This window comes from Kocuria sp. KH4 (genome assembly GCF_053711175.1).
On record NZ_JBSJYX010000003.1, the window covers coordinates 1 to 111,263 of the forward strand.

103 protein-coding genes, 1 rRNA gene and 2 riboswitches (1 of these 106 running past the window's edge) are annotated in these 111,263 nt (G+C 72.6%); of the genes, 51 read left to right on the top strand and 53 right to left on the bottom strand.

The annotated features are described in order from the left end of the window. Positions 1–75 (top strand): 5S ribosomal RNA (gene rrf / locus ACWCOM_RS03360); the annotation flags it as partial. A gap of 265 nt (positions 76–340) precedes the next feature. Then, positions 341–829 (top strand): GNAT family N-acetyltransferase, encoded by a 489-nt coding sequence (locus ACWCOM_RS03365; RefSeq protein ID WP_454547322.1) that lies wholly within the window; start codon positions 341–343, stop codon positions 827–829. Between the two features lie 29 nt (positions 830–858). On the opposite strand, the gene ACWCOM_RS03370 is transcribed toward ACWCOM_RS03365, so the two are convergent. After that, positions 859–1,938, bottom strand: a complete 1,080-nt coding sequence (locus ACWCOM_RS03370; RefSeq protein ID WP_454547323.1) for a DMT family transporter — start codon at positions 1,936–1,938, stop codon at positions 859–861. Continuing rightward, on the bottom strand, positions 1,935–2,528 hold the full coding sequence (locus ACWCOM_RS03375; RefSeq protein ID WP_454547324.1) for a TetR/AcrR family transcriptional regulator: 594 nt from the start codon (positions 2,526–2,528) through the stop codon (positions 1,935–1,937). The genes ACWCOM_RS03370 and ACWCOM_RS03375 overlap by 4 nt, the downstream gene beginning before the upstream one ends. Positions 2,529–2,718: 190 nt before the next feature. Here ACWCOM_RS03375 and ACWCOM_RS03380 point away from each other — a divergent pair, with 190 nt between their 5' ends. Further along, a complete protein-coding gene (locus ACWCOM_RS03380; RefSeq protein ID WP_454547325.1) occupies positions 2,719–3,792 on the top strand; it encodes a DUF808 domain-containing protein in 1,074 nt (357 codons plus the stop codon). A 136-nt stretch (positions 3,793–3,928) separates the two neighbouring features. On the opposite strand, the gene ACWCOM_RS03385 is transcribed toward ACWCOM_RS03380, so the two are convergent. Together ACWCOM_RS03385 and ACWCOM_RS03390 are read right to left on the bottom strand one after the other, a co-directional pair. After that, entirely contained in the window at positions 3,929–5,929 is a 2,001-nt protein-coding gene (locus ACWCOM_RS03385; protein ID WP_454547326.1) for a vWA domain-containing protein, read from the bottom strand. A 40-nt stretch (positions 5,930–5,969) separates the two neighbouring features. Then, positions 5,970–7,346: a sigma 54-interacting transcriptional regulator gene (locus ACWCOM_RS03390; protein ID WP_454547509.1), complete on the bottom strand. Its 1,377-nt coding sequence runs from the start codon at positions 7,344–7,346 to the stop codon at positions 5,970–5,972. A 124-nt stretch (positions 7,347–7,470) separates the two neighbouring features. On the opposite strand from ACWCOM_RS03390, the gene ACWCOM_RS03395 reads away from it, so the two are divergent. Together ACWCOM_RS03395 and ACWCOM_RS03400 are read left to right on the top strand one after the other, a co-directional pair. Further along, on the top strand, positions 7,471–8,115 hold the full coding sequence (locus ACWCOM_RS03395) for an MSMEG_4193 family putative phosphomutase (protein ID WP_454547327.1): 645 nt from the start codon (positions 7,471–7,473) through the stop codon (positions 8,113–8,115). Between the two features lie 10 nt (positions 8,116–8,125). Further along, entirely contained in the window at positions 8,126–8,821 is a 696-nt protein-coding gene (locus ACWCOM_RS03400; RefSeq protein WP_454547328.1) for an SCO1664 family protein, read from the top strand. On the opposite strand, the gene ACWCOM_RS03405 is transcribed toward ACWCOM_RS03400, so the two are convergent. From ACWCOM_RS03405 to ACWCOM_RS03415, 3 genes are all read right to left on the bottom strand, one after another. Further along, positions 8,818–9,894 (bottom strand): helix-turn-helix transcriptional regulator, encoded by a 1,077-nt coding sequence (locus tag ACWCOM_RS03405; protein ID WP_454547329.1) that lies wholly within the window; start codon positions 9,892–9,894, stop codon positions 8,818–8,820. The genes ACWCOM_RS03400 and ACWCOM_RS03405 overlap by 4 nt on opposite strands. A gap of 20 nt (positions 9,895–9,914) precedes the next feature. Continuing rightward, on the bottom strand, positions 9,915–10,874 hold the full coding sequence (locus tag ACWCOM_RS03410) for a helix-turn-helix domain-containing protein (protein WP_454547330.1): 960 nt from the start codon (positions 10,872–10,874) through the stop codon (positions 9,915–9,917). Positions 10,875–10,939: 65 nt separating this feature from the next. Next, positions 10,940–11,992, bottom strand: a complete 1,053-nt coding sequence (locus ACWCOM_RS03415; RefSeq protein WP_454547331.1) for a helix-turn-helix transcriptional regulator — start codon at positions 11,990–11,992, stop codon at positions 10,940–10,942. 338 nt (positions 11,993–12,330) lie between these two features. On the opposite strand from ACWCOM_RS03415, the gene ACWCOM_RS03420 reads away from it, so the two are divergent. Then, the gene (locus tag ACWCOM_RS03420) at positions 12,331–12,810 is read left to right on the top strand and encodes a GNAT family N-acetyltransferase (protein ID WP_454547332.1); all 480 of its coding nucleotides are present in this window, start codon (positions 12,331–12,333) and stop codon (positions 12,808–12,810) included. Here ACWCOM_RS03420 and ACWCOM_RS03425 read toward each other — a convergent pair. Together ACWCOM_RS03425 and ACWCOM_RS03430 are read right to left on the bottom strand one after the other, a co-directional pair. Further along, positions 12,785–13,612, bottom strand: a complete 828-nt coding sequence (locus ACWCOM_RS03425; protein ID WP_454547333.1) for a hypothetical protein — start codon at positions 13,610–13,612, stop codon at positions 12,785–12,787. The genes ACWCOM_RS03420 and ACWCOM_RS03425 overlap by 26 nt on opposite strands. Then, positions 13,609–14,403, bottom strand: a complete 795-nt coding sequence (locus tag ACWCOM_RS03430) for a ferritin-like domain-containing protein (RefSeq protein ID WP_454547334.1) — start codon at positions 14,401–14,403, stop codon at positions 13,609–13,611. The genes ACWCOM_RS03425 and ACWCOM_RS03430 overlap by 4 nt, the downstream gene beginning before the upstream one ends. Positions 14,404–14,529: 126 nt before the next feature. Here ACWCOM_RS03430 and ACWCOM_RS03435 point away from each other — a divergent pair, with 126 nt between their 5' ends. The 10 genes from ACWCOM_RS03435 (at position 14,530) to uvrA (ending at position 24,286) form a co-directional block, all read left to right on the top strand. Then, positions 14,530–15,363, top strand: coding sequence for an alpha/beta fold hydrolase (locus tag ACWCOM_RS03435; protein ID WP_454547335.1), 834 nt, complete (start codon positions 14,530–14,532; stop codon positions 15,361–15,363). Between the two features lie 31 nt (positions 15,364–15,394). Further along, entirely contained in the window at positions 15,395–16,069 is a 675-nt protein-coding gene (locus ACWCOM_RS03440) for a haloacid dehalogenase type II (protein WP_454547336.1), read from the top strand. A 142-nt stretch (positions 16,070–16,211) separates the two neighbouring features. Beyond that, the gene (locus ACWCOM_RS03445; RefSeq protein WP_454547337.1) at positions 16,212–16,973 is read left to right on the top strand and encodes a Mut7-C RNAse domain-containing protein; all 762 of its coding nucleotides are present in this window, start codon (positions 16,212–16,214) and stop codon (positions 16,971–16,973) included. 137 nt (positions 16,974–17,110) lie between these two features. Further along, positions 17,111–18,814, top strand: a complete 1,704-nt coding sequence (locus ACWCOM_RS03450) for an ATP-binding cassette domain-containing protein (RefSeq protein ID WP_454547338.1) — start codon at positions 17,111–17,113, stop codon at positions 18,812–18,814. 36 nt (positions 18,815–18,850) lie between these two features. Continuing rightward, entirely contained in the window at positions 18,851–19,120 is a 270-nt protein-coding gene (locus tag ACWCOM_RS03455) for a hypothetical protein (RefSeq protein WP_454547339.1), read from the top strand. Positions 19,121–19,524: 404 nt separating this feature from the next. Further along, a complete protein-coding gene (locus ACWCOM_RS03460) occupies positions 19,525–19,974 on the top strand; it encodes a hypothetical protein (protein WP_454547340.1) in 450 nt (149 codons plus the stop codon). Positions 19,975–20,196: 222 nt separating this feature from the next. After that, positions 20,197–20,610, top strand: coding sequence for a hypothetical protein (locus tag ACWCOM_RS03465; RefSeq protein ID WP_454547341.1), 414 nt, complete (start codon positions 20,197–20,199; stop codon positions 20,608–20,610). 165 nt (positions 20,611–20,775) lie between these two features. Continuing rightward, a complete protein-coding gene (locus ACWCOM_RS03470) occupies positions 20,776–20,904 on the top strand; it encodes a hypothetical protein (protein ID WP_454547342.1) in 129 nt (42 codons plus the stop codon). Then, positions 20,901–21,731, top strand: coding sequence for an FAD:protein FMN transferase (locus ACWCOM_RS03475; RefSeq protein ID WP_454547343.1), 831 nt, complete (start codon positions 20,901–20,903; stop codon positions 21,729–21,731). The genes ACWCOM_RS03470 and ACWCOM_RS03475 overlap by 4 nt, the downstream gene beginning before the upstream one ends. Before the next feature lie 95 nt (positions 21,732–21,826). Next, positions 21,827–24,286 (top strand): excinuclease ABC subunit UvrA, encoded by a 2,460-nt coding sequence (gene uvrA / locus ACWCOM_RS03480; protein WP_454547510.1) that lies wholly within the window; start codon positions 21,827–21,829, stop codon positions 24,284–24,286. 24 nt (positions 24,287–24,310) lie between these two features. On the opposite strand, the gene ACWCOM_RS03485 is transcribed toward uvrA, so the two are convergent. From ACWCOM_RS03485 to ACWCOM_RS03495, 3 genes are read right to left on the bottom strand one after another with little or no spacing between them, the layout of a single operon-like run. Then, positions 24,311–24,790, bottom strand: coding sequence for a nucleoside deaminase (locus ACWCOM_RS03485; protein ID WP_454547344.1), 480 nt, complete (start codon positions 24,788–24,790; stop codon positions 24,311–24,313). A gap of 29 nt (positions 24,791–24,819) precedes the next feature. Next, positions 24,820–25,581, bottom strand: coding sequence for a YoaK family protein (locus ACWCOM_RS03490; protein WP_454547345.1), 762 nt, complete (start codon positions 25,579–25,581; stop codon positions 24,820–24,822). A 42-nt stretch (positions 25,582–25,623) separates the two neighbouring features. Then, complete coding sequence (locus ACWCOM_RS03495) at positions 25,624–26,343, bottom strand: FadR/GntR family transcriptional regulator (RefSeq protein WP_454547346.1); 720 nt, start codon at positions 26,341–26,343, stop codon at positions 25,624–25,626. Between the two features lie 143 nt (positions 26,344–26,486). Between ACWCOM_RS03495 and ACWCOM_RS03500 the strand changes: the two genes are divergently transcribed. The 5 genes from ACWCOM_RS03500 (at position 26,487) to ACWCOM_RS03520 (ending at position 31,709) form a co-directional block, all read left to right on the top strand. Beyond that, positions 26,487–27,866 carry a GntP family permease gene (locus tag ACWCOM_RS03500; RefSeq protein ID WP_454547347.1) on the top strand — a complete coding sequence of 460 codons (1,380 nt, stop codon included), beginning with the start codon at positions 26,487–26,489 and terminating at the stop codon, positions 27,864–27,866. A gap of 7 nt (positions 27,867–27,873) precedes the next feature. Beyond that, the gene (locus ACWCOM_RS03505; protein WP_454547348.1) at positions 27,874–28,641 is read left to right on the top strand and encodes a glucose 1-dehydrogenase; all 768 of its coding nucleotides are present in this window, start codon (positions 27,874–27,876) and stop codon (positions 28,639–28,641) included. Between the two features lie 46 nt (positions 28,642–28,687). Next, entirely contained in the window at positions 28,688–29,710 is a 1,023-nt protein-coding gene (locus tag ACWCOM_RS03510; protein ID WP_454547349.1) for a zinc-binding dehydrogenase, read from the top strand. Further along, positions 29,707–31,254 carry a gluconokinase gene (locus ACWCOM_RS03515; protein WP_454547350.1) on the top strand — a complete coding sequence of 516 codons (1,548 nt, stop codon included), beginning with the start codon at positions 29,707–29,709 and terminating at the stop codon, positions 31,252–31,254. The genes ACWCOM_RS03510 and ACWCOM_RS03515 overlap by 4 nt, the downstream gene beginning before the upstream one ends. A gap of 161 nt (positions 31,255–31,415) precedes the next feature. Beyond that, a complete protein-coding gene (locus tag ACWCOM_RS03520; RefSeq protein ID WP_454547351.1) occupies positions 31,416–31,709 on the top strand; it encodes an antitoxin in 294 nt (97 codons plus the stop codon). A 241-nt stretch (positions 31,710–31,950) separates the two neighbouring features. Here ACWCOM_RS03520 and ACWCOM_RS03525 read toward each other — a convergent pair whose 3' ends face one another. Beyond that, on the bottom strand, positions 31,951–32,787 hold the full coding sequence (locus ACWCOM_RS03525; protein WP_454547352.1) for an alpha/beta fold hydrolase: 837 nt from the start codon (positions 32,785–32,787) through the stop codon (positions 31,951–31,953). Between the two features lie 101 nt (positions 32,788–32,888). On the opposite strand from ACWCOM_RS03525, the gene ACWCOM_RS03530 reads away from it, so the two are divergent. Next, positions 32,889–33,491 (top strand): TetR/AcrR family transcriptional regulator, encoded by a 603-nt coding sequence (locus tag ACWCOM_RS03530; RefSeq protein WP_454547353.1) that lies wholly within the window; start codon positions 32,889–32,891, stop codon positions 33,489–33,491. Here ACWCOM_RS03530 and ACWCOM_RS03535 read toward each other — a convergent pair. Further along, positions 33,470–34,189 carry a class F sortase gene (locus ACWCOM_RS03535; RefSeq protein WP_454547354.1) on the bottom strand — a complete coding sequence of 240 codons (720 nt, stop codon included), beginning with the start codon at positions 34,187–34,189 and terminating at the stop codon, positions 33,470–33,472. The genes ACWCOM_RS03530 and ACWCOM_RS03535 overlap by 22 nt on opposite strands. A gap of 21 nt (positions 34,190–34,210) precedes the next feature. Continuing rightward, positions 34,211–34,981: a hypothetical protein gene (locus ACWCOM_RS03540; protein WP_454547355.1), complete on the bottom strand. Its 771-nt coding sequence runs from the start codon at positions 34,979–34,981 to the stop codon at positions 34,211–34,213. Positions 34,982–35,344: 363 nt separating this feature from the next. On the opposite strand from ACWCOM_RS03540, the gene ACWCOM_RS03545 reads away from it, so the two are divergent. The 5 genes from ACWCOM_RS03545 (at position 35,345) to ACWCOM_RS03565 (ending at position 39,675) form a co-directional block, all read left to right on the top strand. Further along, a complete protein-coding gene (locus ACWCOM_RS03545) occupies positions 35,345–35,947 on the top strand; it encodes a sigma-70 family RNA polymerase sigma factor (RefSeq protein WP_454547356.1) in 603 nt (200 codons plus the stop codon). Between the two features lie 5 nt (positions 35,948–35,952). After that, complete coding sequence (locus ACWCOM_RS03550) at positions 35,953–36,762, top strand: anti-sigma factor (RefSeq protein WP_454547511.1); 810 nt, start codon at positions 35,953–35,955, stop codon at positions 36,760–36,762. A gap of 178 nt (positions 36,763–36,940) precedes the next feature. Continuing rightward, positions 36,941–37,855, top strand: a complete 915-nt coding sequence (locus ACWCOM_RS03555) for a hypothetical protein (protein WP_454547357.1) — start codon at positions 36,941–36,943, stop codon at positions 37,853–37,855. 88 nt (positions 37,856–37,943) lie between these two features. Next, positions 37,944–38,894 carry a hypothetical protein gene (locus ACWCOM_RS03560; protein WP_454547358.1) on the top strand — a complete coding sequence of 317 codons (951 nt, stop codon included), beginning with the start codon at positions 37,944–37,946 and terminating at the stop codon, positions 38,892–38,894. A gap of 37 nt (positions 38,895–38,931) precedes the next feature. Then, positions 38,932–39,675 (top strand): ABC transporter permease, encoded by a 744-nt coding sequence (locus ACWCOM_RS03565; RefSeq protein ID WP_454547359.1) that lies wholly within the window; start codon positions 38,932–38,934, stop codon positions 39,673–39,675. A gap of 71 nt (positions 39,676–39,746) precedes the next feature. On the opposite strand, the gene ACWCOM_RS03570 is transcribed toward ACWCOM_RS03565, so the two are convergent. Together ACWCOM_RS03570 and ACWCOM_RS03575 are read right to left on the bottom strand one after the other, a co-directional pair. Continuing rightward, positions 39,747–39,902, bottom strand: a complete 156-nt coding sequence (locus tag ACWCOM_RS03570) for a hypothetical protein (RefSeq protein ID WP_454547360.1) — start codon at positions 39,900–39,902, stop codon at positions 39,747–39,749. A gap of 82 nt (positions 39,903–39,984) precedes the next feature. Next, the gene (locus ACWCOM_RS03575; RefSeq protein WP_454547361.1) at positions 39,985–40,623 is read right to left on the bottom strand and encodes a hypothetical protein; all 639 of its coding nucleotides are present in this window, start codon (positions 40,621–40,623) and stop codon (positions 39,985–39,987) included. Positions 40,624–40,798: 175 nt separating this feature from the next. Here ACWCOM_RS03575 and ACWCOM_RS03580 point away from each other — a divergent pair, with 175 nt between their 5' ends. Together ACWCOM_RS03580 and ACWCOM_RS03585 are read left to right on the top strand one after the other, a co-directional pair. Continuing rightward, entirely contained in the window at positions 40,799–41,935 is a 1,137-nt protein-coding gene (locus ACWCOM_RS03580) for a Gfo/Idh/MocA family protein (protein WP_454547362.1), read from the top strand. A gap of 113 nt (positions 41,936–42,048) precedes the next feature. After that, entirely contained in the window at positions 42,049–42,414 is a 366-nt protein-coding gene (locus ACWCOM_RS03585; RefSeq protein WP_454547363.1) for a YciI family protein, read from the top strand. 3 nt (positions 42,415–42,417) lie between these two features. Here ACWCOM_RS03585 and ACWCOM_RS03590 read toward each other — a convergent pair whose 3' ends face one another. After that, the gene (locus tag ACWCOM_RS03590; protein WP_454547364.1) at positions 42,418–43,203 is read right to left on the bottom strand and encodes a hypothetical protein; all 786 of its coding nucleotides are present in this window, start codon (positions 43,201–43,203) and stop codon (positions 42,418–42,420) included. Positions 43,204–43,293: 90 nt separating this feature from the next. Further along, complete coding sequence (locus tag ACWCOM_RS03595) at positions 43,294–44,739, bottom strand: aldehyde dehydrogenase family protein (RefSeq protein WP_454547365.1); 1,446 nt, start codon at positions 44,737–44,739, stop codon at positions 43,294–43,296. Between the two features lie 178 nt (positions 44,740–44,917). On the opposite strand from ACWCOM_RS03595, the gene ACWCOM_RS03600 reads away from it, so the two are divergent. The 7 genes from ACWCOM_RS03600 (at position 44,918) to ACWCOM_RS03630 (ending at position 52,380) form a co-directional block, all read left to right on the top strand. Then, positions 44,918–46,516: a GMC family oxidoreductase gene (locus tag ACWCOM_RS03600; protein WP_454547366.1), complete on the top strand. Its 1,599-nt coding sequence runs from the start codon at positions 44,918–44,920 to the stop codon at positions 46,514–46,516. Positions 46,517–46,658: 142 nt separating this feature from the next. Next, positions 46,659–47,534: an alpha/beta hydrolase gene (locus ACWCOM_RS03605; protein ID WP_454547367.1), complete on the top strand. Its 876-nt coding sequence runs from the start codon at positions 46,659–46,661 to the stop codon at positions 47,532–47,534. A gap of 60 nt (positions 47,535–47,594) precedes the next feature. Continuing rightward, the gene (locus ACWCOM_RS03610; RefSeq protein WP_454547368.1) at positions 47,595–48,095 is read left to right on the top strand and encodes an N-acetyltransferase family protein; all 501 of its coding nucleotides are present in this window, start codon (positions 47,595–47,597) and stop codon (positions 48,093–48,095) included. A 150-nt stretch (positions 48,096–48,245) separates the two neighbouring features. Then, positions 48,246–49,343 carry an FAD-dependent oxidoreductase gene (locus ACWCOM_RS03615; RefSeq protein ID WP_454547369.1) on the top strand — a complete coding sequence of 366 codons (1,098 nt, stop codon included), beginning with the start codon at positions 48,246–48,248 and terminating at the stop codon, positions 49,341–49,343. Positions 49,344–49,375: 32 nt separating this feature from the next. Further along, positions 49,376–49,516 carry a hypothetical protein gene (locus ACWCOM_RS03620; RefSeq protein ID WP_158041181.1) on the top strand — a complete coding sequence of 47 codons (141 nt, stop codon included), beginning with the start codon at positions 49,376–49,378 and terminating at the stop codon, positions 49,514–49,516. 327 nt (positions 49,517–49,843) lie between these two features. Continuing rightward, entirely contained in the window at positions 49,844–51,316 is a 1,473-nt protein-coding gene (locus ACWCOM_RS03625; protein WP_454547370.1) for a GH1 family beta-glucosidase, read from the top strand. Continuing rightward, complete coding sequence (locus ACWCOM_RS03630; RefSeq protein ID WP_454547371.1) at positions 51,313–52,380, top strand: LacI family DNA-binding transcriptional regulator; 1,068 nt, start codon at positions 51,313–51,315, stop codon at positions 52,378–52,380. The genes ACWCOM_RS03625 and ACWCOM_RS03630 overlap by 4 nt, the downstream gene beginning before the upstream one ends. A gap of 27 nt (positions 52,381–52,407) precedes the next feature. On the opposite strand, the gene ACWCOM_RS03635 is transcribed toward ACWCOM_RS03630, so the two are convergent. The 3 genes from ACWCOM_RS03635 to ACWCOM_RS03645 form a co-directional block, all read right to left on the bottom strand. Beyond that, positions 52,408–52,722 (bottom strand): hypothetical protein, encoded by a 315-nt coding sequence (locus ACWCOM_RS03635; RefSeq protein WP_454547372.1) that lies wholly within the window; start codon positions 52,720–52,722, stop codon positions 52,408–52,410. A gap of 93 nt (positions 52,723–52,815) precedes the next feature. Beyond that, positions 52,816–53,823, bottom strand: a complete 1,008-nt coding sequence (locus tag ACWCOM_RS03640) for an SDR family oxidoreductase (RefSeq protein WP_454547373.1) — start codon at positions 53,821–53,823, stop codon at positions 52,816–52,818. A gap of 89 nt (positions 53,824–53,912) precedes the next feature. Further along, positions 53,913–54,389: a DedA family protein gene (locus ACWCOM_RS03645; protein ID WP_454547374.1), complete on the bottom strand. Its 477-nt coding sequence runs from the start codon at positions 54,387–54,389 to the stop codon at positions 53,913–53,915. Between the two features lie 132 nt (positions 54,390–54,521). Here ACWCOM_RS03645 and ACWCOM_RS03650 point away from each other — a divergent pair, with 132 nt between their 5' ends. Further along, complete coding sequence (locus ACWCOM_RS03650; protein WP_454547375.1) at positions 54,522–54,965, top strand: hypothetical protein; 444 nt, start codon at positions 54,522–54,524, stop codon at positions 54,963–54,965. Here ACWCOM_RS03650 and ACWCOM_RS03655 read toward each other — a convergent pair. The 3 genes from ACWCOM_RS03655 to ACWCOM_RS03665 form a co-directional block, all read right to left on the bottom strand. Next, complete coding sequence (locus ACWCOM_RS03655) at positions 54,962–55,855, bottom strand: GmrSD restriction endonuclease domain-containing protein (protein ID WP_454547376.1); 894 nt, start codon at positions 55,853–55,855, stop codon at positions 54,962–54,964. The two genes, ACWCOM_RS03650 and ACWCOM_RS03655, sit on opposite strands and share 4 nt — an antisense overlap. Positions 55,856–55,955: 100 nt before the next feature. Next, the gene (locus ACWCOM_RS03660; protein ID WP_454547377.1) at positions 55,956–57,209 is read right to left on the bottom strand and encodes a M20 family metallo-hydrolase; all 1,254 of its coding nucleotides are present in this window, start codon (positions 57,207–57,209) and stop codon (positions 55,956–55,958) included. Beyond that, on the bottom strand, positions 57,206–58,888 hold the full coding sequence (locus ACWCOM_RS03665) for an amidohydrolase (RefSeq protein WP_454547378.1): 1,683 nt from the start codon (positions 58,886–58,888) through the stop codon (positions 57,206–57,208). Before ACWCOM_RS03665 ends, ACWCOM_RS03660 begins: the two co-directional genes overlap by 4 nt. Before the next feature lie 150 nt (positions 58,889–59,038). Between ACWCOM_RS03665 and ACWCOM_RS03670 the strand changes: the two genes are divergently transcribed. The 3 genes from ACWCOM_RS03670 to ACWCOM_RS03680 all read left to right on the top strand — a co-directional run bounded on the left by ACWCOM_RS03670 (position 59,039) and on the right by ACWCOM_RS03680 (position 63,064). After that, on the top strand, positions 59,039–60,247 hold the full coding sequence (locus ACWCOM_RS03670) for a helix-turn-helix domain-containing protein (RefSeq protein WP_454547379.1): 1,209 nt from the start codon (positions 59,039–59,041) through the stop codon (positions 60,245–60,247). Positions 60,248–60,397: 150 nt separating this feature from the next. Continuing rightward, the gene (locus tag ACWCOM_RS03675; RefSeq protein WP_454547380.1) at positions 60,398–61,729 is read left to right on the top strand and encodes an MFS transporter; all 1,332 of its coding nucleotides are present in this window, start codon (positions 60,398–60,400) and stop codon (positions 61,727–61,729) included. 60 nt (positions 61,730–61,789) lie between these two features. After that, entirely contained in the window at positions 61,790–63,064 is a 1,275-nt protein-coding gene (locus tag ACWCOM_RS03680; RefSeq protein ID WP_454547381.1) for an ArgE/DapE family deacylase, read from the top strand. Positions 63,065–63,075: 11 nt separating this feature from the next. On the opposite strand, the gene ACWCOM_RS03685 is transcribed toward ACWCOM_RS03680, so the two are convergent. Next, positions 63,076–63,900, bottom strand: coding sequence for a peptidase (locus ACWCOM_RS03685; protein WP_454547382.1), 825 nt, complete (start codon positions 63,898–63,900; stop codon positions 63,076–63,078). A gap of 150 nt (positions 63,901–64,050) precedes the next feature. Between ACWCOM_RS03685 and ACWCOM_RS03690 the strand changes: the two genes are divergently transcribed. The 3 genes from ACWCOM_RS03690 to ACWCOM_RS03700 all read left to right on the top strand — a co-directional run bounded on the left by ACWCOM_RS03690 (position 64,051) and on the right by ACWCOM_RS03700 (position 65,780). Beyond that, positions 64,051–64,746 carry a dienelactone hydrolase family protein gene (locus ACWCOM_RS03690; RefSeq protein ID WP_454547383.1) on the top strand — a complete coding sequence of 232 codons (696 nt, stop codon included), beginning with the start codon at positions 64,051–64,053 and terminating at the stop codon, positions 64,744–64,746. Between the two features lie 123 nt (positions 64,747–64,869). Beyond that, positions 64,870–65,100, top strand: a complete 231-nt coding sequence (locus ACWCOM_RS03695) for a hypothetical protein (protein ID WP_454547385.1) — start codon at positions 64,870–64,872, stop codon at positions 65,098–65,100. 62 nt (positions 65,101–65,162) lie between these two features. Further along, on the top strand, positions 65,163–65,780 hold the full coding sequence (locus ACWCOM_RS03700) for a maleylpyruvate isomerase family mycothiol-dependent enzyme (RefSeq protein WP_454547386.1): 618 nt from the start codon (positions 65,163–65,165) through the stop codon (positions 65,778–65,780). 64 nt (positions 65,781–65,844) lie between these two features. Here ACWCOM_RS03700 and ACWCOM_RS03705 read toward each other — a convergent pair whose 3' ends face one another. The 4 genes from ACWCOM_RS03705 to ACWCOM_RS03720 form a co-directional block, all read right to left on the bottom strand. Beyond that, a complete protein-coding gene (locus ACWCOM_RS03705; RefSeq protein ID WP_454547387.1) occupies positions 65,845–66,009 on the bottom strand; it encodes a hypothetical protein in 165 nt (54 codons plus the stop codon). Between the two features lie 219 nt (positions 66,010–66,228). Then, on the bottom strand, positions 66,229–66,660 hold the full coding sequence (locus ACWCOM_RS03710; RefSeq protein ID WP_454547388.1) for a DUF1801 domain-containing protein: 432 nt from the start codon (positions 66,658–66,660) through the stop codon (positions 66,229–66,231). Positions 66,661–66,831: 171 nt separating this feature from the next. Next, the gene (locus ACWCOM_RS03715; RefSeq protein ID WP_454547389.1) at positions 66,832–67,674 is read right to left on the bottom strand and encodes a hypothetical protein; all 843 of its coding nucleotides are present in this window, start codon (positions 67,672–67,674) and stop codon (positions 66,832–66,834) included. Between the two features lie 249 nt (positions 67,675–67,923). Further along, the gene (locus ACWCOM_RS03720) at positions 67,924–68,238 is read right to left on the bottom strand and encodes a DMT family transporter (protein WP_454547390.1); all 315 of its coding nucleotides are present in this window, start codon (positions 68,236–68,238) and stop codon (positions 67,924–67,926) included. 10 nt (positions 68,239–68,248) lie between these two features. Further along, positions 68,249–68,316, bottom strand: a riboswitch (guanidine-III (ykkC-III) riboswitch). 201 nt (positions 68,317–68,517) lie between these two features. On the opposite strand from ACWCOM_RS03720, the gene ACWCOM_RS03725 reads away from it, so the two are divergent. After that, positions 68,518–69,306: an acetoin reductase gene (locus ACWCOM_RS03725; protein WP_454547391.1), complete on the top strand. Its 789-nt coding sequence runs from the start codon at positions 68,518–68,520 to the stop codon at positions 69,304–69,306. A gap of 109 nt (positions 69,307–69,415) precedes the next feature. Here the strand turns inward: ACWCOM_RS03725 and ACWCOM_RS03730 are convergent, their stop codons facing one another. Both ACWCOM_RS03730 and ACWCOM_RS03735 read right to left on the bottom strand, forming a co-directional pair. Beyond that, positions 69,416–69,910 carry an SRPBCC family protein gene (locus tag ACWCOM_RS03730; RefSeq protein ID WP_454547392.1) on the bottom strand — a complete coding sequence of 165 codons (495 nt, stop codon included), beginning with the start codon at positions 69,908–69,910 and terminating at the stop codon, positions 69,416–69,418. A gap of 167 nt (positions 69,911–70,077) precedes the next feature. Continuing rightward, the gene (locus tag ACWCOM_RS03735; protein WP_454547393.1) at positions 70,078–70,668 is read right to left on the bottom strand and encodes a GNAT family N-acetyltransferase; all 591 of its coding nucleotides are present in this window, start codon (positions 70,666–70,668) and stop codon (positions 70,078–70,080) included. 222 nt (positions 70,669–70,890) lie between these two features. Between ACWCOM_RS03735 and ACWCOM_RS03740 the strand changes: the two genes are divergently transcribed. Beyond that, on the top strand, positions 70,891–71,925 hold the full coding sequence (locus tag ACWCOM_RS03740; RefSeq protein WP_454547394.1) for an FAD-dependent monooxygenase: 1,035 nt from the start codon (positions 70,891–70,893) through the stop codon (positions 71,923–71,925). A gap of 51 nt (positions 71,926–71,976) precedes the next feature. Here the strand turns inward: ACWCOM_RS03740 and ACWCOM_RS03745 are convergent, their stop codons facing one another. The 5 genes from ACWCOM_RS03745 to ACWCOM_RS03765 all read right to left on the bottom strand — a co-directional run bounded on the left by ACWCOM_RS03745 (position 71,977) and on the right by ACWCOM_RS03765 (position 78,565). Beyond that, a complete protein-coding gene (locus ACWCOM_RS03745; RefSeq protein WP_454547395.1) occupies positions 71,977–72,303 on the bottom strand; it encodes a GYD domain-containing protein in 327 nt (108 codons plus the stop codon). Positions 72,304–72,715: 412 nt separating this feature from the next. Then, the gene (locus tag ACWCOM_RS03750; protein ID WP_454547396.1) at positions 72,716–74,173 is read right to left on the bottom strand and encodes a hypothetical protein; all 1,458 of its coding nucleotides are present in this window, start codon (positions 74,171–74,173) and stop codon (positions 72,716–72,718) included. 56 nt (positions 74,174–74,229) lie between these two features. Then, positions 74,230–75,294 carry a putative glycoside hydrolase gene (locus tag ACWCOM_RS03755; protein WP_454547397.1) on the bottom strand — a complete coding sequence of 355 codons (1,065 nt, stop codon included), beginning with the start codon at positions 75,292–75,294 and terminating at the stop codon, positions 74,230–74,232. Next, positions 75,291–76,994 carry a GT4 family glycosyltransferase PelF gene (gene pelF / locus ACWCOM_RS03760; RefSeq protein WP_454547398.1) on the bottom strand — a complete coding sequence of 568 codons (1,704 nt, stop codon included), beginning with the start codon at positions 76,992–76,994 and terminating at the stop codon, positions 75,291–75,293. Before pelF ends, ACWCOM_RS03755 begins: the two co-directional genes overlap by 4 nt. Positions 76,995–77,122: 128 nt before the next feature. Then, complete coding sequence (locus tag ACWCOM_RS03765) at positions 77,123–78,565, bottom strand: hypothetical protein (protein WP_454547399.1); 1,443 nt, start codon at positions 78,563–78,565, stop codon at positions 77,123–77,125. A 499-nt stretch (positions 78,566–79,064) separates the two neighbouring features. Here ACWCOM_RS03765 and galU point away from each other — a divergent pair, with 499 nt between their 5' ends. Next, on the top strand, positions 79,065–79,979 hold the full coding sequence (gene galU / locus ACWCOM_RS03770; protein ID WP_454547400.1) for a UTP--glucose-1-phosphate uridylyltransferase GalU: 915 nt from the start codon (positions 79,065–79,067) through the stop codon (positions 79,977–79,979). Positions 79,980–80,197: 218 nt separating this feature from the next. Here galU and ACWCOM_RS03775 read toward each other — a convergent pair whose 3' ends face one another. Both ACWCOM_RS03775 and ACWCOM_RS03780 read right to left on the bottom strand, forming a co-directional pair. Further along, a complete protein-coding gene (locus ACWCOM_RS03775) occupies positions 80,198–81,229 on the bottom strand; it encodes a CNNM domain-containing protein (RefSeq protein WP_454547401.1) in 1,032 nt (343 codons plus the stop codon). Then, positions 81,226–82,653, bottom strand: a complete 1,428-nt coding sequence (locus ACWCOM_RS03780) for a hemolysin family protein (protein ID WP_454547402.1) — start codon at positions 82,651–82,653, stop codon at positions 81,226–81,228. Before ACWCOM_RS03780 ends, ACWCOM_RS03775 begins: the two co-directional genes overlap by 4 nt. A 445-nt stretch (positions 82,654–83,098) precedes the next feature. Here ACWCOM_RS03780 and ACWCOM_RS03785 point away from each other — a divergent pair, with 445 nt between their 5' ends. Together ACWCOM_RS03785 and ACWCOM_RS03790 are read left to right on the top strand one after the other, a co-directional pair. Further along, positions 83,099–83,584, top strand: a complete 486-nt coding sequence (locus ACWCOM_RS03785; RefSeq protein ID WP_454547403.1) for a GNAT family N-acetyltransferase — start codon at positions 83,099–83,101, stop codon at positions 83,582–83,584. Positions 83,585–83,691: 107 nt separating this feature from the next. Beyond that, positions 83,692–83,964 carry a hypothetical protein gene (locus ACWCOM_RS03790; protein WP_454547404.1) on the top strand — a complete coding sequence of 91 codons (273 nt, stop codon included), beginning with the start codon at positions 83,692–83,694 and terminating at the stop codon, positions 83,962–83,964. A 782-nt stretch (positions 83,965–84,746) separates the two neighbouring features. Here ACWCOM_RS03790 and ACWCOM_RS03795 read toward each other — a convergent pair. The 10 genes from ACWCOM_RS03795 to ACWCOM_RS03840 all read right to left on the bottom strand — a co-directional run bounded on the left by ACWCOM_RS03795 (position 84,747) and on the right by ACWCOM_RS03840 (position 96,416). Further along, on the bottom strand, positions 84,747–84,947 hold the full coding sequence (locus tag ACWCOM_RS03795) for a hypothetical protein (RefSeq protein ID WP_454547405.1): 201 nt from the start codon (positions 84,945–84,947) through the stop codon (positions 84,747–84,749). 223 nt (positions 84,948–85,170) lie between these two features. Continuing rightward, a complete protein-coding gene (locus ACWCOM_RS03800) occupies positions 85,171–86,121 on the bottom strand; it encodes a helix-turn-helix domain-containing protein (RefSeq protein WP_454547406.1) in 951 nt (316 codons plus the stop codon). A 131-nt stretch (positions 86,122–86,252) separates the two neighbouring features. Continuing rightward, complete coding sequence (locus ACWCOM_RS03805; protein ID WP_454547407.1) at positions 86,253–87,251, bottom strand: 2-hydroxyacid dehydrogenase; 999 nt, start codon at positions 87,249–87,251, stop codon at positions 86,253–86,255. Continuing rightward, on the bottom strand, positions 87,248–88,447 hold the full coding sequence (locus ACWCOM_RS03810; protein ID WP_454547408.1) for a pyridoxal phosphate-dependent aminotransferase: 1,200 nt from the start codon (positions 88,445–88,447) through the stop codon (positions 87,248–87,250). The genes ACWCOM_RS03805 and ACWCOM_RS03810 overlap by 4 nt, the downstream gene beginning before the upstream one ends. Positions 88,448–88,636: 189 nt before the next feature. Beyond that, entirely contained in the window at positions 88,637–89,137 is a 501-nt protein-coding gene (locus tag ACWCOM_RS03815; protein ID WP_454547409.1) for an NlpC/P60 family protein, read from the bottom strand. Positions 89,138–89,142: 5 nt separating this feature from the next. Next, a riboswitch (cyclic di-AMP (ydaO/yuaA leader) is annotated at positions 89,143–89,330 on the bottom strand. 477 nt (positions 89,331–89,807) lie between these two features. Then, positions 89,808–90,743 (bottom strand): alpha/beta fold hydrolase, encoded by a 936-nt coding sequence (locus ACWCOM_RS03820; RefSeq protein WP_454547410.1) that lies wholly within the window; start codon positions 90,741–90,743, stop codon positions 89,808–89,810. A 151-nt stretch (positions 90,744–90,894) separates the two neighbouring features. Beyond that, the gene (locus tag ACWCOM_RS03825; protein WP_454547411.1) at positions 90,895–91,686 is read right to left on the bottom strand and encodes a peptidase; all 792 of its coding nucleotides are present in this window, start codon (positions 91,684–91,686) and stop codon (positions 90,895–90,897) included. Between the two features lie 1,212 nt (positions 91,687–92,898). Further along, the gene (locus ACWCOM_RS03830; RefSeq protein ID WP_454547412.1) at positions 92,899–93,693 is read right to left on the bottom strand and encodes a TIGR03084 family metal-binding protein; all 795 of its coding nucleotides are present in this window, start codon (positions 93,691–93,693) and stop codon (positions 92,899–92,901) included. Beyond that, the gene (locus ACWCOM_RS03835) at positions 93,690–94,403 is read right to left on the bottom strand and encodes an AMP-binding enzyme (RefSeq protein WP_454547413.1); all 714 of its coding nucleotides are present in this window, start codon (positions 94,401–94,403) and stop codon (positions 93,690–93,692) included. Before ACWCOM_RS03835 ends, ACWCOM_RS03830 begins: the two co-directional genes overlap by 4 nt. Before the next feature lie 144 nt (positions 94,404–94,547). Continuing rightward, on the bottom strand, positions 94,548–96,416 hold the full coding sequence (locus ACWCOM_RS03840) for a hypothetical protein (protein WP_454547414.1): 1,869 nt from the start codon (positions 96,414–96,416) through the stop codon (positions 94,548–94,550). A 696-nt stretch (positions 96,417–97,112) separates the two neighbouring features. Between ACWCOM_RS03840 and ACWCOM_RS03845 the strand changes: the two genes are divergently transcribed. The 3 genes from ACWCOM_RS03845 (at position 97,113) to ACWCOM_RS03855 (ending at position 105,094) form a co-directional block, all read left to right on the top strand. Beyond that, positions 97,113–98,870 carry a GmrSD restriction endonuclease domain-containing protein gene (locus tag ACWCOM_RS03845; RefSeq protein WP_454547415.1) on the top strand — a complete coding sequence of 586 codons (1,758 nt, stop codon included), beginning with the start codon at positions 97,113–97,115 and terminating at the stop codon, positions 98,868–98,870. A 180-nt stretch (positions 98,871–99,050) separates the two neighbouring features. Beyond that, on the top strand, positions 99,051–102,341 hold the full coding sequence (locus ACWCOM_RS03850; protein WP_454547416.1) for a helicase-related protein: 3,291 nt from the start codon (positions 99,051–99,053) through the stop codon (positions 102,339–102,341). Further along, the gene (locus ACWCOM_RS03855) at positions 102,338–105,094 is read left to right on the top strand and encodes a class I SAM-dependent DNA methyltransferase (RefSeq protein ID WP_454547417.1); all 2,757 of its coding nucleotides are present in this window, start codon (positions 102,338–102,340) and stop codon (positions 105,092–105,094) included. The genes ACWCOM_RS03850 and ACWCOM_RS03855 overlap by 4 nt, the downstream gene beginning before the upstream one ends. A 102-nt stretch (positions 105,095–105,196) precedes the next feature. On the opposite strand, the gene ACWCOM_RS03860 is transcribed toward ACWCOM_RS03855, so the two are convergent. From ACWCOM_RS03860 to ACWCOM_RS03875, 4 genes are all read right to left on the bottom strand, one after another. Then, the gene (locus ACWCOM_RS03860) at positions 105,197–105,685 is read right to left on the bottom strand and encodes a hypothetical protein (protein ID WP_454547418.1); all 489 of its coding nucleotides are present in this window, start codon (positions 105,683–105,685) and stop codon (positions 105,197–105,199) included. 381 nt (positions 105,686–106,066) lie between these two features. Beyond that, entirely contained in the window at positions 106,067–108,490 is a 2,424-nt protein-coding gene (locus tag ACWCOM_RS03865) for a sigma-70 family RNA polymerase sigma factor (protein ID WP_454547419.1), read from the bottom strand. 577 nt (positions 108,491–109,067) lie between these two features. Continuing rightward, the gene (locus ACWCOM_RS03870; RefSeq protein ID WP_454547420.1) at positions 109,068–111,023 is read right to left on the bottom strand and encodes a TY-Chap2 family putative peptide chaperone; all 1,956 of its coding nucleotides are present in this window, start codon (positions 111,021–111,023) and stop codon (positions 109,068–109,070) included. 70 nt (positions 111,024–111,093) lie between these two features. Beyond that, a protein-coding gene (locus tag ACWCOM_RS03875) for a hypothetical protein (RefSeq protein ID WP_454547421.1) crosses the window boundary here: on the bottom strand, positions 111,094–111,263 show its 3' end. Its footprint extends 1,780 nt past the window's final position; the window shows 170 of its 1,950 coding nt (coding positions 1,781–1,950); its start codon lies off the right edge, out of view; the stop codon is at positions 111,094–111,096.

A 111,263-nucleotide genomic window follows, 5' to 3' on the forward strand; every position in this document is an offset into this window, starting at 1 on the left:
AACCCGGAAGCTAAGACCCACAGCGCCGATGGTACTGCACCCGCCAGGGTGTGGGAGAGTAGGACACCGCCGGACCACACCACAAGGGTCGAGCCCCCGCACACCACGTGCGGGGGCTCCCCACATCAACCACCACACACGGGCCCGGCACCCACCCGCGAGCCGACACCCCTCAGGCCCCCACCCCACCGGTGCGGGGCCTGTTCTCATGCCGCAGCGGCCCGGACGCACCGGGGCGCGGCAGGATCCACCCCGAACTAAGTCCTTCGCCGGGACGGGCCCTGCGGCGCGTGCGCCCGAGGGGCGGGAGGAGGATCCCCGATCGGCCTAGCATGAGCGCATGCACCTGCGCCCGACCACCCCCGACGACCTCGAGGTCCTCCGCGCCTGGGTGCCCACCGAACCGGACATGGTCCTCTGGTCGGGCCGGACGTTCGCCTGGCCGCTGGACCGCGCGCAGCTCGAGGCCTATCGGTCCGAGGGGCGCCGGCGCTGCTGGTCCGGATCCGCGGGACCGGGGGAGCGGATGGCCGGGCACGGCTCCCTGCTGGTGGACGAGGTGGCCGGCAGGATGCGGCTGGGGTGCGTCGTCGTCGACCCCGCCCTCCGGGGGGAGGGGCTGGGCCGTCGGTTCGTGACGGCTGCGGTCGCGGAGGCCTTCCGGATCTCGGCTCTGCCGGTGCTGACGCTCGGCGTCTACGCCCACAACGCGGCCGCGCGGCGGCTCTACGGCAGCCTGGGCTTCCGCGAGACCGGCGCGGTGCGCGACACCAGGGTGGGCGAGCGGACCTGGCGCGCGCTCGAGATGGCGCGTCCGCGCGCCCTGTGACGCTCTCCCGGGTCAGGGGCGCCGCAGGTTCACCTCGCCGGCCCGGCGAGGTTGTCGGCGGGCCGGCTGTCCGGCGCGGGTCCGTGGACCTCCGTCCGCACGGCACCCGGCAGGAGGCCGCCGGAGAGGGCGCCACGGCCCGCAACGGCACGGTCCGAGGCGGTGGCGGGCCCGTCCGTGCCGGAGCTCCCGGCACGGGGGTGGAGGCTGCCGGGGCCGGTCCCGACATTGGCCGGGGCGAGAGCCAGGACGACCAGCGCGACGCCGATGACGGCCAGCCCGGTCCAGCCGAGACCCGTCAGGCGCTCACCCACCACGAGCACGGCCAGCACGGCGGCGACGGCCGGTTCGGTGAGGGTGAGGGTGGTCGCGGTGCTCGGGCGCACCCGGGCGAGGCCGAGGCCGAAGAGGAAGTAGCCCAGGAACATCGGCACCAGGGCCGTGTAGGCCGCGGCCGTGAGCGCCTGCGCCGACTGGAGCAGGGGCGCGCCGGTGAGCAGCAGGACGGGCATCAGGAGCGCCCCGCCGACGCCGAACACCGCGCCCATCGACGCCGCACGGCCCACCGCGTGGCCCATGAGGCGGTGCACCACCCAGGAGTAGAGCGCATAGGTGGTGCCGGCCACGAGGCCGAGTCCGATGCTCGCCGCGGTGGCCGGGGCCGAGGCCGCCGAGTCCCCGGCCCGGGCCAGGCAGAGCAGGCCGCTGCCGAGGATGCCCAGGAAGGCGGCCAGCTTCCACCACCGGCTCAGGGGGAGGCGTTCGACCACCCGTTCCAGGACGCCGGAGGCCAGGGGTGCGGAGGCCAGGGAGACGACCGTGCCGATCGCGACCCCGCCCAGGCGCATCGAGCTGTAGAACGCCAGGGGATAGATCGCCACGGCGGCGGCTCCGAGGGCCACCAGTCCCGCGTGCGCCCGCAGGGCGTGCCGTGCGCGGCGCAGGGCGGGCAGGGCGATGGCGGCCTGCAGGAGTCCTCCGACGCCCAGGGCCGCGGCGCCGATGGCCAGGGGTCCGGCCGCGTTGGCGAAGGTCGCGGCGGTCCCGGTCGTCCCCCACAGGACCGAGGTCACCAGGATCGCGGCGATGCCGCCGGCCCGGCCCCTCACCGGGCGGCCAGCAGGTCGGCGGCGATCGCGCGGGCGCGCAGGAGACGGGCCGGCTCGCCCTCGAGCCCGGCGCGGGCCATGGACCCCTCCAGCAGGAAGCTCAGATGCTCCGCCAGCCCGTGCGCGGTGGCCGGGTCGGTCAGTTCCTCCAGCGGGTCGAGCAGGAGTTGCTCGACCTCCTCCTTGTGGCGGCGCACGGCGGCCCGGGCCGGGTCCGTGACGGGCAGCTCGGCCGCGGCGTTGAGCAGCCCGCAACCGCGGAACCCGCGCTCGAGGGCCGCCGCCGCGTGGTCGGCGTAGGCGTCGAAGACCGCCAGCACGCGCTCCTGCGGGGTGCTGGTGTCCTGCACGCGGGCCCGGTACAGCCGGAGCCACTCCTCGTGGCGGGCCTCGACGTAGGCCTCGACCAGGGCCGCCTTGGAGGCGAAGTTGTTGTACAGGCTCATCTTGGCCACCCCCGCCGACGCGGTGATCGCGTCGATGCCGGTGGCCGCGATGCCGTCGGCGTAGAAGCGCTGGGCGGCGGCCTCCAGGATCCGCGACCGCGCGGACCCTCGACGACGGCCGACAGCGTGCTGGTCCGTGCTCATGGAACGACCTCCCGAGTGATGGGTAGACCAGTCTACCTATTGAGGGTGTGGGGAAGGACCCTCCGCGATTCGTGCCGGCGCCGGAGGCATCCGGGGAAGCATCCGGGCGCCGGAGGACCTACTCTGTCAACATGCTGATCACCACTGCGGCTCCGACCGCCCCTGCCGAGACCGCGCCGGAGGTCCTCCGATGAGCGGCGGTCTGATGGCCCTGCTGGACGACGTCGCCGCCCTGGCCCGCGTCACCGCCGCCTCCGTGGACGACATCGGCGCGGCCGCGGGCCGGGCGAGCATGAAGGCGGCCGGCGTCGTCGTCGACGACACCGCCGTGACCCCGCAGTACGTCCAGGACGTCTCCCCGGCGCGCGAGCTGCCCATCATCTGGCGCATCACCAAGGGCTCCCTGCGCAACAAGCTGGTCTTCATCCTCCCGGTCATCCTGCTGCTGAGCCAGTTCGCGCCGTGGCTGCTGACCCCGATCCTCATGCTCGGCGGCAGCTACCTGTGCTTCGAGGGCGCGGAGAAGATCTGGGCCAAGGTCTCCGGCCACGGGGCCAAGACCAAGGCGCCCGTGGTCGAGAAGGGCAAGAGCGCGGAGGACACGATGGTCGGCGGCGCGGTGCGCACCGACCTGATCCTCTCCGCCGAGATCATGGTGATCTCCCTCAACGAGGTCGCCGGCGAACCGCTGCTCTCCCGCGCGGCGATCCTGGTGGTGGTCGCCATCGGCATCACCGTCCTGGTCTACGGCGTGGTGGCCCTGATCATCCGGATGGACGACTTCGGCCTGCACCTGGCCGGGCGGTCCTCCCCGGCCGGCCAGAAGATCGGGCACGGCCTGGTGAAGGGCATGCCCGCGCTGCTCGCGGTGATCTCGGTCGTGGGCACCGCCGCCATGCTCTGGGTGGGCGGGCACATCGTGCTCGTCGGCGTCGACGAGCTCGGCTGGCACCCGCCCTACGAGGTCGTGCACCACGTCGAGACGCTGGTGCACGACGCCGTTCCCGGTGGTCTCGGCGCGGCGCTGGCCTGGCTCACGAACACCTTCTTCTCCGCGGTCCTCGGCCTCGTCTGGGGCGCCGTCCTGGTGCTGGTATGGGAGCTGCTCCCCTTCGGCAAGGGCAAGCACGAGGCCGACCACGACGCTGCCGGAGCGCACGGGGACCACGGCGGGCACTCCTCGGGGACCACGGACGGCAGCGCCGCCCCGGACGGGTCCGGTCCCACGTCCCCGGGTGACGGGGGTTCCTCGGCGGTCCGGTGAGCGCGGCCGCCCGCCACGGGCGGCCCGAACGCCCCGGACGTCACGGTGTGACCGTGGACCGGCGCGGCCCCGTCCCGCGGGGTGCCCCCGCCGGTCCACGGCCCGCACGTCCGGTGCTCCCGGTGCCGGTGTGCGCCTACCCCCACGGGTCGGCGGCGTCGGCCTCCTTCGCGCGGGCGTCGAGGTACTCCTGCAGGACGGCCGAGCCCAGGTCCGCGGGGTCCGGGGCGACCACGCGCCCGTCCACCCGTTCGGCCATCCGCAGCAGGAACCGCTCCAGCCCCGGGTCGTCGCCGAGCCGGAAGAACGTCGTCTGGGCGCCCAGGCGTCCCAGCCGGTCCAGCTCCTGGACGGTGGCGCGCAGGGTGGCGGGCTCGGCCGGCCAGGAGAACCAGCTCTCGCCGTCGGGCAGCAGGTGGGCCGTGGGCTCGCCGTCGGTGACGACGAGCAGCACGGGCTGGGCGGAGGGGTGCTTGCGGAAGAAGCGGGTGGCGAGCAGCAGCCCGTGGTGCAGGTTGGTGCCCTGCTCCCGCCGGGGCGGCAGGGACGTGAGCTCCTCGATCCGCAGGTCCCGGGCGTAGCGGCCGAACCCGATGAGCTGGAGCCGGTCCCCGCGGAAGCGGGTGGAGACGAGGTGGTGCAGCGCCAGGGAGGTGCGCTTCATCGGCACCCAGCGCCCTTCGGCGGCCATCGAGTACGACGTGTCCACGAGCAGCGCGACGGCGGCCTGGGTCCGCGCCTCCGTCTCGGCCACCTCGATGTCGCGGACGTCGATCCGCAGTCCCCGCCCGGCGTCGCCGCCCTCGGCGACCGTGCGGGTGATGGCGTTGGTGAGGGTGCGGGTCACGTCCCAGGGCTCCGCGTCCCCGAACTGCCACTCCCGGGTGGCGCCGGTCGGCTCCCCGGCCGCGCCGGCCAGCCGGGTGTCCCGGGCGCCGGGCCGGCCGGAGAGCCGCTGGGCGGTGTCCCGCAGCAGCGACTTCCCCAGCCGCCGCACGGCCCGCGGGGACAGGCGCAGGTCCCCGTCCTGGTCCCGCTGCAGGTAGCCGCTCTCCCGCATCGCCCGCTCCAGCTCGGCGAGGGTCCGCGCGGAGACCGCGGCGTCGTCGCCGAGCTGGCGGGCCAGCGCGTCGAGGTCGAGGTCGTCCAGGTTCGCGCCCTCGTGGTGCTGGGACAGCTCGTCGGCCAGCGCGTCGAGCTCGGCGATGTCCTGCAGCACCCCGGTGCCGTCGCCGAGACCCAGGCCCTCCCCGCCCTGGAAGCGCTCCGACCCGCTCCAGTCCTCGCCGGGGCGCAGCGCCTGCAGGTTCGCGTCGAGCTGGCCCAGCTGCGCCATGAGGTCGGGGGAGCCGAAGGCCTGGGCCGAGAGCTGCATCAGCTCCTGGCGCTGCTCGGGGGTCATGGAGTTCAGCATCCGCTGGGCCGCCGCCGAGCGCTGGGCCAGGGCGTCGATCAGCTCGTCGACCGACTGCGGGTCCTCCGGGAAGTGCTGACCGTGCTTGGCCATGAAGTCCTGGAAGTCCTCGTCGGTGTCCTCACCGCGCCCGTGCTTCTCCAGCAGCTCGTTGAGGTCGCGCAGCATCTCGGCCACCGCCTCGCGGTCGGCGTCGGTGGCGTTCTCCAGCGCCTGCTTCATGCCGGCGAAGCGCTGGTCCAGGATCTCGCGGCCGAGCAGGTCCTTGATCTGCTCGTAGGCCTCCCGCGCGGAGTCGGACTGCCAGTCGTAGTCCGCGAGCTCGCTCACCGCCGCGGCCGTGGAGCGGGGCAGCCCGTCCAGCTGCATCTCGCGGAACGACCGGTCCATCGGGTCCATCCGGGCGTCGCGCAGGAACTGCTCCCGCTCCAGGCGCAGGGCCTTCTCCAGCAGCTGCTTCGCCTCGTCGAGCGTGCCGCCCAGACGGTGCTGCTTCAGCAGGTCGCGACGCCGCTGGTGCACGCGCCGGGACAGGTCGTCGAGGCCCTCCCGGCCGCGGCCGCCCCGGCGGAGGAACTCCCGCATCGCCTCCTCCGGCGAGTACCCCGCCATGACGTCCTCCGAGACGGCCGCCAGCGCCTCGGAGAGGTCCACCGGCGGGGCCAGCGGATCCGGCCCCCCGGCAAACCGTCCGTACCGCGATGACCGGTGGTGTGCGGGCATGACGCCCCCTAACGTGTCGTGGCGCTGACGCGGCGAGCGCTCAGCCGTAGATGGTGCCGTCCTCGTCGGAGTCCTTGGAGATCTTTTGGGCCAGGAACAGCCCTTCCAGGGCCAGCTCGATGGCGCTGGCGCGCTGTCCGGCGCTGGTGGCCCCGAGCCGGGCCGCGATCTGCTCGTAGACCGGGCCGTCGCCGTCGGACTCCGGCAGCTCGGGCAGGGCGGCGAGGAAGTCCCGGGCCGAGACGTCGTCACCGGTGGAGACCGTGGTGCGCCCGTCGAAGGCCTCCACGACCGGGCCGAGGTCCAGGCCGCGGAAGCGGCCCCGGACGGTCTCGGCGGTCGCCCGGCGCAGCAGGTGGTCGAGGATCGCGCGCTCGCGGCCCTCCTCGCCGGACTCGAACTCGATCTTGCCGCCCAGGACGTCGGTGGCCGTCTCGACGTCGACCATGCGGGCGACGGCGTCGTCCTCGCGGCGCACCGTGGCCCGCCGCAGGGCCGCCGCCGCGACCGTCTCCGCGCCCGCGATGGCGAACCGGGCCGAGACCCCCGAGCGCTGGTCGACGGCGGAGGAGTCCCGCAGCAGGCGGGTGAAGCGGGCCAGGATCTCGAGGATCGTCTCGGGGACCTCCGCGACCAGCTCGGCCTCCTGGCGGATGACGGCGATCTCGTCCGCCAGCTCGAGCGGGTAGTGGGTGCGGATCTCGGCGCCGAACCGGTCCTTGAGCGGGGTGATGATCCGGCCCCGGTTCGTGTAGTCCTCGGGGTTGGCGGTGGCCACCACCAGCACGTCCAGCGGCAGCCGCAGGACGTACCCGCGGATCTGGATGTCACGCTCCTCCATCACGTTGAGCATGGCCACCTGGATGCGCTCGGCAAGGTCGGGCAGCTCGTTGATCGCCACGATGCCGCGGTGGGCGCGCGGCACGAGCCCGTAGTGGATGGTCTCCGGGTCCCCGAGCCGGCGCCCCTCGGCCACGCGCATCGGGTCCACGTCACCGATCAGGTCCGCCACGGACGTGTCCGGGGTCGCGAGCTTCTCCACGTAGCGCTCCGAGCGGTGCCGCCACACGACGGGCAGCTCGTCGCCCTCCAGCAGCACGCGCCGCCGGGACTCCTCCGTCAGGGGCTCCTCCGGGTGCTCGTTGAGCTCCGAGCCCTCGATGGCGGGCGACCACTCGTCGAGCAGGCCGGCGAGCGTGCGCAGCAGCCGCGTCTTGCCCTGGCCGCGCTCGCCGAGCAGCACGACGTCGTGGCCGGCCAGCAGCGCCCGCTCCAGCTGGGGCAGGACCGTGCGCCCGAGCCCGTGCAGCCCCGGCCAGGGATCCCCGCCCTCCGCCAGCGTCCTCAGCAGGTTCTCGCGGATCTCCTGGCGCAGGGGTCGGGGGGAGTGCCCGGCCGCGCGCAGCTCGCCGAGCATCCGGATGTCGGGTCGATCAGTCCGATCAGTCACAGCGCCACAGTATCCCCGGCGTCAAGAGGGCCGGGGACCTCGGCGGCGGACCCTCTGGTCAGCGCCGCCCCGATCGGTACGCTGGTACATCATGGCAACGCGGAAGAGGCCCCGGAGCACGCTCGTCCTGCTCGTGCGCCACGGCGAGACGCCCACCACCGGCAAGGTCCTGCCGGGACGGGCGCCCGGCCTGCACCTGTCCGACCACGGGCGCGCCCAGGCCGAGCAGGTCGCCGAGCGGCTCGCGGGGGTGCCCGTGGACGCGGTGCTCACGTCCCCCCTCGAGCGCACCCGGGAGACGGCGCAGCCCACCGAGGCCCGGACCGGGCGCACGGCCGTCGTGGACCCCGGGCTGCTCGAGTGCGACTTCGGGGAGTGGACCGGGGCGGAGCTCTCCCGGCTGTCCCGGCTCTCGGCCTGGTCGGCCGTCCAGCGCGCGCCGTCGACCTTCCGCTTCCCCGGCGGGGAGAGCTTCCCCGAGATGCAGGCCCGGATGGTGGCCGCCGTGGACCGGGCCCGTGCCGCGCACGAGGGCGGGGTGGTGGTCTGCTTCTCGCACGCGGACCCCATCAAGGCGGCCCTCGCGCATGCCCTCGGGACGCACCTGGACCTCTTCCAGCGGATCGTGGTCAGCCCGTGCTCGGTCTCGGCCATCTCCTACGCGCCGGGGCAGGCGCCTACCGTGCTCACGCTGAACTCCACCCACGAGCCGCTGAGCGGGCTGAGAAGCCCGTGAGCAGGTCCCGGTGAGCGAGCTCGTGCTCCTCGCGGAGGGGCGGATGGAGCTGCTCGGGATGATCCGGGGCAGCAGCAACTCCGCGCTGCTCGTGGAGGTGTGCCTGGAGGACCGCTCCGCCTGGGCCGTCTACAAGCCCCGGGAGGGGGAGCGGCCGCTGGTCGACTTCGCCCCGGGCCTGCACCGGCGGGAGCGCGCCGCGTACCTGCTCAGCGAGATCCTGGGCTGGGGGATCGTCCCGCCCACCGTGGTGCGCGACGACGGCCCGTTCGGGGTCGGTTCCCTGCAGCTGTTCGTGGAGCACGACCCGCTGGCGCACTACTTCACCCTGTACGACGACGTCCCCGGCAGCCACGACGCGCTGCGCCGGATCGCGCTCTTCGACGTCGTGGCGAACAACGCCGACCGCAAGGGCGGGCACGTGCTGCGCGGGACCGACGGCCGGGTGTGGGGGATCGACCACGGCCTGTGCTTCGCGGCCGGCTACAAGCTGCGCACGGTCGTCTGGGACTTCGGCGGCGACCCGGTGCCCGGGGACCTGCTGGCGGCCCTCGCACCCCTGGCGGACTCCGTTCCCGACGAGCTGGCCGACCTGCTCACCGCCCCGGAGGCCTCCGCGCTCCAGCAGCGGGTGTGCCGCCTGCTGGAGCGCCCGGTCCTGCCGGTCGACGTCACGGGGCGCCGGGTCCCCTGGCCCCTGCTCTAGGCCCCGGGTTCCGTCGGAGTTCCGGTCCGGGCCGGAGCTCCTGACCTGCCCCCGGAACTCCTGGTCCGTGCTGGTGGGGGGCGGCTCGGACCGCCGCGCCGGGGCGGCGGGGACGCCGCACGGCGCAGCGTCTCGGCCGGGCTCTCGCCGTAGGCCTGCCGGTGGCGGCGGGCGAAGTCCCCGGAGTGCGCCATCCCCCAGCGCAGAGCGATGGACCGGACCGTGCCGCCCGCCTCGGGGTCCGCCTGCAGCAGGTCCTCGTGGGCCGCCGTGAGCCGCAGCTCGCGGAGCCGGCCCCCCGGCGTCGTCCCGGCGTGCGAGCGGAAGGCGGTGCTGAGCTCGGCCGTGCTCAGGCCCGTGTGGCGGGCGACGTCCTCCACGGTGATCGGCAAGGAGAGATGTGCATGCATGTACTCCACGGCACGCCGGTAGGCGGACTGCAGGTCGGTGGTCGAGGCCCGGCGGGTGCGCGGTTCGCCGAGGAGGGCGAACGCCTCCAGGGTCGCCACCGACATCCTCCGCAGCAGATCGGCACGCAGCAGCGGGACGGCCGCGACGGCGGGGTCGGTCAGCGCCTGCTCCACGAACTCGTGGGTGCTGCGCCAGTACCGCTCGCGCGCCGGGGAGACCGGGTGCGGGCCGTCGAAGGCCACCTCGAGCGACTCGTCGCCGAGAGCGTCCCGGGCCGTGCGCCGCAGGGCGTCCGGGCCCAGGTTCACCGAGGCGACCGACAGCTCGTGCACCTCGCCGTAGTAGTCCTGGCCCGGCTGGAGCAGGAACAGGCCAGGCCCGCCACCGGCCTGCCCGTCGATCCGCCAGCGGACTCCTCCGGCGCGCGGCCGCAGGACCGAGAAGGCCCCCTCGACGACCATGTGCCCGGCGACGCTGCCGCGGAAGACGAGCGCGCCCAGGTGGAGATCGGAGTCCCCGTCCACGTCCTGGCTGTACAGGAAGGACCCCCGGTCCTGGACCGTGGCCATCCGCGCACGGGTGTAGACCTGCTGGAGCGCCTCGTTGGCCACGTCGGGATCGGTGGTCGCGAGGTGCAGGCTCATCGGTGTGGCGGGTGTCATCCTCGGGTCCTCTCCTGGGGTCAGGTGCGCAGCGTGACGGCCGGGGCGCGCCCGTACCGGTCCCGGTAGGCGGCGGCGAAGCGCCCGCGGTGGGTGAAGCCCCACCGGGTGGCGACGGCCTCCACGGTCGCCCCGCTGTCGGGGTCGGCGGCGACCAGGTCCCGGTGGGCGGCGTCCAGCCGGGCCGCGCGCAGGTGGGCGGTCGGGGTGGTGTCCAGTTCGCGCCGGAAGGCCGCCTGGAGCCCGCGCACGCTCATCCCGGCGGCCGCGGCGATCTCCGCGAGGCCGATGTCCTCGTCCACGTGCTCGTCGATGTAGGCCACTGCGCGCCGGAGCCCGGCCGGAGCCGGGCGGGACTGCCCGGGCAGGGTGTGGCTCCGGTCCAGGAACGAGCCGGGGAAGGTGTGCAGCAGCGCGGTGGTGAGGGACCGGGTGAGCTCGGCCCGCAGGAGCGGGCTGGCCAGCGCCTCGTCGTCGGCCAGCAGGTTGCGCCCGAGATGGGCGACGGTGCCCAGCCAGTACCGGGACATGGCCGCCGAGACCGGGCGGGACGCGGTGAACGCGAGCCGGAAGTTCTCGTCCCCCAGCAGGCCCCGCGCGTGGGCCTCGGCCGCGGCGGGGTCCACGGCCACCGTCATGGCCTCGATGTCCTCCCACCAGCTGGCGTACGTGCGCTGGGGGAAGAGGAAGGGCCCGGTCCGCGGAAAGCGGTCACCGGCGCTGATGGCGCTCACGGCGCCCTGCGTCACGTGGCACACCCGCAGCACCCCGGCGCCGTCCGTGCGCCCGGTCGTGGAGGAGCCCATCAGCCGGACCCGCTCGTAGCTCACCGGGCCCACCGCGGTGGCGGCCAGGTCCATCGAGAACCGGCTCTCCCGGTCCCGGCGCACGTCCCGGATGGCATAGACCTCGTCGAGCACGGCGATGCCCTCCGCCGGGTCCCGGGTGGCGAACACAGAGCGCCGCACCTGGCAGTTCATGCCTGAAACGCTACGCCCCGGCGCCTCCGGCGTCGACCGTTCCGCGCCGGGAAGCCGGCCCGCTCTCAGTCGCGCAGGGTCGTGGCGGGGTTCTGCCCGAACCGCTCCCGGTAGGCGGCGGCGAAGCGCCCGGGGTGGCTGAAGCCCCAGCGGGCGGCGATGCCCGCCACGGTGGCGCCGGTCCCGGGGTCCGTGCTCAGCAGCTCGGCGCGCACCGCCTCGAGGCGCATCCTGCGCAGGTGGGCCAGGGGCGTGGTGGACAGCTCCCGGCGGAAGGCCGCCTGCAGTCCCCGCGGGCTCATCCGGGCCGCGCGGGCGATCTCGCCCAGTCCGATGTCCTCGGCGGCGTGCTCCTCCATGAAGGCCACCGCCCGGCGCACCCCGGCGGGCGCCGCACGCTCCGGCTCGGGCGCGGCCGAGCGCTCGAGGAAGCTGCTGGGGAACGCGTGCAGCACCGCGGTGGCCAGGGCCCGGAAGGTCTCGGCGCGCACGAGCGGGCTGGCCATGGCCTGCTCGTTGCCCAGCTGGTACTGCCCCAGCCCGGCCACGGACGCGGCCAGGTACTTGGCCATGGCCGGGCTGACGGCTTCGGCGCCCGTGAAGCGCAGGCGGAAGTCCTCGGCGTCCAGCAGGCCGGCCGCGTGCGCCTCCACGGCCGCCAGGTCCAGGGAGAGGGTCAGCAGGTCCACCTCGTCCCACCGGCAGGTGTAGGAGCGCACCGGGAAGAGGAACGGGCTGGGTCCGGGCGCGGTGGACGTGTCGTCCGTGAAGGCGAGCCGGCCGCCCAGCACCCGTGCGACGCGCAGGGTGCCCGGGGCGTCGATCAGCGCCGCGGCGGGCGCGCCGCTGAGGCGCACCCGTTCCAGGCTCAGCCGCTCCACCGCCCCCAGGGTCTGGTCCATGGAGAACGGGGTGTCCGGGGACACCCGGACCCGGGCGGCGTAGACGTGCTCAAGGACCTCGACGCCCTCCGAGGGGTCGTGGGAGACGAACCGGAGCTTGCGCACGGCCGGTCGCCGCTGCTCCACCTCGTCCGCACGGGGTGCCCGGCCGGACGCGTGGGGGGAGGGGGCCTCCGCCGGGATCGACGACGGTGCGCCGGGGACGGGAGGGGGCATGGGGAAGTCCTTGGGGTGCGGCGAACGCTCCGGCCGTCTGCTTGACCTGCCGGTGCGGAACGACCCCGTGCTACGCGCTGCAGCCCGGGTCCGGGCACCGGTGCTCTGCTCAGTGTAGACACCGGGGCCCCCGCGCCGCGGGACGGTGTTCCGGCGCGCGGCCCCCGACCTCTGGTCAGCCGGGGTGTCACGCTCTACCCTTGTCAAGACGCATTGCGTTTTTCGAACCACGGTACGTCCGACGCACCGTCACGATTCGACATCTTGCGGCCGGACCGTCCCGGCGAGTCCGGGACGGTGGTCGCCCCGGGGCTCTGCACGAGAGTGAGGAGGGCGTCTTGACCATCACACAGCCTGCCGGCGCGGACCGGGCGGCACCGATCGTCCTGCGCCCGGCCCGGGTCTCCGACATGTTCCTGCTCATGGACCTCGCCGACCAGGTGGGGTACTGCCTGAACCCGGAGTGGATCCGCACGCGCCTCCGGGCCGAGCCCGGGACCGAGGCGCACGTGGTCGCCACGCTCCAGGACCTCCTGGTCGGGGCCGCCCACGTCTACCTGTCCCCGCGGCAGGCTCCCGGGGGCGCGGTGCGCGCGAGCGTCACGGCGCTGGCCGTGGACGAGGAGCACCGGGACGAGCGGATCGGGTCCGGCTTGCTGGCCAGGTGCGAGGAGCTGGCCCGGGGGATGGGGGCGCACACCCTGGAGATCGTCATCCCCTCCCGCCGTCACGAGGACCTGCGCGGGTTCTGGCACCGCCACGGCTATGCCCGCGACGACGCCTCGCCCTTCGTCAAGGTGCTCGGCGCCCGCCCGTGAGGGCCCGCCCGCGGAGGAGCACTCCGCGGCGTCCGCCGCGGCTGGGCGTGGTGCGCACCGACCGGAAGCCGGTCGGACGCCGCGCCGCCCCCGGCGCCAGGCCGACCTCCTGCAGGACGGCGCGGACCTGCGGGTCCGCGGCCGGGTGGGCCCGGGCTCTGCCGGCGGTGTAGCGGGTGCCGGGCCACTGCCAGCGGGACACCGCGATCCGGCCCAGCCGACGGGCGCCCGGGCCGGCGGCGAGCCGGGTCCGTGCCTCGGCGGTGAAGAAGGCCAGGTGGCGTTCCTTGACCTGCACGGCGGCCCCGGTGGTGGCGGCCAGCCGCGGCTGGGCCGCTCCCAGCCGGCGGTAGGACTCGGCGAGCACGGCGGTGTCGAGGCCACTGGTGAGCATCTGGGCGGCGGTGGTCTCGGCGCCCAGGAGGTTGCTGGTGACCGCCCCGAGCAGCGGGCCCAGGCGCTCGTCGCGGACCCGGCGCAGGCGCCCGAGGGCGGTGACCGGGTCCTGCCCGGGTGCCCGGCCGTTGGCGGTCAGCACCGCCCCGAGGGTCCGGACGAGCCAGTGCTGCTCGTAGGCCCAGGTGGTGAGGAAGGCGGTCACCCGGGACTGGGCGTGGGTGGGGGTCACCAGGAAGTCCCGCAGCCGGTGCAGCAGGGCCCGCTCGGCGGCCTCCAGGGTAGCGAGCGCCTCCAGGGCGGCCGGGTCCAGGCCGGTGAGGGCGGGCAGGTCCAGGTCGGCGGGGCGCACCGGGAGCGGGTCGGCCATGTAGGCGCGCACGTCGAAACCGGCCGGGGCGCTCATGCGCGCACGCCCCGGGCGTCCAGTGCGTCGGCGACCACGGTCAGTCCCTCCATCCCGGGCAGCTTGGCGATCTGCCGGTCGATGGCCTCGATCTCCCTGCGCCCCTCGGGGCCGGCGAAGAGATGGGTCATCACGTGGGTGACCTCCTCCTCGGGCGAGACGCCGGAGCCGACCGGCTGCCACGCGGTGCGCAGTGCCAGGCGCGCCAGCTTCTGCGCCCTGGGGTTGTCCTGCAGCCGGGCGCGGGCCTGGGTGGTGTAGAAGGCGATGTGCTTGGTCTCCTGGGCGGCGATGCGCCGCACCAGCGGGGCGAGCACGGGGTGGTCCTCCAGGGCGGCCAGGCGCCGGTAGGCGGCCGCGGCCGAGCGCTCGTTCACCGCGCCCCAGAGCATGTGCACGGCCACGAAGTCGGTGCCCACGATGTTGGACAGCAGCGACTGCTTCACCGGGCTGATCCGGTCCCGCCAGCCCAGTTTCACGCGCTTGGCCTTGACCTCGTCGAAGGTCACGGTGATCCCGTGCAGGTCCAGGACGTGGGCGAGGGCCTCGCCGTGCCAGAACTCCTCGTGGTTCCAGATGGTCATGAAGGCGCTGACCTCGGGGTCCCGGCGGGAGGGGCTGACGAGCATGTCGCGCAGGTAGCACACGGTGTGGAACTCCACGTCACACATGTAGCGCAGGGTGCGCAGGGTCTGCGGGGGCAGCGGGTCCGTGCGGAACGCCTCGAGCCCGAGGTCCTCCCAGCCCACGCTGGTGGACTCCTCGGCGAAACGGTCGATGTCGAAGGCCATGACGTCACTTCCTCTGGTCGTGGTGGCGGTCTCGTGGAAGTATTCGGAGCCGGTGGCGCCGTGGATGGGTGGCCGGAACCCCGGCTCCCGGCCGGCCGCGCCGCCCACGAGACAGGAGACGCACCCATGGCAGGACGCACGGCACGGCACCGGGTCGAGGTGGGCGGCGCGCCGCTGTCCTACCTCGCCTCCGGGGATCAGCAGGCCCGGCCCCTGATGCTGCTGCACGGCACCTTCTGGAGCCGGGTGTGGCAGCCGGTGCTGCCGGCCCTGGGGGAGGCCGCCCGGTGCCTGGCCCTGGACCTGCCCGGCTTCGGCGCCAGCGGCGGGGAGCTCGACGTGGCGCACGCCACCGTGCCGGCCCTGGCCGACACGGTGCTGGCCGCCGCCGACGCACTGGGGCTGGAGGAGTTCGACCTGGCCGGCCACGACATCGGCGGCGGGATCGCCCAGCACGTGGCCGCCACCAGCGGGAGGGTGCGGAAGCTGGTGCTGATGAACTCCGTGATGTTCGACTCCTGGCCGGTGCCTGCGGTCGAGCGGTTCCGGGACCCGCAGGTGCGGGCGGCCACCACCGTGGAGGAGCTGCTGGCGGCCCGGGAGGCCTCCACCCGCGGCAGCGTGGCCCGGGAGCTGGGGGAGGAGGAGCTGGCCGAGTACCTGGCGCCCTGGCGGGATGCGGTCCGGGTGAGGTCCTGGACGGCGCTGGCGGCCGCGGCGGACCCGCGGTACACGCTGGAGCTGGTGCCGGCCCTGCAGGAGGCGGCCCTGCCCACCCGGCTGGTGTGGGGCCGCGACGACGACTTCCAGAGGATCGGCTTCGCACGCCGCTACGTCGAGAACATCCCGGGGGCGGACCTGGTGGAGGTGGACGGCAAGCACATCCCCACCGAGGACTCCCCGGCCGCGGTCGCCGCGGCGATCCTGGAGCACCTCACCGGAGGGGATACGGGCCCGTGAACAGCAACGACAACCGTGAGGTGGATACGTGGTGAGCAGTCCCCGGACGATCGTGTTCGACGTCAACGAGACCCTGTCCGACATGGCCCCGCTGGGGGAGGCCTTCGCCGCGGCCGGCGCCCCCGCGCACCTGGCGCGGGTCTGGTTCGCCGGCATCCTCCGCGACGGCTTCGCCGTCACGGCCGCCGGCGGCAACGCGGCCTTCGCCGAGATCGCCCAGGACAGCCTCGTGCGCCTGCTCGCGGAGACCGGCGACGGGGCGGACGAGGGCGCCGCGGGCTCGATCATGTCCGCGCTCAGGAGCCTGGAGGTGCACCCCGACGTCGTCGCCGGGATCGAGGCCCTGAGCCCGCTGGCCGAGCTGGTCACGCTGAGCAACGGTTCGGCGGGCGTGGCCGAGGGCCTGCTGGGCCGCGCCGGGGTCCGGGAGCGGTTCCGCGCCCTGCTCAGCGTCGACGACGCCCCGGCCTGGAAGCCGGCCCGATCCGCCTACGCCTACGCCGCGGCGCAGTGCGGCCGACCCGCCGGGCAGATGCTGCTGGTGGCCGTGCACCCGTGGGACGTCCACGGGGCGCACGAGGCGGGGCTGCGGACGGCGTGGCTCAACCGCACGGGAGCCCAGTACCCCGGCTACTTCGCCCGGCCGGACCTCGAGGCGGCCGACCTGCCGTCCCTGGCGGCGCAGCTGGGCGGCGTCCCGGCCTGATCCGCGGCGCGGCCGGCCGACGACGCGCCCGGCCACGCCGGCCGGCGCGGCCGGTCCGGCGGCTCCAGTCCGGCGGCTCCGGTCCGGGGCGTCGCAGGCGGCCGGGAAGACGCCGCACCGGCCGGTGCGGCATCCTGGAGCGGTGGCCCACATCGTGCTGGAGGTCGACCCCGCGCTCCGGTTCCTGCTGCCCCCGCGCCGCCGCGGTCCCCGCTTCCCGCTCGAGGTGCCGGGCACGGACACGGTCGGCCACGTGGTGCGCATGGTCGGCATCCCGCCGACCGAGGTCGGCACGGTCCGCCTCGACGGCCGGGAGGTCGACCTGGCGACCCGGCCCACCGCCGCGGACCCCGGGCCGCCGGGGGCCGGTGGCCCCGGGAGCGGGCCCGTGCTCGCCGTCGGCGCCCGGCCGAGGCCCCAGCCCACCCGGCACCGTCCGCCGCGCTTCCTGCTCGACGTCCACCTGCGGCCCCTGGCCCGCCGCCTGCGCCTGCTGGGCCTCGACGCCGCCTGGGAGGCCGACGCCGACGACCCCCACCTCGTGGAGCGCGCCGCCCGGGAGGAGCGGGTGCTGCTCACCCGGGACCGCGGTCTGCTCCACCGCGGGGCCCTGCCCGAGGGCGCCCTGGTGCGCGGGGAGCGGGCCGACGAGCAGCTGGCCGACGTCCTCGACCGCTTCGACCCGCCCCTGGCGCCGTGGACCCGCTGCCTGCGCTGCGGCGCCCCGCTGGAGGAGGCGAACGCGGAGGACGTGGCCGAGCAGCTGATGCCCCGCACCCGGCGGGCGTACCGGTCCTTCTCCCGCTGCACCGGCTGCGGGCAGGCCTACTGGCGCGGGGCCCACGCCGACCGCCTGGACGCGGTCGTCGCCCGCGCCCTTGCCGCGCGGCGGCCCCCGGCGTAGCTTGGGGGCCATGTTCCTGTCCTGATGCCCCGGCCCGCGCCCGCGGCCGGCACCGTCGCCCCGAGCCCGTGCGGCTCCGCGCACCCGGTGCCGCACCGGCCCGGCGGGCCCCGCTCCCGCATCGACAGGACCCCGTGATGACCTCGACCCCCCTGCACCTGCGCCTGGACGGCGTCGGCTTCGGCTTTCCCGGCCGCCGCGTCCTCACGGACGTCTCGCTGACCGTCCCGGCCGGTGCGCGCATCGGCCTCATCGGCGAGAACGGTGCCGGCAAGACGACCCTGCTGCATCTGGCCGCCGGGCTGCTGGTGCCCACCACCGGCACCGTCCACCGCCCCGAGGGCACCGGACTGCTCCGGCAGCAGCTGGACCTGCCCGCCCGGGCCACGGTGGGGGAGGTGGTGGAGGGCGCCGTCGCCGACGTCCGCGCCCTGGAGCACCGCCTCGCCGCGCTCGCCGCCGGCATCGCCCGGGCCCCCGACGACCCGGCGACCGCGGACGCCTACGACACCGTCCTGCGCGACGCCGAACGCCAGGGCCTGTGGGCCCTCGACGCCCGGATCGAGGCGGTCCTCGGCGGGCTGGGCCTCGGCGGGCTGCCCCGGGACCGCCGGATCGCGGAGGTCTCCGGCGGTCAGCGCCGGCGGCTCGCCCTCGCCGCGCTGCTGCTGTCCCGGCCCGCGGCCCTGCTGCTCGACGAGCCCACCAACCACCTCGACGACGCGGCCGTGGACTTCCTCGTGGCCGAGCTGGCCGCCCGGCGGGCACCCGTGCTCATGGCCAGCCACGACCGCTGGTTCCTGGACGCCGCCGCCACCGGGGTGGTCGACCTCGACCCGGCGCTCGGCCCGGACGAGTCCGCCGGCGGCCCGGCCCGGCAGGGCACCGTGTCCGGCGGCGGCTACTCGGCCCACCTCGACCGGCGCGAGGCCGCCCGCCGCCGCTGGGGCGAGCGCTTCGCCGCCCAGCAGGAGGAGCGGCAGCGGCTGCAGCAGGTCGTCGACGTCTCCGGGCGGGAGATCTTCCACACCACGGCCCCGAAGTCCGAGGGCCGCATCACGCGCAAGTTCTACAGCGACCGCGCCGCCAAGACCGTCGGCGGACGGGTCCGCGCGGCCCGCCAACGGCTCGACGCGCTCGAGCGCACCGTCGTCGGCGCCCCGCCGGCCCCGCTGCGCTTCGCCGGGATCCCCGGGGCCGCGGACGACGACGCCGGCGGTCCCCTGCTCCGGCTGCACGGAGCGGCCGTCTCCGGGCGGCTGGCCCCGACCGACCTCGTGCTGCACGCCGGGGACCGGCTGCTGGTCGAGGGCCCGAACGGCACGGGGAAGTCCACGCTGCTCTCCCTGCTGGCGGGTGAGCTGCGGCCCGACGCGGGCCGCGTGGAACGCCGGGGCGGCGCCGTCGTGGGACGCCTGGCCCAGGAGGACGACTGGCCGGACCTCGCCGTGGCCGCCGGGGCGGCCTACCGCGCCCGGCTGCGGGACGCCGACCGTGCGCCGACGCTGCGGGAGCTCGGGCTGCTGCGCGACGAGGACGCCGCCCGCCCCCTCGGGGAGCTGTCCCCGGGCCAGCGCCGCCGGGTGGCGCTCGCGGTCCTGGTCGCCGAGCCCGCCCCGCTGCTGCTGCTGGACGAGCCGACCAACCACCTGTCCCTGGCCCTGGCGGGAGAGCTCGAGCAGGCCCTGGAGGACTTCGCGGGGACCGTGGTGCTGGCCACCCACGACCGGTGGATCCGGCGGCGCTGGACCGGCCGGGTGCTCTCGGTGCCGCCGGCCGGGGCGGGCGCGACGCCGCCCCGGCGGAGGACGGCCCTTGAGGGCATTCGGAAGCTGGCTTAGTGTTGAGGTCCGTCGACAACCCACGGAGGAGGAACCATGGCCGCAGCAGTGGACAGGAACTGGTGGCGGAAGGTGCTGGTGATCGCGACCCTGCCCGTCGCGGCGCTGGGCGTCACCGGGTGCGACAACACGGAGTCGGGCGGTGAGGAGGGCGTGGAGCAGGAGGCCACCACCGGGACCGAGGAGACCGCCGCCCCCGGGGCGACCATCGGTGAGGAGGAGAGCGCGCCGGAGGAGGAGAACGCCACGGGGGGCGAGCTGCCCTACGAGGACGGCGAGGAGGAGGAGGGCCGGGGCGGGAACTGACCCCCCGCTCCTGCCCTGTTCCATCCGGGCGGGGCTCCGCCGCACCCGTCCTGATCCGCTGCCGCCCGGTCCAGCCCCACAAGAGGGGGCAGGGCCGGGCGGCAGACTGCCGGGGACGCGGCCGATCCGCCGGCACGCAATTGCGCCCCACGTCAGAGCGGGGTCACGGGCCCGTCCCGCCACGGCACCGGCGGGCGGTCACGGTCGTCGGTGCCCCGGCGGGGCAGGTCACGGACGGGCGCACGGTTCCGGCCGGCCCCCTCGCCGGGTGAGGATGGTGCCGTCCCCGGCGCGGGCGACCGGGGGGACTCCGGTCGAGGTCGCTCTCCGGGGCTGCTCGTCGGTCCGCGCCGCTCGCCCTGGCGGTCGTGCGCCGCGGACGGGCCGGACGCGAAAGGACCGCCGTGACCACGCCACTCGTTCCCGAACTGCCCGAGGTGCCCGGGGCCGGGCACCGCGCGCCCGACCGCGCCATCGAGCGGACCGCCGTGCTCGCCCTGCTGGTGCTCCTCGGGCTGGCCCTGGTCCTGGCCGCGACCACCCGTGTGGCGCCGGTCGTCCCGCTGGTCACCGCGACGGCCCTGCTGCTCGTGGCCCTCGCCGCGCTCGGGCGGGACACCGCGTCGAACCCTGCCGCGCCGCCGGCCCGCCCGGCGGCGGACGGGACGACCTGCGGGCTGGAGAGCCACTCCGACGTCCTGCGCTGCCACCGGCCCGCCGGGCACCCCGGGGACCACTACGACGAGCGGGCCGGCCAGGCGTTCGAGGACACGCTCGCCGCCCACATCGGCGACGCCGGGGCCTACTACCGCGACCGGCAGGGCCGCCCGGTGCCCATCGACGACGCCTTCTGAGGCGCGCGTCCCGCCCGTCGCGTCCGGGCGGACGCCCTCCCGGCAGGGGCGTGTCCGAATCGTGTCCGTCATCTTCCCGCCACGTGGCGGGAGCCCCCTGACCTGGGCCTACGTTGGACATGTCGCACAGACACGGGGCTCGGCGGGCGTCCGGGGGAGGACGCCGCGAGCCGGCACCAGTCGCGAAGCGGTCCTCGCTTCTCCACCGGATGGGACAGAACCATGAGAAGAACCACCAGGGCAGTCACGGCCGCCGTCCTCGCGGCGGGAGCCGGCCTCGCCGCCGTCGCGCCGGCACAGGCGATGGAGATCTCCGACATCAGCGACGCCACGCGCATCGCCGAGGGGGCGGCGGTCGAGGGCACCTACAAGATCTCCTGCACCGCGGGCACCACCGTCTTCGTCTCCCTGAGCGTGACCCAGCGGGTCTCCGAGGGGCGCATCGCCAACGGCAGCTATTTCGAGCAGTGGACCTGTGCGGGCGGCGAGGTCGAGATGGACTACCAGGCCGTGGCCTTCAACATGGCCTTCGACGAGGGACCCGCCGTCATCTCCGGGTTCATCCAGGAGTGCCAGGCCGAGTTCTGCGGGACCGGCACCAACCTGCCGCTGCAGGTCATCGAGATCGGGGACTGACCGCGGCCCGGCCCCGCCCCCCGTCGGCTCCCGGGTCGGCGGGGGCGGGGCCCGGCAACTCTGCCCGAAAGTCCACTGCCCGGCCCCCGCCCCCGGCCTAGAGTCGGGAGCATCGACCGCACCGCCGTTTCCCCCCGCCCCCCGCAGCGGACCGACGACCGCGCCGTGCCCGCCCTCCAGGAGGAGCTCCTCGCGAGGCAGCCGGCGCGGGTCGACGTCGTGAGCGGGGCCGACCCCGCGGTGCGGGGCTACCGCTCCGCCTTCCGGGAGCTCGTGGAGCGGACCGGGCCGTGAGCGCCCCCGCCGTCGAGCTGCGCCGCCCCGGGGGCCGCCGGCACCTGCACCGGGAGCGGATCTGGGGCACCACGGTGAGCGTCGACGTCCGCGCCGGGGAGGAGGCCCTGCCGCCCGAGCGCGTGGTCCAGCACGCCCTGGACGTGGCCGTGGCCAACATGAGGTGGGTCGACGCCGTCTTCTCCACCTACCGGCCCGACTCCCTGGTGAGCGCGCTGCGGAGCGGCCTGCTCGACGAGCGCCGGCTCACCCGCACGGACCCGGCCCAGGGCGCGCTGCTCGACGTGCTCCGGCGCTGCCGGGAGGGGCGGCAGCTGACCGACGGCTGCTTCGACCCCTGGGCCGTGCGCGGCGGCTTCGACCCCTCCGGCTACGTCCAGGCCTGGGCCGCGGAGCGGCTGGCGGACGACCTGGTCCGCGCCGGCTGCGCGAACGTGTGCGTCGACGCCGGCGGGGACGTGGTCACCCGCGGGGTCGCGGCGCCGGGCGAGCCCTGGGCGGTGGGGATCCGCCACCCGGAGGACCCCGGCGCGGTCTCGTGGACCGTCCTGCCCGGCAACGGGGCGGTCTCCACCTCCGGGACCTACGAACGGCCCGCTCACGTGGTCGACCCCCGCACCGGCCGGCCCGCGGCCGGGGCCCGCTCCGCGACCGTCGTCGGCCCGGACGCCCGCCTGGCCGGGGTCCTCGCCACGGCCCTCGTGGTGGCCGGCCGGGACGGGGCCCACTGGTTCACCGGCCTGGACGAGTGGTCCGCCTGGGTGGTGGACCCCGCCCCCGCGGACACCGCCTGGACGATCGGCCGCGACCGGCACCGGACCGGCTGAGCCCCGCCGTGCGTCCCGCGGTCGCTAGGGTGGACGCGGTGAGCACCCACCTCGACACCACCGCGGCCACCGCCCCCGACACCGTCCGCTCCGGCATGGTCCGGGTCCGCGGCGCCTCCGAGCACAACCTGCGCCACGTGGACGTGGACATCCCCCGCGACGCGATCGTCGCCTTCACCGGCGTCTCCGGGTCCGGGAAGTCCTCCCTCGCCTTCGGCACCGTCTACGCCGAGGCCCAGCGGCGCTACCTCGAGTCCGTCGCACCCTACGCCCGGCGCCTGATTCAGCAGGGGCACAACCCCGCCGTGGAGGAAATCACCGGGCTCCCGCCCGCCGTGGCCCTCCAGCAGCGGCGCGGGGCGCCCAGCTCCCGCTCCACGGTGGGCACCCTGACCACGCTGTCCAACTCGGTGCGCATGCTCTTCTCCCGGGCGGGCACCTACCCCGAGGGCGCCGCGGGCAGCCTGGACTCCGACGCGTTCTCGCCCAACACCGCCGCCGGCGCGTGCCCCGCGTGCTCCGGGCTGGGCACCGTGCACGACGTCACCGAGTCCTCCCTCGTCCCGGATCCCGGGCTGAGCATCCGCGAGGGCGCCGTGGCCGCCTGGCCCGGCGCGTGGCAGGGCAAGAACCTGCGGGACATCCTCGTGCACCTGGGCCACGACGTCGACGTCCCGTGGCGGGAGCTGCCCCGGGACGTCCGGGACTGGATCCTGTTCACCGAGGAGCAGCCGGTCGTGGAGATCACCCCGCAGCGGGACCGCGTCGCGAAGCCCTACAAGGGCCGGTTCTGGAGCGCCCGCAGCCACGTCCTGCACACCCTGGCGGACTCCGCGAGCCCGCAGATGCGCGAGCGGGTCCTGCGCTTCGTGGTCACCGGCCCGTGCCGCGCGTGCGGGGGCGCCGGCCTGCGCCCGGAGGCGCTCGCCGTGACCTTCGGGGGCCGGAGCATCGCCGAGTTCAACGGGGCGCCCCTGGCCGAGCTGGCCGAAGCGGTGCGCCCGACCGCCGTCCTGGAGCGGGCCGGGACCGCCTCGCGCGCGGTGACGTCCGGGGAGCGCAGCGAGGCGGCGGTCACCATCGCCCGGGACCTGCTCGCCCGGCTGGAGGTGCTCCTCGGCCTGGGCCTGGGCTACCTGAGCCTGGACCGGGCCACCCCCACCCTGTCCCCGGGGGAGATGCAGCGGCTGCGCATCGCCACCCAGCTGCGGTCGGGACTGTTCGGGGTGGTCTACGTGCTCGACGAGCCCTCCGCGGGCCTGCACCCCGCCGACGCCGAGCCGCTGCTGGCGGTGCTGGAGGAGCTGAAGGCCTCCGGCAACTCGGTGTTCGTGGTGGAGCACGACATGGCCGTGGTCCGCCGGGCCGACTGGGTCGTGGACGTCGGTCCGCAGGCCGGGGACCGGGGCGGCTCGGTGCTCTACAGCGGCCCCGTGCCGGGGCTGGCCGGGGTCCCGGAGTCCGTCACCCGCCCGTTCCTGTTCCCGGACGGGGACACCGCCGCGCCCCCGCCCCCCGCCCGCCGGCCGGAGCGCTGGCTGCGGCTGCGCGGGGTGCGCCGTCACAACCTCGTGGACCTGGACGTGGAGATCCCCCTGGGCGTGCTCACCGCCGTCACCGGGGTCTCCGGCTCGGGCAAGTCCACCCTGGTCAGCCAGGTCCTGGCCGAGACCGTGGGCCGGCACCTGCACGGCGCGGCGGGGCCCGCGGACGACGACGAGTCCGTGCCCGCCCCCGAGGCGCAGGTGGGCTCCGCCGAGGGCCTGGAGCACCTGGACCGGCTGATCCGCGTGGACCAGCGGCCCATCGGCCGGACCCCGCGCTCCAACCTGGCCACCTACACCGGGCTCTTCGACGCGGTCCGCAAGCTCTACGCCGCCACCGACGAGGCCCGGGCCCGGGGGTACGGGGCCGGCCGGTTCTCCTTCAACGTGGCCGGCGGGCGGTGCGAGACCTGCCAGGGCGAGGGCTTCCTCGCCGTGGAGCTGCTGTTCCTGCCCGGCACCTACGGCCCGTGCCCCGACTGCCACGGCGCCCGCTACAACCCCGAGACCCTGGAGGTCACCCACCGGGGCCGGAGCATCGCCGACGTGCTGGGCATGCGGGTGGAGACGGCCGCGGAGTTCCTCGCCGAGGTGCCCGCCGCCGCGCGCAGCCTGCGCGCCCTGCTCGACGTGGGCCTCGGATACCTGCGGCTGGGCCAGCCGGCCACCGAGCTCTCCGGCGGCGAGGCCCAGCGGATCAAGCTGGCCACGGAGCTGCAGCGGGCCCGGCGCGGGCACACCCTCTACCTCCTGGACGAGCCCACCACGGGGCTGCACCCGCAGGACGTGCAGGCGCTCCTGGGGCAGCTGGACCGGCTCGTGGACGCGGGCAACACCGTGGTGGTGGTGGAGCACGCCATGGACGTGGTGGCCCGGGCGGACCGGGTGATCGACATGGGCCCGTCCGGCGGGGAGGCCGGCGGGCGGATCCTCTGCGCCGGCACCCCCGCCGAGGTCGCGGCGTGCCCGTCGAGCCGCACCGCCCCCTACCTGGCCGCCGCCCTCCGCTGACCCGCGGCCCCGGGGTCCGGCGGATCAGGGGCGGTGGCGGGCCTCGTGCAGGGCCCGCACCTGCGGGGCCAGATCCGGGCAGGGGCCGTCCACCGGCACGCCCGGGGCCACCTGGGAGATGGGCAGCGCCGCGACGGGGGAGGGCGGGGCGCCGAGCTCCTGCAGCCACCGGGTCAGCTGCGCGGAGGAGGACGCGTGGACGATGCGGCCCAGTCCCACCCAGGCGTGCGCGGCCGAGCACATGGGGCAGTGCTCCCCCGAGGTGTAGACCGTGGCGGAGGAGCGCTCCCCCGGGGCGAGGTGAGCGGCCGCCCAGCGGGCGATCTCGAACTCGGGGTGCCGGGTGGCGTCCCCGCCGGCCACCCGGTTGCGGTCCTCGAACAGCACTTCCCCCCGCGCCGAGACGAGCACCGAGCCGAACGGCTCGTCCCCGGCGTCGAGGGCCTCGCGGGCCAGCTCCACGCAGCGTCGCAGGTGTCCGCGGTCGGTCCCCGAGATGCCCATGGGCCCAGCCTACGACCGGGCGCGGCGGCTCACAGGAACACGCGGGCGGGCGGGCGCCGGGGGGAGAGGTCCCGGGCCACCGGACGGTAGGCCAGGACGAGCAGCAGCAGGGCGACGGGCACCAGGAACAGGAACCCCGCCGCGAGGTAGCCGACCGTCCCGGTCACGCCGCCGAGGAAGAACAGGCCCACGAGGGAAGTCAGCACCTGCAGCTTCCGACGGTCTCCCCGGACCGGGTCGGGGCCGGGCGTGCGGTGGGGGTACAGTGCCTTGCCGAGCTCGATCGCGATGTCGGTGACCATCCCGGTGACGTGTGTGGTGCGTACGGGCACGTCGGCGACCTTGGTGATGAGTGCGTTCTGCATCCCCATGGTGAAGCACAGGACGGCGACGTGGACCAGGTCGTGGTGTTCGCCCTCGACGGCCTCGGCGGTCAGGCTGAACCCCAGGATCAGGACGCCCTCGAAGGCCAGGACGTTGGCGAACCGGCTCCCGAGCCCCCGGCGTCGCCCCCAGGTGTAGAGCATGGAGCACCAGACGCCGCCGAGCACGAAGGCGCCCAGACCGACGGCGCCGAGGGACAGGAGCTCCACGTCGCGGTCCACGAGGTGGTCGGCCATGGTCGCGGTCAGACCGGTCATGTGGGACGTGTAGAGCGCCACGGCCACGAAGCCGGCCGAGTTGAGCATGCCCGCGACGAAGATCAGCAGGCAGGCCAGGTGGTATTCGTAGCGGGGGCTCCGGCGCGGCCCGGAGATCCGGGACAGGTAGCCGGTGACGGGTGTGGCCATGGATCCAGCCTAGGAACGGGGCGGCTCCGGGCCAGGAGACCATCAGCCAGAACCGGACGTGTTCTCCGTCACGTCGGCGACCTCCTCGAGCACCTCCGTCACCACGGCGCGCGCCCGGGCCTCGGCCGTGGCGGCGTCCCCGGAGGCGACGGCGGCGGCCGTGGCCTCGTGGTCCTCGAGGGCCCCGGGGGCGGGGTCCCGCGGCATGAGCCCCAGCGCGGTGCGGCCGGAGAGCACCTCGGCGACCGTCCCGCCCAGGGCGGCGAGCATGGGGTTGCCGCTCGCGGCCAGCAGCAGCTCGTGGTACGCGATGTCGGTCGCGAGGTACTCCGGGTCCGTGCCGCGGCGGGCCTCGCCCAGCTCCTTGAGCCGGGCGGCCAGCTCCACCAGACGCCGGCGGGTGGACCCGTCCGCCCGCGCGGCGGCGAGCCGGGCCGCCACGGGCTCGATCGCCGCCCGCAGCTCGGTGAGGCTCAGCAGCTGGGCGTCCCGCCCGGGGCCGCCGAGCCGCCACCGGATCAGCCGGGGGTCGAACGGGTTCCAGTCCCCGGGCGGCCGCACGGTCACGCCCACGCGCCGCCGCGAGGCCAGCATCCCCATGGACTCGAGCACCCGCACCACCTCCCGCACGAGGGTGCGGGAGACCCCGAACTCCTCCTCGAGGCCGGCGAGCGTCAGGACCGTGCCGGGCACGCGGTCGCCCGAGGCGATGCTGCGGCCGAGCCGGTCCAGCACTCCGCTGTGCTGCTCCACCCCGTGCATCGCGGCTCCGTCCCCCCGTGCGACGCCCGTGCGGCGCCCACTGTTGCCAAAAGTATGATCTTTCTGTCAGCCTAGCGCGTGTCGTGGATCACGACGAGCATCCCCACGGCCTGAGCGCAGGCCCGAGAGCACGGAGACCCTCAGTGGAAGACTGGACACAGACCCTCGGCACCGCCCCCCTGCTGGGCATCGCCGCCGGCGCCATCGCGCTGATCCTGATCCTGGTGATCAAGTTCAAGATGCATGCGTTCCTGACCCTGATCCTCGTGGCGCTGCTGACGGCGTTCGTCACCGGCATCCCCACGGCACTCGTCGTCGACACGGCGGTGGAGTCCTTCGGGGCCACGCTCGGCCCGGTGGCCCTGCTCATCGGCCTGGGCGCCATGCTCGGCAAGATGGTCGAGCACAGCGGCGGCGCCATGGCGCTCGCCGACAAGCTCGTCGACGTCTTCGGGGAGAAGCGGGCGCCCTTCGCGCTCGGCGTCGCCTCGCTGATCATGGGCTTCCCCATCTTCTTCGACGCCGGCCTGGTGGTCATGCTGCCGATCATCTTCGCCGTGGCCCGGCGCCTGGGCGGCACCAACGTGCTGCTCTACGGCATGCCCGCCGCCGCCGCGTTCTCCGTGATGCACGTCTTCGTCCCGCCGCACCCGGGCCCCGTGGCCGCCACCGAGCTCTACGGCGCCGATCTCGGCCTGGTCCTGCTCATCGGCCTGCTGCTGGCCTTCCCGCTCTGGTACGTCTCCGGCTACGTCTGGGGCAAGCGCGTGGGCACCAAGTACATCCTCCCCGTGCCCGGCTTCTTCGGGGACATCGACGAGGACCAGCCGAAGAACCCGCCGAGGGTCGGCACGATCATCGCCATGCTGCTCCTGCCCCTGGTGCTCATCTTCATGAACACGGGCCTCAACTTCCTGCGGTCGGCGGGCGTCGTGTCCGAGGACGCCACCTGGGTGCAGTTCCTCTCGGCGCTGGGCGAGTCCCCGGTGGCCCTGCTGATCTCCGTCCTCGTGGCCACCTTCGTGCTCGGCACCCGGCGCGGGGAGCACGGCACCGCCCTGGAGAAGGTGCTGGACTCCTCGCTGGGGCCGGTCGCCTCGGTCATCCTCATCACCGGCGCCGGCGGCATGTTCGGCGGCATCCTGCGCGCCTCCGGCATCGGGGACGCCCTGGCGTCCTCCCTGGACGGCATCGGGCTGCCCGTCATCTTCGCCGCCTACATCATCGCCGTGGTCCTGCGGCTGGCCCAGGGCTCGGCCACCGTGGCCCTCGTCACCGCCGCCGGTCTCATGGCCCCGGCCGTGGCCGCCGGGAACTTCAGCCCGGTGCAGGTCGCCGCGATCACCCTGGCCACCGCCGCCGGGTCCGTGTTCGCCAGCCACGTCAACGACTCGGGCTTCTGGCTCGTCGGCCGGCTCATGGGCATGGACGTCAAGACCACGCTGAAGACGTGGACCGTCCAGCAGGCCCTCGAGTCCGTCCTGGGCTTCGCCATCGTCCTCGTCGTCTTCTCCGTCGCCTGAGGTGGGCATGAACAGCATCTTCGACATCACCGGCCGGCTCGCCCTCGTCACCGGGTCCTCCCGGGGGCTGGGGCGGGCCCTGGCCACGGGCCTCGCCGAGGCGGGCGCCCGCGTGGTCCTGCACGGGCGCGACGGCGAGGCCCTCGCCCGGGTGCGCGACGAGATCGCGCGCAGCACGGGCACGGCGCCGGCCACGGCTGCCTTCGACCTCACCGACGCCGACGCCGTGCGCTCGGGGATCGAGGCGGTGACGGCCGAGCACGGGGTGCCGGACATCCTGGTCAACAACGCCGGGATCCAGCGCCGCGCCCCGTTCGCCGAGTTCACCGCGCAGGACTGGGAGGACATCGTCGCGGCGAACCTCTCCAGCGCCTTCCACGTCTCCCGCGCCGTGGTCCCCGGGATGCAGGAGCGGGGCTCCGGGAAGATCGTCAACATCGCCTCGGTGCAGTCCGTGCTCGCCCGGCAGACCATCGCCCCGTACTCGGCCACCAAGGGCGGGGTGGTCATGCTCACCAAGGGGATGGCCGCCGACCTCGCCCGCTACAACATCCAGGTCAACGCGATCTCCCCCGGCTACTTCGCCACGGAGATGAACCAGGCCCTCGTCGAGGACGAGGCGTTCAGCGCGTGGGTGGTCGAGCGCACCCCGGCCCGGCGCTGGGGGCGCGTCGAGGAGCTCGTGGGCACGCTGATCTACCTGTGCTCGGACGCCTCCAGCTTCGTGTCCGGGCACAACGTCCTGGTCGACGGCGGCATGACCTCCGTCGTCTGACCCGGGACCCCCAGCCACCGATCCGCACGCCCCAGGAGGAGAACCCATGAGAGCCGTCGTCATCCACGGCAGGCAGGACCTGCGCGTCGAGGAGCTGCCCACCCCGGAACCGGCCCCGGGCCAGCTCCGGCTCCGGATCGCCTACGGCGGGGTGTGCGGGTCCGACCTGCACTACTGGGCCGAGGGCGCCAACGGGGAGTACGTGGTCCGGGAGCCGCTCGTGCCCGGCCACGAGGTCTCCGGGACGGTGGACCTCGACCCCTCGGGGGAGCTCGCGCCGGGCACCCCGGTCACGGTGCACCCGGCCACGTTCGGCACCCCGGAGCCCGGGATCGAGGACCGGCGCCACCTGTGGCCCGGCGGGGCCTACCTCGGCAGCGCCGCCACCCGGCCGCACACCCAGGGCGGGATGAGCGAGTACCTGCTGGTGCGCCGCGACATGGTCCGGGTGCTCCCCCAGGGCGTCCCGCTGCGCCGGGCCGCCCTGGCCGAGCCGCTGGCCGTGGCGCTGCACGGGCTGACCGTGGCCGGGGACGTGGCCGGCCGGCGCGTGCTCGTCTCCGGGTCCGGGCCCATCGGCCTGCTCGCCGCGGCCGCCGCCCTGGCCCGCGGCGCGGCCGAGGTCGTGGCCACCGACGTCCTCGAGGGCCCGCTGGAGCGGGCCCGGGCCCTGGGGGTGCACGGCACGGTCCGGATCGGGGCGGACCCGCTCCCGGCCGAGGCCTTCGACGTGGTGCTGGAGTGCTCCGGGGTGCCCGCGGCCGTGAGCCCCGCGCTGGCGGCCGCGCGGCGGGGGGCCGTGGTGGTCCAGGTCGGGATGGTGCCGAACGAGGCCCGGCCCGTGAACCTGGCCCCGCTGGTGTCCAAGGAGCTGCAGCTGCGCGGGTCGTTCCGCTTCGACGACGAGATCGACGAGGCGATCCGGCTGCTCGCCGCCCACCCCGGGATCGAGGGCGTCGTCACGCACGAGATCCCGGTCGAGCGGGCCCTGGAGGCCTTCGCCGCGGCCCGGGACTCCGCGGCCTCCGGCAAGGTGCTCGTGTCCTTCGGGGAGGAGACCCGCCGATGACCGGCCCGCACGCGGACGCCGCCGCCGGCCCGGTGGTGCTCGGGGTCGACATCGGCACCACGAGCACGAAGACGGTCGCGTTCGCGGTGGGCGGCGAGCAGCTTGCCTCCGCCTCGGCGGGCTATCCGCTGGAGGAGCCGCACGGCGGCCACGCCGTGCAGGACCCGCAGCTGATCCTGCACGCCGTCCTGGACACGGTGCGCGCCGTGGTCGAGGAGGTCGGGGCCGAGCGCGTGGCCGGGCTGTCCTTCAGCGCCGCGATGCACGGCCTGCTCGGTCTCTCGCCCGCGGGGGAGCCGCTCACCCCGCTCGTCACCTGGGCCGACACCCGGGCCAGTGCGCAGGCGGAGCGGCTGCGCGCGAGCGTGGGCGGACTCGCGCTGCACCGGCGCACGGGCACCCCCGTGCACCCGATGTCACCGCTGCCCAAGCTCGTGTGGTTCCACGAGCAGGAGCCGAAGCTGTGCGAGCGGGTCGCCTTCTGGGCCGGGATCAAGGAGTTCGTGCTGCTGCGGCTGTGCGACGCCCTCGTGGTGGACCACTCGGTGGCCTCCGCCACGGGACTGATGAACATCCACGAGCTCGCCTGGGACGACGAGGCCCTGGCCCTGGCCGGGATCCTGCCCGAGCAGCTGCCCGAGCTCGTGCCCACCACCACCGTCCTGCCCGGGCTCACGGACGGGGCCGCCCGGGCCACGGGGCTGCCCGCGAGCACGCCGGTGGTGGTCGGGGCCAGCGACGGGCCCCTCGCGAACCTGGGCCTGGGGGCGGTGCGGCCCGGGGTGGCGGCCTGCTCGATCGGCACGAGCGGCGCGCTGCGCGTCGTCGTCGACCGTCCCGTGGTGGACCCGCTGGGCCGGGTCTTCTGCTACGCCCTCACCCCCGGCCGCTGGGTGGTGGGCGGGGCCGTCAACAACGGCGGCGTGGTCCTGGGCTGGGCGGGGGACGCCCTCGCCCCCGACCTCGGCGAGGACTCCCAGGAGGCCCTGTGCGCGCTGGCCGGGACCGTGCCCGCCGGCTCCGGCGGGCTGCTCATGCTGCCCTATCTGCTGAGCGAGCGCGCCCCGCACTGGAGCTCCCTGCCCCGGGGCGCCTACGTGGGGCTCACGCGGGCGCACGGGCGGGCGCACCTGGTGCGCGCGGCCCTGGAGGGGGTGTGCCAGCAGCTGGGCCTGGTCCTGCAGTCGATGCGCTCGGCGGGCCTGGCGGTGGAGCAGATCCGGGCCACGGGCGGGTTCGCCCGCAGCCCGCTGTGGCGGCAGATGCTCGCCGACGTGCTGGGCACGGACATCTCCTTCGCCTCCGGGCACGACGGGTCCGGGTTCGGTGCGGCGCTGCTCGGGATGCAGGCGCTGGGGCTCGTCGGGTCCATCGACGTGGCCGCGGAGCTCGTGGAGGTGGACTCCACCCTGCGCCCCGAGCCGGCCGACGCCGCGGTCTACGCGTCCCTGCAGCCGGTCTTCGAGCAGCTGTACGAGGCGCTCGTGCCGACCTTCACGTCACTGCGGCGCCTGGCCCCCGCCCTGCCGCTGGAGCGCGGCTGAGCGCGGTCCCGCCGCAGTATGCCCGCCGGGGCATGTGCGGGGCCGCGAGTCCGACGGGGTGGGTCCCAGGTGGTGGCCAGCGCGGCGACAGCTCTGCATGATGGAGTCGTGACAGCACCGCCGCGGACTCGCGGCGGTGACCGCTCTCGGAAGGAGACGTCATGGTGAACTTCAAGGGGCTCACGGCGAAGGCCAAGCAGTTCGCGCAGCGCAACCCGGACAAGGTGAACAAGGTCCTGGACCAGGCCGGGAACTTCGTGGACAAGCGCACCGGCCGCAAGTACGAGCGGCACGTGGACTCGGTGCAGCAGAAGGCCCGGGACTACCTCGGCGGGCACCGCGCCGGCGGGGGGAGCGCGCCGGACGGCCGGTTCCCGGGCGACCGGCCGGGCGGCACGGACCGGCCCGGCGAGGGCCCGGAGGGGGTCCGCCCGGACCGCGACCCCCGCGGCTGAGGGAACCTGCGCCGGAGCGGCGCCCGGCCGCACCCGTCCTGACCGGTACGCGGACGGGGCCGCCCGGCACGAACGACGGCCCCGGTCCGCCGGGAGAGGCGGGCCGGGGCCGTCGGACCACCCGCGCAGGGGACGCCGGTGATCCGGGAGAACGCGGGGGGTTGTTCTCAGGACGTCACGTTACACATCCGTTATCAATCTCACCAGAGGGGACCCGGCGGGCCGCCGGGACCCCGGCCGGTCAGCCGGCGAGGAAGTCCAGCAGGGCCTCGTTCACCTCGGGGGCGTGCGTCCAGAGCAGCCCGTGCGGAGCGCCCTCGATCTCGACGTAGCGCGCCTCCGGCAGCGCCTTGGCGAACTGCCGGCCGGTGGCGTCGATCGGCAAGATGTTGTCCGCGGTACCGTGCACGATCAGGGTGGGGACGTCGATCCGGGGGATGTCGGCGCGGAAGTCGGTGAGCCAGGTGGGCTGTGCCGCCACGGAGGCCACGGCGCCCGAGCGGGCGGCGATGTTCCGGCTGGCGTCGACGAGCTCCTGGCTGAGCCGCTCCGTGCCGAGGAACGTGTCGGTGTTGTAGAAGTTGCCGAAGAACTCGGTGAAGAACGCGTACCGGTCCGCAGTCACGGCCGCGGCGAGCCCGTCGAAGACGTCCTGGGGCACGCCCGTGGGGTTGTCGTCGGTCTGCAGCAGATAGGGCTCCAGCGAGCCGAGGAAGACCGCCTTGGCCACCCGGGAGGAGCCGTAGGTGCTGAGGTAGCGGGCCACCTCCCCGGTGCCCATGGAGAAGCCCACGAGCACGGCGTCCTGCAGGTCGAGGTGGGTCAGCACGGCGTCGAGGTCCGCGGCGAAGGTGTCGTAGTCGTAGCCGGTGGTGGGCTTGGCGGAGCTGCCGAAGCCGCGGCGGTCGTAGGTGATCACGCGGTGGCCGGCCTCGAGCAGGGCCGCGGTCTGCTTCTCCCAGGAGGACCCGTCCAGCGGATAGCCGTGGATCAGCACCACGGGCTGCCCGCTGCCGTGGTCCTCGTAGTACAGCTCGATGTCGGTGCTGTTCTCGGTGCCGACGCTGATGTAACCCATGGAGGATCTTCCTCTCGATCGTTCGCACGACGTGTGAGAACGGTCGTTCTCACGGTCCGAGTCTAGGGAACGACCGTTCTCGCACGCAATAGACTGGGGGGATGGACTCCACCGACCTCCGCGCGCACGTGCTGGAGACCGCCGATCGGCTCTTCTACGGGCGCGGGGTCCAGGCCGTGGGGATGGACGAGCTGCGGCGGGAGGCCGGGGTCTCGCTCAAGCGCCTCTACACGCTGTTCCCGTCGAAGGAGGAGATCGTGCTGGCCGTCCTCGAGCGCCGGCACCGGGCGTGGGAGGACGGGGTCCGCGAGCACCTCGGGCGCGCCGGGAGCTCGCGCACCCGGTTGCTGGCCGTCTACGACTACCTCGCGGACTGGTTCGCCGAGGACTCGTTCCGCGGCTGCGGGTTCATCAACGCCTTCGGCGAGCTGGGCACCGTCTCCCCGCGCGTGGCCGAGGCGGCGCGCCGGCACAAGCGCGCGTTCCAGGACCAGGTCGCCGCGCTCGTCGAGGCGGCGGGCGGGCCCCCGGAACTGGGCCCGCAGCTGTGCATCCTGGCGGAGGGGGCCCAGACCACGGCCGCGATCGCCGGCACCCCCGAGGCCGCGCAGCAGGCGCGCCGGGCCGCGGAGGTGCTCATCGGCGCGGCGCTGCCCGCCGGCCCGTCCGGCGGCGAGGCGGCTCAGGACACCAGGGACGCGTAGACGACGTAGTTGTCGTCGAACTCCCCGGTGGCCGGGTCGTAGCCGTCGCAGGTGATCAGCCGCAGCTCGGCGGCCTCCGTGTTGCCGTAGACCTCCAGGGTGGGGAAGTCGTCCTTGCCGTACTGCTCCCCGCGCTCGACGGCGAAGACGGCCGTGGACCCGTCCTCCCGGGCCACCTCGATCCGGTCCCCGGGCTCCAGGGCGCGCAGGTCCGCGAAGACCCCGGGGCCGCCGCCGGTGGCGTTGACGTGGCCCAGCAGCACGGCCGGGCCGCGCTCGCCGGGGGTGGGCGAGCCGTCGTACCAGCCGGCCGGGGCGCCGGGGTCCTCGGGCGGGACCTCCAGGGAGTCGTCCTCCCGCAGGCCCAGGTGCAGCAGCTCGGAGCGGGTGCCCGTGGACGGCACGGTCAGCGAGACGGGCTCGGAGGCGTCCAGGACCGCGGGCCGGTCCTCGGGCGCGGGGGTCGGCGTCGCGCGTGCGGCCGGCGGCGTCCCCGTGGCCGGCGACGTGGGCGACGACGTGGGGGAGGCTCCCGCCGAGGACGCGCCGGTGGCGGCGCCAGAGGCCGCCGGGGGCGTGCTGCCGGCGCCGGCCGGGGAGCCGTCGCCGGATCCGACGGCGCAGCCGGTGGCGAGCAGGACGGCGGTCGCCGCGGAGGCCAGCAGGCCCCCGCGGCGACCGGAGGTCGATCCCGTCATGACAGGAACCGTCCCGCGGGGTCAGGCCCGGGCGGCGCGCCGGCGCAGGGCCCAGGCGCCGCCGGCCACGGCCGCCAGGAGGCCACCGCCCAGCGCCGCGGTCTCGGCGCCGGTGCCGGTCTGCTGGGTGACGCCGGTGTCGGCCCCGCCCTCGGGCATCGCGCCCATCTGGGAGGCAGTCAGGGTGCCGCAGGCCGCCGGCAGGGTCGCGGCCGCCGGCAGCGCCGGGTCGAGGTCGCTCATCTTCTCGGCCGCCGCGGCCGGCATCTTGGCCGGGTCCACCCCGTGGACGACCACGACCGCGGTGCCGGCCTGCAGGGCCTCGGCGGTGGCCGCGTCCAGCTCGAAGGTCCGCTCGTAGGTGTAGGCGGACCCGCCCGGGAAGCGCTCCACGGCCAGACCGGAGTCGGGGCTGGTGTCGCCCTCCAGGGTCAGGGAGGTGCCGATCATGCCGTAGGAGGGGTGGCCCTCGGTGGTGTTGACCACCCCGTCACCGTCGGTGTCGGCCTCGGGGCCGGGGCAGGTGCCCTGGCCGTGGATGTGGATGTGCTGGGCGTGGGGGAAGGGCCCGTCCATGAAGGTCTCCGCCGCGCCGGTGACGTTCATCGTGACGGTGGCCTCGGTGCCGTGGACATCGACCATGACCTCCCCGGTGGTGCCCGAGTTGTTCAGGGTGCTCAGGGTCGCCTGGGAGGACCAGGAGTCCTCCGCGTGGGCGGCGGCGGGGGCGGCCGCCAGGGTGAGGGCGCCCAGGGCCAGGGTGGGGACTGCGAGGAACGTGGACTTGCGCATCAGTTTCTCCTGTGTCGTACCGGGGGTCGTGCCGGGTGCGCACATCTCGAGGTGTGCACAGGGGGTTCGGCGCCGGGGCGCCCCCGGATGGGTGCGGCCGTGAAATTTTTTTCCGGCGCCCCGCACCGGCGCCCCGCACCGGCGCCCCTGGTCGGGGCCGGTGCGGGGCGCTCCCTCGGCCCCGGGACCGTCCGGGGGCGCCGGCGGACCCATCCGCGGCGCGTCCGGTGACGAACACCTGGCATGGAAGGACAGCGTGTGTCGACAGCGCGACACCGGTCCGGTGTGGCACTCTGCGGTACAGGACTGTCCTCGCCCGGGTGGCGGGCGAGGCGTCGCCCCCCGAGTGAACAGCGAGATCGCGTGAGTGAAGGACCGACCGGCCGCGGCGCGGGGACCCAGTCCCGCTTCTCCGGCGGGACCGACGACCAGGCCGACCTGCTGCGGCGCAGCGCCGCCGGGGACGAGGCCGCCTTCGCCCAGCTGTACGATGCCACGTGCACCAAGCTGTTCGGGCTCGTGGTGCGGCTGACCCGCTCCCCGGAGCTGGCGGCCGAGGTGGTCCAGGAGGTCTACCTCATGGCTTGGCAGCAGGCGGGACGCTTCGATCCGCAGCGAGGCACCGTGCTGGCCTGGCTGTGCACCATGGCTCACCGGCGCGCGGTGGACCGGATCCGGCAGAGCCAGCGGGAACGCGTCCGGGACGAGCAGTACGAGCTCCGCCAGGCGGGATCACCCGTCGACGAGACCTGGGGCGAGGTCGAGCAGTCCCTGGACACCGAGGAGGTCCGTGCGGGGCTCGGGTCCCTGAGCGAGCTCCAGCGCGAGGCCGTCTGTCTGGTGTACTACCGGGGCTACAGCCACCGACAGGTCGCCGAGCACCTGGCCGTCCCACTGGGCACGGCGAAGGCGCGGATCAGGGACGGGCTCAACAATCTACGCTCAGCACTGGGGGTGCAGCGGTGAACGACATGCGGGTGGACGACTGGTCCGACGACGTCCACGGGGACGCGGCGCTCTACGCCGTGGACGCGCTCGAGCCCGAGGAGCGCGCCGCGTTCGAGGAACACCTCCGGGGCTGCGCGGCGTGCCGCGCTGAGGTGGACTCGTTCGGCGAGGTCGGCGCGGCCCTGGCCTCGGCGGTCGCCCAGGACCCGCCGCCGGCGCTGCGCGGGAACGTCCTCGCCGCCATCCACGGGACCCGGTCCGGGGCCCCCGCCATTCCGCCCGCGGGAACGCCGGCGCCGAGCGCCGCGCTCCCCGGGAGCTCGGCGGACCCGGGGTCCGGCGCGGACGTCGTCTCCCTGGCGGAGCGCCGGCGGCCCCGGCGGCAGCGCCTGGCCGCCGCCGCGGCGGCCGCGGTGCTCCTGCCCGGTGCCGCCCTGGGCGGATGGGCGATCGGGACGCAGACCGAGCAGCGCGAGCAGCAGCAGCTCGCCGCGCAGGAGCAGGACCGGCAGACCCGCCTGCTGGCCGCCGCCGACGTCGCGACCCACCGGCTGGAGGTCGACGGGAGCGCCGCCACCCTCGTGGTCTCCGCGCAGGAGGACGCGGCCATGCTCGTGGCCGCCGACCTCCCGGCCCCGGAGGAGGGGCGCGAGTACCAGCTGTGGCTGATGCAGGACGGCTCCCCGGTGCCGGACGCCCACTTCGGCGGCGGCCGGGTGCAGGTGTGGCTGGAGGGAGACGTCGACCGCGCCGGTGCGGTGGCCATGACGGTCGAGCCCGCCGGCGGCTCCGAGACGCCCACCCTGCCGGTGCTGGCCGCCGTGCAGGTCTGACCGGCCGGACACGGAGGGAGGGCCGGGCGCGGGACGGGGGCGGCCGTCCTCCGCGGCCGCGCCCCGGCGGCCGTGAGCACCGGCCGCGCACGCCGTGCCGGCCACGGACGTGACCGGCGCCGTCGTCGCAATCCCGCCGGGAGGTCGTGCCCCCGTCCGCCCCTGCCATCATGGGGCCATGTCCTCCCGGTCGGCCGGACGGCGGCCCCACCCGCTGCGGTGGGTGCTGTCCGGGGCGATGGTCCGCAGCTGGCTGCACGCGTTCCAGACCAGCCGCAGCGCCCTGTACTTCCGGGCGCGCAGCCGCTTCGCGTCGACCCCCGTGCGGGGGGAGGCCCCCGTCGTCGTCAGCCTCACCTCCTACGGGAGCCGGATCCGCACGGTGCACCTGGCCGTCGAGTCGATGGTGCACGGGACCGTCCGCCCGCAGCGGCTGATCCTGTGGCTGGAGGACCCCGCCGTGGTGGCCGATCCCCCCGCTCCGCTGGCCCGGCTGGTGCGCCGCGGCCTCGAGATCCGCGCCACCGAGGACTGGGGCCCCCACAAGAAGTACTACCCCTACGTGCGGTCCCGGGCCCGCCACGAGCTGCCCCTGGTCATCGCGGACGACGACGTCCTCTACGGCGGGACGTGGCTGGAGGAGCTGCTCGCCGTCCACGAGCGGCACCCCGCCGACGTGGTGGCGCACCGGGCCCACCGCATGCGCGTGCAGGCCGGACGGATCCAGCCCTACGCCACCTGGGTGCCCGGCGCCCCCGCGGGGGCCTCGCTGCTGACCTTCGCCACGGGCACCTCCGGTGTGCTCTATCCGCCGCACGTGCTCGACGCCCTGCGCGAGGCCGGGAGCGGCTTCACGGTGTGCGCACCCCGGGCCGACGACGTCTGGCTGCACGTCGTCGCCCTGCGCCGGGGCGTGGGCACCCGGCCGGTGCACGACGGCCGCACCATGTACCGGCCCATTCCCCGGCTCGTCATCCGAGGTCTCAAGACGACCAATGTGCTCCGCGGAGGCAACGACATGCAGATCGCGGCGACGTATTGCCCCTCGGACGTGGAAGAGTTGGAACGTGCACGGGCGGCCGAGGGCCCCTGAGCACGTGGACGGGCGGTTCCCCCGCCTCCCGCCCGCCGGCCGTCCCCCCACGGCCACCGACTGCGCTCCCATCCCCCCAGGAGTATCCATGCCGAACGCCCCCCACCGACCGGACCCGCTGGACCGCACCTCCGAGGAGACCGCCTCCCGGACGGCACACCGCCCGACCGTCTTCGACTCGCCGGCCGAGCTGGCGGCCTACACGCGGCACGACCGCCTGGCGGCCGCGGGCCCCCTGCTGCTCGCCCGCCGCGGCGGCTACCACCCCGACGGCCCGTGGCCGTGCTCCGCCCTCGAGTCCGCCCAGAACGTCCTGGCCACCCGGCCGCGGACGATGATCGAGATCGACCTGCGCAGCACCGTGGACGGCCGGTGCGTCGTCCTGCACGAGCCCGTGATGGGCCACGGGAGCACCGGCCTCGGTCCGGTGAGCGAGCAGTCGGCCGACTACGTGCTGAGCCAGCACCTGATGGACAACTACGGCGAGGTCACCCGCTTCCCGGTGCGGGAGGCCGGCGAGTTCCTCGCCTGGGCCGTGCCGGCCGGAGCGGTCCTGTGGCTGGACGTGCACCACGTGGCGCCCGAGGCCGTCGTCGAGCTCGTGCGCGCCCACCGCGCCGAGAGCCAGGTGGTGGTGGGGGTGCGCGGGCTGACGCAGCTGGCCGTCTACCGCCGGATCGCCCCGGACCTCGTCTACTTCGTGCCCACCCACCCGGACGGGCTGGCCACGGCCGAGGACGTCCGGCGCGAGGTGCCCGACATCGGCCGGGTCGTCGGCTTCGCCGGCCACTACGTCCCGGACATGGAGACGAGCCTGCGTATGCGCGGCTGGAACGTGCCGATGCGCCTGGAGCTGCACCGCTACGACGAGAACCTGTCCGCCGACGCCCTGGACCCGCACTACTACCGCCGTGCGGTGGAGACGGGCTTCGGCATCCTCTCCACCTGCCACTACCGGGAGGCGGCGGACCTGCTCGGCCTGCCGGGGTGGGAACCGACGCCCGGGAGCCGGCACGGCCGGGGGCCGAGCCGGCACTGAGGGCCGCAACCGGCCGGCCCGTCCCTAGACTCGCGGCATGACCTGGACCGCCGTGGCTCTCCCGACGCTGCTGGGGCTCGCCCTGCTCGTGGCCCTCACCACCGCGGTGCTCGCCTCCCGCGGGGTGCCCCGGTGGTCCGCGCCCGGGCTCGCGGTGCTGCGCGCCGCCGCGCAGCTGGCCGCCCTGGGCCTGGTGCTCTCCACGGTCGTCGAGCGGCTGGCGTGGGTGGCGGCGGCCCTCGGCGTGATGCTCGTGGCGGCGGTGCTGACCGCGGCCCGCCGGCTGCGGGCGGACCGGCGGGAGACGCTGTGGCTGGGCGGGGCCATGCTGCTCGCCGCCGGCGCCACCCTCGCGATCGTGTTCCTCACCGGGGCGATCACGACGGCACCGCAGAACCTGCTGGCCGTGGGGGGCATCGTCGTGGGGAACACGATGAGCGTCGCCACGCTCACGGGCCGGAGGTTCCGCGCGGACGTGGTCGAGCGGCGCGAGGAGGTCGAGGCGTGGCTGGCGCTCGGCGCCACGCCGCGGCGGTCGACGCTGGAGATCGCCCGGCGCGCCGTGCTCGAGGCCCTCGTGCCCACGGTGGACCAGACCCGGACCACCGGGGTGGTCGTGCTGCCCGGGGCGTTCGTGGGCGCCGTGTTCGCCGGGGCCTCACCGCTGGAGGCCGGGCGGTTCCAGCTCGTGGTCCTGGCGGGCATCCTGGCGGCGGGCTCCCTCGTGGCCGTGGCCCTGGTCGAGGTGCTCGGCCGGGCCAGGACGGTGCCCACGGCCTGACCGCCGCACCCCGGCGACCGGGCACGCGCAGGGCGCCCCCGGTCGCCGGGGGCGCCCTGCGCCGCGGGGCGTCAGTCGTCGCCGGGGGCGTCCTCGGGGGCCTCCCCCTCGGCCTGGGACGGCTTGTTGCCGGCCGGGTCGACGGCGGGCACCACGTCCTGGTCCTGGGGGACGTCCCCCTCGGCCTGGGACGGCTTGTTCTCGGCGGGGTCCGGGGTCTGCGTCATGACGGTCCTTCTTCCTCAGCAGGGTGATGGTCCGGTGCCACGCTACGCCCGCGTCCGCAGCGCGGACAAGGGGAGCGCGTCGCTACGCCGCCCGGCCGGCGACGACCGCGGCGAACAGCGAGTCCGGGACGAGCCCGACCCGGTGGGCGCGCTCCACGGCGGCGAACCCGTCGGGGGTCTGCTCGTAGGGGAAGTGGATGAGGTCGGCGGCGAGCTCCCAGTGGTCGATCATCCCCCCGGCGTAGAGCTGGCAGATCGCCCAGGGGGTGTCCGCGGAGAAGCGCGGCTCGTCGGGCAGCACGTACTCGTCGGCGGGCACCCGCCAGGCCTCGAGGTCCTCCAGCGCCGCGGCGAGCTCCTCGAGGGTGTCGTAGTGCCCCGCGCGGTCGGGGTCCACGGTCCCGTTCGGGCTGGCGAGCTCGACGTCGTAGCCGCCCTCCGCCGCGGCGAACACGGACGTGGGCCCGGGCTCCCCGCCCACCCCGGCGTCCAGCGGCAGCTGGGACGGCAGCCACTCCCAGCCGTCGCCGAGCTGGTCCATCTCCAGGTCCCGGTAGGCCACCCAGCCGCGGGAGACCAGCAGCTCGTGGGCGTCGTCGTCCCACGTGCCCTGCGGGGCGCCGTCGATCTCGACGCCGCGGGCGCCGGCCGCGGCGTGGAACTCCCGCCGCTGCTGCTTCTTCTTGGCGGCGGCCTTCTTGCGGGCCTTGCTCTTGGGCACGGGACTCTCCTGGCGGTCGGGGACCGGTGACGGTCCTGCGGGGGCGTGCTCCCATGATGGCCCACCCGTCGACGAGCCCCCGTCCCGGACCGGGGCGGACGTTCCGCCCGTCCCCGCCCCCCGCTAGTCTGGCCGGGACCGCCCGCCCCGCCCCCCCGACCGTGAAGGACATGCCATGACCTCTCCCCGGACCGACGCCCCGACGAACGGCACCGTGCGCTACGCGGTGGTGGGGCTGGGCCAGATCTCCCAGCAGGCGTTCCTGCCCGCGATCGCCCGGACCCGCAACTCCGTGCTGGCCGCCCTGGTCACCGGCACCCCGGAGAAGGCCGAGGAGCTCGCGGCCGAGTACGGCGTGCCCGCGTGCTCCTACGAGGACTACCCGGCGCTGCTGGCCTCCGGGGACGTGGACGCCGTGTACGTGGCCACGCCCGTGTTCCGGCACCGGGAGTTCGCCGAGCCGGCCCTCGAGGCGGGCATCCACGTGCTGGTCGAGAAGCCGATGGAGACCTCCGTGGCGGACTGCCGGGCGATGATCGAGGCCGCGGAGCGCGGCGGGGCCCGGCTCATGGTCGCCTACCGGCTGCACCACGAGCCGGGCACCCTGGAGCTGATCACCCGGGTCCGGGACGAGGCCCTGGTGGGCGAGCCCCGCCTGTTCACCGCCGTGTTCGCCCAGGACATCGACGAGGCCAACCACCGCGGCCACTCGGGGTTCTGGGGCGGGCCGATCCCGGACATGGGCAGCTACCCGCTCAACGCGGTGCGCAACCTCTTCGCGGCCGAGCCGGTCGAGGTGCACGCGATGGGCGTGCGGACGCCGGGCCGGGGCTTCGACTTCGACGACACCGTGGCGGTGACCCTGCGCTTCCCCGGGGAGCGGCTGGCACAGTTCACCATCAGCTACGCCACGGAGGCCACCGAGCAGTTCACCGTGGTGGGCACCGGTGGCGCGCTGACGGCCCAGCCGTGCTTCGGCTTCGGCCCGGAGGTGGGCATCAGCTACACCGTGACGCGTGACGGCCGCAGCGAGACCCGCACCCACGACCCGGTGGAGCAGTTCGCGGGCCAGACCGACTACTTCTCGGAGTGCATCCTGACCGGCGCCGCGCCCGAGGCCGACGGGGAGGAGGGGCTGCTGGACATCCGCGTGCACGAGGCGGTGCTGGCCTCCCTCGGGACGGGTCGGCCGGTGCGCCTGGAGCCGGCGGACCGGGCCGTGCGCCCCTTCGCGGACCAGGTGCGCACCCTGCCGCCCGTGGCGGAGCCCGGCGACGACGAGCTCGTGGCCCAGCAGCCGCAGAACGGCTGAGGGCCCGGCGCCGCGGGCGGGGAGCGGGCGGTGGACGTCCGGGTCTGTCTCGGCGGCCCGCCCCGACCGTAGACTCCGAGGACCATCCGACGCCCGAGGGAGGCCCGCCCGCCATGAAGCACTACCTGCTCAGCATCGAACAGCCCGACGGCGGCCCCGCGGCCCCCGAGGCCCTCGAGCCCGTGATGCGCGACGTCGCCGCGTTCAACGCGGAGCTGAAGGCCGCGGGGGCGTGGGTCTTCGCCGGGGGCCTGGACCGGGCGGAGGCCTCCGTCGTCGTGCGCTTCCACGGCGCGGACGTGGTCACGACCGACGGCCCGTACGAGCGCGAGGACGAGCACGCGGGAGGGATCTGCATCGTCGCCGCCCCCGACTACGACGCCGCCATCGAGTGGGGCCGGAAGCTGGCGCGGGCGACCACCCTGCCGGTCGAGGTGCGGGAGTTCCAGGGCGCGCCGGAGGAGCACCTCCCGGGCTGAGGGTCAGCGGCCGATCCGGCGGGCCTGCTCCTCCCACGCGGCGTGGGCGTCCCGGGCCCCCGTGGGCCGGTGGAGCTCGCGCAGCGCCCGCAGCGCGGCGTTGCGCTCCTGGGCCAGGGAGTCCGCGGCGGCCTGCGCGGCGGCGTCCGCCCGGGCCTGGGCCCGCGCGGCGGAGATGGTGCCCATGATCGCCTCCACGGCCTCGGACCCGCCCGCCAGGTAGGCGGCCCGGACCGCGGGGTCGGCGTGGAGGAGGTACCGGTCGTCGCGCTGCCCCTCGTGGGTGTCGAACTCGTCGTCGGTCAGGTCCGCGACCATGGCGGCCACCCGGTCCAGCCGGGCCTCGACCTGCTGGTGCAGGGGCGTCCGTGCGGCCGCGTCCCGGACCGACCACAGGGCCCGGCCGTGCAGCCGGAGACGGGCCGCGTCCCAGTCCGCCCGGGGCACCTCGGCCAGCCGGGCGGCGACGAACGCCGTGTCCGCGGCCCGCTGCTGGGGCGGCAGGAGCCCGAGCTGCCGGTGCAGCCAGGCCGTGCGCATGTCCTCCGCCCCGGCCCGGCGGGCGAGCTCCGGCGGCCGGTGCCCTCCCCGCCGGCCGGACGGGACCGGGTGCCGGGCCCGGGGGGCGGTGCGCAGCAGCAGCACGACGAGCAGCACCCCGGCGAGGACCAGCGCGGTGACGGCCACGACCCGCAGGTCGGCCAGGGCGGAGGACACGGCGGACACGACGGTGGCCCCGGTGACCAGCAGCGCGAGGCCGGAGCCGGCGCTGCCCTCGGTGCTGTTCATGGCGGACCCTCCCGCGTCCCGCAACCGCTTGACCCCGCAGTGTAGTCGCTCCCGCCGGACGGCGGCCGGGGAGGGCCCGGCCGGGCCCGCTCAGGAGGCGATGACCTTCGGGACCCCGAGGGCCTTGAGCCCCTCCACGCCGAACTCCACCCCGAACCCGGAGCTCTTGATCCCGCCGAAGGGCATCCGGGGATCGACCGCGCCGTGCTTGTTGAGCCAGACGGTGCCCGCCTGGAGCCGGGCGGCGACCTCCCGCGCCCGGTCCGGGTCCGAGCCCCACACCGAGGCCCCCAGGCCGACGTCGAGGCGGTTGGCCATGCGCACGGCCTCGTCGACCGTGGAGTACTTCACGATCGGCAGGGCCGGGCCGAACTGCTCCTGGGTCACCAGCGGGTTGTCGTCGTCGAGGTCGGCCACGAGCGTGGTGGGGTAGAAGTACCCCGGCTGGTCGGCGGCCGGCTCCCCGCCGATCAGCACCCGCCCGCCGCCGGCCCGCGCCTGCTCCACGAGGTCGGCGACGATCTCGAACTGCGCCCGGTTCTGCAGGGGGCCGAGGACGTTGCGCTCGTCCCGCCCCTGCCCCATCGGCATGGCCGCGGCGACCCGGGTGAGGGCCTCGCACACGGCGTCGTGGACGTCCTCGTGGACGTAGAGGCGCTTGAGCGCGGCGCAGGTCTGGCCCGTGTTGATGAACGCGCCCCAGAACAGGCCCTCGGCGATGGCCTCCGGGTCCGCGTCCGGGAGCACGATGCCGGCGTCGTTGCCGCCCAGCTCCAGGGTGAGCCGGGTCAGGGAGTCGGCGGCCGAGCGCATGATGGCCCTGCCCGTGGCGGTCGAGCCGGTGAACATCAGCTTGTCCACGCCCGGGTGCCTCGACAGCGCCTCGCCGACCTCCCGGCCCCCCGCCACCACGGTGAGCACGCCCTCGGGCAGCACCTGGTTGAGCACGTGGACGAGCCCGAGCACGGACAGCGGGGTGTGCTCGGACGGCTTGGCCACCACGGTGTTGCCCATCCGCAGGGCCGGGGCGAGCTGCCAGACCGAGATCATCATCGGCCAGTTCCAGGGGCTGATGGCCCCGACGACGCCGAGGGGCTCGTAGCTGAGCACGGCCCGGCCGGACTCGTCGTCGAAGAGCGTCTCGGGCTCCAGCGGCAGCGACGCCGTCGCGCGAAGCCAGGCCACCGCGCCGCCGACCTCGAACAGGGCGTTCGGGCCGTTGCGCACGGGCTTGCCCTGCTCTCGCGAGAGCAGCTCCGCGAGCGCGGCGGCGTTCGCCTCGACGGCGTCGGCGGCCCGGAGCAGCAGGGCCGAGCGCTCGGCGTCCGGGACCGCGGCCCACTCCGGCTGCTTCCGGCGGGCCCGGTCCAGAGCCCGGTCCAGGTCCTCGACCGCGGACTCCGGGGCCCGGCCCACCAGCTCCCCGGTGGCCGGGTCGAGGATCTCCCGGCCGTCCGGGTCGGTGACGGCCGCCAGCAGCTCGTCGAGGCCGAGGACGGCGGGGGTGTCGGTCGTGGCGGCGGGTGTGGTGGTCACGGTGGCTCCTTCGGGAGGGCGGATGCGGTGCTGCCCCCATGGTGACCCGGGACACATCGGCTCGGCTTGACCGTGCGGGCACGGCTGTTGACCCACAGCGCGGACTCCCGCGCTGTGGGTCAAGGGCCGTGCGCGCCGGGACAACCGGTCGCCACGTGTCCCGGATCACACTGGGGCCATGAGCAACGAGACCGCCAAGACCTACGTCGTCGTGGGCGCCGGCACCGCCGGCAGCATCCTCACCCGCCGCCTCCTGGACGCCGGCCACGAGGTGATCCTCCTGGAGGCCGGGGGCACGGACCTGAACCCGGCCATCCACCAGGTGTCCCGCCTGGGCGAGCTGTGGCACTCGCCGGAGGACTGGGACTACTTCACGGTGCCCCAGCGGCACGCGGACGGCCGGGTGATCCACTGGCCGCGCGGGCGCGTGCTCGGCGGCTCCCACGCCCTCAACGCCACGATCTGGGTGCGCGGCGCGGCCCAGGACTACGACGCCTGGGCCGCGGACGGCTGCCCGGGATGGGGCTGGGAGGACGTGCTGCCCTGGTTCCGGGCGCTCGAGACCTACGTCCCGCCCGCCGGGACGGTCCCCGGCGGCAGCCGCGGCACCGACGGGCCGGTGCCCGTGGTGCAGGACTACCCGCTCAACCCGGTGTTCGCGTCGATCGTCGAAGCGGCCGAGGAGGTGGGCGTGCCGTACAACGCGGACTACAACGGCGGCACGCTGGACGGGGTCTCCCAGCAGCAGGTCAACGTCCGGGACGGGCGGCGGTTCAACACCTGGATGGCCTACGTCAAGCCGGTGGAGGACCACCCGCGGCTGAGCCTGCGCACCGGGGTGCTCCTGCAGCGGGTGCTCGTCGAGGACGGGCGCGCGGTCGGCGTGGCCGTGGTGCCGCTCGCCGATCCGGACGCCGCGCCCGAGCAGATCCGCGCCGACGAGGTGGTCCTGTGCGCCGGGGCGCTCGACTCGCCGAAGATCCTCCTGCGCTCGGGCATCGGCCCTGCCGCGCACCTCACCGACGTCGGCGTCCCCGTGGTCCACGACCTGCCCGGGGTCGGGGAGAACCTGCACGACCACCTCCTGGCCCCGGTCATCGCCGAGGCCACGGCCCGGACGATCGAGCACCCCGGGTCCGACTGGTCGGTCACCCAGACGCACCTGTTCTGGCGCTCCCGCCCGGACCTGGACGCACCCGACACCCAGCCGATCCACTTCTCCGTCCCGATGTACGACGAGGGCATGGCGGGGCCGGCGAACGCGTTCACGTTGCACGCCGGGCTGGTCCGCCCCCGCTCCCGCGGCACCGTGCGCCTCACCGGACCCGGGGTGACCGACCCCGTGGAGCTCGACCCGAACATCTTCGCGGACCCGCGCGACCGCGAGGCCCTGCTCGCCTCCCTGCGCCAGGCCCGCGAGATGGTGCGCGCCCGCCCCCTCGCGCAGGACTGGGGCGCCGAGGAGCTCTACCCCGGCCCCGAGGTGCGCACCGAGGAGGAGGAGATCGCCTACCTCCACCGGTTCGTGACCACCTACCACCACCAGGTCGGCACCTGCCGGATGGGCACCGGCCCGGACGCGGTGGTCTCCCCGGAGGACCTGCGCGTGCACGGCGTCGACGGCCTGCGGGTGGTGGACGCCTCCGTGATGCCGCGGGTGCCCAGCGGCAACACCAACGCGCCCACGGCGATGATCGCCGAGCGCGCCGCCTCCCTCATCACCGGCGGCGGCACCGCCCTCGCCGCCGCGACGGCCGCCGCGGGCGCCGAGGGCTGACGACCGGCGGGCCGGGGCCGGCCCGCCGGCGCCCCGGTCCGCCTACACTGGCCGCGACGGGCCACCCGGACGCCGAGGGCGGCCCCGCCGACGCGGCGGTGCCGCGCCGGGAGTGGGCCGCCGGGCCCGGAGGGGACGATTGATGAGCCTGCGGATGGACCTGACCGCCCGGGCGGTGGCCGTGCGCGCCCGCCGGAGCCCGTTCCGGGACGTGGACCAGCTGCGGGGCCGGCCCTATCCGGAGCCCGCGGCGGTGCCCCAGGACCTGCGGCGCTCGCACGAGCTCACCCGCGAGGAGGTGGCCGGGCGCCCGGTGCTGCGCCTGACCCCGCGTGCCGGCGCGGACGGGTCCCACCTGATCTACCTGCACGGCGGGGCGTTCGTGAACCCGCTGCTGCCGGCGCACTGGTGGATCATCCGCGAGGTCGTCAAGGGCACGGGCACCACGGTCACGGTGCCCCTCTACCGGCTCGCCCCGGAGGGCTGCGCGGACGAGGGCTACGAGTTCCTCACCGCCGCCTGGGCCGACCTCGTGGCCCGCCCCGCCGTGGACCGGATCGTCGTGGCGGGGGACTCCGCCGGCGGCTGCCTGGCGATCGGGCTGGCCATGCTGCTGCGCGACACCGGGCTGCGGGCCCCGGACCACGTCGTCGGCTTCTCCCCGGCCCTGGACGTCACCGCGACCCACCCGGCCGTGCGCGAGATCGACCCGCACGACCCCATGCTCAGCACGGACGAGGTCGTCCCGCTGTGCCGGGCCTGGGCCGGGGACCGCTCGCTGACCGACCCCCTGGTCAGCCCCGTCCACGGGGACGTGGACGGCCTGCCGCCGGTGCACCTGGTGCAGGGCGGGCGGGACATCCTCGCGGCCGACACCCTCGGCTTCGCCCGGGCCCTGCAGCGCGCCGGCAACCCCGGCCGGCTGCTCTACGAGCCCGGCGCCTTCCACGTCTACGTGGGCGCGTGGTGGACCCCCGAGGCCCAGCGGGCCGTCCGCCACGTGCGCTCGCTGCTCTGAGCGCCCACCGGCGGGTCCGTCCCGGCGAGCGGCCCGGGGCGGTGCGGTAGTCTGCCGAGCATGTCGCAGATCCGCAGGGCCCGCCCGGAGGACGTTCCCGCCATCCTCGGGATGGTGCGGGACCTGGCCGTGTACGAGCGCGAGCCCGACGCCGTGCGGATGACCGAGCAGCAGCTGGCGCAGGCGCTGTTCGGGGAGCACCCGGCGGTCTTCGCCCACGTCGTGGAGGACGAGGGCCGCCTGCAGGGCTTCGCCCTGTGGTTCCGCACCTTCTCCACCTGGGAGGGCGTGCACGGCATCCACCTGGAGGACCTCTACGTGCGCCCGGAGGCCCGCGGCGCCGGCCACGGCAGGGCGCTGCTGCAGGCCCTGGCCCGGCACGCGGTGGCGCAGGGCTGGGCCCGGGTGGAGTGGAGCGTGCTGAACTGGAACGAGCCGTCGATCGGGTTCTACCGCAGCCTCGGCGCGCTGCCCCAGGATGAGTGGTCCGTCTTCCGGCTCACCGGCGACGCCCTGCACCGGGTCGGCGCCGTGCGGGAGCCCCAGCCCGACCGCGCCTGATCGTCCGCCTCTGATCGTTCGCGCCCGACCGTCCGCCGAGGGGTCGCGGCCGGACCCGCGGCACACCCCCGGGTGCGGCCCGGCCCCGGAATAGTGGGCGACCCCGCGACGTTCCCCGTATCAGTGATACGTCAACGAAAGGGGAGTGCCGTGCTGGAGGTCGTGGTCGTCGGCGCCGGACAGGCGGGGCTGTCCGCGGCCCACCACCTGCGCCGCCGCGGGCTGGTGCCCGAGGAGGACTTCGTGGTCCTCGACGCCAACCCCGGGCCCGGGGGAGCGTGGCGGCACCGCTGGCCCTCGCTGACCTTCGGCGGGGCCCACGGCATCCACGACCTGCCGGGCATGCCCCTCGGCGTCCCGGACCCCGCCGAGCCCGCCTCCGCCGTGGTCACCCGCTACTACGGCGCGTACGAGCGCCGCTTCGAGCTGCCCGTGCACCGTCCGGTGGCCGTGCGCCGCGTGGAGTCCGTCTCCGCCGGCGGGCCGCTCGACGTGGTTGCGGACGCCGGGACCTGGCGGACCCGGCTGCTCATCAACGGCACCGGCACGTGGGACCGCCCGCACTGGCCGTACTACCCGGGCCGGGAGCTCTTCCGGGGGCGGCAGCTGCACACCCACGACTTCCGCTCCGCGCAGGAGTTCCGCGGCCGGCACGTGGTGGTCGTGGGCGGGGGCACCTCCGCCGTGCAGTTCCTGCTGCAGCTGGACGCGGCCGGCGCCACGACCACGTGGGTCACCCGCCGGCCCCCGCAGTTCACGCCGCGCCCCTTCGACGCCGAGTGGGGCCGGGACGTGGAGCGCCGGGTCGACGCGCGGACCCGGGCCGGGCTGCCCACGCAGAGCGTGGTCTCGGCCACCGGCCTGCCCCTCACCCCGCAGTACCGCTCCGGGATCGAGGCCGGGGTCCTGGTCTCGGCCGGTCCGCTGCGGGAGCTCACCGCCGAAGGGGTCCGCCTGGCCGACGGCCGGGAGATCCGCGCCGACGCGGTCCTGTGGGCCACCGGCTTCCGGCCCGCCCTGGACCACCTCGCCCCGCTCGGGCTGCGCGAGCCCGGCGGCGGGATCCGGACGGACGGGGTGCGGGTGCTCGCCGACCCGCGCGTGCTGCTCGTCGGCTACGGGGCCTCCGCCTCAACCCTGGGCGCCACCCGGGCGGGACGGGCGGCCGCGCTCGAGGCCGTGCGGCTGCTGGAGGCCGGAGCGTCCCGGCCGGCGGTGCCGGACGGGCGCGGCGCCGTCGTAGGCTGAGCACATCCAGCCGTCCGGACGAAGGAGCACCCGTGAGCGACCAGCCGACTTCCAGCCCCGACCCGATCGAGGACGCGGCCAAGATCGACGACGCCGACATGACCACCGAGATGACCCCGGTGCCGCACGAGCACGGCGACGCCAAGAACGAGGACTCCGACCCGGAGGACTGAGCCCGCACGCCCGTTCCCGCACGGCGACGGGCCCGGGCCGGGACGGAGGACGCCCCCGGGGGAGCAGCCGCTCCCCCGGGGGCGTCCCCGTGTCCGCCGGCGGGCTCCGGCCGGAGGCCCGGGGCCGCGCGCCGCGCGGTGCCGGACGCGCCGCTCCGTCCCGTCCGGGCTTGGCAGGACGCTTGACACCGTGATCCACGCCACGCACAGTGGGGACGGGTGGGAGCGCTCCCATGAAGAGGGCGCCCCGCCGGCCGTCCCGCTGCGGCTCCTCGCGGCGACCGGATGCCGCCTCGTCCCCGGACCCGTGCAAGGAGCAGCCCCAGGATGCGCACCACACCGCTGTCGTTCCCCGACCACTTCGTCTGGGGTGCCGCCACCGCCGCCTACCAGATCGAGGGCGCGGCCCACGAGGGCGGCCGGCAGGACTCCATCTGGGACGTCTTCGCCCGCGTCCCCGGAGCCGTGGTCGACGCCCACAACGGGGACGTCGCCTGCGACCACTACCACCGGTCCGCGCAGGACGTGGCCCTGATGCAGGAGCTGAACCTGCAGGCCTACCGCTTCTCCACCTCGTGGGCCCGGTGCGTGCCGGACGGCGTCACGCCCAACCCCGAGGGCATCGCGTTCTACTCCCGCCTGGTCGACCAGCTCCTCGCGGCGGGCATCCAGCCGTGGCTCACCCTCTACCACTGGGACCTCCCGCAGGCCCTGGAGGACCGGGGCGGCTGGGCGGACCGGGAGACCGCGCACCGGTTCGCCGAGTACGCGGCCGTGATGCACGAGGCCCTCGGGGACCGCGTGCGGATCTGGACCACCCTCAACGAGCCGTGGTGCTCGGCCTTCCTGGGCTACGCGGCCGGCGTGCACGCCCCGGGCCGGCAGGACCCCCGGGCGGCGCTCGCCGCGGCCCACCACCTGCTGCTCGGGCACGGCCTGGCCGTGCAGGAGCTGCGCCGGCGCGACCCGGAGGCCACCCTCGGGATCACCCTGAACCTCACGGTCCCGGATCCGCTGGACCCGGCCAGCGCGGCGGACCGCGACGCGGCCCGCCGCATCGACGGGCAGTTCAACCGCATCTTCCTGGACCCCCTGTTCCGGGGGGAGTACCCGGCCGACGTCCTCGAGGACGTGCGTCACCTCGGGCTGGCCGACCACGTCCGGGAGGGCGACCTGGCCGTCGTCGCCGCACCGCTCGACGTGCTGGGCATCAACTACTACCACGGGGAGGCCGTGACCACGGCCGCGCCGGACGCCCCCTCCGCGCCGGAGGGCCACGCCCCGCTGAGCCGTCCCGTCTCCTCCCCGTACGTGGCCGCCGACCATGTGCGGTCCGTGCCGCGGGGCCTGCCGGTCACCGGGATGGGCTGGGAGGTGCAGCCCGAGGGGCTGCGCCGGCTGCTGAACCGGGTGCAGGAGGAGTACACCGGTCCCGCCGGCATCCCCGTGTTCATCACGGAGAACGGCGCGGCCTACGACGACGCCCCCGACGGCGCGGGCTTCGTGGACGACCAGGACCGCCTGCGCTTCTTCGACGCCCACCTGCGCGCCGTCAGGGACGCCGTCGACGACGGCGTGGACGTGCGCGGATACCTCGCCTGGTCCCTCATGGACAACTTCGAGTGGGCGTGGGGCTATCACCAGCGGTTCGGCCTGGTCCGGGTGGACTACGAGACCCAGCGCCGCACCCCCAAGGCCAGCGCCCGCTGGTACGCCTCCGTGGCCGCGGCCAACGCGCTGCCGGCAGCACCTCCGCACGAGCCCGGACCGCCCGAGGGCGTCGCACCGGCCGGCCGATGAGCACGGAGCGGAGCCGCCCGGGCCGCGCCGGCCCCGGGCGGCCCGGCCCCACCCTGGAGGACCTCGCCGCGGCGGCGGGGGTGTCCCGGTCGACCGCCTCGCGTGCCGTCAACGGCGGCGACCGGGTGAGCCCGCAGGCGCAGGCGGCAGTGGACGCCGCCGTCGTGGCGCTCGGCTACACGCCCAACCGCGCGGCCCGGAGCCTGGTCACCCGCCGCGCCTCCGCGATCGCCCTGGTCATCCCGGAGCCGGACGTGCGGGTCATGGCGGACCCCTTCTTCGCCGTGATCGTCACGGGCATCACCGACGCCCTCCGGGAGACCGACGTGCAGCTGGTCCTGCTCATGTCCCGCACCGGGGACGACGCCGCGCGGGTGCTGCGCTACCTGCGCGGCGGGCACGTGGACGGCGCGATCGTGGTCTCCCACCACCGGGACGACCCGTGGACGACCTCGCTGCCGGAGGCCGGTCTGCCCACCGTGTTCATCGGCCGCCCCTGGGAGCTCCGGCCCGGCGTCGCCTTCGTGGACACCGACAACCGCGAGGGCGGCCGGCTGGCCGCCCTGCACCTCGCCGCCGGCGGCCGCACCCGGCTGGGCACGGTCGCCGGACCGGCGGACATGACCGCCGCGGCCGACCGGCTCGCCGGGTGGCGCGAGGGGCTGCGCGAGGCCGGCCTGGCCGAGGGGCCGGTGGTGCACGCGGACTTCACCACGGCCGGCGGCCGGCAGGCCGCGCTGCGGCTGTTCGAGGAGACCCCGGAGCTCGACGGCGTGTTCGCGGCCTCGGACCTCATGGCGCTCGGGGTCCTCGAGGCCGCGCGCCGGTGCGGCCGGTCGGTGCCCGAGGACGTCGCGGTGGTCGGCTACGACGACCACGCCCTCGCCGCCACCGCCGTCCCGCCGCTGACCACCGTCACCCAGCCGATGTCGGCGATGGCCGGCACGGCCTGCCGGATCCTGCTCGAGGAGATCGACTCCCCGGGGGCCCGCCCGGCGCCGGTCGTCCACCCGGCCGAGCTGGTCGTGCGGGGAAGCAGCGGCCGGGGGTCCTCCGCGCCCTGAGCGCCCGCCGTGCCGGGGGGATCCCGGTCAGGCCGCCGCGCCGAGGGCGGCGGTGCGAAGACCGGACAGGTGCGGCGCGTGCTCGGCCAGCTCCTGGAGGTAGCCCAGCTCGGCGAGGTCGCGCAGGGCGGCGTCGAGCTGCTCAGCGGTGAGCTGGGCGTCACGGGCGACGGCGTCGAGCGAGGGGGCCTCCTCGGCCGTGACGCTCTCGGTCAGGGCGTCGAGGACGACCACGGCGTCGACGCCCACGTGCTCGTCGTGGATGGCTTCGGCGAGCAGCCGCTCAGCGGCGTAGAGGCCGGCGGCGAACATGTGGGGAAGCGGGGTCTGCATCGTGGACATCACGGTTGCCAGAGTAATCCGCCTCCATGAAAATCTGCTGAGTCCGGTCGACGGGCCGAGCGCCCCGGCGGAATGCCGCGCCCCGCGCGAGGATCAGCGGCCGTCCCGGCGGCCGAGGACGAGGGCCGCCGCGGCGAGGGCCGCGCCGGCCAGCAGGGGCTTGGCCCGGGGGTGGGTCTGCAGCCACGTATAGGCGCTGACGCCGCGCGCCCGGGAGCCGACGTCCCCCTCGACGCGGTCGTCGTCCTCCCGCGGGGCGTACAGGGTGCCGGGCGCGCCGCCCGGGGCGGGCGTCGAGGTGGCCTCCAGCGGCACGGCCCGGGACAGCGCCGCGTCCATCAGCCGCGGCGCGAGCGCCTGGAGGGCGGACATGACCCGCCCCGCCCCGCCGGCGTAGAGGTCCCGCACCGGGTGCTCGGCGGCGTGGAGCACGCAGTCGGCGACCACGGAGGGCTGGTAGACCGGCGGCGGGCCGGTGGGCTCCACGTCCAGGGTGTGGGCGGCGCTGGTGAAGAGCGGGGTGTTGACGGTGGCCGGTTTGATGCTGGTGACCGAGATCGGCGCGCCCTCCGCCAGCAGGTCCCGCCGGAGGGCGTCGGTCATGCCCTCCACCGCGTGCTTGGAGGCGGCGTAGGCGCTGTGCCGGGGCAGTGCGACCCGGCTCTCCACGGAGGAGACGGTGATCAGGGCGCCGCCGCCGGCTGCACGCAGGCGCGGCAGCGCGGCCAGGGCGCCGTGCACCTGGCCGAGGTAGTTGATCTCCATGAGGCGGCGGAACTCCTCGGGCAGGGTCTGCTCGAAGGGGGCGTGCACCAGGACCGCCGCGACGTTGACCCAGGTGTCGATCCGCCCGTAGGCGGACACCGCGGCCTCGGCGACGGCCCGGACCTGGTCGAGGTCGACGACGTCGCACACCACGGGGGTGGCCCGGCCGCCGCGGTCGGTGATCTCCCGGACGAGGGACTGCAGTCCGGGCTCGCTGCGGGCCGCCACGACGAGCGCCGCGCCCTTCTCCGCCAGACGCAGGGCGGACGCGCGGCCGATGCCGCTGGAGGCGCCCAGGACGACGACGACCTGGTCCGCGATGGGCTTGAGCTGCATGATCGGTGCTCCTGTCGGTGGGTGTGGGCCCACCGTAGGGAGCCGCCCCGGGCGGCGGCAAGGGTGCTGATGAAATGTGCCCGGGGGATCTACCGGTCCGCGGCGCGCCGGGCGCTGCGGCGCACGTGGGCCGCCCGGGCGGCGGCCAGCAGGGCCAGCACGGCGACGACGAGCACGACCGCCCACGGCTCCCGCAGCCAGGCCCAGACCACGGCCATCCCGACCGTCCCGTAGACGGTGCCCCAGATGAGCGTGCCCACCAGCATCGCGGGGATCCAGCGGCGCAGGGGCATGCCGGTGACGGCGGTGGTGAGGATGACGGCGGTCTGCAGGCCCACGGTGAGGAAGCACGCGGGCACGGCCAGCACGCCCCAGCGGTGGACGAGGCGCTGGGCCCGCCGGTAGAGGGCGGTGTCCATCAGCCGGCGGACACGGTCGAAGCGCCGGCTGCCGCCGGTGACGGCCGCGCGGCCCAGGGCGAAGACGGCCGTGGTGCGCACGATGCCCACGGCCCAGAAGAACAGGATCGCGGCACCGAGGGGGAGGGACTCCATCCAGGCCTGCACCGGTCCAGTCTAGGGAGCGGAGCCGACAACACCCGACGACAGGATGTCAGCACGGACCGCCCCGGCCTGGGATACCCTCGCCTCAGATCCGGCCCTCCCGGGGCGGTCACCAGCACAGGAGGACGCAGGAGCATGAGCGTGGAGATCGACGACCGGGGCGCCGTGACCTCCGGCGGGCGCCCCGTGGACTACGCGACGGCCTACGGCTGGGCCGTCGACTCCCCCGAGACGATCACCGAGCTGGTCCACGACACCAAGGCGTTCGTGACCGTGATCGCCGCCGCCGAGCAGGCGGGCCCGGAGGAGCAGGCGGCCGCCGTCCGGCAGGCGTTCGCGGCCGGGGTGCCGCGGGTGCCGGGCGCCTCCTGGTCCGCCGCGGCGCCGCCGGAGGGCGCGCCGCAGCAGGCCGCGGCTCCCGAGGCGGCGCCGGGCACCGGACCGCAGGAGCCCGCGACCGAGGGGCCCGCGCTGCAGGAGCCCGCCACCGAGGGGCCCGCCGCCGAGGGCACTGCGTCGCAGGGCCCGGCGACCGAGGGGCCTGCGGCGCAGGAGCCGGCGGCCGGGCGGTGCCGCTAGCCCTCGCAGGCCACGCCCGGCTCCCCGCCGCGGTCCAGCGCCGGGCGGTAGCCGGGCTCGTCCGCGCGCAGCGGTGCGACGCCGGCCCGGCGCACGGCGTCGCAGTCCGGGTAGTACACCTCGACGGGCGCGGTCGACCCCGGGGCGGACGGCGCGGGGGAAGGCGGATCGGCCCGGGCCGCGAGGGCGTCGTCGGGCAAGTCCTGCCCGGGGCACCCGGCCAGGACCTCGGCCATGGCCGCCTTCTCCTCGGCGGTGACGAACAGCTCGTAACGGGTCTTCACCGCGATCTGGCGGGCCACGTACGGGCAGTGGAAGGCCTCGTCCGGCGGCAGCCAGGCGGCGGCGTCCGAGGCGGACTTGTCCCCGTTGGTGGGCCCGTCCACGGCCAGGAGGTTCAGCGGGTCGTTGGCCAGCGCCTGCCGCTCGTCCGCGCCGAGCCGGTCCGCCCCGGTGACCCAGGCGTTCTTGAGCGCCACCACGTGGTCGATCTGCACGTCGGCGGAGGTCAGCGGCCCGCGGCGGAAGTCGATCGTCGCCCCCGTGTAGGGGTCTTCCAGCGTCCCGGAGAGGACGGTGCACCCGTCGTCGCCGAGCACCGCACGGGTGAGATCCCGGGCCAGGACGTCGTTGCGGGCGTCGCAGCCGTTGCCGTCCGGATCGGCCCAGTCCCCGAACTGCGCGAGCCGGTCGTAGTCGTCCCCGCTGCCGGCCTCCTCGACGGGCAGCGCCTCGAGGGCCTGCCCGGCCGCCGAGGAGTCCACGGTGGTCCGGGCCGGAGCGGTGCACCCGCCCAGCAGGACGAGGGCGAGCAGGACGAGGGCGAGCAGGACGGCCGGCGCCCTGCGGAGCGGGGGCGAACCGGCACCGGGGGAAGCGCGTCTGGGCACGGGGCGGACTCCTCGCTCGGGACGGGACGGCGGACGGTCCCCATTGTCCCTGGTGGCAGGGCCCGCAGGCCATCCGGAGCGGGCGCTGCGGGCGGCCGGCTCAGCGCTCCACGAGCTCTCCACGCACCAGCCCCCGCAGCACCTCGGTGAGCAGCTCCACGCCGCGCACGGCGTCCTCGTCCCGGGTGCACTCGGCCTCGTGGTGGGAGATGCCCTCCACGCTGGGCACGAACAGCATCACGGTGGGCACGACGTCCTTCAGGTTGGTCGAGTCGTGCCCGGCCACGGTCATGATCCGGCGGTGGCTGAGACCGAGCCGCTCGGCGCTGGCCGTGCCCAGGTCGACCCCCTCCGGCTGGTAGGCCACCAGCCCCCACCGGTGGGTCGGCTCCAGGCGGACCTGCGTCCGGGAGCGCTCCGCGGCCTCCTCGGCCCACCGGTGGACGAGTCCGGTGGCGCGCTCGAGGACGCCCTCGTCGGGGGAGCGCAGGTCCAGGTTCATGGTCACCCGGCGGGCGATCGTGACCGGCGAGTTGGGCAGGACCTCCATCTGGGAGACGGAGGTGTGCAGCTGCCCCGGCTCGAACTGCTCGGCCAGCTCGCGCGCGGCGGCGATCACCAGGGCCGCGCCGTACAGGGCGTCGCGGCGGTCCTCCATCCGGGTCGAGCCGGTGTGGGACTGGGCCCCGTCGACCGTGACGCGGTACTTGGCGGCCGCCCAGGTGCGGTCCACGATCCCGACCTCCGTGCCCGTCTCCTCGAGGATCCGGCCCTGTTCCACGTGGATCTCCGCGTAGCGGGCCACGTCGGCCAGGACCGGTGCCCCGGCTCTCCCGGGCCGGCGTCCGGCGGCCAGCGCGTCCGCCACGGTGGCTCCGGTCGCGTCCGCCGTGGCCAGGGCCTGGTCGAGAGGGAGCTTGCCCGTGAAGACGGAGCTGCCCATCATGCTCGGCGTGAACCGGCTGCCCTCCTCGTTGAACCAGTTCACCACGGCCACGTTGAACAGCGGGGTGAGCTCCCCGGAACCGGCTTCGGCGGCCACGCGCGCCGCCGCGTGCGCTCCGGCCAGCACTCCGTAGGCGCCGTCGAACCGCCCCGCCAGGGGCTGGGAGTCCAGGTGCGAGCCGACCAGCACGTACGGGGCGCCCGGGACGAGCTCCAGCGTGCCGAACTGGTTGCCCGCCGCGTCCACGGCCTCGGTGAAGCCGTGGCGCTCGAGCCAGCCGCCGAACCACGCCCGGGTGCGGTGGTCGGCCGGGGTCCCGGCCTGGCGGTCGACCCCGCCCCCGGGCGTCGCGCCGAACGACGACAGGGTGGTGAAGTCCTCGAGGAACTGCTCGTGGGCGGTGCTCATCCGTTGTCCTTTCCTGCCGGTGCCTGCGCGGCGACCGGGCTGTCCTGCGGGGCGAAACGATCGGTGCCGTAGCGGAGCTCCCCGCCGACCACCGTGGCCAGCACCCGGGTCGAGCCGATCCGCGCGGACGGCACCGCCGTGGGGTCCTGGTCGAGGAGCACGAGGTCCGCGAGGAAGCCCGGGGCGAGCCGTCCCTTGAGGTGGGCGCTGCCCGTGGCCGCCGCGGAACCGGTGGTGTAGGCCGCCAGCGCCTGGACCGCCGTGAGCCGCTCGCCCGGGCCGTAGACCTCCCCGGCCGGGGTCAGCCGCTCCACGAAGGACTGCATGACGGCCAGGGGCCGGCCCTCGGAGACCGGCCGGTCGGAGCTGCCCGGCAGGACCGCGCCGCGCTCCAGCAGGCTCCGGGCCGGATAGGACAGCAGGGTGCGTTCGGGGCCCAGCAGCCGCGCCATGCCGTCCCCGAACTCGGTGATGAAGTGGGGCTGCGGGACCAGGACGATCCCGGCGGCCGCGATCCGGTCCAGCTGCTCCGGGCGGACCACGCCGCCGTGCTCGATCCGGTTGGGGAGCCGGCCGCGGCCGTACGTCTCCTGCGCCTCCACGATGATGTCCAGGGCGTGGTCGACGGCGCGGTCGCCGATGGCGTGCAGGGCCAGGGACCACCCCGCCCGGTAGGCCTCGAGCGCGGAGCGGCGCAGCTCCTCCGCGTCCGCCTGCAGGTAGCCGTGGTTGTGCGGGCAGCCCACGTACTCCTCCGAGACGTAGGCCGTGCTGCCCAGCAGGGACCCGTCGGTGAAGATCTTCACCGAGCCCAGCCGCAGCCAGTCGTCCCCGAGCCCGGTGCGGATCCCGGTGCCGAGACCCCGCCCGGCCGGGTCCTCGGCGTGGCCGGACAGCGGGCCCAGGGCGTCCAGCACCACCATGGGCTGCATCCGCACGCCGAGCAGCCCCTTGTCCCGGGCGTTCTGGTAGGCCGCGAACTCCTGCGGCGAGTACCCGATCCAGCCCCCGGCGATCCCGGCGTCCGTCACGCTCGTGATGCCCTCGGAGAGGTAGTGCGTGGTGGCCAGCTCCAGGGCACGCTCGATGGTCTCCAGCGGATAGGGGAGCATGATGTCCTGGACGAGGCGCATGGCGTTCTCCTCCAGCAGGCCGGTGGGCCGGCCGCCGGCGTCGACGACGACCACGCCGCCCTCGACCGCGGCGGTCAGGTCGGCCCCCCGGGACACCAGGTCCAGCGCGACCCCGTTGAGCGTGCACGCGTGCCCGGAGGAGTGCTTGATCCACACCGGGCGCCCACCGGCCGCGGCGTCGAGGCGGTCCCGGTCCGGCTGCGCCCCGTCCAGCAGCAGCGGGCTGAACCCGGAGGCCACCACCCACTCCTCCGGCGCGAGGGCCGCGGCCGCGCCGGCGACGACGGCGTACACGTCCTCCAGGCTCGTCGCCGCGCCGAGGTCGGCCTCCAGCAGGGTCAGGCCGAACCAGACGCTGTGGGCGTGGACGTCGTGGAAGCCGGGCACCACCGTGGCCCCGCCGGCGTCCAGGCGGCGGCGCACGGGGATCCCGTCGTCGTCGAGGGCGAGGACCTTTCCGTCGTGGACGACCACGCTGCTCGCGGTCGGGTGCCCCGGGTCCTGCGTGAGGACGTGGGCGTTGTGGATCAGCAGGTCGGCGAGCATGGGTCCTTCCCCGTCGTGGACGCCGGGACGCGGTGGCGCGCGGCGCCGGGAAGCACCGCATCCCCATTCAATCCTGGGGAAATGTCGTCTCCAATGGACAATGACCGCCGGTCGTCCCCGGCCGAATGGGCGAATGCCTAACATGGGGGCATGACCACCCCCTCCGCCGCCCTGGCCGGCGGCTCCCGCGAACTCCGGGTGCAGGACTCCGCGGAGCCCGAGTGGACCGGGCTCATCCAGCGGCTGTGGCAGGAGCGGGACTCCCTGGTGCGGGAGTTCCTGCGCCGCTTCGCCGCCGTCTCCTACGACGAGGCCCTCGTGCCGGACGAGGACATCCGCCGCACGGCCGTGGACACCATGGACCTGCTGCTGCTTGAGATGGCCGGCGCGCCGATCCCCCCGGAGCTGGCCACGCTGCCCCGGGACGTGGCCGTGCGCCGCGCCCGGCAGGGGGTGCCCCTCGAGGCCTTCCTCGCCGCCGTGCGCAACGACTTCCGGGTGCTGTGGCAGGGCCTGGAGCGGGTGGCGCGGCCGGACCGCCTCGAGGTGCTGGTCGCGCACATGGACCGGGTCCTGGACACGGTGGAGGGCTACATCAGCAGCATCCAGCAGGCCTTCGCCGAGGAGGAGGCCCTGCTGGCCCGCGACAAGCAGCTGTACCGTCAGCGGGTCCTGTCCCGGCTGTTCGCCGGGGACAGCGAGGACCCGGCCCGCGTCGCGGAGATCGCCTCCGCGCTCGGGGTGCGCGCCGAGGACGACTTCGAGGTGCTGGCCGTGGTCGGTGACGCCGCCGCCCCGGCGCGGCGCCGGTACGAGACGGACCCGCGGGCCTTCGTGCACGAGATGCCGGGCGGTCTGTGCGTGTTCCGGCCCCTGCGGCCGGGTGCCGCCTGGCCGGACGACCCGCCGCCGGTACCCGCCGGGTGCGCCCCGACGGCGGACGGCCTGGCCGCCGTCCCCCGCGCTGCCGCCACGGCCCTGCTCCTGGCCGGCCACCGCCCGGGCGCCCCGGGCCTGGTCACCGTCGCGGACGCCTGGACGGGGATTGCCGCGGAGCTGCTCGAGGAGCGGCTGCCGGGGCTGTCCGCCCCCGTCACCCGGGCGCTCGACCGGTGCACCCCGCACGAACGGCGGCGCCTGCTGGAGGTCGCCCGCAGCTACGCCCGGACCGGGTCGATCAAACGGACCGCCGAGGAGCTCTACTGCCACCGCAACACCGTGGTGAACCGGCTGCACGCCCTGCACCGGATCATCGGGCTGGACCTGACCGTCCCCGCCGAGGCGGCGCTGGCCCTGGTCTCCCTCAGCGGCTACGACGAGCCGCCCGGCATTGTGACAATGCACAAACCCCGTCCCTGAGCTGAGTGGACGGCGTCATTGTCCGGGGGATCGTCACCTCCCTAGCCTCGAAGGAACGCCGCGGCCGCCGCCATCCGGCCGGTGCGCCTCGCCGCCGCACCCGGCCGCCGCACCCCGCCGCGCACCCGCCCACGCTCGAAAGGCACCTCCGTGACGACGCCATCCTCCCTCGACTCCGCCTCCGGGGCCCCGCCCACCGTCTCCGGCAAGGACGCGGGGAAGATCGCCCGCGCCGCCTTCGTCGGCACCGCCCTGGAGTGGTACGACTACTACCTCTTCGGGACCGCCGCGGCCCTCGTCTTCAACCGGCTCTTCTTCACCGAGCTGGACCCCACGGCCGCCCTGCTGGCCTCCTTCGCGACCTTCGGCGTGGGCTTCGCCGCCCGTCCGATCGGCGCCGTCCTGTTCGGCTACATCGGTGACCGCTACGGCCGGCGGCCCGCGCTGCTCACCACCATCGTCATGATCGGTGTCGCCACCGGCCTCATCGGCTTCCTGCCCGACTTCGGCACCATCGGCCTGGCCGCCCCGATCCTGCTGGCCGTGCTGCGCCTGGTGCAGGGCCTGGCGGTCGGCGGCGAGTGGGGCGGCGCCGTCACCATGGCCGTCGAGCACGCGCCGGCCGAGAAGCGCGGGCGGTTCGCGGCGCTGGTGCAGATCGGCTCGCCCGTGGGCACCCTGCTCTCCTCCGCGGCCTTCGCCCTCGTCCTGCTCTTCCCCTCCGAGACGTTCGACGCGTGGGGCTGGCGCATCCCCTTCCTCATGGCCTTCCCGCTGCTCCTCGTGGCCCTGTGGATCCGGCTCAAGGTCGAGGAGTCCCCGATCTTCCAGGACCTGCTCGCCCAGGAGGAGACCGCCAAGGTCCCGGCTCTGGACGTCGTCCGGCACGCCGGCGGCCGGCTCGTGGTCGCCGTCCTGGCCGCGATGCTCGGCGTGGGCGGCTTCTACATGATCACCACCTTCGTGGTCAGCTACGGCTCCAACACCCTCGGCGTGGACCGCGGCGTCATGGTCAACGCCACGCTGATCGCCGCCGTGGCGCAGATCGGCGTCACGGTGCTCATGGGCCGGCTGGCCGAGCGGATCGGTCCCGGCAAGGTGACGATGTGGGGCGGGCTCCTCACCGCCGCCGCCGCGTTCCCCCTGTTCGCCCTGATCGACACGCGCTCCCCGCTGCTGATCACGCTGGCCATCACCCTCGGCATCATGCTCATCGCCGTGGCCTACGCCGTGAACGGCGCCCTGCTCACCGAGCTGTTCCCGCCGAACCTGCGCTACTCCGGGGTGGCCCTCGGGTACAACCTGGCCGGCGCCACCAGCGGGTTCATGCCGATGATCGCCACCGGCATGCTCGCCGTCACCGACGACCGGTCCTGGGGCGCCGCGGTGATCCTCGCGCTCATCGCCCTGCTGACCGCCGTGGGCGGCTTCTTCGGCGAGCGGCTGCGCGTGCAGGACAAGCGGCTCGTCGTCGACAACTGACCCGACGGGGTCCGCGTCCCACCGGGGCGGACCCCGTCCCCCTCCTCCCGGAAGGCCACCATGCCCAGTCCAGCCCAGCAGCAGCGGATCCTCGACGCGGTGGACGCCGCCTTCGACGACCAGCTCGCGTTCACCCAGGAGCTGGTGCGCCACCCCTCGCTGCGCACCCGCGAGCGCGGCGCCCAGGACCTCCTGCACGCCGCCATGGCCGGCCGGGGGCTCGAGATGGACCGCTGGTCGCTGGACCCCGCGGAGCTCGCCGGGCACGAGGGGGGCGGGGCCGTGACGGTCTCCTACGACGACGTCGTCAACGTGGTCGGCACCTACCACCCGGCGCGGGAGACGGGGCGGTCGCTGATCCTCAACGGGCACGTGGACGTCGTCCCGGAGGGGCCCGTCGAGGAGTGGACCCGCTCCCCGTGGGACGCCGCCGTGCTCGACGGGTGGATGTACGGGCGCGGCGCCGGGGACATGAAGGCCGGTCTCGCCGCCAACCTGTTCGCGTTCGACGCCGTGCGCGCCGCCGGCCTCGACCCGACCGGGCGCATCCACCTGCAGTCGGTCGTCGAGGAGGAGTGCACCGGCAACGGGTCCCTCTCGGCGCTGCTGCGCGGCTACCGCGCCGACGCGGTGATCATCCCGGAGCCCGAGGAGGACATGCTGGTGCGCGCCAACGTGGGCGTGCTTTGGGGCCGGGTGCGGGTCACCGGCCACCCCACGCACCCCCGGGAGATGGCCGCCGGCTTCAACGCCATCGACGCCGCGTACACCGCGATGGGCGCCCTGCGCGAGCTCGAGGAGGAGTGGAACGCGGAACGGGCCCGGCACCGCTGGTTCGAGGACCTGGCGCACCCCATCAACTTCAACTTCGGCGGGATCGCCGGCGGCGACTGGCCCTCCAGCGTCCCGGCCTGGTGCGAGTTCGACCTCCGCGCCGCCGTCTACCCCGGGGTGCCCGCCGAGCGGGCCTGGGCGGCGATCGAGGAGCGTCTGGCCCGCCTCGGCACCGGGTCCGCCCCGATCCGGGCGGTGGCCACGCGCACGGGCTTCTTCGCCGAGGGCTACGTCCTCGAGCCCGGCAGCGCGGCCGAGGAGCTGCTCGGGCGCACGCACCGGGCCGTCTTCGACGCGGAGCTCGAGAGCTTCACCACGCCCGGCTACCTGGACGGCCGCGTCTTCACCCTCTACGGCGGGATCCCCACGCTCGTCTACGGCCCGGTCTCCGAGGCGATCCACGGCTTCGACGAACGGGTCAGCGTGGAGTCGGTGCGCCGGATCACCCAGAGCATCGCCCTGTTCATCGCCGGCTGGTGCGGCGTCGAGGAGCGCGTCTGACGGGCGCGCCCTCACAGCTGCGGGACGCACCGGCCGGAGCCGAGCGCGGCCAGCCCGGCCCGGTCCCCGGCGGCGAGCACCGTGGCCTCGCCGGCCGGGTGCATCACCTGGGCGGGGTCGTCCACGTGGGCGAGCCCGACCACGTGCGCCAGTTCGTGGACGATCGTCGCGCGGACGTGGTGGGCGCCGCCGGGGGCCTGCAGGATCCGGGCCAGGCCCGGGGCGTCGAGGGTGACCTGCCCGGAGACGTAGACCAGCGGCTGCCCGGGCGCGCCCCGGGGGGTGCTGCCGCCGAGGCCGACGACGTCGCCGGCCAGCTCCGGGACCTCGTCCGGGTCCGACCACGCGACGAGCACCGGCGCCCACCTCCGGCCGTACCGGTCGGGCTGATACGGCTCCCGCCGGGCGTCGGGGCCCTCGGTGGTCGTGCCGTCGTGGACGAAGCGCAGGCCGGTGGCCGCGGAGATCTCGGCCACCGCCTCCTGCACGAGCTGCTGTCCTCCGGGCGGGGAGCCGTCCGGGCGCACGACCCAGTGCACCGGCCGGCAGGGGTCGTAGGCGACCATCTCCTGGTCCGGGTCGGGGGAGTCCATGAAGCGGTAGCCGCCCGCCTCCGCCACGGCCGGCGGGGCGCCCAGCGGGGCCCGGGCGGCCTCCACCCCGGGCGGCGGCGCGGAGGCGTCCGGCAGGTACGGGCGGAGGACGGGCAGGGCGTAGTGGTCGACGAGGCACGGGGTGCAGCCCAGCACGAGCAGCAGCACGATCCCCGCCGCCGGGCCCGTCCGTCGTCCCCGGCCGCGGCGCCGGTGCGGCGTGGTGCCACCGTGCTCGCGCATCGTCCCCGGCTCCCGTGCTCGATCCCCCTCGGCCCCACCGACCGTCCCTTAGTGTACGAAAGCAAACAGGAATGGTGGCCTCCCGCCCGAACATGACGGTCCGCCCGCCTACACTGGCCGGGTCCGGCACCCCGACGAAGGAGCACCGCAGTGGAGCAGACCCCGCACCAGAACGTCACCTTTCCCTCGGCCGGGGGCCGGGCCCACGGCTACCTGTCCCTGCCGAAGTCCGGCCGCGGCCCCGGCGTCGTCGTGGTCCAGGAGTGGTGGGGGCTGACCGACCACATCCGCGACGTGGCCGACCGGCTCGCGGCGGAGGGCTTCGTCGCCCTGGCCCCGGACCTCTACGGCGGGTCCGTCACCCACGACTCCGAGGAGGCCGCCACGATGATGGCCCGGCTGCCCGAGGAGGAGGGCGCCCGGCTGCTCGGCGGGGCGGTGGACTTCCTGCTGGAGCACGAGGCCGTCACGAGCGCCACCCTGGGCGCCGTCGGCTTCTGCATGGGCGGCGGGTTCGTCCTGGCGCTCGCGGCGGAGCAGGGCGAGCGGATCGGCGCCGCGGTGCCGTTCTACGGCGTCGGCCAAGGGCTGCCGGACGCCTACCACGACCTGCGCGCGGCCGTGCAGGGCCACTACGGCCGCCAGGACACGTCCTACCCCGTCGAGCAGGCCGAGGCCCTGGAGGAGCAGATCCGCCGGGACTCCGGGGCCCCGGTCGTGGAGTTCCACTTCTACGACGCCCCGCACGCCTTCCACAACGACGAGAACCGGCACAACCACCGTCCCGGCGAGGCCCGCCTGGCCTGGGGGCGCACGGTCGGGTTCCTGCGCGAGCACGTGCGGTAGCGCCCCCGCCGCCGCCGGGCGCATGCCGCCGCACGTGCCGGGCGCACGGTCCCGGTTTCCTCGACGGCACTGCCGGGGCGGGTCGGCCGCCGGAGCCCGGGGTGCGGTCCCTAGGGTGGAGGCATGAACGCCGGGAAGACTCCGCAGCCCGCCGGCTCGCCCAAGGAGCAGCTGCTGGCGGCCGTGTGCCTGGGCGGCCTCCTGCCGCTGCTGTCGTGGCTGCTGGACAGCTACCTGGTGGCACTCGCCTGCTCGCTGGCCCTGAGCTTCGTGATCTCCGGCCTGCTGCGGCAGCGCGCCCTCCTGCGCCGCGGCGCCGACCGGCCCGCCGACCCGGAGCCGCCCACGACGTAGTGCGGACCGCCGCCGGACGGCCTCGTCCGGCGGCGGTCCGCCGAGACAGCGAAGGAGCCCGCATGACCGAGATCTGGCCCGTGGTGCACGCCGAGCGCCGGGCACTGGCCCACGACCTGGAGCACCTGCCGGTGCCGCGGTGGGCCACCCCGTCGCTGTGCCCGGGCTGGGACGTCCACGACGTCCTGGCCCACCTCGTCGACGACGCCGGCACCACGCGCGGAGGCTTCCTGCGTCGTCTCGCCGCCGCCGGCTTCGACTTCGACCGCTGCAACGCCCGGGGGGTCGCCCGGGAGCGCCGGGCCGACCCGCGCGCGACCCTGGCCGCCTTCCGCGCGGTCAGCGACCGGACGACCAGCGCCCCGGCGCCGCCGGCCACCCGGCTGGTCGAGGCGTTCGTGCACGGGGAGGACATCCGGAGGCCCCTCGGCATCCGCCGCGACTATCCGGCCGCGCCCGTCGCCGAGGCCCTGCGCCACCAGCTGCGCACGGGTGTGCGGTTCGGCGGGGGCAAGGAGCGCGCCCACGGGCTGCGTCTCGTGGCCACCGACGCCGGACTCGAGACCGGGACGGGCCCGGACGTGCGCGGAACGGCCATCGCCCTGCTGCTGGCGGTGTCCGGGCGCCCGGTCGAGCCGGGAGAGCTCGCCGGCGCGGGGGCTGCGGCCCTCCTCCGCTGAGGCCCGGCGGGCCCGTCCGGGCGGCCCGTTCCGCGCGGGTGACACCGTCCGGGCGGCCGTGGGGTCAGCTCCGGCGCAGCGGGCGCTCCAGGATGCCGGTGGAGACCGCGATGAACACCGCGCCCGCGACCAGCAGCGCGGACCACCCGTACGCCTGGGCGCCCAGGGCCAGCACCGCGCCGTTGGCGACGAACAGCGCCACGGCCACCACCGTCAGCCACTGCGCCACCCGGTCCTCACGCACTTCCCGATCCCCCGCCACTGCGATCCCCTTCGTCGTCCTCCCCGCGGCTGCGATCGCAGCCCGGTGGACCCCAAGTTAGGTGCCGTCCGGGTTATATGTCCCTGGACTTAAGTCCAGACCTCCGGGCGCCCGCGGAAACATCGGCCCTGGTCAGGGAAAACATTCGAACATGACGAAAGATTGCTCCCCCGCCGCGGCGCCGGCTCAGGCGGGAGGGGCGCCGTCCCGGGCGCGCCGCTCGACGGTCCCGCGGGTCACGGCGGCGTACGAGGCGGCGACGACGTCCTCGAGCACACCGAGGTCGATGGCGTCGAGGTCCTTGAGGTAGAGGCATCCGACGCCGGTCGTGTGAGGGCCCAGCCGGGCCAGCTCGTCGGGGTAGGCGCTGACGCCGTCGAACAGGTAGACGGTGCTGGCGGCCCGGCGGGGGGCGAAGCCGGCCGCGGGGGCGTCGCCCTCGTGGCCGCTGGCGTAGCGGTAGTGGTACTCGCCGAAGCCGATGATCGTGCCCCACATCGTGGGGGTCTCCCCGGTGGCCCGGGCGAACAGCGGGAGCAGCCGCTCCGCGTCGGCCCGTCGTCGCCGGGGCACGACGCCGGCGAGGAACTCCTCGACCGGCTGAGGGGTCTTCTCCACGGTGCCTCCTCGGACGGGTGCGGGGCGTGCCGCCCCGGGGCGGCGGCGTCGCCGGCTCCGGGGCCACCGTACGCCGCGGGGCGGACGCGGGAAGGGAGGCGGACGGCAACGGGGGCGGCGGACGTGTGCGCCACGTCCGCCGCCCCCTGTGCTCCGGGTGCCGGGTCCTGTCTACGGGGCGGCGGGGGCCGCTCCGGGGTCGGTGCCGGCGGCGCCCTGCGGGGCGGTCCCGGGGTCGAGCTGACCGGTGTCGGTGCCCGTCAGGCCGCCGTCCTGCGGCTGACCGCCCGTGCCGGCGGCCGCGTCCTCGGGCGTGGTCGTGTCCTCGCCGGTCACGGCACCGCCGGTCGGGGCCGTCTCCCCGGGCAGCGCCGCGTCCGCGGTGGGGGCGGTGGTCGGCACCTCCGCCGGGTCGGCGCCCTCGGCCGGGGTGAGCTCCCCGGTCTCCGGCGCCTGCTCGCCGGCGGGAGCGGGGGTGGTGGCACTGCGCACGGCCACGGACTCGGAGCCCGTCACGGTGCGCTGAATGGTGCCCGTGCCGCCGGAGAGCTCGGTGCCGGTCAGCGCCTGGATGCCGAAGACCGCGGCGACCGCCAGCCCGATGATCACCCCGGTGCTCACGAGCACCTGCTTCAGCGGCAGCCGGAAGCGCTGCGCGGGGGCGTCGGCCTCCACGGCGCTGCTGCCGTGGGTCTCGGGGACCCGCAGGCCGTCGCGGGTGAGGATGCGCCGGGTCACCACGGTGTGGACCTTCTGCAGGCCCTGTCGGCTCCGTTCGAGCGAGGTCGAGTAGACGACCACGGCGATGCCGGAGACGATGCTGGTCAGGGCGGCGCCGAGGACGGTGCCGACGACGCTGAGGTGGCCGCCGATCACGGACATGGTCGCGGCGGTGGCGGCGCCGGCGAGCAGGCCCGGGATGTTCAGGGCGGAGCTCTTCTTCTCGGGCTTCTCGTCCGTGGGGGCCTGCTCGTCGGCGGGCGCGGTGCTGGTCTGTGGTTTCTCGAGGGTCATGCAGATGTCCTGGTCCGGTCGCGGGCTGGGGGTGGGGGCCGGAACCCCGCGACGTCGCTCGGGTCGGCCGCATCCATTATCCGGACCGACCTGGGTGAACGCCGCACGAGTGGGCATCCTCACACCCCGGGTGCGGGCCCGGCGCAACGCGGCGTCACAGCGCCCGGTCGCACCGGGCCGGGTGCTGCTCCGAGTGGGGCGGTCGCGTCCCGGCCGCCGTCCGGCGGCGGCGAGCGCCCCGGCACGGTGTCAGTGGGTCAGCTTGAGCCCGAGGACCCCGCCGATGATCATCAGCAGGAACCCGATCTTGAGCGCCGAGACCAGCTCGTCGCCGGTGGCCATCGCGTAGACAACGGTGAGCACCGCGCCGATGCCCACCCACACCGCGTAGGCGGTGCCCACGGGCAGCTCCCGCATCGCCCACGCCAGGCCCGTCATGCTCGCGGCCAGGGCCACGGCGAACACCACGGACGGGCCGAGCCGGCTGAAGCCGTCGGACCGGCCCAGGGCGGTGGCCCACACCGCTTCGAGGATCCCGGAGAGCACCAGAACGAACCACGACATGACAGCCTCCTGCGGGCCGTCTTGTCGCTCGCCGGGTACAGCGCCCCTCGTCCGGGAGCCCGGGATTCCGGGCTCCCTTCCACCGTCTCACCTCCGGACGGCCGGGGCAACGTCAGACGGATCACCACCGGGTCGCCCGGGGGACGGCCGGATTATCGCTGGGCGATAGCGACTCTTCCGGGCAGCCGGAGCACGCCAACAGACTCGTCGGCACGGGCACCACCGCCGGCGACGGAGCCGGCGAAGCGCACGACCGGTGCCACGAGCACAGGAGGCACCATGCCGGAGAACTCTTCCCGCGTCGCACTGATCACCGGAGCCGGGCGCGGCATCGGACGGGCCATCGCCGAACGGCTGGCCGACGACGGGCTGGACATCGTGGTGGCCGACATCCCGGGCGCCCAGGACAACATCGACGCGGTGATCGCGGCGGTGGAGGACCGGGGCCGCCGAGCGGTCGGGGTGACCGGGGACGTCGCCGACCACGCGGACGTCGCACGCATGGTCCAGGAGGGGGTGGACGCCCTGGGCCGGCTGGACGTCTTCGTCGCCAATGCGGGCATCGCGCAGGTCGACGAGATCCTGGACGTGGAGCCGGAGGCCCTGGACCGGATGCTGGACGTCAACATCAAGGGCGTCTACTACAGCTACCAGGCCGCGGCCCGGCAGTTCATCGCCCAGGGCGGCGGGGGCAAGATCATCGGGGCCGCCTCGATCGTGGCGTTCCGGCCCTTCCCCGTGCTGGCCTCCTACTCGGCCACGAAGTGGGCGGTGCGCGGGCTGACGCAGGCGGCGGCGATGGAGTTCGCCCGGCACGGGATCACCGTCAACGCCTACGCCCCCGGGGTGGTCGGCACCGCGATGTGGGACCTGATCGACGAGCGGCTCACCACCCGCGAGGGCACCCCGCGCGGCAGCGCGCTGCAGGCCCAGGTGGACAACATCCTGGCGGGCCGGGTCTCCGAGCCGGCCGACGTCGCCAAGCTCGTCTCCTACCTCTCGGGGCCGGACTCCGACCACATGACCGGCCAGACGGTCCTGATCGACGGCGGCATCAACTTCTCCTGACCCCGCCGGGACCGCCGCGGCGACCTCGCCGCTGCCGGCGCACGGCCCCGAACATCGGGGACCGTGCGCCGGCAGCCGGCCGCGCACGGCCGTCCGGCACGGGGCGCGCTCACGACGCCGGCGCCGTCCCGGCCTCGACCAGGCGCTTGAGCCGCCGCAGGCTCTCGCACAGCCCCTCGCGCATCGTGGTCATCCGCTCCGGGTCCCGGCCCAGGGTGCCGATGATGAACCAGCCGATCCGGCCGACCGGGCGGGCCACCTCGTACGACTCCGTCACCCGGGTGCCGGTGCCCTCGGGCTCGAAGCGGTAGCGCCACACGATCGTGCCGGCGAACGGCTCGGTGCGCGCGAAGGCGAACTCCCGGCCGGGCTCGGCGGCCATCACGATCGGTCTGTTGTGCCAGGAGAACCTCGAGTCCTCCGGGACCCGGTTGCGGGCCCGGAACCGGGCGCCCACGTGCGGGCCGCCGTCGTCGAGCCAGACCACCTCGTCGACCTCGGGACTGTACTCGGGGGTGCGGGTGACGTCGGCGACGACGTCGTAGACCGCCTGCGGAGGCGCCTCGATGTGCACGGACTCCTCGGCACGGCCCAGCTTCTGCATGGTGGTCCTCCCCGCGAGCTCGTGGCGCCGTCCGCGCGATGCCGGCCGGCGCGTGGGTCGACCGTAGGCACCCGCCGACGACGGGCCCAAGGGCGGCGGCGGGATCGTCGCCGGCCCGTGACTCTTGGCGTCTTCGTGTCGGCGGCGCCCGGTGCGGCGGGCCCCGGTCAGCGCAGCGGCCGGCGCATGAGGACGCGGGGGAACCCGTTCAGCGTCGAGGTCGTGCCGGCCGCCCGGGTGAAGCCGGCGCGCTCGAACATGGCGCGGGTGCCGACATAGGCCATCGTGGTGTCGACCCTCCGGTCCCCGTTGTCGACCGGATAGCCCTCGATCGCCGGTGCCCCGTGGCCGCGGGCGTGCTCCACGGCGCCGTCGAGCAGGGCCCGGGCCACACCCTGGCCGCGCCGGCCGCCCCGCACCCGGAAGCACCACACCGTCCAGACCGGGAGGTCGTCGACGTGGGGGATCGTCCTGCTGTGGCTGAAGGCGTGCAGCTCGGCCCGCGGGGCCACCCCGCACCAGCCGACCACGGTGTCGCCGTCGTAGGCCAGAATGCCGGGCGGGACCGGCCGGGCGCACAGCTCCTGCACCCTCCGGGCCCGCTCCTGCGCGGTGAGTGCGCGGTTCTCCCGGGACGGCAGCCGGTAGGTGAGGCACCAGCACACGGTCGAGTCGGGGTTCCGGGGGCCGAGGACGGCGGCGACGTCCTCGAACCGCTCGCTCGTGGCCGGCCGGACGGTGAACGGAACGGTGACCATGGGCCATTCTCCCGCGGACGGGGCCGCAGGGCATCCCACCGCGGGAAGGCCCCTCCTCCGCCGTGCGGGTGGGGCCGGAACGTGACCGGCTGACCCGGCTCCGGGGCCGCCGCGGGGTGGCGCCTGGTCTCCGCTTCGGCGGCCGCCGGGGAGGACCGCCCGCAGACATCGCCGGCCCGGGCGGGGACACTGAACGGGACAGCACCGACCGGAGGAGACGCCGTGCAGGGATCAGCCGTCGTCCTCGGGGCCGGCATCGCCGGTCTCGCCACCGCCCGCGGGCTGCTCGGCGCGGGGTGGGCCGTCCGGGTGCTCGAGCGCTCGCCGGGCCTGCCGGGCACCGGCACGGCCCTGGGGATGTGGCCCGAGGCCATGAGCGCCCTGGACCGGCTGGGGGTGGGGGACGAGGTCCGCGCGGCCTCCGTGGAGCAGCGCGGCGGGCGGCTCCTGCGGCCGGACGGCACCGAGATCGCCCGCCTGGATCTCGACCGCCCGGTCCGGCTGGTGCCCCGGCCCGCCCTGCTGGGAGCACTGGCCGCGGCGATCCCCTCGGGAGTCATCGCGTGGAACACGGCCGCCGAGCGCGGTGGGCCGCCCGCGGCCGACGTCGTCGTCGCCGCCGACGGCATCCACAGCCCCACCCGCGCCGCGCTGTTCGGCTCCGCCCCGCGGCCGCTGGGCACCGTGGCCTTCCGCGGCACCGTGCCCGGCCCGGCGGACGGGGTGACGGAGACGTGGGGGCCCGGGCGGCTCTTCGGCATCACCCCGCACGACGCCGGGAACACCAACTGGTTCGCGAGCATCCGCGCCGACCTCCTGCCCCCGGGGCCGTCTCCCCGCAGCGCCGCCCAGGTGCTCCGCGAGCTGTACGGGGACTGGCACCCGGAGGTGCGGCGCGTGCTCGGGGCCCTCGGGGACACCCCGGTCGACCGGCGCACCCTGCTCGACGTCGCCCCGCCGCCCTCCTACGTCAGCGGGCGGACCGCGCTGCTCGGCGACGCCGCCCACGGCATGGCGCCCAATCTCGGCCGGGGCGCCTGCGAGGCGCTCCTGGACGCCACGGCCCTCGTCGAGGCGCTGACCGCGGCGCCGGACGTGGCCGGCGCCCTGCGCCGGTACGACGACGCCCGCCGCCGGCCGGCCACCCGCACCGTGCGCCTGGCGCGCCTGGCCAACACGGTGAGCACCGCGCGGCGCTTCCTGCCCGTGCGCAACACGGTCGTGGCCGCGGCGGCGGGCCTGAGCCGGCTGGGGTAGCGGCGGCGGACCGGCCGTGGGTGGGACGCCGGACCGGTGCGCCGGGACGGATCAGGTGCCGGGCGGCCGGTACCGGACCTGCTCAGCCCGGCGCAGGGCGTCCAGCGTCTCCTCGACACTCATGAGCACCGTGGTCTCCAGCGAGCTCAGGGCCCCGCCCCCGCTGATGGCGAGGGCCACCGCGGCCATGGACACGTTGTCGGGGGCCTCCCACAGGGTGTACCCGTCATGCGCGCCGAAGGCGTACCAGAATCCGTGCAGCGTCCCGCCGACCGATTCGATGTAGGCCTGGGCGGCCCGGCGGCGGTCCTCCGGGTGCTGGATCATCCGGGCCCAGGTCTCGGGGGTGTAGCTGAACGTCGACAGATAGAGCGGCATCGTCTCGTCCTTCCGGTGCCCGCGGGTCTCCGGCGGCCGGTCCGCCGGGGTCCCCGAGCGCGGCTGCTCAGACCGTAGGCATCCGGTGCGGGGCGGCCCAAGGGCATGGCCCGGATCGTCGCCGGGCCGTGACTCATGTCGGCTCCGTGTCGCCGTCGCCGGTCTCGCAGTCCGTCTGTCGCCGGTCTCTCGTGGACCGTTCTCGGGGACGACCGGCCGGGTCCGTCGTGACGAGGAGTGTGGGGCCTGGCCCTCCGCGTAGGAGGAGACGTCCTGCCGGTCTCTCCCGCCGGGAGACATGTTGCTGACGTGGTCCCGAACCGGCTGGGGTGGCAACCGCGGCCCGGGCAGGATGCGTGGGGCGCCAGGTACACGCACCGCACTTCATCGTGGAAGCGCAGTGCTCGATGGATCAGTCGAGAGTGGCCGATCGGCCGGGAACCGTGATCTCCGTACCGAAAGCGGTGACGCGCCGACTGTCGGAGTTCTGATTGACCGCGAGGACGCTGCCGTCGGACAGCTTGGTGAGCAGGACGCCGTTGTCCTGGAACGGGGCTGCGACAGGGTGGGCGGAGGAGGTGAGGGCCCGGGTGAGTGCGGTGATCTGCGGGTCCGTGGTGTTCACGGAGGCGCGGGTGACGTCCTCCCAGTGCCGGTCGTCGTCCCAGGCGTTGTCCTGGCAGGTGGGCTCGGCCTGGTTCAGGGTGGCCGTCATGGCGGTGGTGTCCGGGGTTCGGTGGAGCAGGACGTTGCCCAGGGTGAGCCGGTGGTCCAGGGTGCGTCGGTGGTCCGCGGCGTCGACGATTCGGGCGCGGTCCTCGAAGTCGTCCCGGAGACATGGTGCGGAGCCGTCGATGGGCAGGCCGCGGTCGTAGGCAGTGGCCGGCACCTGGCGCAGGGGCACGGAGTAGTCGTGCTGGACGATGGGCAGCCCGGCGGCGGTGATGGCGCGGAAGGCTGCGGCTTCCTCATGCATCCGCTCCGAGGAGAACGGACTGCCGGTGCTCTCCGCGGTGCTGTGCTCGCGCAGCGCGAAGTCCACCGCGCCGGTGGCGGCAAGTTCCAGAGCCAGGTCCACCTGGTTGTTCCACGCCGGGTAGAGACCCAGGTTCATCGCCACGGGCACGTCGGTGCCCATGGATTCGGTGAGGGCGGAGTCGATGCGGGTGACCGTGTCGATCATGGCGCGCCCGTAGGCGTCGTCGTCGGCCCAGGGTCCCCACTGGCCGATGTCGACCATGTCCTGGCCATGAGCCGGGGACAGAGAAGTGTCGTCGAGGAAGATGCCGTCGAAGCGGGTTGACGGGGCGTCGGTGGTGCCGCGTTCAGCATCGGTGGTGAGGATCTTGTGGGCGGTTTCCGCACAGGCTTGGGCGTAGGCGGGGGAGAGGTCGGCGATGGTGAGGTAGGAGAAGTCGGGGTAGCCGGCATGTCCGGCAGGAGTGGTGGCGACGGCCGGATTGGTGGTGGTGACGGCGAACCGGGCGCTGCGCCGATCGCTCACGTCGGCGCAGGAGTTCTGGAAGTTGCCGTTCCAGTGCTCCCAGGGCCGCATCGCGCCGACGTTGAGGTAGGCCAGGAACTGGGTGTCCGGGTTGGCGGCTCTCATGTCGTTGAGGGTGCAGTCCCCGGGGACGTCGGTGGTGGCCATCATGGGGTCGACGATGGCCACGGACACCTTGCCGGTCAGCGCGGCACCGGGGCACAGCAACTGGCCTTGTCGATAGCCCTGCAAGTACGCCGGAAGTCGGCGGGAGCGGTCCTCGGCAGCGGCGGGCGTGAGGCTGGTGGCCACCACCGGGGCCGGTGCGGTGGACAGGGTCGTGAGCGCACCGGCGAGCAGGACCGTCGCGACGGCCATCGTTTTCATGTGCACATAATGACCCACTTCGGCTCATTAGTTGCACATGTGAACCCCAGGGCGGGTCAGGCGCGTCGCAGCACCTGCCCGCGGTGTGGGGCCAGCACCAGGTGGGAGCCGGCCGGTTGACCATGGCCGTCGATCATGCCGGGAGGCACTTTCAGGCGGCGGCGTCGTCGTCCGTCCATGTTGAAGTTCACCGCGGCCCACCCATGGGTGAACTCGCGGGACCAAGTGTGTCCTCGACGCACCGGGTCGTGGAGCGGGGCTCCGAGGTCCCAGTCGAGTTCGGCCACGTACTGGGTGTGGTTGTAGTCGTCGTGGCCGGTGGCGGAGTACGCGCCGCGGCCTGCGCCGAAGATCCAGAACGCCGCCAGACCGTAGCGGAAGTTGGGGTGGTTGTCGTTGCCGTCGGTGGGCACCCGCAGGATGCTCAGCCCGGGGCCGGTGGCCTGGACCAGCTGGGCCTCGGCGGTGTCCGGGTCGAAGAGGTCGGTGGGGCTGTAGCCCAGCCACACCTCCTCGAACCCGCCTCCGTAGGAGGCGTGGGCGTTCCACCGTCCGGGTTGCCGGCGGGACTCGGCGATGTTGGGGACCAGGATCTTCCCCACCTCGTTCAGCGCGCCGCCGGCGGCGTGCACCAGCGCGTCGAGGCCTTCGCGCAGCTCGGCCATCGATCCGGCCTCGTGCAGCGGCAGGTTCAGGCCGTAGTAGTCGTCGAAGACGTCGTTGTCGGCCATCACCCCGTCGAAGGGCGAGTCGGTGAGCTCGGTCGTGACGTTGTCGACCCACCGGGCGCGGTAGTCGGGGGCCCACACGGTCATCTGCCAGTGCCCGGGATAGCGTTCCCACTCGACCCGTTCACCGGTGGTCCGGCGGGCGAACCACTCCCCGTCGGCCTCGGCGTAGGAGATCCCGGAGCTGTAGAGGGGCCCGGGCTCGTAGCTGCGGGTGGAGGAGAGGCATTTGTAGCACAGCACGGTCATGTCCGGGCGGCGTTCCTTCAGCTGCGCCGCGGCCTCGAGTTCCCACGGCTGCAGGATCGCCGCACGGTAGTGCTCGACGGCGAAGTCGATCTGTGCGGCACTGATGGGATCGCCGTAGCGGATCCAGGCGCCTACCCCGCTCACGAGACGATCTCGATGGCCTCGGTATCGGCGGTGTTCGCGGTGTACTCGTAGTTGCGCTTGGCATCCATGTTCCCGAGCATCCGGTAGATCTGGTTGTAGGAGGACATCACTTCGTGGAGCTGGAAGAAGTCCTCCACCCGGCCGCGGGCGTTGACGCAGTAGGCGCGGTAGCGGTCGGTGTCCTCGATGACGGTGCGGATCTGCCGGGCCATGCCTTCGACATCACCGGCGGAGACCAGTTCGCCGCATGCCCCCCAGGTCCTGCCGTCGGCGGTGTGCAGGTCGTCGGCGACCAGCTGGCTCATGCCCCCGACGTCGGAGCCGACGGTGGGGATGCCGGCGGCCATGGCCTCGAGCACCACGATGGGCTGACCCTCGTTGTAGCTGGGGAGCACCAGCAGGTCGAACTGGTCGAGCATGTCCCGGACATTGACGGTGCCGTGGATGGTCACCATGTCCTGCAGACCGAGCGCCTCGATCTTGGCCAGGCAGGCCTCGTAGTACTCGGGGACGTGCTCGGTGGGACCCAGTACGTCCAGGTGGAGGTTGGGATATCCGTGCCGCTTGAGGATGTCCATGCTGGAGAGCAGGTCCATCAGTCCCTTGATGGGCACCACCCGGGCGATGTAGACGAGCTTCCAGGTGTGCTGGTCCCGGTCCTGGGCGATCTTCTCCACGGCGGCCTGACGGGCGTGGTACTTCTCCTCGAACTCCTCGATGGTCATGCCGTTGGGCAGCACCACCGACTTGTCGATGTCGGTGCCCAGTTCGGCGGCCTCGGTGATCGCCGTGGGGTACAGGTAGGTGATGACTTCGGCGCTGGGGTAGCAGAAGTGACCCATCTCGATCCACCAGGCCATCCAGGCCCGCTGCTCGGCGGTGACGTCGAAGGTGCGGTAGTCCTTGGAGGTGATGGACAGGGCCATGTTCCGGTCCAGCAGGGTGTTGACCGTGTCGCGCACGTAGAGGTTGTGCTCGGTGAGCAGGAAGGAGGTGCCGTGGTCGCGGGCCGCGGCAGCCCCGAGCAGGGATGCGTATCCGGTGGTGTGCGCGTGGTAGACCCGGGCCTTGGGCATGGTGTCGCCCAGCACGGCGTGGGCCAGGGAGAAGAAGCCGCGCAGCACCCAGAAGGAGTCCGACAGCGACAGCCCGAGCTGGGGCATGCGTTCGGTCAGTGCGTGCATGAACTCCTTGGAGCCCAGCACCGCCCACAGCGGGTACTGCCGGGTCCGCTCATTGAAGCCTTCGTCGATCAGCTGCCACAGCGGCTCGGTCTCCCGACGTTCGGACAGGGCGTGGAGCGCGTCGAAGATCCGGTTCGACAGCTCGGTCCGCTGGGCGGAGGTCATGCCCAGGTCCTTGGTGCGCACCGACATGAAGTCGTGCCGGTGCTCCTGCATGCTCAGGTACACGACCCGCACCCACTTCACGTTCGAGGGCATGCCGTAGAGATCGTCGTGGGGGCTGGAGGAGTCCCAGGCGATGTGGATGATGCCGTAGGTCAGGTCAGGGTTGCCCACGACGATGTCGTGGACCACCGCGGACACCCCGCCCTTGAGATAGGGGTAGGTGGACTCCATCACGATGGCCACGTCCACCTCCTCGTACTCCTGCTGACGCTGCCGCTGAGCCGGCAGCAGGCCCAGAGCGTCCGTGGTGGTGGCGCGGTGCTTGGCGCGGGAGAGAGTGAAGGGGTACATGCCAGGGTCTCCTCGAGACAGGGGTGGTCTTGGCCGGTGGGCACCGGGCCGGGGAAACGCACCGGGTGCCGGGGTTCGGTCCTCGTGCGGGGACGCCAACCGGTGGTGCGGCGGGTGAGGGGGGTGGGTTACCAGGAGGTGGCGTGGCGCCAGAACAGGGTGTACTCCGGCTGGACCCAGTGGCGCTTGTACAGCCCCCAGGCCACGGCCACGAGCACGAGATCGGCCAGCAGCAGCACGCCGTATGCGCCGTTGGTGCCCAGGGCGGTGAACGCCAGGACGCACACCAGCAGGTGGACGGCGCCGAGGGCCTGGGCGGTGATCTTCTCCCCGATGTAGTCCAGCTCGTAGCTGAGCAGGGTGAGCATCATGAACGTCCAGGAGGCCACCGACACGGCCACGGCCAGCAGCACGTGTGCCGGCTGCAGCCCGCCCAGCAGCATCGAGGCCGCCAGGGTCAGGGCCATCCCGATCGCCCCGGTCCGCAGCACGGCGCGGTCGACGATGTGGCTGAGCAGCGTGGAGTGGGACGCCAGCACCGGCAGCGGTTCGCGTTCGATCGCCCGGTGCAGCCCCGCCACGGCACGGTCCACGTGCGGGGCCAGGTTCACGAAATAGAAGTTGTAGGCCAGCACGGCCGGGAGCATGCCCATGAACACCACCACCACCTGGAAGGTGCCGTCGGTGACGAGGAAGAGCACGAACTTGTCCGCCCACAGCACCGCACCGAGCAGCAGCCCTCGGACCACGTCACCGGCGAAATTGCGGTGTCCCAGGCGTTCGAAGGAGCGGGCGTGGGTCAGGTGCTTGCCCATGGCCGCGATCTGGGTGGCCGCGGCCAGCAGCGGCGGCAGAATCCACAGCGTCGGTGCCACGACGAGGGCCAGAGCATAGGCGCCCCAGGCCAGGGCCCACAGCCCGCGTCGTTCCCCGACGTTGGCAAGCACCAGGGACTGCACGAACAGCACGTGCGCCCCGCACAGCACCAGGTAGGTGCCCATGGCCTGTGCGGACCAGCCGGTGGCCAGCCACAGCGGCACCGCGAACAACCCGACCAGCGGCAGCGTCTGGACGAACATCGCCGGCCACACCTGGCAGAACCGGCGCGTGATCTGCTCCATGTCCCGCTCGGCCATCAACCCACCGATGGCGCGGTAGGCAGGCATGCACGCCGCCTGGGCCAGCCACGGCACGGTGATCGAGGAGGCCAGCACCACGTAGGTCAGCTGGACGCCCCCGACCGTGGCTTCGGCCATCCGGGGACTGACCAGCGGGAAGACGATGTTGAGGAAGATCACCGGGGACAGGTACAGCAGGAGGTTCACCCCACCCCGGCTGCTCACCGGTGAGTCCGGATCGTTGCCGACCATGCCGGTGGCCCCGCCGCGCATCATCAGCGCGACCACGGATACGACCAGCAGCCCCCCGGTCAGAGCCAGGAGCGTCAGACTGGACTGGGTGAGCCGGTCGACGGCCGCCGGCACGAGGGCCGTCAGCAACAGAGCCGACACGATGACTGCGGTGCGGCGCCGACTGAAGGCGTCGTGCACCAAGGACTGGATCGATCTCATGGTTCCCCCTGCGAATCGGGAAACGCCTGCGACCCCCGTCGCAACAACGCCCGATGAACTAGACGCGGTAAGACATCCCCTGCCTTCCGCCGCAGTCAGCTTGACGGCACAGGCGATGCATACGCAAAAGAAGTGATCAATCTCTCATGCATTCGCAGGCAGGCGCGGAGTTTCCCCGCATCGGGAAATGGGCGTCTCCGCTGGTCACAGGGCGTGCGTCCATAGCAGCCGAACCGTCCGGGGGCTACAGACTGGGGGACAACACCGGGCATGGTGCCGCTGAACTTCCGATTAGATCCCGCTGAACTCCGCCCGGCCGAGGCCTCCTGCTTGCCGGCCCGCACATCGAGTGTTTCCCCCTCTGCTACGGTCTGGACGTCCCTTTCCCCCGGGACGTGTGCCCGTGACCCCGCACGGGCACGGGAACGCCCCGTCTCGCGCTGCGAGGCGGGGCGCTTCCGATTCGGGTGCTTGGCGATCGCACGGTTACCGTGGGCGCATGAGCGAAAGCAACAGCACCTGCGCGGTCCGCAAGGCCGTGATCCCCGCCGCCGGGCTCGGCACCCGGTTCCTGCCCGCGACGAAGGCCATGCCCAAGGAGATGCTGCCGGTCGTGGACCGCCCGGCCATCCAGTACGTGGTGCAGGAGGCCGTGGACGCCGGCCTGCAGGACGTGCTGATGATCACCGGCCGGTCCAAACGAGCCCTCGAGGACCACTTCGACCGGGTGCCGGCCCTGGAGCACCAGCTCGAGGAGTCCGGCAAGACCGCCCTGCTGCGCGAGGTCGAGCACGCCTCCGAGCTCGGGGAGATCCACTACCTGCGCCAGGCCGACCCCAAGGGTCTGGGGCACGCGGTGCTGCGGGCGAAGATCCACGTGGGCGAGGAGCCCTTCGCGGTGCTGCTGGGCGATGACCTCATCGACGCCCGCGACGACCTGCTCACCCAGATGATCGCCGTCCAGGAGCGCACCGGCGGCTCGGTCGTGGCGCTGATGGAGGTCGAGCCCGAGCAGATCAGCGCCTACGGCTGCGCCGACGTCACCGTGGTGGAGGGCGACGAGTACGTGCGGATCAACGGGCTGGTGGAGAAGCCGGCCCCGGAGGAGGCCCCCTCCAACCTCGCCGTGATCGGGCGCTACGTGCTGCACCCGGACGTGTTCGAGGTGCTGGAGAACACCGCCCCGGGCCGGGGCGGGGAGATCCAGCTCACCGACGCCCTGCAGACCCTGGCCGGGCGCGAGGGCGCCGGCGGCGGGGTGTACGGGGTGGTCTTCAAGGGCCGCCGCTACGACACCGGGGACAAGCTCAGCTACCTGAAGGCGAACATCATCCTGGCCTCGGAGCGGGAGGACCTCGGCCCGGAGCTGCGGGAGTGGCTCAAGGACTACACCCGGTCGCTGCCGGTCGGCTGAGAGGCCGCGCTCCCGTGGCCGGACAGCACACGGAGGACCAGGGCATCAAGGTGGTCGAAGGGGGCGTGGGGAGGGGCTGCAGGCCGCCCCGATGGTCGTGATGGTTCAGCAGACGCGGCTGACGATCGCGCAGCGCTCCACTCGTGCGACGGCGCGGTCCCCGGCGCGGTCGTCGGGACCGCGCCGGGGACCGCGTCAGTGCGGGCCGACGGCCGGGCTCAGTCCGGCCGGCCCGCCGGGGTGAGCTCCATGGGCAGCACGCGTCGCAGGACGTCGGAGAGGGTGATCACCCCGACGAAGCGGCCGTCGTGCCGTACGGCGGCGAGCTGCTCGCCGGCCGCCCGGATCCGGGCCAGGGCCTCGTAGACCGGGGTGTCGGCCTCGAGCACGAACGCCGGGCGGGACAGCTCCCGCACGGGCCGGCCCGGCGGTTCGAGCAGCGTGTCGCGGACGTGCACGACGCCGGGGGCGCCGGCCTCGGGGTCCCCCACGAGGATCCGCAGGTGCCCGGTCCGGGTGGCGGCCGCCTGCACGTCGGCGGCCGTGGCCCCCGCGGGCACCGTGGTCGGCGGGCCGTCGTGGGCGATCAGCGCCTCGACGGTGAGCTTCTCGAGCTCCAGGACGCCGGAGACCTGGGTGTGGAAGGAGGAGTCGAGGGCGCCGACGGAGGCGGAGTGCTCCACGAGGTGCTGGATGGTCTCGGCGTCCTGGCCGCCGACGGCCGCGCGGTCCACCGGGGTGACCCCGCTGGCGGCGACGAGCCGGTTGGCGATCGCGTTGACCCAGACCAGCAGCGGCCGCACCACCCAGATGAAGCCGCGGGAGGGCACGCCGATCAGCTTGGCCGAGGTCTCGGGGTGCGCGATCGCCCAGGACTTCGGCGCCATCTCGCCCACCACCAGGTGCAGGAAGGTGACGAACAGCAGCGACAGGGCGAAGGCGGCGCCGTCGGCCAGTCCGGCGGGTGCGCCCCAGGCCGCGAACACGGGGCTCAGCCACGCGTCCACGGCCGGCTTGGTGACCGCGCCGAGGGCGAAGGTGCAGGCGGTGATGCCCAGCTGCGCGCCGGCGAGCATGATGGTCAGCTCGTTGATCCCGCGCAGCGCGGCACGGGCGGAGCGGTTGGTCGCGGCCTCGGCCTCGAGCCGGTGGCTGCGGGCCCCCAGCAGGGCGAACTCGATGACCACGAAGAACGCGCTGAGCACGATGAACAGCGCGGTGGCGACGGTGACGATCAGCGGGTCGGTCATCGGTCCTCCTCCCGGGGGGTGTGGCTGCCGGTGGTGCCGCGGGCCGGTGCGGCGCCTGCGGCGGTGGTCTCGGCGGTCGTCTCCACGAGCCGCACGAACAGCTCGCTGGGCACGTGCCGGGACAGCTCCAGCACCTCGACGTCGAGGACCCGGTGCACGGGCTCGTCCAGGACGAGGTCGCGGGGGTCGTCCGGCAGCTCCACCCGCACCACGTCCCCGGTGGCCGGCAGCTCACCGCGGTGGGCGATGAGCAGCCCGGAGATGGTCTCGTAGTCGCCGGCGGGCAGCTCGTGGCCCACCGCGCGCTCGACCTCGTCGACGTGGACGTCGCCGTCCATCCGCCAGGTGTCCTCCCGCTCGGCGGTGATGGGGGCCGGGGGTTCGTCGTCGTGCTCGTCGGTGATCTCCCCGACCAGCTCCTCGGCCAGGTCCTCGACCGTCAGGACGCCGGCGAAGCCGCCGTACTCGTCGATGACGCAGGCCAGCTCGTTGCGCGACTCCGTCAGCCGCGCCAGCGCGTCCGGCAGGGACATGAGCGTGGGCAGCACCAGCGGGGGCGCCATGATGGTGGCCACCGTGGCGTCGTCGGGAGCACTGCTGCGCAGCAGGTCGGCGAGCTGGACGACGCCCAGGGGCTCCTCGGTCTCGGAGATCACCGGGTAGCGGGTGTGCTCGGCGGCCATGAGGGCGCGCAGCTCGCCCACGGTGGTGTCCGGGGCGACGGCGCCGACCTGCGAGCGGGGAATCATGGCGTGCTCGACGTCCCGGTCCGGGAAGTCGATGATGCGGTCGATGAGCACCGAGAGCTCCTCGGGCAGGTCGCCGCTCTGCCGGGAGTCGGCCACGATGCGCTCGAGGTCCTCGACGGTCGCGGTCGTGTCGACGTCGTGCACCGGCTCCACGCGCACCAGGCGCAGCAGGGCGTTGGCGGCGTGGTCGAACACGGTGATCAGCCAGCCGAACACGGTCAGGTAGATCGTCGTGGAGCGGGCCAGGGCGCGGGCCATCGGCTCGGGGTTCGCGATGGCGAGGTTCTTCGGGTAGAGCTCGCCGAAGATCATCTGCACCACGGCGGCCACGACCAGGGCGGCCACGGTGCCCACCGAGATGCTCAGCGCAGCGGGGACGCCGGTGCTGCCCAGCAGCACGGCCAGGGACTCGCCGACCAGGGGCTCGGCGACGTAGCCGACGAGCAGGCCGGTGACGGTGATGCCCAGCTGGGCGCCCGAGAGCATGAACGAGGTGCGGCGGGTCACCTTCAGCGCACGCTGGGCGGCCTTGTCGCCGGCTTCGGCGCGCGCCCCCAGGCGGGCGCGGTCCACGGACATGTAGGCGAACTCCTGGGCCACGAAGTAGCCGTTGGCGGCGATGATCGCGAGGATCACCACGATGCCCAGGAGCAGGGTGAGGAGCGCTCCGATCATCGGGGGCTCACCCCCGGGGAGGACGAGCCGGGCCGGAGCCTGCGGCGGTGGTCAGCTGTTGCGGGACAGGGACAACTGTCGCCCGGGTCGTCGGACGACCCGGGTCTCGCAGGCGATGGGCCCATGACGGTGGTACACACACTCCAGTGATCGGGGATGCGGATGCGTCCCACAGTCTATTGGCGCCGGTGCGGCCGGACCGGGCCGCGGCGCCGATTCCGGGCGGATCCCCAGGTTCGGCGGCGCGGCTCCAGCAGGCGATCCAGGTCCCGGCGGCACCCTGGGGCCGTGGCGCCACGGGCCTGTTCTACCCTGGAGACGTGATGTGCCCCGCCGCCGTGCGCACCCGCTCCTGAGCGCGCCGAGGCCCCGCCGCCTCGGCACCGAGCCCTCCCCGTGACCCGCTTCCGGGTCACGGGTTCCCGCACGCTCCAGGAGACGGACCATGCACCTTCGCACCTCCCGCGCCGACGACCTCGAGGCCCTCGTCGACCTCACCGTCCGCGCCTTCCAACCCGTCCAGGACGGCATCCGGCAGCAGCTGGGCCCCGAGCTGTTCGCCCGGCAGAACGGGCAGTGGCAGCGGGACTACCGCGACACCCTGACGGAGCTCACCGGTCCGGAACGACGGCACCGGTTGCTCGTCGCCGACCTCGACGGCGCCCCCGCGGGCTACGCCGCCTGGGACGTCCATCCCGGCCCCGCCGGGCCGCAGGGGGAGATCACGCTGCTCGCCGTCGACTCCCGGCACCAGCGCAGCGGCCTCGGCCGCGCCCTGATCGACGCGACCTGCGCGGCGATGCGCGCCGCCGGGTGCGTCGTCGCCCGGGCGGGCACCGGCGGCGACGACGCGCACGCCGCCGCCCGGGCCGCCTACGCCGCCGGAGGCTTCACCCCGCTGCCCACCGTGTTCTACAGCCGCGTGCTGTAGGAGGCCGTCGTGACCGTCCGAGAGGTACCCGGACTCCCGGCCGGTCACGACCCGTCGGCCTCGGGTTCACGATTGTGCGTCCGCCGTGCGGGGCGCACAGTGGTCGCATGAGGACGCGCAGCCGGCCCGGGTTCGGGCTCGCGGTGGTGCTGGCCGCGGCCGCCCACCTCGTGGTCGGGTACTTCTATCTGGCCAGCGGCCTGATGGCCCCGCTGTGGGCCGTGGTGCTGCTGCTCGTCTGGTGGGCGGTCCTCACCGGCGCCGGCGTGCGACTGGTGCGGCGACGGTCCTTCCTGGTGCTGCTCGTGCCCATCGTGGCCGCGGTGACGTGGGTGGGCCTGATGGCCTTCGGCGGGCAGGTCCTGGGCTGGGTGCCCTGATCCTGCGGGCGGCGCCGATGCACCGCCCGTGGCGGGGGCCGCGGCGCCGCAATGCGGAGGCCGACATGGCTGGAGGCGGACATGCCCCCCAGCACGTCCGCCTCCAGCGCTTCCCCCTGTCAGGGCGGGGCCGGCCGTGACGACCGTCCCGTGGACCCCTTTGTCCGACGGGCGGCGCGCACCACGGCCACGGGTGACCAGAAGTGCCTCTGGTCAGGCCCTGGTCTCTCCCCACGACCACCATGGACGATGCGCCACCGGCCCCGCAAACGGTCTCCGAATATGACGCACCCCACAGGCAATATTCGGGTGCGGGCGTGAACCGCCCGGTGGTCCCGCCGTGCGGTGGGTCAGCGGGCGACCCGGTTGGTGAACTCGCCGCCCTCCGTCAGGGCCCGGAGGTTCTCGCGCAGCAGCCGGGCGGCACCGATGGGCCGGCCGCCGGCACGCTGTCCGATCCGGTCGCCAACGCCTGGACCAGCCGCACGCGGGAGAGCCGGCGGGCCGACTCCTGCAGGGCGTCGGACGGGGTGCCACAGACGACGACCTTCGCGTCGGCGTGCTCCGCCGGCACGGGGCCGCCGCGTCGTAGAGGAAAAGGCCGTCGAGACGTGGGCACCGGGCTCCCTGGGGAAGCGGACGGAGCTCGTGGACGGTGAGCCCGCGTCCACGACCTCGACATCGTCGAGGGCCGAGACCTCCGGCCGGCAAGCGGAGGGCCCCGGCGCGGACCCGCACCGGGGCCCTCATCCTGCCGGGCCGCCACGGTCAACCCCGCTTCCTCACCGCCCCTGTGCAGCGCCCGCACCCGGGGCGGAGTCGCTCAGCACCACCAGGCTGCGCCGCAGCGTGTGCACCCAGCCGTCCCGGTCGAGATCACGCAGCGGCACCCGGTCCTCCGCCGGAATGGCCAGGCGGCCGATCAGCATGTACACCGACAGCACCGCCGCCGCGGCGAGCATCAGGAACAGGTCCGTCATCATGGTGGGCTCCTTGCCTGTGGTGTGCCGGTCCGATCCGGCTCACTCTCACACCGACAAGCCTGGCCGGCCGGACCTCTCCGCACGAGTGGCAGAAATGACGCCTGTCGCTCATTTCCTGCCACTTCGGCGGCATCGTCGCGGCCGCGGCGGCAACGACGCGGTGACGCTCAGGCGGTGGTGCTCAGGCGGTGGTGCTCAGGCGGTGGTGCTCAGGCAGTGGTGCTCAGACGGTGGTCGCGAAGCGGCGGCGGTACTGCTGCGGACTGAGCCGGCGGACCCGGGCGAAGTGGTGGCGCAGCGTGGCCGCGTTGCCGAAGCCCACGTCCGCGGCGATGCGCTCCACCGGCAGGTCCGTCTCCTCGAGCAGCTGCTCGGCCCGGTGCAGGCGCCGCGCGGTGATCCAGGCGTGCGGCGTGGTGCCCGTCTCGTCGCGGAACCGGCGGGCGAAGGTGCGCGGGGACATGGCGGCGCGCCGGGCCAGGGCGTCGACGTCGAGCGGTTCGTCGAGGTGTCCCACGATCCAGCTCAGCAGCGGGTCCAGGGTCTCGGCACGGTGCTCGGGGACCGGCTCCTTGATGAACTGTGCCTGTCCGCCCTGGCGCTGCGGCGGGACGACCATGCGCCGTGCCACGGCGTTGGCGGCCGCCGAGCCGAACTCCTGGCGCCACAGGTGCAGGCAGGCGTCGAGGCCCGCCGCGGTGCCGGCGCTGGTGAGGATGGTGCCGTCCTCGACGTAGAGGACCTCCGGCACCACCTGCGCGGCGGGGAACCGCTCGGCCAGCTCCGCGGTGTGCATCCAGTGGGTGGTGCAGCGGCGGCCGTCGAGCAGGCCTGCCGCCCCCAGCACGAAGGCGCCCGAGCAGATGGACAGAATCCGGGCCCCGCGCTCGTGGGCCGCGTGCAGCGCCTGGACCACCTCTGCCGGGACGTCCCGGTCCCGGGAGATGGCCGGGAGGACCACGAGATCCGCCGCGGCCACCCGGTCGAGCCCGTGCCGCACGGCCACGTCGAAGCCGGCGATCGTGCGGACCGGCCGCCCGTCGGGGCTGCACACGGCGAAGTCCATCACCGGCAGCCCGTCGCGGGAGCGGTCGATCGCCCAGGCCTCGCAGGCCACCCCGAGCTCGAAGGGGGAGACCTCGTGGAACACGATGACGGCCACGTTGCTGATCATGGGCCCATGGTCCCACGACCATGGCAGGGATTCGACGGCACTCCGGAAGATGCCATTCCCGGCAGGACATCGGCGTTTGTTCCGGTGCGGGCACGGGGGCTCCACCCGACGGCGGAGCCCCCGTCAGCGGGTCATCGCGGCCCCGTCCCGACCGACGACCGGCCCTGTCGCACAGCGATCGGTGTGGGCGGCTGCTCCCCGCCCAGCACGGCGAGCACGTTGTCCGCGGCGAGCACCGCCATCGCGGTGCGCGTCTCCACGGTGGCCGAGCCCAGGTGCGGCACCAGCACCACGTTGTCGAGCTCCAGCAGCTCGGGATGCACCTGCGGCTCGTGCTCGAAGACGTCCAGCCCGGCGCCCGCGATCCGGCCCTCGCGCAGCGCCGACGCGAGCGCCGCCTCGTCCACGATCGGTCCGCGCGCGGTGTTGACGAGGTACGCCGAGTCCTTCATCGCCGTCAGCTGCTCGGCGCCGATCAGGTGGCGCGTGGCGGGCCCGTAGGGACAGTGCAGCGACACGACGTCGGAGACGGCCAGCAGCTCGTCGAGCTCGACCCGCCGGGCGCCCAGCTCGGCGGCGATCGCGGGGTCGATCTCGCTGCGCGACTGGTAGACGATCTCCATGCCGAAGGCCTTGGCCCGGCGCGCGGTCGCCTGGCCGATGCCGCCCATGCCGACGACGCCGAGGGTCTTGCCCTGCAGGCTGCTGCCGAGCAGGAAGAACATCCCCCACTTCCAGGACTGCCCGGAACGGATGAGCCGTTCCCCCTCGCCGAGGCGGCGGGTCGCCATGAGGATGAGGCCGAGCGCGATGTCGGCGGTGGCGTCCGTGAGCACCCCGGGGGTGTTGGTGGCCACGACGCCGCGCTCGGCGCAGGCCGGCACGTCGATGTTGTCGTAGCCGACGGCGACGTTCGCCACCACCTGCAGCTGCGGGCCGGCGGCGTCGAGCAGCTCGGCGTCGACGCGCTCGGTGAGCAGGCTCACCACGGCGTCGGCGCCGGCCACGCGCCGCAGGAGCTCCTCCCGGTCGATGGACTCCGGACCCGGCCAGGCGTCGACCTCGTGCTCGGCGCGGAGCTTCTCGATCGCGGCGTCGGGGACCCGTCCCGTGACGACGACCCGGCTCATGCCGCCTCGATCCACTCGCGCAGGCGGCCGAGGCCGACGCGGATGTCGTCGACGCCGATGCCCGAGTAGGCGAGCCGGATGTACTGCCGGTCCTCGCCGGGCTGGCGCCGGCCGAAGTGCTCCCGCGTGCAGAAGGACACGCCGGTCTGCTGCAGGGCCGCCGTGGCGAAGTCGCCGACCTCCCTGCAGCCCATGCGCTCCATGGCGGCGGTGACGTCGGGGAAGAGGTAGAACGTCGAGTGCGGGACGGCCACGTGCATGCCGGGGATGGCGTTCACGATCTCGCAGGCGGCGTCCCGGCGCTCGCGCAGGACGTCGAGCATCTCCTGCACGGGCTCCTGGGGGCCGCGCAGTGCCTCGATGCCGGCCCACTGCACGTAGTGCGTGGTGCACGACTCGTCGTTGGTGTTGAGGGTGCTGAGCACCGTGGCGATCTCGGGCGGCGCGACGGCGCAGCCGAGGCGTGAGCCCGTCATGGCGAACTTCTTGCTGAACGTGTAGAGGATGACGGTGCGCTCGGCCATGCCGGGCAGCGACGCGATCGAGTTCGAGACCCCCTCGTAGCGCGTCTCGAAGTAGGCCTCGTCGGAGAGCACCCAGAGGTTGTGCTCCTGGGCGAGCTGGGCCACGGCCTCGCGCTCGGCCGCCGTCGACTCGGCCGAGATGGGGTTCTGCAGGTCGTTGTAGATGATGGCGACCGTGTTCGGGGTGATCGAGGCGCGCACCTGGTCGAGGTCGATCGCGAAGCCCTCCGGCGTGGGCAGGTAGCGGTAGGGCACGGCCGTGCCGCCGAGGTACTCGATCTGCGACTCGTAGATCGGGAAGCCGGGGTTCGGGTAGAGCACCTCCTGGCCGGGGTTCATGACCGCCTGCAGGAACTTCGTGATGACGGGCTTGCCGCCGGGCATCACGACGATGTTCTCGGGGGTGAGACCGATGCCGCGGCGGGAGCCGATGTCCTCGGCGAGGGCCTCGCGCAGCTGCGGGATGCCGGGGCCGGGGCAGTAGCCCGTGTAGCCGTCGGCGATGGCCCGGTTCATGGCCTCGACGATGTGCGGGGCCGTGGGGATGTTGATGTCGCCGAGGTGGAAGGGGTACACCCGGTTCCCCTGGGCCTTCCACGAGGCCGCGGCCTGGGCGACGCTGAAGGCGGTTTCGGTGCCCAGCCGTTCGAGCCGGTGCGCGAGTTGCCGCATGCTGTTCCACTCCTCATCGAGTCGGCGATCGGTCCACTGCAGGATCCGCACTGAGCATACGACTCATATATCAGTCTGGGAAGAGTGGTTCCCGGATGGATGTCCCCGTCGATCCAGCCGGGGGTGCCCCGCATCCAGAGGTTGTGCCCGTGGTGTGTGGAAGTGCGGTTCCCGCTCACGTGCGTGGGGTCAGCGCACGCGGATGTAGACGGGACCCGAGCCGACGTTGACGGTCTGGATGACCGTCTGGTTGCCGTTCCAGCCGCCGTGGACGGCCTTGCCGCCGCCGATGTACACGGCGATGTGGGCGAAGCCCATGCCGCCGTTGGCGTAGTAGACCAGGTCACCGGGCTGGGCCTGGGCGGCCGAGACCCGGGTGCCGAGGTTCAGGTAGGAGACCGGCCACCCGTGGTGGTTGATCCCGGCCGCGCGCAGGGACTTGGTGACCAGTGAGGTGCAGTCCTGCGCCACGCCGAGCTGGCTTCTGGCGGCGGCGGCGATGGTCGCGGCCTTGCCGGACTGGGACTGGATGCTGAGGAGCTGCTGGGAGGCTGCGGCCGGGGCGGCCTGGGCCGGGGCCACGCTGCCGAGCGCCATGGTGCCGGCGGCGACCGCCAGGGTCGCCGTGCGCCCCAGGGGGAACGAGCGCTGGGCGCGGTGGCGGGGCGTGCGGGAGTGGAAGATGGGCATGAGTGATGTCCTCCCTCTTGCCTGCGAGGTGAGCTGTCGGATGCGGGTGGGAGACACCCGGTCGCAGGGTGGAGGCCCTGGCGACTTAACCCCTAGGTCCCGGGGGGAGGGACCGATTCTGGTTCCCCCGCTTCTGCCGAGTGATGTGTTCAGGGGGGCCCCGGGCACCGGCAGAATTCGGCGATGTGCACGGGGGTGCCGATCAGTGGGGGAATCGGCACGGAGAGAACACTAATCGAAAAGTAACGAGAAAGTCTCGTTTAGATCACGGGCGCGTCTCGGAATCTGTTGCGATTCGGCCGTGGGTCTCCGCGCTCGCGCAGGGCTGCTTGGTGAGGGGTGCCGACGGGGATCCTCTGGGAGACGCATCTCACGACAAAAGTGGGCTTGACCAGGGGCTCTGTTTCACATGCGTCCGCCGGCAAGTCCGCCCCTGCCCTGGGGCGGGGCGTCCGGGGGTGACACGCGCGTTATGGCGCGAGAAACCGCGGGGAATGCTTCGCGGAGCATTAGGCAGCCGGCGTGAGCGGCTCCTTGGTGGGGGCGGAAAGGGCGACCTCTTAGTGGGTCCCAGGGTTCACACGGGAATTCGCTAAAAGAAATTATTGCTTTTGTCATGGCCGCCCGGTGTGGGTCGGTTTTCTTCGCGGACGCTTTCGGCGTGCCGGCCCTACATCCCGTCCTCGTCGACCACGGCGGCGTCGAGCAGGTCGTCCAGGACCCGGTCGAGGCGGGCCACAAGGGAGAGGTGCCCCTCGCGCTCCAGCAGGTGCGCCCGGGCGCCCGGCACGTGCGCGGTGAGCCACTCCCCGTGGGCGACGGGGACGGTGCCGTCCTCCCGGCCGTGCCAGATCCGTACCGGCACGGCGATCTCCTCCACGACGTAGCCCCACGGACAGTCCACCGCCAGGTCGTCGTCGCGCCAACCCACGATGCCCTGGCGCAGGGAGTGCTCGGCCGCGCCCAGTACGTAGTCGGCGAAGTCCCCGGTCATCACCGCCCGGTCCACCGGCGGGAGCATGGCGCGCAGCAGCTCGACGACGTCGCCCCCAGGGGTCGAGGCCGCCGCGGCCATGGCCTGCACCTGCTCCTCGAGGTAGGCCTCGAGTGCCCGGCGACCCTGTCGGACGGCGGTGAACTCGGCCGCGCTGTCCTCGTCCATCCCGGCGACCGGGTCCAGTCCCTCGGCGCGCGGCGGGGCGTAGCCGGCCAGGGAGGCGACCGCGCGGCAGCGGCCGGGCAGCAGTGCTCCGCAGGCCAGGGCGCGGGGGCCGCCGCTGGACCAGCCCACGGCGAGGAACTCCTCGGCGCCCAGCTTGTCCAGGACGCACCGGATGTCGGCCACGGCGCCGGCCACCGTACCGGGGGCCGTCTCCTCCGGGAGCGGGTCCGAGGCGCCGTACCCGGGACGCGAGACGGTGAGCACCTGCAGCCCGCGCTTCGCGGCCGCGCGTTCGAGCGGCCCGAACGGAACCGCCGCGCCGGGCGCGCCGTGGTGGAAGACCACCGGCAGGCCGCCGGGCGGACCGGTGAGCCGGAACTCCAGGCAGCGTCCGTCTGGGGCGGTGACGCTGCGGTTGCCCTGGTCGTCCGTGTGCGCGCTCATGCCTTCCCCGCTTTCCGGTGGCCGCTGCTGGGCTGCTGTGGCGCCTGGTGGCCTCCACGCTAGGACTCGGCAGCGCCCTCGACCAGGGCGGCGGCGATGTGTGACTGGCCCCTAGGAGCCCCGGCATGACGTCATGCTTCGGGTCGAAGCCTCACAGTCTCGGCACGCACGCCCCGGCGCCGAGCTTGGCGAGGCCGGCGCGGTCACCGGGCGCGAAGTCGGTCAGGCCCACGTTGTCCCCGTACATCAGCTGTCCGGGATCATCGACATGGTCCAGGCCGATGACGTGCGCCAGCTCGTGCATGATCACCGCTCGCACCTGCTCCGGCCGCTCCATCGCTGCGGTCAGGGATGGAGCGTCGAGGACCACCTGTCCGGTCACGTAGACGAAGGGACCCTCGTCGACATTCCGTACCGTGCTGCCGCCCAGACCGGCCACGTTCCCGGCCAGATCGGGGTGCTCGCCGGCGTCGGACCAGGCGATGAGGATCGGCGCCCACTGGCGGCCGTAGCGGTCGGGCTGATACGGCTCACGCCGGCTCGAGGGCGCTTCCGTGGTGGTTCCAGCGTCGACGAACTGCAGGCCTGTTGCCGCCGAAACCGCACCGATGGCCTCCTCGATCAGCTGCTCACCGCCCGGTGGAGCATTGTCCGGGCGCACGACCACGCGAACCGGTCGGCACGGGTCGTAGGCGACCATCTCCTGCTCCGGATCCGGTGACTCCATGAAGCGGTACCCGCCGATGTCCGCCACGGCCGGTGGAGCGCCGATCGGATCGCGAGAAGCGTCGACCCCGGGTGGCGGCGCCGAGGCGTTCGGCAGATAAGGGCGGATCACCGGCAGGGCGTGCTGGTGGAAAAGGTCCGGAGTGACCCACAGTACTGCCAGCAGCACTATCCAGATCGCGGGGGACGCCCGCCAGGCGCGGTTGCGTCGCTCCACATCCTTCGACCAGCGCCTGGTGGACTGTCGGGCGATGCGGGCAGCGCGCCTCTGCGTCCGGCGCCGTTGACGGGGACTCATCCCAGCATGCCGCTGCTGCTCCTGCGCCTCCTCCAGGACCCACTGTGGAATGCGTCCGCTCGGCGCCCTCCTGACGTGCGCGGACACGTCGATGTCCCCGTCATGGCGAACCGACGAACCTCGGCGCGGCGTGACGCCACCGGACTTGTGCATGTTTCCTGACTTCCGTGTCCGACCGATGCGGCGGTGGGTGTTGTCGCAGTGCCGACACGCGGCGCACTACCGCGGGTACTGATTGTGATTGCAAACAGGAGGAAATGCTATTCGGTAATGGAGACTCGACGGTCCAAGGAGGGACCCGTGGGGAAGCAGCGGTCGACGCCGAAACGAGCACCGGAGCCTGCCTCCCCGCGACCGGTGGGTCGCTCGACAACGGCACTGCTGCCTCAACGGACAGGGGCACCGAAATCCGCTTCCCTCACTCCGGACGGCCCCACGGCGGATCCGCTCGCACCGGGCATGGTCGTCCCGTCGACGCGGAATCATCCGCAGGCTCCTCAGCGATCGGCGCCAGCCATGGCCGCTCCTCGGGCGAAGAAGGTCGTACGGCCGCCGGACGGCCATGAATTCGTCTGCACGGTCCGTTGCGTCCACTGCGGAGCACATCGCGAAATGTCTTCGCTCGAGCAGACCTAATCCCAGCCATTCGCAGCGGAGGCGGGGCAAGGTTCTCTGCCCGTGGAGCAACACGCGCCTCAGCGCCCGTCAGATTCGGGAGGCATCCGGGCGGACCGTGAAGAAGCCCGTGGCGCCCACCAGCATGGCCACCATCCCGCGCACTCCTCAGAAGCCGGCCCGCTCCGCGAGCAAGACGGTGGCCAAGGCCTCGTCCTAGAAGACGAAAGAACCGCAGACTCCGCCGCAGCGTCGCGGACAGGCCGTTTCCTCGACGCGCTCGGCGAAGAACTCCTCCGTCGCCGACCGTGGCGCCGCGACGCGGGAAAGATCCCGCGAGCGCAGGTACTTCACCTCCGAGTACGGCGACATCGGCGACGACCGCTTCCGCGAGCGGGGCGAACTCAATGCGGACTCGGTCAGTGTGTCCGCCCGGTTGGGGCCGTCCCAGGGAACGGGCCGTCGTCGCTGACCGGCCTCAGAGCTCTGGCGCCGAGTAGGGCGACGGTCCGTGTCTCATCGCGTGTCTGCTCGCGGGGCTCGCCCTGGTCCCGGCCGGCCGGCGAAGGCCTGGACGATGTCGAGCCAGGCGCCGGCGTCGGGGCCCTCCGCGACGAGGCTCCCGTCCTGGCGGTGCCGCCGCCGGGTGGCAAGCAGGACGAAGTCCAGGGCCGGGCCGTGGATGCGCTGAGTTGCCTCGGCCGGTCCCCAGGTCCAGGTCTCGTCCTCGTGAGTGAGTTCGACGCGGAACGGCTCGGCCGGCGGGTCCAGCCGGCGTTGCCGAAAGGCGTAGTCGCGGGCTGCCACGCCCAGGTGGGCGACGTGCCGCAGCCGGTGCGAGGCGACCGGGGGAACCTCGAGCGCGTCGCGGACGTCCTGGCCGTGGGCGAAGGTCTCCATGATCCGGGCGCTGGCCATCATGGGTGCCCCCATGGGCGGGCCGATCCATTGGATGCGCTCACCCTCCGGCACGGCGGCGAGCCGCTCGAGCACGCGGCGCCGACTCTCCTGCCAGGACGTCAGGATCTCGGCCGGGGACCGTGCGGCACCCTCCTGGGCGCCGCGGTCGACGACGTCGGCCTCCGCCCGGAACCGCTCCCGCAGCTGCGCGAAGACCTTCGGCTCTTCCAGGGCGGTCAGCACGGTCCGCTCCGTCCAGGTGAGGTGGGCGATCTGGTGGCGGATCGTCCACCCCTCCGCCGAGGTGGGGAGGTTCCAGTCCTCGGCGGAAAGGGGGCGAAGCAGCTCTTCGAGCAGGTCCCCCTCCTGGCGCAGGTCGGCGAGCAGGGCAGCGGGGTCGGGGCGGGTCATCGGCTCATCACGGTGCGCAACTCCTTCTTGAGGATCTTGCCGGCCGCGTTGCGGGGCAGGTCGTCCAGGAACTCTATGTGGGTGGGCACCTTGTAGGCGGCCAGGCGCTCGCGGCAGCAGGTACGCAGCTCTTCGGCGGTCGTGGTGGAGCGCCCGCTCAGCACCACGAACGCCCTGCCGGTCTCGCCCCACCGCTCGTGCAGCACCCCGACCACGGAGGCCAGCACGACCTCGGGGTGCTGGTAGAGGACGCTCTCGACCTCGGCGGGGTACACGTTCTCCCCGCCGGAGATGTACATGTCCTTCCAGCGGTCGACGATGTGGAAGATCCCGTCCTCGTCGACCTGGGCGGCGTCACCGGTTGTGAACCAGCCCTCGGGCGTGATGGCCTGGGCGGTCCCTTCCGGCTTGTTCCAGTACCCCTGCATGAGCAGGGGGCCGCGCACCCACAGCTCGCCGATCCGGCCGGCGGGCAGCTCCGAGCCGTCGAGGTCGCGGACGCTGCACTGGGCGTGGACCACCGGCACGCTGATGGCCGAGGTGCTGTCGCTGCCGCGCGGGGGCATGGTCAGGACGGTGGACCCGGCCTCGGTGGCGCCGGAGTCGGCCATGACGGTCACGCCCTTGGCCGCCCGCTGGTCCACGAGAGTCCGGGGGAGGGGCGAGCCGCCGACGGCGGCGACAAAGGGCCGCAGCCGCGCCTCCGTCACGGATCAATCCGTGGTTGCAGAACCCCTAAATGACACGACTAAAAGGCTGGTCGGCGAGTCAAGGAAAGTCAGGACAGTCCCACGCAGTGACAAGCGCGACGGATGTAGAACCGAGTGATGTGCCAGTGCCAGTCCGCAACTCCGTCAGTTAGTCATCGTATTCGTAAGATGACGGCCGATGTACCCGATGTAGATCTTGCCGGTGTTCGTGTAGTCATCGTGGTAGTGCATACGGGGACTCAGCATCCCGATCGAGGCGAGTTTGAAGTGTGCCTTCATCGCGATGACCTGTTCGGACGAGACCTCCGCCGGGACTGGGAAGATCCTTTCGCCGCCGAACTGCTTCATAGTGACTGCGGTCTCGTTCGCGCCGTGCTTGCCGGCGCTGATCCCGTCGTAGCCTTCGGGCCGGTTCTTCAGGAATTGGTCCACGCCATTGTCCCAGTTGCCATCGTTGCGCGCCCGGACGTACTCGCGGAGTGCAATGCAGGCTTCCCATGCGCTTCGCACGGCCAGCTGAAGGGTGTCCGCGTCGTCGACGACACGTGCTTTATTCCGATCACCTGTGAAAACCAGGACGTCCTGGTCTCTCCCCAGCCGATCAATGAGTTCCACGCACGACGCGGGATAGGTTTCCAGAGTGTCCTCAGGCGCCTCGCCGAAGGCTGTCTCGTAGTCGGACATCTCCGCGAACCGGTCCCGCAACCAGCGGACCGTCCGACGGGACTTCTCCAGATCGTCCTGTAGCTCGGCACGCTCTAGTTGCTGATCCTCGAGCGCGCGCACCGCATCGCGTCGAAAGTCCTCGAGTTCTTCGATCCGATCGAGCTGCTCCTTGATGCGCAGGCTAGCCGCCTGTAACGCCCCGCTGCGAAGGCTTTCGGGAGACGGCGCGGTGTGGCCGGGATGGATCGCCTGCTCCAGGGCGACGCGGGTGATGGATGTGATGCCCAGGACCAAACGGACGAGATCGAGCTGCGCCTCCGCCGCAGCGACGGCAGGAGGTTCGGTACAATCTGTGTCGATGTCCTCGAGGTCCAGCGCCTGGGGCTTCGCGTCCGTCGGTGCGGCGCTGATGACGGCTGGCGACGGGACGACCTCTGTGCGGTCGCGGTCAGAGGGGGTGGGTTCCCCGAAAGCCGCGAGCAGTGCACGAGTCTCCGCGCGGGCGAAGGCTCGTTTCGCGCGGATGACTTCTGTCGGATCCAGGCGAGTGGCCGCATGACGGCGGGCGGTGTTCGCCAGGAGTTGCCGGAGCCGCCAGTCCTTCTCGTTGGCGAGGGTGGCCGTCGTCAAATACCGGTGGCGGCGGGAGTCCACGATCTGAGCCGGCGCCACTCCCGGGTAGTACGTCCGCAACATCCATGGGCCAACGGCGTGGTAGCCCAGTCGATCGCTGAGCATCTGGGTGGCGCGTGGTGTAAGGACGATCGACTGCGCCATGCCGAACACCTCACGGGTCCACGTGGACACCCGCTTCCGGAAAGCCTCGTAAAGGTCCGGCTCGTCACCGGTCCCCGCGACGAACACGAGCCCGTGCCGGTCCTGGTCTTCGAGCAGCTCCACGAGCCGGTCGACCTCGTTGATGTCCCACTGCTTGACCTCGTCAAGGAGCTGCATCGAGGCGTCGCGCACATCGAGGGCCTGCATGAGATACCGGGCCAGTTTGGGAACGGCGACGAAGTACCCCTCGGAATTCGTGACGGTCAGGTCGATCCATCCGGCGGAGGACGCCACCACCTCGGTGCACCACGTGCCTTGGGGTGTCTCCGATTCGACGAGCCGGCACCGGACGTAGTCGTCATGACCCCGGGTGTGCTCGACGACCGACGCCCGGACCCCCCTCGCCATGAATTCGACACGGTTCGTGCTGTCGAAGTCGATGCCCTTGTCGCGCAACCACGTCACGAACTGGTCTTGGACAGTGGGAAGGGTCAGCTGGGGCGTCTCGGTGCGCATGAACGCGCGGTAGTCGCGCGGTCCAAGTGCATCTGGATCTTCGGTCTCCACCACTTGTGACATCGTGTCCCTGTTCTGTCAGCGGCGTGTGCATCTCGCCTGGGTGCTGGGGTCCGTCGCCCCTCCGCGGCGTGAACCTAATGTCTTGGCATCTTATGACCGGAGGGCGACATCTTTCGGCGCACGCGGCCATGCGCCGAACTGGATCTTTGGAGCCCCACGAGCGGGCACTCTCGCCGGTTGATCAGACTGGTGTGGGTGGTGCTGAGGAATTTTGTGGCGGGCATCGCCGGTGGTGCCCTGGTCACGATCAGGTCAATGCTGCGCCAGCACAGCACAACGGCGCTGAACGGTTAGTGCGCATGGCGCGCCGTGAAGTCGCTGGTCTCCCTTTGGGCGAGTTCTTCGACAGCTGGGGGCGGGCTGTCTCTGGCAGAGTGGGGACAGGTTTCGCTCGCGCCGGACCTCAGCACGCGAATCGGCGGCCGGCGGCCGTCCCATTCGCGAGCGGTTGCTTTCGTTGGCCGTCCATCTGTCGTGAGCTTGCGCAGCCGAGCTAGGCCGTTTATGCCCGCCGACACGGTCCTAGCTCGAAACATGCGAGTCTACGAGAAGTCCCGAGGGGTCCCATTGACGTCTGCCCCGACACGAGGTAGGGGCAGGGGCCGACATCACCAGACGTCCGACCGCAGCGGATAGGCTTCGTATCGTCCGATAATAAAAAGCTGATGGAAGTGGGGTTGTGACACCATGGTGGGTGCCTATGACGCAGACCCGGTATTTCAGGCGAACCCTGCGCACCTGGATTACTTGCTTCAAAAGATTCATAATGGGGCGCTCGCCATTCCGGATTTTCAGCGAGACTTTACGTGGGAGCCGAAGCGAACAGCTACGCTGCTTCGTTCAATGATGTCCCGGTTCCCCGCCGGCACGTTTCTCTTTTGGGCAGTTGGACCTGAGAATCAGAAGTTCGGTTGGCGCGCTGTTGAGGGCGCACCCTCCCGCACAACACACCCGCAGGAACTCATATTGGATGGCCAGCAAAGGCTGACCTCCCTCTATCGAGCGTTGAATGGTGTAGGGGAGGAGCGCTTCTATCTGAAAATTCGCGAATTTGTTGATCTTCCGTCAGAATCAAATCTTGAGGGTCAGCTTTTTGACCAGTCAGATGTTGAGTTCGAGAACGCGGTCTTTTGGCATCCAGTGGAGTCAAAAGAGGCCAAGGCATTGGAGTCCCGAGGCGCGCGCATCAAAGAGCATGTTTTTGCCGTGGATGAACATCGAGATTTTGATGACTGGCTCGACGAATACGCGGCCCACTACGCTTCCAGTATGGACGAGAAGTCCACTAAAAAGCTGCTAAGGCAATTCCGTGAGCGTTACCTAACGCCGCTCCGCTCGTATGGGTTTCCAGTGGTTACGCTTCCGAGTCACACCAAAATAGAGGCAGTTGCAACCGTCTTCGAGACCTTGAATAACACCGGGAAGCCGCTTGGGCCTTTTGAGTTGCTTACGGCTAGGTTCTACCCTGAAGATGTCTTTCTTCGAGACCTATGGGATCAGGCGGTTGCAGACCATGAAATTCTCGAGGACTTTTCGATCGATGCTTATAGTGTGCTCCAAGCGATCACACTAAGAGCTCGTAATTCCGCGCAACGGAGCGACGTATTGCGTAAGTTGGAGGCGAGCGATGTTCAAGCCAACTGGGAGCCAGTTGTACGAGGATTTGCACGCGTTCTGGACCTGCTTCAAGCCGAGTGCGGCGTTGTGGCGCCGAAGCTGCTCCCTTATACCATGCTCCTCGTTCCAATGGCGGCAGTGTGGGATGATATCGCAAAAGTCAAGGGTCCCGAACAAGTAAATGTTCTGAACCGACTCAAGCAGTTTTTTTGGTGCACTGTATTTTCAACTAATTATGATCAAGGTGCAAATAGCCAAGCAGGCGCTGATTACGCCAAACTCAAGTACTGGCTGTTTGACTCGTCGCAGGATGCACCCGAGGCGGTTTCGGAATTTTCCCTCGCGGAATCTTCTCTTCGGACCGCAACAACGAGGCGGAAGGCCCTCAATGCCGGAATGCTTGCTCTTGCTGTGACGACCGGTGCGCGTGATTTCCACAACGGTATGAAGCTAACTGCTGAAAGAGTCAAGGCTGATAAAATCGACTCCCATCACATTTTTCCTAAAGCTTTCCTCAATGGCAAATCTGACGAGAAGGGTCGTCGATTTAATTCTGAGCTAGTGCTCAACCGCGTTCTTATCGATCCGGTCACAAACAAAACCATAGGAGCGAAGGCGCCAAGCATCTATTTTCAGGCCCTGCGAGAAACCTTGGGTGAAAAAGAACTGGTTGAGATTCTCCGATCGCACCTCATGGATGCTGACGATGAGGATGATCCATTGCGTAAGGATAACTACGAGGAATTCATTGATCGACGACTTGACGACGTCATCATGGCCATCGAAAGCGTTACTGGGAAAGGAGTCACTAGAGAATTCGACGAGTAGCTTGCTTACGAGGGAGCTGAGGGTTGGCACGCGAGATATGGCAGGAAACAGGCAGTAGGCGCTGGAACGAGTCGATCCAACGGGCGCAGTCCGGGAAAAGGGGACCGTTGTCTTTAATTGTTGGCAATTCGACACGGCGTGGAAGCGGACGCAGCCAGTGAAGAACGCCCAGGAGGCACATTGACCCAGATTTTCGACAACCTACAGGACAAGACCCGTCTGGGGTGGAGGTTGCAGGAGGTCTTCGAGGCGTACAGCTCCATGGATGTGGCAGTGGGGTACTTCAACCTGCGGGGCTGGGAGATGCTGGACGCCGAGGTCCGCGCGAAGATGACCGCCGGCGCCGAGTTTCCCGTCGCTCGAGTGCTGATCGGAATGGTCATGCCTGGGGAGCACCGGCAAGCTCTGGAGGCCCTCCAGCGGGCGGTGGACGGTTCCGAGGAGGCCGAGGCCGATCGTCCTCGCGCCAGGGAGCGGCGAAACGAACTGGTGAACCATCTCCGGGAGCAGCTCATGCACGGGATGCCGACTCAAAAGGACCGAGAGGCCCTTCAGTCCCTGCACGAGTTCGTCCAGCTGGGAGCTGTGGAGCTCAAGGTGTTCACCCGTCGTCCCCTCCATGGCAAGACGTACATCTTCCACCGGGAGGACGTCTCGGCCCCGCACATCGGCTTCGTGGGTTCGTCGAACCTGACCTTTCCAGGACTGATGAGCAACCTCGAGCTCAACACGGACGTTGTTGAGCAGCACGCAGCAGAGCAGCTTGCCCGGTGGTTCCAGGAGCGCTGGGTGGACCGATGGTCGCTGTCAATCCAGGATGAACTGCTGGAGCTGCTGGAGGAGTCCTGGGCGTCTCCTTTGATACGTTCCCCGTATGAGGTGTACCTGAAGGTCTGCCACGACCTGTCCCGGGATGTGCGGGAGGGGTTGGACGGGTATGTGCTCACCGGCCCCATCGCCGGCCAGTTGCTGGAGTACCAGGCCACCGCGGTGAAGACCCTGGCCCGCCGGGTGATGGCCCATCGCGGCACGATGCTGGGCGATGTGGTGGGTTTGGGCAAGACGCTGACGGCCATCGCGGTCGCCCAGGTGCTGCGCGATGAGCACGGGTACCAGCCGCTGGTGGTCTGCCCGAAGAACCTTCAGTCGATGTGGGAGCGCCACATGGAGGCCTACGACCTACACGGGCGCGTGGTGCCCTACTCCATGGTTCACCGGGACCTGCCGGAACTGCGTCGCTACCCGTTCGTGATCGTGGACGAGTCCCACACGCTGCGCAACGAGAACACTCGTACGTACAACGCCGTGCATGAGTACATCAGCGTCAACGATTCCAAGGTGCTGCTGTTGACGGCCACTCCGTACAACCTGCGGTTCACGGATGTAGCCAACCAGCTGGGGCTGTACATCGATGAGGACGAAGACCTGGGCATCGCCCCGGTGAACGCCTTGGCGGAGAACCCGCACCTGGCGGAGAACCTCGAGTTCGGCCAGACCACCCTGGCCGCATTCCGAAAGTCCGAACACCCCGAGGACTGGAAGCGGCTGATGGGGGAGAACCTGGTGCGCCGCACCCGGTCCTTCATCCGCGACAACTACGCCGAAACGGACGAGGCGGGGCGGCAGTACCTGACTTTCTCCAACGGGGAACGCTTCACCTTCCCCGACCGCCGGGCGATCCCGGTGGACCACGAGTTCACCGAGGACGATCCGGCGGCGAAGATGGTCGCCGACACCACCTTGGATGCGATCCAGGAGCTGCGGCTGCCGCGCTACGACCTGGCCGCCTACCTGGCACCCTCAGCGGCAGGGCTGATGAATGACGACGAACGATCCCTGGTGGAGGACCTGCAACGTTCCCGCGGGCAGGTGGCCGGGTTCGTGCGCACCAACTTCTACAAGCGCCTGTCCTCCTGCGGGCACTCCTTCATCCTCTCGCTGCAGCGCCACCTGTCCCGCAACCGGTTGTTTCTCCACGCCATCGATGAGGACCTGCCGCTACCGGCCGGCACGATCGACGCCAACGTCCTCCAAGGGGATACGGACGCCGAAGTGGAGGACGAGAGCACCACGTCCTTGCGCCTGGGCGGGCAGCTGACCGAACCGGCCCAGGACTACGCCCTGCTCGAGGAAAAGGCTCCGGCCTCGGTGCGATGGATCCGCCCGCAGCTGTTCACCTCCCATCTGCGCCGTGACTTGGTGGCGGATTCTGAGGCCATCGAGGGATTGCTGAGCGACTACGGGGCGTGGAGCCCGGAGGGGGACTCGAAGCTGGCGGGCCTCTTGCGTCTGGTGCAGCAGGAGCACCCGGGGGAGAAGGTGCTGGTCTTCACCGAGTACAAGGACACCGCCGACTATGTCGCCGCGGCCCTCCAGGAGCTCGGGGTGGAGCAGGTGGATGTGGCCACCGGTGAGGTGGAAGACCCGACGGCGTTGGCCCGCCGGTTCTCCCCGAAATCGAACTCCAGGCTGATCGCCACCGATGAGCCCCTGACCCCGCAGGACGAGCTGCGGGTGCTGGTGGCCACCGATGTGCTCTCGGAAGGCCAGAACCTCCAGGACGCCCATGTGGTCGTCAACTACGACCTGCCCTGGGCGATCATCAAGCTCATCCAGCGCGCCGGCCGTGTGGACCGGGTGGGTCAGGAAGCCGAGGAGGTGCTGATCTACACAATCAGCCACGGCAGCGTAGAAGACGTGCTGAACCTGCGCACCCGCATCCAACACCGCCTGGCCGAGAACGCCAGCGCCTTCGGCTCCGACGAACGGTTCTTTGGCACCGAGGGGGAAGTGCGGGTCATCAAGGACCTCTACGACGGCACCCTGGCCGACGCCGAAGCCCAGGAAGACGTCGACGCCTCCTCCCTGGCCTTCGAGGTCTGGCGCAAAGCCACCCAGGACGACCCGGCCCTGGCCGAGTGCATCGCCGGGCTACCGGACATGATCGACGCCACCCGCACCCCCCGGCTTCAGGAACAGGAGGGAGTGGCCTGCTATGTACGCACCGACTCCGGCAACGAAGGCTTCGCCTACGCCCACCCCAACGGGACCACCCGCCTGCTCACCGGCCACGAAGCCCTGCGGGCCTTTGAGGCCGCCCCTGGCCAACCCGGCCTGGAACGCCGAGGCGATCACGACGAGCTGGTCGAGGCCATGGTCCGGGGCCCGCTGAAGGAATCCGAGAACACCGCCGGGCGGCTGCGCGGGGAACGCAAGATCATCTGGCAACGTCTCGGCGAGACCCTGCACAACTACGACCCGGTCACCGACAAAGCCGTCTCCGCCATCTACGAGGCCCCGCTGACGGTCACCGCCACTCATCGGTTGCGCCAAGCACGGCGTGCCGGCGCCACGGATGAGAACTTGCTGGCCCTGATTCGCAGGCTGCACCAGGACAACGACCTCACCATCAGTACCAAAACCGGGACCGATCCCATCCGGATCGTCTCCACCATGGGAGTCAGCGCATGAGCACCATCCTCGACCTCGTCGACGGTCACGAGTTCACAAAGCTCTTCGTCGAAGAACTCGGCTGGGACCGCCCCGACACCCACAAGACCTGGACCCCACCCACCGCAGGGGAGGACTACACCCTCACCCAGGTCGCCTCCTTCAGCGGCCTGCGCGTTTGGCACTGCCCGAAACTCCCCTCCCGGTCCGTGCAGCGCGGCATCGACAATGAATTGAGCAAGGCCAACGCCGAACGCCTGGTCATCTTCTCCGACGGAACCCACCAGGAATGGCGCTGGCCCCGCCACCGCCAGCTCGGCGGGGTTAACGCCAAACTCATGGTCCACCCCCACACCGTGGGCGAACCCGACCAGAACCTCGAGAGCCGGCTCAAGGCCATAGAGCTGGGCATCGATGACGACGTCACCCTCACCCAACTGCTGACCCGGATGCGGGTGGCCTTCGATGTCGAGTCCGAGACCGCCTCTCAGCAGGCTGCCCGCCTGATGGGAACCCTCTACGAACACCTCAACACCGCCGGGATGGAACCTACCCAAGCCACCCTGCTGCTGAGCCGGCTGCTATTCCTGTTTTTCGGCGACGACACCGGCATGTGGCGCCCCAACGCTTTTCGCGACTGGATCGCAGAGTACGTCACTGCTGATGAGGTCAGCACTAAGCTGGGCGAGCTGTTCGGTGTCCTCGACGATCCGCAGGCCGACAATGGGACTGCCAACGCCAAACCTTGGACACTCGACGAGCAGTATGAGGGCTTCCGCTACGTCAACGGCAGCCTCTTCGCCGAAACCCTGAGCATCCCCCCGCTGGACGCCACGTTCCGGGGCGAGCTCCTGGAGGCGTGCAAATTCGACTGGTCCGTGATCTCCCCTGCGGTCTTTGGGTCCATGTTCCAGACCGTCAAGGACGCCAAGGCCCGGCGCGAACTCGGCGAGCATTACACCACCGAAACCAACATTCAGCGTCTCATCCGTCCCCTTTTCCTCGACGAGCTGGAGGAACGTCTTGACCGCGCCTGGGACAACAAAGCTGAGCTCACCAAGCTTCACAACCACCTCGGCGACCTACGCTTTATGGACCCCGCCTGCGGCTGCGGCAACTTCCTCGTCGTCACCTACCGCGAACTCCGGGCCCTCGAGCTACGCCTGCTCAAGCGCCGCGAGGAACTCGACGTCCTCGACAGTCGCAGAAGCGGCCAGAACCGCGCGCAGTCCGCGATTCATCTTGAAGGTGCCACCGAAGTTAAAGTCAGCCTCGACCACTTTTACGGTATTGAGCTGGAAGACTGGCCAGCCCGCATCGCACAAACCGCCATGCTTTTGGTGGATCACCAAGCTAATCAAACCATGGCCGAGGAGTTCGGCACCGCTCCCGCTAAACTCCCCATCAAGGTCAGCGCCGCTATTATGCAGGGCAATGCTCTAAAAACTGAGTGGAAGGATCTGTTACCCTCCTCAGGTAATGTATTTATCTTTGGTAACCCACCCTTCTTGGGCCACGCCACACGCAATGACGAACAGGCGGGGGACCTTCGCCACGTCTGGAGACGCAAGGACATTGGTCGGCTCGACTACGTCACTGGCTGGTATGCCAAGGTTTTGGACTACTTTCGTGACGTTAATGGTGGACGTTGGGCTTTTGTCTCAACGAACTCCATCGTCCAAGGTGAGCCGGTTCCAGCCCTGTTTGGCCCAGTCTTTGCAGCGGGATGGCGTATTCGTTTCGCCCACCGTACCTTCGCATGGGCCTCTGAAGCACCGAGTGCTGCCGCTGTTCACTGCGTGATTATAGGCTTCGACAAGAATATTAAATCATTTGGCCGCCTGTTTTCCTATTTAGACCTACGAGGTGTGCCAGATGAGCAACCCGCCAAGTTCATTAACGGGTATCTCGTCGATGGCCCCAACGTCCTGGTAGAGCAACGACGTGCGCCACTGGCACCCGGTCTGCCGCCTGCCACCTTCGGCAACATGCCCCGTGACGGGGGGCATCTTGTGGTCGCCCCGGAGGAGTACGAGGAAGTAGTTAGGGATCCCGTAGCTTCTGAGTACTTGCGCCTGTTTATCGGCGCCCGCGAACTCGTGCGCGCAGAAGAGCGCTGGTGTTTGTGGCTCGTCGATCTCGATCCCGCCGACGTCAAACGATCCCCCGTTCTGCGCGAACGGCTGGAGTCTGTGCGAACGTTCCGTATGGCCAGCACTGCGGCCTCCACGCGGACCATGGCAATGACTCCGCACCTGTTCGGCCAAAGATCTCAGCCTGACACGGACTATGTTTGTCTTCCCAGGGTGGTCAGTGAACGACGACCGTACTTTACCGTTGCGCATCTGCCGGCCACCACCATCGTCAGCGACGCGGTGTTCAAGGCGGAAGACCCGGATGGGTATTTATTTGCCGTGGCTTCATCGTCCATGTTCCTCACTTGGCAGAAAACCGTAGGAGGTCGACTTAAGTCAGACATCCGATTTTCTAACACTTTGGTGTGGAACAACCTGCCGTTGCCAGCAGTGGAGAAGGCTATTCGCCAAGAAATTATTGAAGCCGGGCGTGGAGTCCTCGCGGCTCGAGATTTCCATCCGGAATACTCGCTTGCGGAGCACTATAAGTTGCATGGCATGGATCCTCAGCTAAAAGAGGCCCATGATGAACTCGACGCCGTCGTGGACCGGGCTTTCGGGGCCAAGAGAACCTGCACGAGCGAGAAACAGCGGCAGGAGGTTCTCTTCGCCCGATACGCCGAAATGACCGCTCACTAGGGGAGTTCAAATATTGAGCGCTTGACAGCTTTCTCGGCCATGGGTGAAGGGCCCTTCCGGGTGAGCGGATCATAGAACAGGGCGGTGCCGACGTCTGGTTGGTCAGGGCTCGACGGGGGCGTCATCGCTAGTCGGGTTCTCCTGATAAGCGACGGCGTTCATGTCCTCCGCCGCCTCTACCCACTCAGTGTCCTGGGCCGGTGTCGAGGGCTTGGTGCGGTTGCCGGTAATGACGGTGCCCTCGTGGGTGAGGTCGACGCAGAGCATGCTGTCCTCGATGAAGGGTTTCCATCGCCGGGTGGCGGTGGTGTCGATGCCGTAGTGCTGAGTGAAGGCGGTGGCCGAGACGATGGCCTGCCCGGAGCCGCGCTTAGAACCGTGGCGCACCGCGTAGGCGTGCGGAGAGGAGTCATCGGTGGCACGCAGGGCCATGACCTGCCGGTCGCGGTCGAAGAGCAGTTCCACCGTTTCGGCGTTGTTTACGAGGTCGTGGGCCGCTTTGTTCAGCGATATCACGCCGCGCTTCTGAATGGTGATACTCGGCGCCTTGACCAGCGGAGTCATCCTCTTGTCGAACACCTCGAACGGCATGATTACTCCTGTAGTCAGTGGATGCGGGGCATAATATGCATCGTATTCATTGCATTGTATGCCTGTGCACTCACGGCGCCTATGCATCGAGACGTCTTGGAAGGCAAGGAATGCGAGACGTCTCGTCCGAAGAGTTTGCGCCCGCATGCTTCCGCGGATCTTAGTGTCTCGCATCCTTATGCTTTATTCGTGGCCCGAGAATCGGATACTCAATGTCAATTGTGAGACGGATGAGGTGGGCATGGGAAAGCTGATCAGGTATGCCCATGGCCACTGCCACGACCATCGACGCTTGCGTGGCGGAGGGGCGCACGGACAAACGATAAGAAGCTAACTTTCAGAACCCGGCGACATGGTCGTGCTGTAAAAAGTCTTCGTTGACTATGAACCCACTAGTTCCTTCAGCTCGTTCAGGTGCCGCTTCTCCAGTTGGCGGATCCGCTCTCGCGTGACGCCGATCTCCTTGCCGATGGCGTCGAGCGTCCACTCGACGTCGTCCACGAAGCCGTAGCGCAGAGCGAGGATCCTAGCGCCGCGCTCCGGCAGGGTGTCGAGCAGTCCTTCGGCGTACGATCGCTGCTCAGCGGACAGATACATCGTCTCGGGCGACTCCACCCAGCCGTGGGACAGCATCGACTCCAGCTGCTCCCACTCCTGCTGACCGACGTCACGCAGACCGTCCAGACTGACGACGTCCTTGACATGCATACGGAGCAGATCGGCCTGATCGAGGGTGATGTCGAACATCGTCACGAGCTGGTGGCGGGAGGGCCACCTGCCGTGCTCCTGACGGTAGGCCGCGACGCTCTTGCGCGTGGTGGTCATCAACTCGTAGAAGTGGACGGGAATCCTGATGGCCCGTCCGAGGTCGGCGAGGCTGCGGGTGATCGCCTGCCTGACCCACCAAGTCGCATAGGTCGAGAGTCGGAAACCCTGCTTCCAGTCGAACTTGTCGACGGCTCTCATGAGGCCGATGTTGCCCTCCTGAATCAGGTCCAGGAATTCCAGGCCCCGGCCGAGGTAGCGCTTGGCGATGCTCACGACCAGCCGCAGATTCGCGGTGATCATTCGCTCACGAGCGCTCCGCCCGATGCGCACCATGGCGCGCAGCTCGACGTAGCTCGCGGTGCACTGCAGCGGTTCTCCGGCGAGGATCTGCTCGGCGGCCAGGCCCGCCTCGATGTCGAGGGCCAGCTCCCGTTCCTCCTCCTCGGTAAGCAGCGGCTCCCTGCCGATCTCCTTGAGGTACTGGCGGACCGGGTCCTCGGACTGGGCGGTCGGCCGGCCTCCCGGCGGAACCACCTGAACGGTGAGCCCTTCGACGCCGCCTACGGAAAGGCCTCCGCCGGGAGAAGCGTCGTCGTTGACGCCGTCAGGGGCCCGGACCGGGAAGAAGGGTCCTTCCCACGGCGGCCGCGCCGGCGGCGTTCCCCAGAGGTCCTCCGGGCGGTAGAGCAGGAAGTCGATAAGGTCGGCGAGCTCGGTGCCGAGGTCGAAGAAGCCGATCTCCCGAGCATGCTGCATGGCCCGGTCCAGGCTGTGATCGCCCTGCACATCCGGGTCCTCCACGGTGCCCTTGGCGTAGAGGACCGCAAGACGGCCGTGCCGGCCGTCCTGCTTCAGGCGCACCACGCGGCCCAAGCGCTGGATGAACTGCCGCTCCGAGCGGTGCGAGGCCATGATGACGGCGAAGTCGGCCTCGGGTACGTCGATGCCCTCGTCGAGCACCCGCGGGGCGGTCACCACCTTGTAGCGGCCCGCGGCAAAGTCCTTCAGTACCAGCCGGCGTTCGAGGGCGGGCACATCGGCGTGCACCATCCCCGTCGTGATGTCCTTGCCGATGAGCGCGTCCCTGGACGCCTCGGAGGACTCCTGGGTCTGGGTGAAGACGAGGGAGCCGCCGGACCGTCGGAACACGCTGACCAGTGCGGCCACGGCCTTCGTCTTGGTCTCGGTGCCCGAGAGGATCTTCAACCGGGCTGCCAGGGCCTTGACGTACTTCTTGGCCAGGAAGTGGATCGGCGCGGTGGCCTCCTGTCCGGCCAGCTCCGTGACTTTGGCGAGGAACGCCGCGTAGGGCTGCTCCGGCACGGTGGGATAGCCCAGCAGCGACTGGCGCGTCTCCACCATGACGGAGGTGAGCTCCTTGTACTGGGCCATCTCGTCGGGACGCAGGTCCACACCCACCATGGCGATGTCGAACGGCGCGATGACCCCGTCGTCCAGCGCGCGGTCGTACCAGAGCTCGTAGATGACGCCGCCGAAGTACGGGTCCAGGACGGTGCTCTGCGCCCCGTCGGCGCGCTCGTAGGTGGCGGTGAGGCCGAGCCGGTGGACGAACCGCTCGGAGAGGGCCGACTGAAACAGAGGCGCGGCGTAGCGGTGGCACTCGTCGGCGATCACCACGCCCTGGCGGTGGCTGCTCAAGACCTCCTGCCGGGCGGCGGAGTGCACCACGGCGACGATGACGTCCACCTGCGCGAACGACGACGTCGAGCCGCCGCCCAGCGCGCCCACCGACGCCGACGGCAGGTGCCGCTTGAGGGCGCCCAGCCACTGGCGCTGCAGCTCGATCGTCGGCACCAGGATCAGCGCGTTCTGCCCGATCCTCAAGGCTTCGTGCACCGCGACGAGGCCGAGTACGGTTTTGCCGGCGCCAGTGATCGCTTGCACGACTCCGCGTCGGCCGGCGGCGTGCCAGGCGTCGAGCGCCTCGACCTGCCACGTGTACAGGAACGGGTAGTCCTGCGCAGCCGACGGGGCGTCGTTGACCTGCCGGACCGGCGGATCGATCTTCAGGAGCACGGGAACCTCACAATGGACAGTGGCAGTTGTTTCCTTGTAAAAGTAACTGTGCGGTAGGACACCCTAAATCAGCGAGTCGACTTCCTTACCAGTTCGTAATGTCCTAACGGCGCAACAGAGCGACCATGCGGTTGCTCGCGGCGAAATGCGTGCTGGCGGCGGTGACGAGACGAGTGCCGCCTCGGAGACCGAGATACTTTGCGTGTCCGTCGGGGATGGCCTGCCGCACGGCGTGCTTGGGCAGGACGTTGACATCGGCGACCTCCGTCGAGACCTTGACGTCGACGAACGCCCATACCCAGTTTTCCAGCTGTGCGTCCCGTTCGAATGGCGGAAAACGCGTGGTCGTCTGTCAGTCACCGCGCGTCCGGGTGGGCCAACGCATGTGTCTCCGCGAGACGTGCTTCCCTGTGTTGAGGACGTCTATGGGCGCCGGTGCGCGGAACAAACTATCCGACCGCGCTCCTTGAGCCAGCGGGTCAGGGCTCTGGCGCCTCGCTCCCGTACGGTTTTCACGGCATCTTCCTCGTAGCGAACACAGCAATCGGGATGGATATCAGGTGGGTTGACTCGAAAATCACTCGGCATGGCGTCCCCCAGTGAGCACGCCGAGTGCCTGGAGAATCTCTTGGGCCACTTGTTGGATGGCAGGTCGAGTCGTGGGCAGGGCGTACAGGTGGCTGTCGACTCGGATCGTCCCGTCGTCCCGAGCCTCGATGTGATGGCCGGTCACGCCGATGTGCACCTGCTGCTCCGTGGGACGTGTTCCATGGAGGTAGTCGCCTTCCCAGCGGGGAGAAGGGGCGAGCGCGATGTCTTGGACTGTGCCGTAGCTCATGGTCACCACAGCGGCTGCCAACGCGGCTAGGCGAGCGGGGGCAGAAAGTGTTCGCCCTGCAGGGGGCCTAACAAGTCCCATGGCTTGCTCAATACGGAGAACAAGACCATGGACGTCGCCGCTCATGACTGCCTCTGGCCAGGAGGATCGGAAGCCCGCCTTAGCAACGATTCCCGAACCTGATCTCCGGAACCCGACGTAGCCCTGTCCGGGAAACGCCACTTCAAACTGCTGGGCGTGTGCACCGCTTCCCTCCGTGGCGACCTCAAGCCAGGCATCTGGATGGAGGCGGAGCAGCTCTGCGGCGACTGACCAGCTGATCGCTTCGATGACATGCCGTCTGGGACCCTGCTGGTGATACCACTGGTCCTCCTGCGCCGGGAGGGAGGAGTGGTTCCTGAGTTCTCGTGCGAATGCTTCGAGGATGTGGACGGGTGGCAACGCACTGACCACCTGCGCGAGTTGGTCCATGGCGGGTTCCCCGGTGATCAGACGCCCGTAGAGTGCAGCGACGGCGGGCGTGCGGCCCTGCGCCTGCACGCAGTGGAGCAGCACTCTCTTCCTCTCCGCCCGGAACAGCTTCACGGTGTTGGCCGCGTCCTCCAGGACGAATGAGAGATTGGGGTTGTCCGCGGGCTGGTCCGAGTCCACGAGCCAGAAGCTGGCATGGTCTCTTTCTTGCACCGAGGCGGGGCGCTGGGCCGTGCCGAGTCGGCACAGACTCACCGCCGCGGACGGTGCCATTGTTTCCAGCGCGCCGACTCCACCGAGCTGGACACCCTGATCGGCCGGGTGATTCACCACGGTGTTCCGGGCCGGCCACGTGCTGTAGTCCATCCTCACGGCGTTCGGCCATCGATCCGATTTCAAGTCACGGCCGAAAGCCACCGTGATAGCGGAGCGCATAAGCTCGTCTGCGGTGCCCCCAGTGGGGCCGGTGAGGTCGCGACGCCACGCGAAAGGGATCGCCGAGAAACCGCGTGCGGCGCCCAGAGTGGCACCCACGAGAGCGCCCACAGACTCAGCCTGGTAGTACCGGAGTGCTTCCACGGAGACATTGCGGAGGAACCGTTGAGGTCCCGGGGTGTGCTGCGCGAAGGCGACGACGGACCACGCCTTCTGGATTTGGTCCAGGCTGAGGTTGCCCCCGGCGACATCCATAGGATGGCTCGCCTGCACCTCGTCGACAATCTGCGTCCAGCGGGCGCAGGCAGGTTCGCCGCTCAGTGCTGCTGCCTTCCTGAGGTCAGCGTCTCCCGAACGCACAGTTTCGGCGAGCATCACGCTCCAGATCCCACAGGCCATGGCCAGAGCGTCGTCGAAGGTTTCACCGGCCAAGGACCGGGCGAGGTCGAATATCCGGTGTGGCACCTCCCCGAGCGTCGTCAGAGAGACAGCCGCGGCGATGGCCAGGGGCGCCCGGGCCGTGGCCGCGACCCAGTCAGCGTCCTCGGCCGAGAGCAGGGCGTCCGCCCGAACTCGAGCCAGGTCGGTCGTGATCGAGTTACAGCTCGTCGCGGGCGCACCCGGCCAGGACGTCAGGACGTCAAGAGCTGCCCGAGTGGTCGACGTCGACGGACCCCACGTGTGCCGGGCGGACGCGGCATCTGAGGTGAAGCGGCTGTGAGCGTCCCCGACCGCCATCCCCACGAGGAGTCCGGCGGCGCGGTCCTGTTGTGGTCCGGTTAATTTCATGTCGTTTTCCGATCGCGGGCCTGGACAGTGGTCATCGAGGCGGCCGTGTTGGCTCTCACCCGGTGCGGCATCATTCGTCGCGGTCCCGCCGCCACTCCAGCAACCTGTTCAGAACAGTGCACGCCGCCAGCTCCGGACCCTCGTCGCCGGAGCCGGCGGTCCACAGGGGCGCCATCCCGGTGGCGATCACGTCTGTCTGGTCCACGACGAAGGAGAAGTCGTTCACGGTGCACAGCAATC

Excerpts from the sequence above, each read along its gene's own strand:
- ACWCOM_RS03435 (WP_454547335.1), top strand. The coding sequence starts at position 14,530 with ATGGCAGGACGCACGGCACGGCACCGGGTCGAGGTGGGCGGCGCGCCG.
- ACWCOM_RS03505 (WP_454547348.1), top strand. The coding sequence starts at position 27,874 with ATGAACAGCATCTTCGACATCACCGGCCGGCTCGCCCTCGTCACCGGG.
- ACWCOM_RS03665 (WP_454547378.1), bottom strand. The coding sequence starts at position 58,888 with ATGCTCGCCGACCTGCTGATCCACAACGCCCACGTCCTCACGCAGGAC.
- ACWCOM_RS03715 (WP_454547389.1), bottom strand. The coding sequence starts at position 67,674 with ATGACCCTCGAGAAACCACAGACCAGCACCGCGCCCGCCGACGAGCAG.
- ACWCOM_RS03410 (WP_454547330.1), bottom strand. The coding sequence starts at position 10,874 with ATGAACTGCCAGGTGCGGCGCTCTGTGTTCGCCACCCGGGACCCGGCG.
- ACWCOM_RS03795 (WP_454547405.1), bottom strand. The coding sequence starts at position 84,947 with ATGATGACGGACCTGTTCCTGATGCTCGCCGCGGCGGCGGTGCTGTCG.
- ACWCOM_RS03630 (WP_454547371.1), top strand. The coding sequence starts at position 51,313 with ATGAGCACGGAGCGGAGCCGCCCGGGCCGCGCCGGCCCCGGGCGGCCC.
- ACWCOM_RS03735 (WP_454547393.1), bottom strand. The coding sequence starts at position 70,668 with ATGGTCACCGTTCCGTTCACCGTCCGGCCGGCCACGAGCGAGCGGTTC.
- ACWCOM_RS03535 (WP_454547354.1), bottom strand. The coding sequence starts at position 34,189 with ATGACGGGATCGACCTCCGGTCGCCGCGGGGGCCTGCTGGCCTCCGCG.
- ACWCOM_RS03455 (WP_454547339.1), top strand. The coding sequence starts at position 18,851 with ATGGCCGCAGCAGTGGACAGGAACTGGTGGCGGAAGGTGCTGGTGATC.
- ACWCOM_RS03780 (WP_454547402.1), bottom strand. The coding sequence starts at position 82,653 with ATGATCGGAGCGCTCCTCACCCTGCTCCTGGGCATCGTGGTGATCCTC.
- ACWCOM_RS03725 (WP_454547391.1), top strand. The coding sequence starts at position 68,518 with ATGCCGGAGAACTCTTCCCGCGTCGCACTGATCACCGGAGCCGGGCGC.
- ACWCOM_RS03565 (WP_454547359.1), top strand. The coding sequence starts at position 38,932 with ATGACCTGGACCGCCGTGGCTCTCCCGACGCTGCTGGGGCTCGCCCTG.
- galU (WP_454547400.1), top strand. The coding sequence starts at position 79,065 with ATGAGCGAAAGCAACAGCACCTGCGCGGTCCGCAAGGCCGTGATCCCC.
- ACWCOM_RS03540 (WP_454547355.1), bottom strand. The coding sequence starts at position 34,981 with ATGCGCAAGTCCACGTTCCTCGCAGTCCCCACCCTGGCCCTGGGCGCC.
- ACWCOM_RS03700 (WP_454547386.1), top strand. The coding sequence starts at position 65,163 with ATGACCGAGATCTGGCCCGTGGTGCACGCCGAGCGCCGGGCACTGGCC.
- ACWCOM_RS03820 (WP_454547410.1), bottom strand. The coding sequence starts at position 90,743 with ATGAGCGCGCACACGGACGACCAGGGCAACCGCAGCGTCACCGCCCCA.
- ACWCOM_RS03650 (WP_454547375.1), top strand. The coding sequence starts at position 54,522 with ATGAGCGTGGAGATCGACGACCGGGGCGCCGTGACCTCCGGCGGGCGC.
- ACWCOM_RS03775 (WP_454547401.1), bottom strand. The coding sequence starts at position 81,229 with ATGACCGACCCGCTGATCGTCACCGTCGCCACCGCGCTGTTCATCGTG.
- ACWCOM_RS03555 (WP_454547357.1), top strand. The coding sequence starts at position 36,941 with ATGTCCTCCCGGTCGGCCGGACGGCGGCCCCACCCGCTGCGGTGGGTG.
- ACWCOM_RS03625 (WP_454547370.1), top strand. The coding sequence starts at position 49,844 with ATGCGCACCACACCGCTGTCGTTCCCCGACCACTTCGTCTGGGGTGCC.
- ACWCOM_RS03490 (WP_454547345.1), bottom strand. The coding sequence starts at position 25,581 with ATGGCCACACCCGTCACCGGCTACCTGTCCCGGATCTCCGGGCCGCGC.
- ACWCOM_RS03805 (WP_454547407.1), bottom strand. The coding sequence starts at position 87,251 with ATGAGCCGGGTCGTCGTCACGGGACGGGTCCCCGACGCCGCGATCGAG.
- ACWCOM_RS03800 (WP_454547406.1), bottom strand. The coding sequence starts at position 86,121 with ATGATCAGCAACGTGGCCGTCATCGTGTTCCACGAGGTCTCCCCCTTC.
- ACWCOM_RS03765 (WP_454547399.1), bottom strand. The coding sequence starts at position 78,565 with ATGAGATCGATCCAGTCCTTGGTGCACGACGCCTTCAGTCGGCGCCGC.
- ACWCOM_RS03860 (WP_454547418.1), bottom strand. The coding sequence starts at position 105,685 with ATGCCGTTCGAGGTGTTCGACAAGAGGATGACTCCGCTGGTCAAGGCG.
- ACWCOM_RS03855 (WP_454547417.1), top strand. The coding sequence starts at position 102,338 with ATGAGCACCATCCTCGACCTCGTCGACGGTCACGAGTTCACAAAGCTC.
- pelF (WP_454547398.1), bottom strand. The coding sequence starts at position 76,994 with ATGTACCCCTTCACTCTCTCCCGCGCCAAGCACCGCGCCACCACCACG.
- ACWCOM_RS03585 (WP_454547363.1), top strand. The coding sequence starts at position 42,049 with ATGAAGCACTACCTGCTCAGCATCGAACAGCCCGACGGCGGCCCCGCG.
- ACWCOM_RS03450 (WP_454547338.1), top strand. The coding sequence starts at position 17,111 with ATGACCTCGACCCCCCTGCACCTGCGCCTGGACGGCGTCGGCTTCGGC.
- ACWCOM_RS03550 (WP_454547511.1), top strand. The coding sequence starts at position 35,953 with ATGCGGGTGGACGACTGGTCCGACGACGTCCACGGGGACGCGGCGCTC.
- ACWCOM_RS03380 (WP_454547325.1), top strand. The coding sequence starts at position 2,719 with ATGAGCGGCGGTCTGATGGCCCTGCTGGACGACGTCGCCGCCCTGGCC.
- ACWCOM_RS03680 (WP_454547381.1), top strand. The coding sequence starts at position 61,790 with ATGCCCAGTCCAGCCCAGCAGCAGCGGATCCTCGACGCGGTGGACGCC.
- ACWCOM_RS03845 (WP_454547415.1), top strand. The coding sequence starts at position 97,113 with ATGGTGGGTGCCTATGACGCAGACCCGGTATTTCAGGCGAACCCTGCG.
- ACWCOM_RS03815 (WP_454547409.1), bottom strand. The coding sequence starts at position 89,137 with ATGCCCATCTTCCACTCCCGCACGCCCCGCCACCGCGCCCAGCGCTCG.
- ACWCOM_RS03465 (WP_454547341.1), top strand. The coding sequence starts at position 20,197 with ATGAGAAGAACCACCAGGGCAGTCACGGCCGCCGTCCTCGCGGCGGGA.
- ACWCOM_RS03750 (WP_454547396.1), bottom strand. The coding sequence starts at position 74,173 with ATGAAAACGATGGCCGTCGCGACGGTCCTGCTCGCCGGTGCGCTCACG.
- ACWCOM_RS03375 (WP_454547324.1), bottom strand. The coding sequence starts at position 2,528 with ATGAGCACGGACCAGCACGCTGTCGGCCGTCGTCGAGGGTCCGCGCGG.
- ACWCOM_RS03660 (WP_454547377.1), bottom strand. The coding sequence starts at position 57,209 with ATGAGCACCGCCCACGAGCAGTTCCTCGAGGACTTCACCACCCTGTCG.
- ACWCOM_RS03525 (WP_454547352.1), bottom strand. The coding sequence starts at position 32,787 with ATGGGTTACATCAGCGTCGGCACCGAGAACAGCACCGACATCGAGCTG.
- ACWCOM_RS03520 (WP_454547351.1), top strand. The coding sequence starts at position 31,416 with ATGGTGAACTTCAAGGGGCTCACGGCGAAGGCCAAGCAGTTCGCGCAG.
- ACWCOM_RS03695 (WP_454547385.1), top strand. The coding sequence starts at position 64,870 with ATGAACGCCGGGAAGACTCCGCAGCCCGCCGGCTCGCCCAAGGAGCAG.
- ACWCOM_RS03495 (WP_454547346.1), bottom strand. The coding sequence starts at position 26,343 with ATGCACGGGGTGGAGCAGCACAGCGGAGTGCTGGACCGGCTCGGCCGC.
- ACWCOM_RS03415 (WP_454547331.1), bottom strand. The coding sequence starts at position 11,992 with ATGCCCCCTCCCGTCCCCGGCGCACCGTCGTCGATCCCGGCGGAGGCC.
- ACWCOM_RS03425 (WP_454547333.1), bottom strand. The coding sequence starts at position 13,612 with ATGAGCGCCCCGGCCGGTTTCGACGTGCGCGCCTACATGGCCGACCCG.
- ACWCOM_RS03590 (WP_454547364.1), bottom strand. The coding sequence starts at position 43,203 with ATGAACAGCACCGAGGGCAGCGCCGGCTCCGGCCTCGCGCTGCTGGTC.
- ACWCOM_RS03430 (WP_454547334.1), bottom strand. The coding sequence starts at position 14,403 with ATGGCCTTCGACATCGACCGTTTCGCCGAGGAGTCCACCAGCGTGGGC.
- ACWCOM_RS03600 (WP_454547366.1), top strand. The coding sequence starts at position 44,918 with ATGAGCAACGAGACCGCCAAGACCTACGTCGTCGTGGGCGCCGGCACC.
- ACWCOM_RS03610 (WP_454547368.1), top strand. The coding sequence starts at position 47,595 with ATGTCGCAGATCCGCAGGGCCCGCCCGGAGGACGTTCCCGCCATCCTC.
- ACWCOM_RS03510 (WP_454547349.1), top strand. The coding sequence starts at position 28,688 with ATGAGAGCCGTCGTCATCCACGGCAGGCAGGACCTGCGCGTCGAGGAG.
- ACWCOM_RS03570 (WP_454547360.1), bottom strand. The coding sequence starts at position 39,902 with ATGACGCAGACCCCGGACCCCGCCGAGAACAAGCCGTCCCAGGCCGAG.
- ACWCOM_RS03485 (WP_454547344.1), bottom strand. The coding sequence starts at position 24,790 with ATGGGCATCTCGGGGACCGACCGCGGACACCTGCGACGCTGCGTGGAG.
- ACWCOM_RS03640 (WP_454547373.1), bottom strand. The coding sequence starts at position 53,823 with ATGCAGCTCAAGCCCATCGCGGACCAGGTCGTCGTCGTCCTGGGCGCC.
- ACWCOM_RS03605 (WP_454547367.1), top strand. The coding sequence starts at position 46,659 with ATGAGCCTGCGGATGGACCTGACCGCCCGGGCGGTGGCCGTGCGCGCC.
- ACWCOM_RS03560 (WP_454547358.1), top strand. The coding sequence starts at position 37,944 with ATGCCGAACGCCCCCCACCGACCGGACCCGCTGGACCGCACCTCCGAG.
- ACWCOM_RS03670 (WP_454547379.1), top strand. The coding sequence starts at position 59,039 with ATGACCACCCCCTCCGCCGCCCTGGCCGGCGGCTCCCGCGAACTCCGG.
- ACWCOM_RS03580 (WP_454547362.1), top strand. The coding sequence starts at position 40,799 with ATGACCTCTCCCCGGACCGACGCCCCGACGAACGGCACCGTGCGCTAC.
- ACWCOM_RS03790 (WP_454547404.1), top strand. The coding sequence starts at position 83,692 with ATGAGGACGCGCAGCCGGCCCGGGTTCGGGCTCGCGGTGGTGCTGGCC.
- ACWCOM_RS03685 (WP_454547382.1), bottom strand. The coding sequence starts at position 63,900 with ATGCGCGAGCACGGTGGCACCACGCCGCACCGGCGCCGCGGCCGGGGA.
- ACWCOM_RS03730 (WP_454547392.1), bottom strand. The coding sequence starts at position 69,910 with ATGCAGAAGCTGGGCCGTGCCGAGGAGTCCGTGCACATCGAGGCGCCT.
- ACWCOM_RS03405 (WP_454547329.1), bottom strand. The coding sequence starts at position 9,894 with ATGACACCCGCCACACCGATGAGCCTGCACCTCGCGACCACCGATCCC.
- ACWCOM_RS03395 (WP_454547327.1), top strand. The coding sequence starts at position 7,471 with ATGGCAACGCGGAAGAGGCCCCGGAGCACGCTCGTCCTGCTCGTGCGC.
- ACWCOM_RS03785 (WP_454547403.1), top strand. The coding sequence starts at position 83,099 with ATGCACCTTCGCACCTCCCGCGCCGACGACCTCGAGGCCCTCGTCGAC.
- ACWCOM_RS03810 (WP_454547408.1), bottom strand. The coding sequence starts at position 88,447 with ATGCGGCAACTCGCGCACCGGCTCGAACGGCTGGGCACCGAAACCGCC.
- ACWCOM_RS03515 (WP_454547350.1), top strand. The coding sequence starts at position 29,707 with ATGACCGGCCCGCACGCGGACGCCGCCGCCGGCCCGGTGGTGCTCGGG.
- ACWCOM_RS03385 (WP_454547326.1), bottom strand. The coding sequence starts at position 5,929 with ATGCCCGCACACCACCGGTCATCGCGGTACGGACGGTTTGCCGGGGGG.
- ACWCOM_RS03745 (WP_454547395.1), bottom strand. The coding sequence starts at position 72,303 with ATGCCGCTCTATCTGTCGACGTTCAGCTACACCCCCGAGACCTGGGCC.
- ACWCOM_RS03635 (WP_454547372.1), bottom strand. The coding sequence starts at position 52,722 with ATGTCCACGATGCAGACCCCGCTTCCCCACATGTTCGCCGCCGGCCTC.
- ACWCOM_RS03720 (WP_454547390.1), bottom strand. The coding sequence starts at position 68,238 with ATGTCGTGGTTCGTTCTGGTGCTCTCCGGGATCCTCGAAGCGGTGTGG.
- ACWCOM_RS03530 (WP_454547353.1), top strand. The coding sequence starts at position 32,889 with ATGGACTCCACCGACCTCCGCGCGCACGTGCTGGAGACCGCCGATCGG.
- uvrA (WP_454547510.1), top strand. The coding sequence starts at position 21,827 with ATGGTCCGGGTCCGCGGCGCCTCCGAGCACAACCTGCGCCACGTGGAC.
- ACWCOM_RS03830 (WP_454547412.1), bottom strand. The coding sequence starts at position 93,693 with ATGACCCGCCCCGACCCCGCTGCCCTGCTCGCCGACCTGCGCCAGGAG.
- ACWCOM_RS03870 (WP_454547420.1), bottom strand. The coding sequence starts at position 111,023 with ATGAAATTAACCGGACCACAACAGGACCGCGCCGCCGGACTCCTCGTG.
- ACWCOM_RS03365 (WP_454547322.1), top strand. The coding sequence starts at position 341 with ATGCACCTGCGCCCGACCACCCCCGACGACCTCGAGGTCCTCCGCGCC.
- ACWCOM_RS03390 (WP_454547509.1), bottom strand. The coding sequence starts at position 7,346 with ATGCTCGGCGAGCTGCGCGCGGCCGGGCACTCCCCCCGACCCCTGCGC.